This window comes from Staphylococcus sp. HMSC072E01, assembly GCF_001814125.1.
In the GTDB taxonomy this organism is placed as follows: domain Bacteria; phylum Bacillota; class Bacilli; order Staphylococcales; family Staphylococcaceae; genus Staphylococcus; species Staphylococcus hominis.
Genome location: NZ_KV814962.1, coordinates 57,672 through 173,014, shown reverse-complemented (window position 1 = coordinate 173,014; position 115,343 = coordinate 57,672). Strand labels below are relative to the sequence as shown.

Genomic DNA, 115,343 nt, shown 5'->3' with positions numbered 1-115,343 from the left:
GTTTTTTCATCATATTTATAATCTTCATCCGCTTTTAACATCTTAGCAAAAACATTCGCTTGAGTATAAAGAGACGTTGACTTTTCAGCTTCACCTGAAATAATTAGCGGTGTTCTTGCCTCATCTATTAAAATAGAGTCAACCTCATCAATAATAGCAAAATGTAATGGTCTCATTACGCGTTCTTCCGCATAATTCACCATATTATCTCTTAAGTAATCAAAGCCTAATTCATTATTTGTACTATAAGTAATGTCTTTTACGTATGCTTCACGTTTTTCTTCAGTAGATTTGCTATTTAGATTTAAACCAACTGTTAAACCTAAAAACTCATATAATTCAGCCATTTCTTCACTTTGAACACTAGATAAGTATTCATTGACTGTAATAACATGAACGCCTCGCCCTGCTAAAGCATTTAAATACGTTGGCATTGTCGCAGTTAATGTTTTACCTTCACCAGTTCTCATTTCTGCAATATCGCCTTTATGAATAGCAATACCACCCATAACTTGGACTTTATAAGGTGACATGTTAAATACACGTTTTGCACCTTCACGTACTAATGCAAATGCTTGTGGTAAAATTTTATCTAAATAGTCATTTTGTTTTTTTACATCTTCAATTGCTTGTGCTTCTTCTTGAAATTGCTTTGTTTTATTTCTGATTTCTTCGTCAGTTAAAATCGCCATTTTTTCCTCTAAAGCAAGTACTTCATCGGCTTTTTTACTTAAACGTTTCACTTCTTTCTTATTGCCGTCAACAATTTTTGATAAAAATCCCATTATGTTCGCTCCTTTAGCTAAAAAAACTGTTTGGCCTACAACAATTTATAATATCATTTATAAGTTCAAATTTATACTTAAATACTCATATAAATGATATGCTTAATTGTGTACAATAATTACTTTTATATCTAAACTTTCTTTCTATTTCAAAAACTTACTATCCTTTAATTTTTAATTACCTCATTACATTAGCATAGCATGATTATACCGTCCATGAATAAGTGTAAAAATAGCTAGTTAATAGTAGCTTCATACTCATTTTTCACATTGTACGATACATATAATATTTATTATTTTCTTCTAAATAATAAAAGTACCTGGGACATCAACTTGTCTCAGGTACCTTTAAACAAGGGAGTAGTCATTGACTGAATTGAATACGTGCCTATGTCATGCATTTTCAATTCTAGTCATAGCTCCTCTCATACTTAAACTTTCGTAAAGAACGTCTACATTCAACTATTCAGTTGTTTCAATCAGACCATATTTACCATCTTTACGTCGATACACAATACTTGTACCATCTGTTTCACGATCTGTAAAAATGTAAAAATCATGCCCTAATAAATCCATTTGTAATACTGCTTCTTCAGAATCCATTGGTTTTAAGCTAAACTGTTTAGAACGAATAATTTCTATTTCATTCTCATTTGATGATTCAGAAGTCGCTTCCACATCCTCATTCACTACTGTTTGTTGCTCAGCAATAAATGGTTCTGGTTCTCCATTATCTCTATTCTTACGATTCACACGCGTTTTATATTTACGAACTTGACGTTCTAATTTGCTTGTAACTAAATCAATGCCTGCGTATAAATCGTCGTGTCGTTCTTCAGCTCTCAATGTAACATTTTTCAAAGGAATTGTTACCTCGATTTTAGTAGCTGAATTTTGATACGTTTTAACTTTTACATGTGCAACTGCATTTGGCACATTATTAAAATAACGTTCAAGTTTACCAATTTTTTCCTCAATATAGTTGCGGATAGCATCTGTAATAGTGAGGTTATCTCCATGAATTTCAAATCTAATCATAGTTATCTCTCCTTTAACCTCTAATATTGGTATTCTTACTATTATAATATCATGTTTAAGTCATCTTGAAAACGCAAACACTTTGAATTTTCCGACTTTTTTATTACATAATACACTCCCCGCATAATGAACTGTCAAACCGGTAGTATAGATATCATCAATCAGTAAAATATTTTTATTCGTAATATCTATATTTTCTTTAAGATAGAACGGATTGTCAGCTTTAAATCGCTCTTTTTTTCCAAGTTTTGATTGCTTAGGTCGTGAATGTGTCCCTAATAATTCTATATAGCTTACCCCCATTTTGTCCAAAACAGTGGTTACTGGATTAAACGTTCGATGTTCATCTCTTTTATAAGGGGATGGGATAGGGACAATATAGTCATATGACGTTTTAGGCAATGTTAACTTTGAAGCTAAAACTTCAGCTAAATAGTAATCCTTCATAAATTTGTAATGATGAATCGTTTCTTTCATTATTCCATCATATTTATATTCACAATACAGTTGTGACATTAGAGTAAATTGTTGATTGAGACATTTACAGTCTAAACATTCATCACTTGTATTTATTTTATAATTAAGACATCTTGTACATCTTTTTTTATCATTGATATCAAGTTTAATGGCTTGCCATTGTTTTGTGCATGTTTCACAAAATTGTTGTGGTGATTTATAAAAATTAAATATAGATAGTTCTTCGTGAATAGGAGTAGCACACTGAATACATTTATTCATCGATCCACCCTCTTTGAATCCCTAATTTATTCATTTTTGTAATATCTTTTTTAGCCATCAACATTGATATACTCACACCTTCATGAAGAAATAATACCTTTCCTGTGGGAGCTTCTTGTTTACGTCCAACTCTTCCAGCAATTTGTACTAATGCAGCCTTTTCAAATGTATCTGCATTAATTACGATAACGTCTAATTGAGCCATAGTAAATCCACGTTCTAAAATTGTTGTTGTAAAAACAATTCGATGTTTTCCTTCACGAAGTGCTTTCACTTTTTCAAAACGTAAAGCATCTTCACTTGAAATACATATCAAATCTGAAAATATTTTTTTATAGTATTCGGATATCTTAATCATATTTTCTATATTATTAAAAAATACTAACGTAAATCTTTTATGTTCAATCTGATTTAATAACATGTACTTTAAAAAACTTTGAGTACGATTCATATTTAATTTAAAATATTTAAATTTTGGAACTGGTAATGGGTGTCTATGAAAGCGAGCAGGTAACTGTATAATGCGATGTTTTGGTATTTGATGCAGTAAATGTCTAGGTGGCGTTGCAGTCATATAAATCAATGTAGATAGCGGTTTAGCCGCTTGTTTAATAGCATTTTGTAGATGATGATCCATAGGAAGCGGAAATGCATCAACTTCGTCGACAAAAATAACTTCAAAGTGATTTTTAAATCGATATAGTTGATGGATAGTACAAATTACAAAATGTCCGTTATATTGTTGTTTACTTGATTGATGCAATACGTCAATATTTTCTTTCAAAAAAACTTCTTTAATACGCTGGCTAATCTCTACTACTACATCTACTCTTGGAGAGATGATTGCTACATTAAATCCTCTTTTACGTGATAAGCTAATACCCTCATATATCATCTCTGTTTTTCCTGCACCAGTTACTGCATATAATAGTAAGTTTTCACAGTTTTCTATAGCAGATAAGATTTTTTCAGATGCATAACATTGCTGTTCAGATAATTTAAAAGATAATGTATATAATCCCTCTGATTTAACATTTTTACTTTTAATGATTTTATATTCAGTAATATTATCCATTCTTCCTAGATGTATACATTGTCGACAATATATTACTTCTTTATTAAGAATAGAGGAAAAATATTGATAGAAATGAGCACTATCTTCATTACCACATTGAATACATCGATATCCTTTTGAACTCTTTACGATACCTAACGTTTTCTCACTGATTATTTCATCTTTTAATTCTATTTCTGAAGATACTAATCTTCCATAATATTTAATATTTCATCACTTCCTTATTAAAATAAAAAAAGTCTAATCGAAAAGGAGATGGGTACCTTAGCCCTCCATGTTCTCACTTTTAACGATTAGACCTTCATCTTATTCGATTACAATTTTTCTTGGGAAATATCCAACTCCGATTCCACCTGAACCTAAATGAGATGCAATGACTGGTCCATATTCACAATATTGAATATTAATATTTGAATATTTCTCTTTTAATTTAGCACAAAAATCTTTACCCTCTTTTGTTTTATCTCCATTAATCACAAATACTGTTACATCATTAATATTTTTCGCAATATCAAGTGCATGTTGTTCTATAGAATTATAAGCTCGCTTACGTGTACGTACTTTTTCTAAAGGATGAATTTTTCCATCTTCTTCAAACTTAAGCACTGGCTTCATTTGTAAAAGTGTTCCAATCCATGCTTGGGCACCAGTAATACGACCACTTTTTTGTAAATTTTTTAAATCATCAACAAATAAGTATGCACCTGTATCTTTACGAATAGACGTTAATTCCTCAATAATTTCGTTAGGGGTTGCTCCGTCTTCAATCAATTTTAATGTATAAATCACATAGCTGCCTTCAACCATAGAAGCTAATCTTGTATCAAATGTGTGGACTTGAATGCCATCTACCATTTCACCTGCTTGTGTTGCTGATGGATAACTCCCACTAATACCACTTGATAAATTAAAGACGATAACATCTGTATAACCTTTATCTCTCAATTCCTCGTAGTTCTTTATCCATTCACCAATAGCTGGTTGACTTGTTGTAGGAATTGTTTTAGATGCGGCCATTTTTTTATAAAAAGATTCTTTTGAAAGATCTGGATGTTCAGTAAATGTTTCTCCATCATCAAATGTTACACTCAGTGGTGCAACCGGTATCTGATATTTTTCAATAATATGTTTTGGCAGATTCGCAGTAGAGTCTGTCATTACTGCAATTTTCATAATCGTCCTCCTCAATTATACTCAACAGTATTATAAATTATTTTAATAAAAAAGGAAATTCATAATCAATTATTTATCTAAAAGAAAACAAACGTGTATAATAAAATTCATATTAATCATATCGTGGAGGTATTTATCAATTGAGTGATCATGTTATTACTATAAAAAAAGAACATATTATTGAAAATACAATTAATAAATCTCGATTTATTGCTCATATCAAACCTGTTTCCTCAGAAGATGAGGCTAAGATGTTTATAAAAGAAGTAAAACAAACTCATAAAGAAGCAACACATAATTGTTCTGCGTATACTGTTGGCAATCAAATGAATATACAAAAAGCCAACGATGATGGAGAACCAACAGGAACAGCAGGTGTTCCTATGCTTGAAATATTAAAAAAACTGGATATTCACAATGCTTGTGTGGTAGTTACTCGGTATTTTGGTGGCATTAAACTTGGCGGTGGCGGATTAATTCGTGCATATAGTGGTGCAGTACGAGATGTGATTTACGATATCGGCCGTGTAGAATTAAGAAATGCTATTCCCACTACTGTTACCATTAATTATGACTTAACAGGTAAATTTGAGTATGAACTTGCTTCAACTTCTTTTTTTCTAAGAGACAAAGTTTACACTGATAAAGTGAGTTATAAGATTGATGTTGTAGAAACAGAATATGATTCATTTATCGAATTTTTAAACCGTAATACAGCAAGTCAATATGATTTAGAAAAAGATACACCTAAGCAATTACCTTTTGATATTGAAACAAATTAATTAAATTACAAAAGCCAGCAAACGCTTAAGATTGCTGGCTTTTGTAAATAAGTGAATAAAAATATTATTTATGGTTTGTCTTATGGCGAGATGCATCGTCATTTTTTTTAGAAATTAAATTAAGAATAGGACGATAACTATCATCTATTAAACCAGTAAATTCAACGATGAGTTCAATTGTGATGACGATTAAGATAAACATTAGTAATACACCTAATGGTTGAGATAAATACAATATAATACTCGATAAACTAAACATAATCGCAATAGAGTATATCAGTAATACTGTTTGACGATGTGTATATCCTAATGCAAGAAGTTTATGATGTAAATGTGATTTATCTGCTTGCATAATGTGTTGACCATTTCTCACTCTTCTAATCATCGCAAATAAGGTATCAATAAATGGTACCGCTAAAATAACAATTGGGAAGAATAAAGAAATAAATGTGATATTTTTAAAACCTAGTAAGGATAAAAAGCCAATAATAAATCCAATCATTAATGCTCCACCATCGCCTAAAAAGATTGTAGCAGGATGGAAATTAAAGAATAAGAAGCCAAGTAATGCGCCAATCAGCAAACTACAAATCATAATGATAAATACATTTCCTTGTAATATAGCTATGAAACCAATGGTAGTTAAACCAATAACTGACACACCTGATGCCAAACCATCTAAACCATCTATTAAATTTATTGCATTTGTTATTGCTACAATCCATATAATTGTAATCGGTATACTTAAAATACTAAAATGAATGGTTGGACCAATTGGAAAAGAAATAAAATCTATGGTAATCCCGTAAAAAACAACAACTGATGCCGCTATAATTTGTCCAATTAACTTTAAAATTGGCTTCAAATCATAAATATCATCAATGATGCCTACAAAATACATAATAATTAAACCAATTACCAAAGGTTTAACTGCCCTCTCTATGGGATGGCCTAACCATAAACCAACAAGAAATGAAAGTAGTATGACAGTACCTCCCATGACTGATACTGGTTTTGTATGTACTTTTCTATAGTTAGGTCGATCTACTAAATTAAATTTAAAAGAAACCTTTATTATAATAGGCGTTATTATTAAACTGATTACCAATGTTACAACAATAAGTAATAAAGTATACATCAGTTCACCTTCAATATATTCCTGTTATTTTTTCATCTATACTATTTAAACAATTATTATCAATTTTTTAAATTAGACTATAGTAGTATATATACTTTTTCAGTTTTATATATTATTAGTCTGTTTATTTTCTTCGTAATAATCTATTCATTAAACAGACCACTTTTAATCGTGTATCATAAACTAATTAAAATTAATTGTAAATTTTTTGTAAAGATACGTATTTTTTATATCATATCATTTTGTTATAAATTTGAACATGAAAGTCTATCTGAAATTCATAATATATATTTTATAACAAACAACTTAATGACAAATAGTAAGTTTTCACTTACAATTACTAATGGTTAATTTAAAGGAGTCGATCCCAATATGTTTGAAGCAACTATTTACAATATTGCCGTTATGGTAGCTGGAATTTATTTATTCCATCGATTACAATATTCAGAAAATAAAATCATGATATTTTCTAAAGGTTATGTCACAATTTTAATGACTTTGGTGGCATTACTAATAACAGCTTACCCTATTCCTTTTCATCATCAATATCTTATTCGTCTAACTTTTGTTCCGTTACTATTCCTTGGTCGCTATACAAACGTCGGTTACACTTTTATTGCCTCACTTATCATAAGTTTAGTGGATATATTTTTATTCGGAAATTCATTTTTTTATAGCGTCGTTCTTATTATAATAGGTATTATTGTTAGTTTAATTGGGCCGTTTCTTAAAAAAAATGATATTATTGCTTTAATTATTTTAAATGCTATCAGTATTGTTATTATTTTTGTTTTATCTATCTTCACAACTTTATATGATTTAACTGAATTAATTATACTTATACCTATTTCATTCGTACTAACGATTACTTCTGCTGTTACCTTTGTTGATATCTGGCATTTCTTTTCGCTTGTTACACGGTACGAAAACGAGGATAAGTATGATTATTTAACAGGTTTAGGTAATGTAAAAGAATTTGATAGACATTTAAATAAGATTTCTCAAAAAGCCGAAATAGAACATACTAGTCTCGCACTTTTACTCGTTGACATTGACGGATTTAAAGATGTTAATGATACATATACTCATAAAGCAGGAGACGCTGTACTAAAACAAATGTCTCAATTGCTTAAAAATTATGTACCACATCAATTTAAAATCTTCCGTAATGGCGGTGAAGAATTTTCTATTGTCATCTTCGATTATTCTTTAGATCAAAGTGTGAAACTTGCTGAAAATATTAGGATGGCAGTCGAAAAATCTTCGTTCCATTTACCTAATAAGGAAGTTATAAAACTATCTGTATCTATTGGCGTTGGTTATTTATCTCCAGATGAATATAAATCTCAACGTAAAGTATTTAAAGACGCCGATGATATGGTCCATGTAGCTAAAAAAGAAGGTCGTAATCAAGTCATGTTTAATCCTATAATTAAATTATAGACGTTACGATTTAATTTGAGATGGAACGTGGAATTCGAAATGAATTCTGTTGCATCTCTTTTTTATACTCATTTAACATCTATATTATTTATTTGTTATTCTACTTTTAAAATGAATGATTTAGTAATAAAGTATTAATACAAGCGAAGAATATTATAGATATACACGAAAATCATTATATATTTTAATTATTGTGGAGGTGCTTTTATGAATAATTCAATCACTATTATCGATGAAAATAAGGTGATTGATGTTGTATTAATAGCTGGTCGCATTCTCTTAGAATCTGGAGCTGAAACTTACCGTGTTGAAGATACTATGAATCGAATTGCTCACAGTTATGGTTTAAATGATACATATAGCTTTGTCACATCGACCGCTATCATTTTCTCACTTAATGATCGAACAAATACAAGGCTTATAAGAATTAGAGATCGTACTACAGATTTAGAAAAAATTGCTCTTACAAATAGTCTTTCTAGAAAGATTGCTAAAAATGAGCTAACCATTGATGAAGCTAAATCAGAACTGATTCATCTAAGTAAAGCTTCATTACAATATTCTTTTTTATTGAATTTTTTTGCTGCGGCAATTGCATGTGGCTTTTTCTTACTTATGTTTGGCGGTGTTGTTTCTGATTGCTGGATTGCTATTTTAGCTGGCGGTGCTGCGTTCTTAACTTTTAGCTTTGTCCAGCGTTACATTCAAATTAAATTCTTTTCTGAATTTGTAGCATCAGCAGTAGTCATTACAATTGCTGTTACATTTACTAAACTAGGCATTGCTACAAATCAAAATATTATAACAATTTCTAGTGTTATGCCCTTAGTACCTGGAATTTTAATTTGTAACGCTATTAGAGATTTAATGGCTGGCGAGCTACTTGCTGGAATGTCTCGTGGTGTAGAAGCTGCACTAACATCATTCGCTATTGGTGCAGGCGTAGCGATTGTTTTATTAATTCTTTAAGAAAGGCTGTTTATGTATGTTATTTTATCTATTTCATTTTGTTATCAGTTTTATTTCGACAGTACTTTTTTCTATTATATTTAATGCTCCTAAACGACTTTTACTTGCTTGTGGATTTGTCGGCGCCTTAGCTTGGACAATTTATCAATATACCGTAGATATGGATTTAGGAAAAGTTGGCGCTGCGTTTTTAGGTAGTTTAATTCTTGGTTTATTAAGTCATGTGATGAGTCGACGCTATAAAAGACCCGTGATTATCTTCATTGTGCCAGGTATAATCCCTCTTGTTCCTGGTGGTACAGCATATGAAGCAACACGATTTTTAGTATCTAATGACTATACTCATGCTGTGAATACATTTCTAGAGGTCACATTAATTTCTGGTTCAATTGCTTTTGGGATATTGGTAGCAGAAATTCTCTACTATATTTACACACGTATTAAGCAATTTTATGGTAAAATCAAAGGAAAAACGTATAGAAAATCTTACAATATGAACAATAGAGTCTAAGGGGATGTTTCGTTATGAAAGTACAGATTATAGATAGATTATCAAGATATGTAAAAATAGATACACAATCAAATCCCGAATCGAAATCGACGCCTTCTACTGAAAAACAATGGGATTTATTACATTTATTACAAAAAGAACTGCAAGACTTTGGATTAGAAACAGAATTGGATAATAATGGTTATCTGTTTGCCACTTTAGAAAGTAACATAGAAAAAGAAGTTCCTACTGTAGGTTTCTTAGCACATGTAGATACATCACCAGATTTTAATGCGACAAATGTTAATCCTCAGATTATAGAAAATTATGATGGTCAACCTATTAAATTAGGTCAAACAAATCGAATATTAAGTCAAGATGTATTTCCAGAACTTAAAAAATTAGAAGGTCACACTCTAATGATTACAGATGGTACATCTTTACTAGGTGCCGATGATAAAGCAGGTGTTGTAGAAATTATGGAAGCAGTAAAATACTTGCAGACCCATCCAGAAATTAAACATGGTCGCATACGTATAGCTTTTACACCTGATGAAGAAATAGGTCGTGGTCCTCACAAATTTAATGTGGAACGCTTTAATGCCGATTTTGCCTATACTATGGATGGCAGTGAGTTTGGAGAATTACAATTCGAAAGTTTTAATGCAGCAGAAGCAACAATCACTGCCCATGGTGTAAATGTTCATCCTGGTTCTGCAAAAAACGTAATGGTTAATGCTATTGGATTAGTACATCAATTCCATAGTCTACTACCTGCTAATGAAGTACCAGAACGTACAAAAGGTTATGAAGGCTTCTATCATTTAATGAAAATAGAAGGAACAGTTGAAAAAGCTTCTTTACAATATATTATAAGAGATCACGATAGAAAATCTTTTGAACTTAAAAAGAAAAAACTTTTAGAAATTCGTGATGATATTAATATTCATTATGAAGGTTATCCAGTAAAAGTAGATATCGAAGACCAATACTATAATATGGCTGAACAAATTAAGCCACATCCGTATATTATTGATATTCCTAAAAAAGTATTTGCAGATTTAGAGATAAAACCAAATACTGCGCCTATACGTGGTGGTACTGATGGTTCTCAGCTTTCATTTAAAGGTTTACCTACACCTAATATTTTTACAGGATGTGGAAACTTCCATGGTCCATTTGAATATGCTTCTATCGATGTAATGGAAAAAGCAGTACAAGTGATTATTGGTATTGCTCAAGAAGTAACACAATATGAAAAATAATAAATAAAAAAAGTTTAGTTCATTCTTTGAACTAAACTTTTTTATTTATTTTATTCCCTTAGCTGTAGTTTTTAATAATCGTAAAGCTTGAACTGTATAATGTCTAATTTGAAGACCCATTTTAAAATCTGTGTATGTTTTCGGCATTTCAATAAATGTGTTAAACATGGCTGTTACGCGATGATGATTAAATATATCAAACTTATCATTAGTCGCACAAATTGCAATAGATGGTTTGTGATATTTTTCTGTAAGTTCCGCAATAGTCAATGTGGTTGTTTCAAGCATATGATCTTCTTCTTTTAAACCCTCTCCAAAGATAATTAAATCTGCCTGAGATACTAACTCATCTAAATGTGTAATTTGATTTACTAGTTCATGACTCGTTAAAATTTCTGTGTTGTATAATGCTTTCAACACCGCAGCAATACCGCCACCGGCTCCGCCACGTTCAATTGGCCCTAAAGCAATATGTAATTCATTTTTCATAATCTCATTTAAGTACCAAATTAAATTATCAATTTCCACTGCTTTTTTGTGTGGAATTTGATGGTTATAGCTTAATTTCATAATTTCACTATTTTTTCCATACAACTTACTAGAAAAATCCGTCATCACTTGTAGTCTGACATTTTCCAATGTACTAGGCAGTCCAGAAATGTCAATATGACGAATGAACTTAATCATTTGTGCGCCTTCTCGTGCGTCAAGTTCTCTATTTTCATCATCATAAAATTTAGCTCCTAAAGCTTGTAGCATCCCTACGCCACCATCAAAACTATCCATACCACCTAAAGATATAATAATATGATCTGTGTCCTTGTTTAATGCATCTAAAATAACTTCTCCTAACCCAAAACTAGTACGTTGCTCAATTGCTTTATGACCTTTTGAAAATAAATTACTTTCAATAATTACAGTACCTTCTTCAGTTTGTCCATATATTGTTTCAATCTCATTCATATCGGCATCATGAACATTCACTTTATATTTTGTACCTGATTGCCAAAGAAATACTGAATTTAATAATTCATGACGTCCGTTAAATAAAGGTACCTGTACAATATCTGCATGATCAATTTGACTTGCTATTGCCTCTTCCACATAACGATTCGCTTGATAACTCGAAATAATACCGTTAAATTCATCCATGGCTACTAAAATTTTCATTCTATTTTCACCTCATGCCACTTTCTATCTTTCTTAAATTCATACGTTATAACTTCACTTTCACATTATACATAGGTTCATCGCATATTTCATTTTTTATATTTTATAAATATAAAAGTCATTTAAAATGATAAAAATGTAGATATAATAAAGAGCTGGTAACAAAAAATGTACCAGACTCTTAAATCGATATATTATCTTTCTTATTCTTCAGCTTGTGCTAATGTAGATACATTAATATCACTATGACTAGCATTCCATACAGCTTTTCCATCTACAAAATAAAAAGCTTGTGGTGATTCATGTTTCACATTTGTCTTTTCAGCAATATAATCAGAAAGTTTTCTTTCTTCTTGAACTACTAGATAATATCCATCTATGTCTCTTTCATATAAAAACTTATTAAATTGATCAAATGCTGCAGCTGAAATTGGACATGTGTCACTATGTTTTAATACAAATACATCGTTATGTTCTTCTAATACTTGTTCAAACTGGTCAATCGAACTCAGCTTTATAGCCATTCTATTCACCTCTAAATTTTTTAACTTTGTCCCTTTTTTTAAATTAAACTTCTCAATGGCTACAATTATACACATTTCATCATATAATGTTAACCAAAAATTTAAATTTAGGTTTTATTCGTTTTGCTGTACTTTTTCTAATTCTGTTTTAAAGTTGTGATTTCCCTTACTTAAATCTTTACCCGTTTTAGGTAGTTTTTCAACATTAATTTTTGAAAGTTGATCTTCAATCTTAATAGTTGTTTCACGTGTCTCATAATAATTAAGTAAATTATAGTACATTTCTATCGCATTTTTACGAGCATTGTTTACATGTGAATCTGTAATATTAGTCTGATTTAAATCTTTAATCTGTTTTTGTATCAGTGGTTTTATATGCTCATTAATTGCTTTTGAAGTAGGATAATTATCCTTTTCTAAATATTTTTGAGCAGTTTTTCGTAAATTACGATTATTGTTTTCAATTTTAGATTTTAATAGATGTGCATTTTCTTGATTATTTGTTTTACGTATATCTTTTTCTACTAGTGCTCTATTTATTTCAAATGAATGGGTATAATTTAGAATTTTTTCATTTTCCACAACTGATTGATTATATAAATCTACAAATGATTTAATTTCATTTATAGATTGATGTTGCTTACTCACATGATTTAAATAATCTTTCTTTAATTGACGAGTTTTATTTGTCTTAGCCGGAAGATGTTTAGCTTCTTTTTCATACTCTTTAAACTCAGGCACTAAACGGTGATTTATATTTTTCTGTAGTCGTTCAAATGACTTTTTATTTTTATCTGTTGTATCGGTTTTACTTATATCATTTAAACGGTTCAGCTCTAATTGATTCATCACTTTTTCCACGCTTTTTTGCTTGGTCTCTACTTTAGATAGGTGTTGTTTGAATCGATTTAAATCTTCGTTATTATTCTGACCACAACCAGAAAGTATCAAACAGTATAGTGAACATAATGAAAGTATTATTAATTTTTTCATTTTTGCACTCCTAACACCCGTATTATACATAAAGTTATTTATATTGAAAATAAATTATGTTATAGTATTTCAGAATTTGTATAATTATTTAATTGAAGGAGTTACATATGTATGCATCTGTTCAATCATTTATAAATTGTCCCAACGTCAATGATTATCATCAGTTGTATGAAGACACTAAAGCTCTGTTATTTAACTTGTTAGATTCTCCAGTAAAATTCACACAACATATCGGAGGAACAAGACATTTTTCTTATCCCACAGAACCGATTTTAGATGTTTTAGTTGGAGTCAATAATCTCCATGATATTACCTCTCTTGATGAAAAGAGATTGAATTATGTAGGCTTTTATCGATTACACCATCCTTATAAAAAGAAAGTGATGATGGCAAAATTTGATAATATGATCAATCTTAAGCAAATAATACGATTACACATTATTCAAATAGATACGCCCTTATTCACTCAATATTTAGCTATAGATCACGTACTGTCTACACAAAAACACGTAGCACAGATGTTTTCTAATCAGAAAAATGAATTTATCAATTTAAATTCAACAATCCGATACTACGAAAACCAAAAACAGAAATTTTTTGATAATTTGTATCATACACTTTAATGATATACAAATTGTTTTAAACTCTTTTAGCAAAACATATGTAAAGTTGCTATAATAAAGTTTAGATTATAGAAGAGAAGAAAGGATGTACTTATGTTAGAACAAGAAGACATCTTAAAAGATTTAAAATCTTTAGTACCTGACAATATTATTAAAGTTAATGAACCGTTAAAACGTTATACATACACGAAAACTGGTGGAAATGCAGATTTTTACCTTTCACCTATCGAAAATGAACAAGTACAAACTATCGTACGTTATGCTCAAGAACATCAATTGCCTGTTACATATTTAGGGAATGGTTCAAATATTATTATTCGCGAAGGCGGTATCAGAGGTATTGTGATTAGTCTATTATCCCTTAATCATATTAATGTCTCAGATGATGCAATTATAGCAGGAAGCGGTGCGGCAATTATAGATGTATCGAGAGCGGCAAGAGATCACGTTCTTACCGGCTTAGAATTTGCTTGTGGCATTCCTGGTTCTGTTGGTGGTGCTGTTTATATGAATGCAGGCGCCTATGGAGGAGAAATTAAAGATTGCATCGATTATGCTTTATGTGTAAATGAACACGGCGATTTGATACAACTGACTAAAGAACAATTACATTTAGACTATAGAAATAGTGTCGTTCAAAAACAACATTTAGTAGTTCTTGAAGCAGCATTTACTTTAGAACCAGGCAACTTGAACGAGATTCAAGCTAAAATGGATGATCTTACAGAACGTCGTGAATCTAAACAGCCACTTGAATATCCTTCATGCGGTAGTGTATTCCAACGTCCTCCAGGTCATTTTGCTGGAAAATTAATTCAAGATTCAAATCTTCAAGGTCATCGTATTGGTGGCGTAGAAGTCTCAACTAAACATGCTGGGTTTATGGTAAATGTCGATAATGGTACAGCAACAGATTATGAGAATTTAATTCATCACGTACAAAAAGTCGTGAAAGAAAAATTTGATGTTGAATTACATCGTGAAGTTCGAATCATTGGCGAATATCCAGAGTCAGAGTAAATTCTCAATGTTAGGAGATGTGAAAAATGCTAAAAGTTTATGGTTCTCTCGTAGACAATGAAACACGTTGTATTCACTATCATACATTTCTTGACATTATAGCGATTAAATTTAAATGTTGTGAAAAGTATTATCCTTGTTATCAATGTCATAACGAACATGAATCTCATAACATTCAGCGTTGGTCAGCAGAGGAATTTCATAAAAAGGCGATACTTTGTGGAGTCTGTCAAAATGAACTCTCTATTCATGAATACATGATGACTGAAACTTGTCCAAGTTGCCAAGCACATTTTAATTCACGTTGTAAATTTCACTATCATTTCTATTTTGAAATTTAATACTTAAATTAAATGATATATAGAATAACATATAAAAACAAAGTATTTTGGCAAGACTCTTGAGGGAACAGGACAAACTAAAGACTACAGACTAAAGTTGTCCCCTAACAAATCGAGCCAACCATACAAAGTATTGTAAATAAAGAAGCCAGTAAATGAATTTATAATAAACTCATTTACTGGCTATTTTTCTAGGATGTATGTCCCACTCTTTTATTTATTCTAAACTTAGTATCCTAGATTTATTTTTTAGTTTTATCAATTACTTTTTCTAACTCATCAATTTGTTTTACTGTTGTTGTTGTTGAACCTGAAGCAAAGTACCATAGTTTAGGGTCTAATTCATAAACATTGTTATTTTTAACTGCTGTTACATCTTTAATAACATCATTTTTTAACACTTGTTTAGCTGTCGATTTTCCACCCACAACTGATCCACGATCCATTGCTAAAATGATATCTGGATTATGATTACTGATATACTCATTATTAATATTTTGACCATGTGGACTTATTTTAACGTGTTTATCCGCTGGTTTAAAGCCTAGTGTATTAAATACTAAATCACCAAATCTTCCGCCTGGTCCGAATGTAGAAAGTTCTCCTTCATTAACTAAAAGATACATTACAGATTTATCGAAATTCTTAGTTTGTTTTTTCATATCTGAAATTTTTTGATCTAATTTTGTATTCATATCTTTTGCTTTATCTTCTTTGTTATAAATTTTACCTAGATTTTCTGTATTCTTTTTCATATCTTTAATATAATAATCTTCACTTGCACCTACATAGACAACTTTAGCTTTAGGCGCTGCCTTTTTAAACTCATCTAGATTTTTCTGAGTGGCTGCTCTACTTGAAATATAAATAACATCCGGTTTAGCTTCAGCTATTTTATCGAAATTTATTTCTTTTAAATTACCAGTATTAATATATTTATCCTTTTTAAATTCACTTAGAAAACTTGGTAAAGATTCATTATTTTCGCCTTTTGGTAAGCCTTTCACTTTATCAGCTACACCCATTTCTTTTAAAACATCTAGTGCTCCATAATCTAGAACAACCGCGTTCTTAGGATTTTTAGGCACTTTCACAGTGTTACTAATTTTTTTACCCTCATTACTACTTTCATCATTTCCACTTGCTGAAAAGCTATTTTTAATTGAAACTGTATCTTTTGAATCATTTTCATTATTTGATTTATTACCAGAATTATTACTACACGCTGATAATACTAAAGCTAAAGTTAAGACTAAAAATAAGACTGTTTTCTTCATATGTATTTCTCCTTTTATAAGTTAACTTTGGCACTCAATTTTTCAACTATTTCCTTTTATATTTTCTAAGCATCACCCCTTTAAATATAAAAATATTTATCTCATTTTAAAAGATAACCTCATCATAATATAAACAAATACGTTGGCCTCTAATTTCTTCTACATGAACATTCATTTCATATAAATCTCTTAACACATTTGTTTCAATTACACTATCTTTTGGGCCAGATTTAACAATTTCACCTTTCTTTAGTGCAACAATGTAATCTGAATAACAAGATGCAAAATTAATATCGTGGAGTACAATAACAATCGTTTTATTTAAATCGCGACACAATGTTCGAAGTATCTGCATAATTTGAACTGAATGTTTCATATCTAAATTATTTAACGGTTCATCTAACAAAATGTATTCTGTATCTTGAGCAATTGTCATAGCAATATACGCACGTTGTCTTTGTCCTCCAGATAGTGTTTTTATATTTCTATCTTTGATTTCCCTTAGATGTAGTAAATCAATGGCATATGCCACTTTCTCATGATCTTCTTTTTTCATTCGACCTTTTGAATAAGGAAAACGCCCAAAATTTACAAGCTGTTCTACAGTGATATTCATATCAGTATGATTTGTTTGTTTTAAAATACTTAACTTTTTTGCTAATTCATCACTTTTATAATCATCAATTAATTTATTTTCAATATTAATTGTACCGTTCTGATATTCAAATAATCGACTTACTGCTGATAGAAGTGTACTTTTTCCTGCTCCATTTGGACCTATCAAAGAGGTTAACTTACCCTTTTGTATATCAACATTTATATCTTTCAAAATAGATTTACTCTGAATTTTTTTATCTAAATTTCTAATCTGAATCAATCTTCATTCCTCCTTTTAATAAGTAAGTATATGAAGTAAATACCTCCAACTAAATCTATAATAAGACTAAATTCAGTGGTAGCTTTAAACATATTTTCTATAATCCACTGAGCTATAAATAAACTAATCCAACTTATAAGAATCGTTGCGGGTAAAATATATTTATGTTCATATGTTTTCATGAATTCATGCGCTAAATTGACTGTTAATAATCCTAAAAATGTAACAGGACCTACTAAAGCAGTAGATATTGATACTAATAAAGCCACTAAAATTAATAAAAGTTTTGTCATTTTTTCATATGATACACCTAAGTTAATAGACTGATCTTTCCCTAGTAATAACACATCTAAATAAGGTCTTAATATAAAAGCAATTACAATTAAAATAATTAAAAGTATACTTGAAATAAGAACAAGTTTAGAATTAGAAGCGTCAAAACTTGCAAACATCGCACTTTGAACGGTTAAAAAGTCATCTGGATTCATAATAAGTTGAATAAATCCAGTGATACTACGGAAAAATGTTCCTAATACTACCCCAACAAGTAAAATAAAATAAACCGAAAAATGTCCTAATTTAAACATGCCTTGAAATAATACTAAAGAAAAAAGAACCATCACTACGAGAGTTAGAAGAAAATTCAAATAAGTATTTGTCACTACACTGGCTTGTGTACCTAATAAGAACACAGGCAAGACTTTAATAAATAAATAGACTGAGTCTAACCCCATAATTGAAGGAGTAAGTAATCTATTTGCAGTGATAGATTGGAAAATAACAACTGCCGTACTAATAGATCCACCAACAAGTAAAATTAAAACTAATTTTCTTATTCGACTTTCAAACTGATATTGAAAAATTTCAAAATCCAAACCTACTAGTAAGTAGAAAGCAGCCATGCAAATCGTAAAAAGAAAGAGAATTAATATTTTTTTATTAGCACTAATTTGCATAATTATTTCTACCTTTCATCAATAAAACTAAGAAAACAATCGTTCCAAATACTCCTATTGTTAAACCAATATTTATTTCATAAGGGTAAACAATTAATCTACCAATAATATCGGAAAACAATACAAATATAGAACCTAGCATTAATGTATGAGGTAATGCATTTTTCAAGTGGTCGCCTCTATACATTGAAATAATATTAGGAACAATTAAACCTAAAAACGGTAATGTTCCGACTGTCACGACAACTAATGCTGTCAATGTTGCAGTGATTAAAAGCGCAATATTTATAATTTGTTCATATTTAACACCTAAATTATGACTAAAATCTTTGCCCATTCCAGCAATCGTAAAGTGATTAGCAAATATATAAGCGATAATTAATAAAGGAATAGCTAAATATAAAATTTCATAACGGCCGCTTGTAATAACAGCAAAATTCCCATTCAACCAATTATTAATACTTTGTAGTGCATTCGTTCTTAATGCTATAAAAGTGGTAAAACTTGAAACAATGCCACCAATCATAATACCTAAGAGCGGGACAAAAATAACTTCTTTCACTTTTATAAAATTGATTAGTTTAACGAATAAAAATGTTCCTCCTAGGCTTAATGCAACTGCAAAAGTCAATTTAATCAATATATGACCTTTTGGGAAAAATATGAGTGAAAGTAATATTCCTAATTTTGCCCATTCCATTGTTCCAGCTGTAGTAGGACTTACAAATTTATTTTGCATCATCTGTTGCATAACTAGTCCTGCTAAAGCAAGAGAACTTCCAGATAAAAGAATACTTATAGTTCTAGGAATACGACTAGAAAATAAAATATTTTTCTGATTATCTGACAAATGAAAAAGATCAGTTATTGATAATTGACTTACGCCAATAAATAAAGAAAGTATACTTAATATCACTAAAATGATTAATAATGTATAACCTTTGAATAGAAACCTCATTCGTAATGCTCCTTAGTATATATACCATTTCCATTGAAAATGATTATCATTTAACTATATATTAAATTGTCATAATAAATTTTTCAATAGTAATACTAATATTCTTTTATTTTTTATAGAGAAATTAAAAAAACTAATTGCAGTGATGATTCTACAATTAGTTTTTCTAAAATTAGTTATTATTCTAATCTTCAAAAATAAAATCTTCGTCTTGTAAAGCTTCCACGTTAAGTGCTAATGTATAGCCGTCTCCTTTTACTGAGAAAAAGTCATGATTTTTTGTTGATGTATCTAATGCATTTTCAATAATAGGATTAAACTCTTTTTCTTCAAAATAAGGTTCAAATCCTAAGTTTGATAAAGCTTTATTCCCATTATATTGTACATAATTTAAAACATCTTCAGTTAAACCGATATCATCATATAACATATGTGTATATGATACCTCATTTTTATATAGTTCTTCTAACAACTTATACATTTCTTTATCAGCTTTTTGTTTTTCATTTTCTGATAGCTCGTTACGTAAACTTTGAGCATCTAAACCAGTAAATACTCCATGAATTGATTCATCAAGTAAAATTTTTCTAATAATTTCACCAGAAGTTGTCATTTTTCCTTGACCCGCAAGATAAAGTGGATAATAGAAACCAGAATAGAACAAGAATGTTTCTAAGAAAACACTTGAAACTCTTGCCATATATTGATCAAAAATAGAGGCTTCTTTTCCCCAAAGTTTATGATAATTAGAGATAATTTTATCAGATTTATATTTTAAATGAGGCTCTTCAATTACCCAAGTATCTAATAGATAATTTGTTTCACTAGATGGAAGTAACGTTGTAAAAATATGTGAATAACTTTTAGCATGAATTTGTTCCATCATTTGCATAAATGAATAAACTGCTTTTTTACGTAAATCCGTTGTATGTAGCATAATTAATGGCATACCATCATCCGCTTGATGTGTATCTAATCCAGTTAAACCTGCTAAAGCACGTTTAAACGTATTTTTTTCATCCTCTGTTAGTGTCTTCCAACTTGCTATATCCTTTGAAACTTTAAATTCTGTTTCTACCCACATTTGTGAAATGTTTTGACGCCAAAACATATTTGTCATATCTTCTTGAGTATTCCAATTGACGGCCTTCATTAATAAAATCCTCCTCTATTTATTAACCATTACATTATTTAAGAGGATAAGATTAAAAAGCTTCTCTATGAGAATAATTTAATCTTTCCTCTAAATATTTATTTCACTATTAATTAAATTGCACAACTTGTACATTCTTCAACACTTAATAATTTATTACGTGTATAGTATAAAGATTTCAGTCCTTTGTGATGTGCGTATACGTATAATCGTGACAATTCACGTGTTGAAATTTCAGAATTAACATATAAAATTGTTGAAATCCCTTGGTCTACATGTGTTTGAATTGTTGAAATTAAATCTATAAGTTTCATTTGATCAGTATTAAATGCTGATTTATAGTACCACATTGTTTCAGGTGATAAGAAAGGCATTGGATAAAATGTTTCAGCATTTCCATACGTACGTCGCTCAATTTGATCTACGATTGGCATGACCGAACTAGTTGCATTCTGAACATATGAAATACTTTGAGTTGGTGCAATAGCTAATCGATAAGCATGATATAAACCATATTCTTGTACTTGTTGTTGTAATGATTTCCAGTCTTCTGATGTAGGAATTTGCATATTAGCAAATAATTCTTTTACTTTTTCAAATTGTGGCACGAACTCTTGTGATGTATAAAAATCAAAATATTTGCCACTTGCATAATCTGATTTATCAAAATCTTGATATGCTTCTCCACGTTCTTTAGCAATTTCCATAGAACGTTCAATTGAATAATAGTTCATCATCATAAAGAAAATATTAGCAAAATCTTTGGCTTCTTCAGATTCATAGCCAATTTTATTTTTCGCTAAATAGCCATGTAAGTTCATTACACCTAAACCTACAGAATGTAACTCATTATTTGCTTTTTTCACACCTGGTGCATTTTGAATATTTGCTTCGTCACTTACTACTGTTAATGCATCCATTCCAGTATGTACTGAATCTCTGAATTTACCCGTTTCCATTACATTCACTATGTTCAATGAACCTAAATTACATGAAATATCACGTTTAATTTCATCTTCAATTCCATAGTCATTAATAATTGATGTTTCCTGTAATTGGAAAATTTCAGTACATAAATTACTCATTTTAATTTGACCAATATTTGAATTCGCATGTACTTTATTCGCATTATCTTTAAACATTAAATATGGATAGCCTGATTGCAGTTGTGTTTGAGCAATCATATTCAACATTTCTCGTGCATCTTTTTTCTTTTTAAGAACATTAGGATTAGCTACAAGTTCATCATAATATTTTTCAATATCAATATCGTCTAATGTCACTCCATATTCTTGTTTTACAGTATGAGGTGCAAACATATAAAAGTCTTTACCTTCTTTAGCTAAATCAAAGAATTTAGATGGAACAATAAGACCAGTGGAAATTGTTGATAGACGTAAGTCTTCATCGGCATTTACTTTTTTAGTATCTAAGAATTCTTCAACATCATAATGGAAAATGTTTAAATATACTGCTCCAGCTCCAGGACGTTGACCTAATTGATCAGCATAACTAAATCCACCCTCTAATGCTTTTGCTACAGGTAATACACCTTTAGCTACGCCTTTAATACCTTTAATTGCTTCACCACGTGCACGTAATTTAGATAAATTGATAGCCACGCCACCACCAATTTTACTTAATTGTTTAGCAGTAGAATCTATGAAATTAATTGAGTTTAGACTATCATCAACTTCTAGTAAAAAACATGAAACAAGCTCTCCACGACGTGCGCGTCCTGCATTTAAAAATGTAGGTGTAGCAGGTTGATAACGTTGTTCAATCATCGCTAAAATAAATTGTTTAGCTTGTTCTTTATTACCATCTGCTAAATATAGAGCAACTATGGCAACATGTTGATTATAGTCTTCTAAGTACTTAGATTTATCATTTGTTTTTAAAGCATAATCTTTATAAAATTTGCTTGCAGACATATAACTAGCAAATTCAAAATTAATAGATTTTGCGAATTCGATAATTTCTATTAAATCTTCTTCGCTATACTTCTTAAATACATTAAAATAAAAATGATTATCTACTAAGTAATGTAAACGTTCAATTTCGCTATCAAAATAAATTGTTTTATCGCTAATTTCTTCTAAGTAAACGTTTAAAGCTTCTTGATCTTTCTCAAGATTAAAAAAGCCATTGTCTTTACGTTTAGTTACTTCATTGTTTAATTCAATATGATTGTACTTTTTCTCGTCCATAATCTTCATTGAAATGCCCCACCTTATCTCTAAATTCGATAACATCTTTATTTGTACCTTGAACCTCAAATTTCATTAATAAAGGCACATGGTATGTTTCAGAAATTGTTCGACCTGCTTTCGCAAAGTTTTGTCCCCAGTTACGATTACCACTAGCAGCAACAGCACGTATATAGGCATGATTAACTTCTAGAAAAGACTGTACTTCCTTAGGAACTTCACCAAAACCAATTGTACCTGTAACTAAAATATAAGGTTCTTCTATACTATCCTTACAATTGTCTTTATTGATTTCTAATACATTTTTAATTTCACTACGTTTTATAAATCTTCGTACATTTCCTGAAAAAGAGAAATAAACTACTTTCATAGGAACGCCCTCTTTCGACAATCTTATTAATTAAAAAGAAGTTCTCTTAGTCTTATAAGAAAACTTACTTTTAGAACGAATATCATTTCGTTAACTTAATCAAGTTAATACTACATATTGTGTTTCTAATTATTAATCTTTAAAAATCATTATTTATAAATCGTTCATGTAAATAGTGTAGATTCCGAAAAAACCAACCCAAATAAGTGTGAAATTGCTACTAAAATGAATTATTCATACAATCTTTCTATTTTCCTCAAACACAACATATTGTGTCTCAATTCAAAACCCAACACTATATTCTGTGTTTCATTATACATAAATGGTACCCTAATTAAAAGTTAATATTTGATGTCAAATGTTCGTGAAATCGGTTAAAGGTGCATCATAGCTATATTAAAAACTAAGAAAATTTTATTTTAGTTTTTTTAAGGTATTTCACTTGATTTTTTGCCTACCATTACTAAACCTTATTTATTCGGGATTTCCAATACATAAGAATGTAAATCATAATATATTGTTAGCCATTTATTAAAAAAATAACTCATTTTTTATATTAAAAGCCGAATAAATTTCTATTTTACGAATTAAAAATTTAGAGTATATTTAACCATATTAAGAACATATGTTCGTTATCATTATAGTTTTTCTTTTTTATCTTTGCAAGTACTTATGCATCCACAAATAAATTATGCTAATATATAGACGTTAAATTTTTATAAATGAGGAGATATACTTTGAATCCTAAGGTAAAAGGTATCATTGCTATTTTAATTTCTGCTATTGGTTTTAGTTTTATGTCTGTTTTTTTTAGACTAGCCGGAGACTTACCTGTATTTCAAAAATCTTTAGCAAGAAATTTGGTAGCCATGTTTATTCCATTATTTTTCATAATAAAATATAGGCAACCTATATTGGGTAAAATGAGTAGTCAACCCCTTTTAATGACTAGATCGACGTTAGGTCTTATAGGGGTATTACTAAATATTTACGCTATTGATCACATGGTGTTAAGTGATGCTGATACTTTAATGAAGCTTAACCCTTTTTGGACTATTTTATTAAGTTTAATATTTTTAAAAGAGAATATTAAAAGGTATCAAATTATAGCTATGTTAATTGCTATTTTTGGTATGTTATTCATTGTTAAACCAGAATTTTCTTCAACTATGTTCTCTTCTTTAGCCGGTTTATTCTCAGGTATCTTCGCTGCATCTGCATATACTTGTGTACGAGCATTAAGTAAACGTGAAGCACCTTATACTATTGTATTTTATTTTTCATTATTTTCAGTCATCGTTCTTATTCCATTTTCTATTGCAACATATGAACCGATGACAAAGTTACAAATTATATATTTATTAGGAGCTGGATTATCAGCGGCAGTAGGACAAATTGGTATTACATTAGCATATAGTTTTGCTCCAGCAAAAGACATTTCTATTTTTACGTATGCTTCTATATTATTTACTGCATTATTTGGCTTTATATTATTCGGAGAAACACCAGATTTCTATGCATTTATAGGTTATATCATCATTATTGGCGCTAGTTACTTTATGTTTGAAAAAGCACGTAGACAATCTAATACATCTAACAATTAGGAGGCAAATTATGACACAAGGTCGCAATAAAGAAGAATTACAAGATATTACATTATTAGGCAATCAAAATAATAAATATGAATTTGACTATACACCCCAAGTACTCGAAACTTTTGATAATAAACATCAAGGAAGAGATTATTTTGTAAAGTTTAATTGTCCAGAATTCACTTCTCTTTGCCCTATCACTGGACAACCCGATTTTGCTACAATTTATATTTCATATATACCAAATATAAAAATGGTAGAATCAAAATCACTAAAATTATATTTATTTAGTTTTAGAAATCATGGTGATTTTCACGAAGATTGTATGAATATTATCATGAATGACTTAATTGACTTAATGGATCCTCATTATATAGAAGTATGGGGTAAGTTCACGCCACGTGGAGGCATTTCAATAGATCCATATACGAATTATGGTCGTCCAAACTCTAAATATGAAAAGATGGCCGAACATCGTTTAATGAATCACGATATGTATCCTGAAAAAATAGACAATCGATAAAATGTTTTTAACTCCTTTTATTTTTACTAATGTAATATAAAAGGAGTCATTTTTATTCTAGATTTTTTTAATAAACTATTGCGATTTATTAAATTAAAGCGTATTTTAATATTATCGTTGAAATTTATAAAGATATAGGTTCATGAGCAATAAAAACTTTTATTTTTATAAGTTATTATATTTTATTTGACTGAAAATTCTAAAAATTTATATTTTTTAAGACATTCTTGTGAAACTTAATTATACAATCTTATTTACATAGTAATCAGTCATATTAGGAAAGAAAGGAGTGGGATGTTAATGGCAACAAATAACTCCCATGAACAAACAATTCAATCAATACCACAGAAAGGATTTTTCGGTCATCCTAGGGGACTAGGTGTGCTCTTTTTCGTAGAGTTTTGGGAAAGATTCAGTTACTATGGTATGCGTGCGATGCTCATATTTTATATGTATTTCGCAATACACCAAAATGGATTAGGTATTGATAAAACTACAGCAATGTCAATTATGTCAGTATATGGAGCACTGATTTACATGTCTTCTATTCCTGGCGCATGGATTGCTGATAGAATTACAGGCACACGTGGTGCTACTTTATTAGGTGCTGTACTTATTATTATTGGACATATCTGTTTAAGTTTACCATTCGCCTTATTTGGTTTATTCTCATCAATGTTCTTTATTATTATCGGATCAGGTTTAATGAAACCTAATATTTCAAATATTGTAGGTCGTTTATATCCTGAAAATGATACACGTATTGATGCAGGTTTCGTTATTTTCTATATGTCTGTTAACTTAGGTGCATTAATTTCACCTATCATACTGCAACATTTTGTAGATATACGTAATTTCCATGGTGGCTTCCTTCTTGCAGCTATTGGTATGGCATTAGGTCTTGTTTGGTATTTATTATTTAATAGAAAAAATTTAGGTAGTGTTGGAATGAAACCTACTAATCCACTATCTAAAGAAGAAAAGCGTAAATATGGAATGATTATCGGTATCATAGTAGCAATTGTGATTGTCGTATTATTGGTTACATATTATACTCATACACTTTCCTTCGATTTAATTAGTAATACTGTATTAGTTCTAGGAGTAGCTTTACCAATCATTTACTTTACAACTATGCTTCGTAGTAAAGACGTTACCGATGTAGAACGTTCTCGAGTAAAAGCATTTATACCTTTATTTATTTTAGGTATGTTATTCTGGTCAATTCAAGAACAAGGTTCTAACGTTTTAAATATTTATGGTTTGGAACGTTCTGACATGCAACTCAACTTATTTGGTTGGACAACTCGATTTGGGGAAGCTTTGTTCCAATCTATCAATCCATTATTTATTTTATTATTTGCACCAGTTATTTCTATGATTTGGTTAAAAATGGGTAAAAAGCAACCTTCTTTAGCTATTAAATTTAGTATTGGTACATTACTAGCAGGTTTATCATACATTCTAATTGGATTAGTTGGTTTAGGTTATGGACCTACACAATTCTCAGTTAACTGGGTTATTTTATCATATGTAATCTGTGTTATTGGGGAACTTTGTTTATCACCTACAGGTAATAGTGCTGCTGTTAAACTTGCACCTAAAGCATTTAATGCTCAAATGATGAGTGTATGGCTATTAACAAATGCTTCAGCGCAAGCAATTAACGGTACATTAGTAAAATTAATTAAACCACTTGGTCAGACTAATTATTTTATTTTCTTAGGCACAGTTGCTATTGTTATTACTCTTATCATTTTAGTTTTCTCACCTAAGATTACGAAAGCTATGAAAGGTATTCACTAATTAAATACAAAATAGTAAAAAAATACTTCTAGTTATAACATCTAGAAGTATTTTTTACTTATATATTTAAAATTATAAAATTCAGGGTAATTATTTATAATATAATTTTAAATGAAAGTAGGTTGAACTATGGAGCAACAGTATAATCATGGGGTGTTATTTTACCATGAACATAGCGGACTTAAAGATATATATGATGGATTGGGAGAAGTCGCTAAATCACTAACTCAGTTATGTAAGCATCTTTCAATACAATTAAGTGAAAATGAAGGTGACATTGAAAGATATTGTAAAGAAATAAAAGACCATACTTATAGTAATGATATCGATATCGTTTTTATATTGGGAGGAGACGGTACAGTTAACGAATTGATTAATGGTGTGATGAAATATGATCTAAACCTTCCTATAGGTATCATTCCAGGTGGAACATTTAACGATTTTACTAAAACATTAAACTTAAATCCTGACTTCAAAAAAGCTAGTGAACAATTGTTGTCTTCACATGTTGAGTCATATGATGTTATGAAAGTAAATGATAATTATGTACTTAACTTTGTCGGGCTAGGACTTATTGTGCAAAATGCTGAAAATGTTCAAGAAGGACGCAAAGATATCTTTGGAAAATTAAGCTATGTTGGTTCTACTGTAAAAACACTCATGAATCCCGACCATTTTGACTATACATTGACAGTAGACGACAAAGAATATAAAGGAAATACGTCTATGCTAGTTATAGCAAATGGACCTAATATTGGTGGCAGTCGCATTCCACTTACAGATCTTTCTCCACAAGATGGAAAATTAAATAGTTTTATATTTGAACAACAAAGTTTTAGTATTTTAAACGATATTTTCAAAAAAAGAGATAGCATGAATTGGAATGAAATTACCGAAGGAATTAATCATATTCCAGGTTCTCACATAACATTACGCACTGAACCAACTATGAAAGTAGATATTGATGGAGAAATTAATTTAGAAACACCTATCACTATTGATGTGTTACCTAGAGCAATCAATATCCTTACTTTGTCGAATGATGAGAAATAACAACTATATCATAATCAAAAGGTATGTATGATTGCTTCAAGCTTCATACATACCTTTTTACTTTAATTGTTATTTAAAAACATTGTTTCTACATCTTTCCAGCCATTCACTCGTTTAAAACGGGTTTCATTTATATTATGTGCAGCCGTAAAGATAATAGGTTCTCCTTCGAAAATTTGAAGCTGACGAGGATTATCATCTATTAAATAATCTGTTTTAACAATATTTTTTCTTCCACAAAAAATAAAATGCTGTGGATCTAAAAATGGAAAATATTCTAATAACCATTCATATTTATCATGAAATGAAGTGGGTACGTCCATTGCCGCTGTAGCGATATATACATCATAATGCTCATTAAGTTTTTTTACTACCTCTTGAGCATGTGGTATCACTTTAAGATGTCTAAAAAACTCTGGCGCTCTTAAAATATCTCTTACTAACCCATCATGTTCAGGAATCACATGGTTTAATTTGTGACCATTTAATGATTCCATTGTAATTCCTAATTTAGTTTCAATATTAACTGCTTCAATAATTGCACCTAAAGTATCTGCTAATACTTCATCCATATCTATTGCTATAGATTTACGTGCCATGCTATCACTTCCTTAGTTATCTTTTGCACATTTTCAAAGTATAGCAAAAAACCTTTAATTCGTCATGAATCGTAATTAAAGGTTTTTCATTAGTTTAATAATTAAATTGTTTTAATACTTCAATCATTTTATTATTTTGTTCTTCAAATCCAATTGTAATACGTACTCCATTAGGAAATGGTCTAGTGATACAGCCAACGTTTAGTAATTCATTATACAATGCTTGTGGCTTATCTGTTACTACAAATACAAAGTTCGTTTGACTAGGTAAAAAGTGTTTACTTTGTTCAATGTCATAAAACTTTTCACGTTCTTTTGCATTTTTTCTAGTAATCTCTTTTAAATAATCTTGATCCTCTAATGCTGCAATCGCTGCATATTCTGAAATTCGTGTCACATTAAATGGTGGACGAATGATATTCCATTTTTCAATAGCTTCATTTGTTGCCACAACATATCCTACACGTAAACCTGCTAATCCATATGCTTTAGAAAATGTTCTTAATAAAAATGCATTATCAAAGCGTTCTTGTAGTTTTAATGTATCAGGATAATCTTCAGCAGTGACGAATTCGAAATACGCTTCATCAATTAAGACTGGCACATGACTTGGAACACGTTCCAAAAATGACTCTAATTCATCATGACTAAAATATGTACCTGTAGGATTATTAGGATTACATAACCATACTAATGAGGTATCAGAATTAACCTCTTTTAAAATGCCTTCCAAATCAAATCCGCCATTTTTTAACGGTACTTTTACAACTTCAGCTGATTCAACAATCGCATTATGATAATATTGTCCAAAAGTAGCTTCACTTGTCACAATTTTATCTCCTGGTGTTAAAACTGCTCTAGAAATCATAAGTATTACTTCATCTAAACCTGCGCCAAATAAAATTCGAGATTCATCAACATTTAAATGCTTACTAATTGCTTTTCGTAATGATGGAGAGCCTGTTTCCGGATAGTAGAATAACTCATCTAAGTGCGCTTCAATTGCTTCTTTTACACGAGGTGATGGTCCATATAAATTTTCATTCGATGCTAGTTTATATAACTCACCTTCTATACCAAATTTTTCTTTAAGTGCTTGCGGTGATAACCCAGGTTGATATGCCGATAATTGTTGTAGTTGTTTTTTCATTTATGATCACTCCTATATAAATTAAGTTACTTTCCTTTTTCACTTATTAATTAAAATAGTACCATAAATTATCGATTTATACTTTATGTGTTAAAAAGCTCATAGATAAAATGTATCTATGAGCTTTTTACAAATTTAATGTGCCAATCCTTCTTTTTCTAAATATTGTTTAGCAACTTTATATGGATCTTCATTTTTCACTGTCACTTTATAATTCATTTCTTGCATTTGTTCATCCGTAATTTTATTTGATAATTGATTTAAAGCTTTTTTAATTTCCGGATGTTCTTTTAGAAACTTTTCTTTAAACATTGGAGCACCTTGATAAGGTGGGAAAACATGTTTATCATCTTTAAGTACTACCATATCATATTGTTTTAATTCAGCATCTGTAGAATACGCATCAATAAGATTAATGTCACCTTTCTCTACTGCCGTATAACGTAGTTTAGGTTCCATTTGTTTAATATTAGAAAGATTCAAGTTATATTTTTTAGCTACTGCTTTATAACCATCATCTCTATCTTTAAATTCCATAGTAAATCCTGGTTTAAGTTGACCTTGTACTTTACGTAAATCACCAATTGATTGCAAATTATACTTTTTAGCAAAATCTCTTTTAACAGCTAAAGCATAGGTATTATTATATTTCATTGGTTTAAGCATCGTCATATCATATTTTTTCTCTAAACTTGCTTTAGCTTGGTGATATACATCAGCTTCTTTTTTAGATTTTAGATCCTCTTTAGTAAGTTCTCCTAATACTGTACCTGTAAATTCTAAGTACCCATCTATATCGTCTGATTTTAACGCATTAAATAAGAATGAGGTTTTACCCATACCACTTTTAACATTAACTGTATCATGTGTTTCCTCTTCAATTAATATTTTATACATATTCGTAATAATTGAAGGTTCAGAACCTAATTTTCCTGCCATAGTAATCGTTGCACCTTTTTTACCAAAGAGTGGAACAACAATAACAAGTAAGATAATTAATAGAATAATACCTAGTGTAATAAGAAGTTTTTTATAAGATAATTTCGCCATATAACGCAATATAAAATCAAATAAAATAGCTAATAATGCAGCTGGAATAGCGCCAATCAATATAAGTGCTGTATTGTTACGATCAATACCTAATAAGATCAAATCCCCTAATCCACCTGCTCCAATTAATGCAGCTAATGTAGCAGTACCAATAATAAGCACCATAGCTGTACGTATACCTGCCATAATGACTGGCATTGCAATAGGTAACTCGACTTTAGTTAAACGTCGCATTGGTTTCATACCGATACCTTTGGCTGCTTCTGTTAGAGAAGGCTCTACTTCTTTAATACCTGTATATGTATTTCTTAAAATAGGTAATAGCGCATATACTACTAATGCAATAATTGCTGGAACTTTTCCTATACCAAAAATTGGAATCATTAATCCAAGTAAAGCAAGGGATGGAATAGTTTGTAATACCGCTGCAATATTCATTACAACTTCAGATAAACGCTTTGTTTTAGTTAAAGCAATACCAAGTGGTACTGCAATTAAAATTGCGATAAATAAAGCAATAAAAGAAATTTGTATGTGCTCAAAAATTGTTCTTAGTAATTCTCCTCTACGATCATTGAGCGTTGTTAAAAATTCGTTCATGCTTTAACCCTCCTTATCATTTTTAGATAGATAGTCAAAAACATCTTCTCTTCTTAATAATGACTGTGTTAAAGCATGATTATTTTCTACAATGACTGCTTCATGTTTAGCAAGTATCTCGTAAATATCTTGAAGTTTCATACTATCTTTTATAATTGGGTATCCTTGTTTTTCGTCATATTCAGTAAGTGTTCTTGTAAGATTTAGATCGGAGATTTTTGAATTATTGATATCTTTATGCAAGTGATCGCCCATAAACTCTCGAACAAATTGATTTTTAGGATGCTCTTGGAATCCTTCAGGTGTGTCAATTTGTTCAACACGACCATCATTTAATAAACAAATACGATCTCCTAATTTCATTGCTTCTTGTATATCGTGTGTTACAAAAATAATTGTCTTTTTAATTTTCGTTTGTAATTCTAATAAATCATCTTGTAATTTTTCTCTACTAATGGGGTCTAACGCACTAAAAGGTTCATCCATTAATATTACTGGAGGATCAGCTGCTAATGCTCTTACCACGCCTACACGTTGACGTTGTCCTCCCGATAATTCATCTGGTTTACGATCTCGGTATGTATTTGGATCTAATCTAACCATATCTAATAATTCATCTACACGTTGATGAATATCTTTGTCTTTCCACTTTTTCATTTGAGGAACTTGTGCGATATTTTCTTTAATCGTCATATGTGGAAATAATGCGATTTGTTGTAGTACATATCCAATATCCCAACGCATCTCATAAACTGGATAATCACTCACTGGCTTATCTTTAAAATAAATGTATCCTTCACTTAACGGTATTAATCGATTAATCATTTTTAAAGTAGTTGTTTTTCCACAACCTGAAGGTCCGATTAAAATAAAAAATTCTCCTTCATTAATCTTAAAACTCACATCATCAACTGCAACATTCGTTCCATAACGTTTTGTTACATTTTTAAACTCTATCATCTTGTCACCTTCATTTCCTTCACATCACTATAAAATTTATATTGCTTATTTTCTATTAAATCATTTTTATTGATAAATTCATACTTAATAGATTTAAATACTAATTATTTTTTAACAATAAAAAATAAAACAACTTAAAACATTTTTCTAGCTTCTAAGTTGTTTTATTAAGTCATATTTAATTTTTTGTTAGATATTCGTTTTATATGATTGGATTGTTTCAAGAAATTTAGGACAATAATGTTTTAACTTATAGCTTCCCACACCATCTATCGCAATCATTTCTTGTTTAGATTCTGGTTTACGTTTAGCAAACTCTTCCAATGTATAGTCAGAAAAAATACTCACAGGCGCAATATTCAACTTTTCACTTAATTGACGGCGAACTTCTACTAATTCACTATATAAAGCACGATCAACGCCTTCTATTGTATTAATGAAAACTTTTTCCTTACTTTTATGTTTAAATGGCGTCGTATACACTGTGACATCATTATTCAATAATTCTTTCACACTTTCATCACACGTTAGAATTTCATTATATTCATTTAAAAAGCCTTTAAACCGTAACTCATCAATTAAATGACTTAACTCTGAAGTAGTATAGTCTTTCATCAATCCATGTGTTGTAAGTTGATGATAATGATTGTATTTAATATAATCACTCAATTCTCCACGTAACACTTGAATAATAACATGATAGTTTTCTTGTTGACGCATGCGTGCGATACAACTAATAATCATTTTTGCTTCATTGGTCATGTCATAAGTTTTATTTTGTTGAATACAATTACTACATTGACCGCATTCCTCTAGACGCGCATTTGGTTCAAAATAATGTACAATTGTCGCTTCTAAGCACTTTTTCGTTTTAGTATACTGAATCATTTTAGTTAGTTTCTCGCCCATTTTATCTTTATAATCATCATCTGCTTGCGAAACAGTAATAAAATATTCATGTAATCCTTTATCTCTTTCACTAAATAATAAAATACATTCACTTTTTAAGCCATCTCGTCCTGCACGACCTGCTTCTTGATAGTATGATTCAAGGTCTCCAGGCATATTGTAATGAATAACATAACGAACATTAGATTTATCAATACCCATTCCAAATGCATTTGTTGCGATAACAACTTTAATACGATCGTATACAAAGTCATTTTGAGCTTCTTCTCTTTCTTTATTTGTTAAACCTGCATGATAAATAGCAGAAGCAATATTTATAGATTCTAGAGATTCTTGTAATTCTTCTACTTGTTTACGTGTAGAACAATAAATAATACCTGCTTGATCTTTATGAGCTTTAGCATATTCAATAACAAATTTTTGTCTTTGATATGTCGGATTTACTTTAAAAATGAGATTACGTCTTTTGGTACTTGTTTTAATTTCATCTTCTTTTCGGATATTTAATTTTTCCATAATATCCTGTTGAACTTCGGCCGTAGCTGTAGCTGTAAGAGCTACAATCGTAAAATCTTGAGGTAGTGTAAACACTTTGTTTATGACGCTTTGATAACTAGGTCTAAAATCATGTCCCCATTTTGAAATACAGTGAGCCTCATCAAATGCAATTAAGTTAATATCAATTTGACTAAGCAAGTTTAAAAAATAGTTACTTTCAAAACGTTCAGGTGCCACATATAAAAATTGAATGCCTTCAGTGATTAACTTATTTTCAATCTCAGATTGTTGTTTTTTATTTAAACTACTATTTAGATAGGCTGCTTCGATACCCATTGCTTTTAACTGATCCACTTGGTCTTTCATTAAAGAAATCAATGGACTTATTACTATCGTTGTACCACCTAACATTAAACCAGGCACTTGATAACATATTGATTTACCACCACCTGTAGGCAAGACACCTAATACATTATGATGATTTAATATTTTAGAAATTATCTCTTTTTGACCTGGTCTAAACGTATCATAACCAAAATAATGTGACAAAGTTGCTTCCATACTTACATTCCCCTTATTGCTCTTTTATTTCTTCTAATTCACTCCATCTCGTGATGTCTACATCATATGACTGCTCTAGATGTTCTTTTTCTTCATTTAATTCTTTTATTTTAGCGTAGTCAGCGCTCGCTTCTACCATTTCAACATCAATCTGCTCTAGTCTATGTTCTGTCGTTTCAATACGTTCCATTAGGGCTTCATATTCCCGTTTTTCTTTATAAGACAGTCCCGTCTTTTTACGAATGTTTGATTTAGTTTTAGGTTGTTGAGCTTGTTTTTCAAGTGTATCCTGTCGATCTTTTTCTTTTTTATAGGCCTCATAATCTTCGAATGTTCCAATAATACGTTCTAATTGGCCATCGTGAATGTACCAATATTCTTGTGCTACTTTATTTAAAAAATAACGATCATGACTTACAGTAACTACTGACCCTCCGAATGTACTAATGTAGTCTTCTAAAATTGTTAATGTTTCAGTATCAAGATCATTGGTTGGCTCATCAAGTAACAGAACATTAGGTTGATGAACAAGCAATCTCAATAAATATAATCGTTTTTGCTCTCCACCTGATAATTTATAAATCTTTTTACCATGAGCAGCACTCGGAAATAGAAATCGCTCTAACAATTGAGTAACTGAAACTGAAGTACCATCTTTTTCTTTTGCCACTTCACTTTCTTCTCTCAAATAGTCAATCATACGTATATCTCTATCCAAAGTTTCTTCTGTTTGTTTAAAATAAGCTATTTTTACAGTTTGGCCAACTTTTAATTCTCCAGAATAATCAGTATCATCTTGATTTAAAATATTTAACATTGTCGTCTTCCCTGCACCATTTGGGCCAACAATACCAATTCTTTGACCACTTTGAATGATTTCTGTTACATCTTTGAATAATATTTTATTTTGAATCTTTTTCGTTAAATGATCTAACTCAAATACTTGTTTGCCTAATCTAGAATAAGCAAGATTGAGCTGACCTTTATCTTTTTGATGATGAGATTGAACTTCTGTCTCTAAATCATTAAATCGGTTAATTCGAGCTTGTTGTTTTGTCGTTCTTGCTTTTGCGCCTGTACGCATCCATGCAAGTTCTTGTTTATAAAGTGCTTTTTGCTTTTCTTGTTGTTTTTGTTCAATCACTTCATTTTCAGCTTTCATTGCAATGTAATCTTCATAGTTTCCTGGATAAGATTTAAGTTTTCCTCTATCTAATTCCACAATACGTGTAGCAATCTCATTTAAAAAATAGCGATCATGTGTCACAAATAAAACTGTATGTGGATATTGCTTAACATAGTTAATTAACCAATTAATTGATTCAAAGTCTAAATGGTTTGTAGGCTCATCTAACAATAACAAATCAGGTTGTTCAATAAGCGTCTTAGCTAAGACAACACGTTTTTGTTGTCCGCCTGATAATTCTTTAACTTTTTTAGTCGTATCATTAATACCTAATTTTGATAAAATAGTTTTAATTTCAGCATTATAATCCCATGCATGATGTTGATCCATAAGTTCTTGAGCTTCCATCATTTTTTTAAAATTCGCATCGTTTTGATGTTCTGTATATATAGTCACAGCTTCTTCATATGTTTTAATAATACGTAAAGTATCTGTATCGGAACTTAGAACAGCTTGAAATACTGTCATATCACCATCTAAATGTTGCTTCTGTGAAGAATAACGAATGCGATACTGATTAGGATGAGTTATATCGGCTGAAAAATCTTCATCTAAACCACCAATGACTTTTAATAAAGTACTTTTACCAGTACCATTTATACCTACAAGTCCAATTTTTTCATGTTCAGAAATAGAGAGATTTAAGTCATCAAAAATAACTTTATCAGCATATGATTTATTTAGTTGTTCTATTTTATACGCTTCCATATTTTTACTTCCTTTTTAATATCGAAATTTCAATATATTTCTGATAAGCTTAATTCAGTTCTATATATTATACACCTTTTTAATGCTAAATGATATAAGGAGAAAATAGATATGATAGACTTTTTCGAAAATTTACCACCTTATCTTCAAGCACTTATTGCCGGTATTATCACTTGGTTATTAACTGCTTTAGGTGCTGCATCAGTCTTTATTTTTAAGACTGTAAACAAAAAAATTCTAACTTCTATGCAAGGTTTTGCCGCTGGAATTATGATTGCTGCAAGTTTTTGGTCTTTATTACAACCTTCCATTGATTATGGTACAAATGGTCATTTACCTGCTTGGTTACCTGCTGCGACTGGTTTTATTCTAGGTGGTGTGTTTATTAGAGGACTTGATGCAGTCATTCCACATATACACCAAAAAATCGGTGATAAAAGTCAATATCGAGAAGGCGTTAAAACTTCTTTAAGTAAAAATGCTTTACTAGTATTAGCTATCACTTTACACAATATTCCTGAAGGTTTATCAATTGGTGTAGCATTTGGAGGAATTGCAACTGGAAATGGACAAGCTACCTTTTTTGGAGCCCTTGGTTTAGCAATTGGTATTGGTATTCAGAATATTCCAGAAGGAGCTGCTTTGTCCATGCCGATTAGAGCCGCTGGTGCAACACGTTTTAAAGCATTTAATTATGGTCAAGCATCAGCAATAGTAGAACCTATTTTTGCAACTATAGGTGCCATTGCAATTATTTTTATCACTCCAGTACTACCTTATGCATTAGCTTTTGCAGCAGGAGCAATGATTTTTGTAGTTGTAGAAGAGCTTATTCCTGATTCTCAATCGGGTAATAATACAGATTTAGCTACATTAAGCTTAATGCTTGGTTTTGTAATAATGATGATATTAGACGTATCATTAGGATAATTAAATTAAAGAATAAGCCTGAGACATAATAAATTGTCTTAGGCGTTTTTTATATATTGGCAGTCAATTCTAGTCGCGGAACTCCACCATAAAAACTTTCAATAAGAAAGTCTACGTCTAACGCAAGTTAAGAATACGTTGCCACAATAAAACGACGAATTCAAAATGAATTCTGTTCCACTCCCTTTCTTTTTTGTTTATTTTTAATGCAACTATAAAAAACCCGTAGATAAAACTTATCTACGGGCATTTAATATAGAATGTTGATTTTACACACTCTCTAATATTGAATTATTTTTGATTTCCATAAGGACCTATTTTGTAGTCATATTTTGACGGATTAATTTTTTTGAAATCTGGATTATTGTAGAATCTGAATAGGTCACCGTTTAATACGTCGTCACTCATTTCTAAATCTTTTTCCACCTGTTTCTTATTTTTTTCTAAATCTTTAGGTGGCGTTGTTATTAATTCATTATTTTTATTTGAATATACTTTACCATTCACAAATTTATAATCTTTTGTGATGAAATCACCATTACGGAATGGAATCACATCATTATGATCTTTAGATAACATATCTGTACCCAACATTAAATAATTCTTCGAGTCAATACCAACTAAATGTAAAATAGTAGGCATAACATCCACTTGTCCAGCATATGTTTCATCTACAGTCCCATTTTTACCAGGAATTTTTAACCAGAAGCCAGTACGATTTAAATCTGTGAATTTAGCTGGTGTAATTTGCTCACCCAGTAATTTTTCCATTGCATTGTTATGGTTTTCAGAAATACCATAATGGTCACCGTAAATCATAATGACTGAATCATCATATAATCCTTTAGTTTTCAAATCATTAATATACTGTTCTAAAGCTTGATCTAAGTAATGCGCTGTTTGAATATATCCATCTACAGTAGAATCGCCTGTATTCGGCTTATCAATACTTGCATCTTCTGAATTTAAAGTAAATGGATAATGGTTAGTTAGTGTAATTAAATGAGAGTAAAAAGGTTGTTTCATTTTAGATTGATATTCTGCTGATGCTTTAAAGAAAGGTTTATCTTTTAACCCTAAATTCACGACATTTTCATCCGACATATCATAATATGTTGCATCGTAAAATTTATCTATACCAAAATGTTTATAAATTTGATCACGGTTCCAAAATGTTTTGTAGTCCCCGTGCATAACATCAGAAGTGTAACCTTCTTTTTGATCTAAAATTGATGGTAAAGATTGATATGTGTTATCTCCTTTTAATGAATACGCAGATCCTTGAGGTAAACCATATAAACTATTATCCATTGTAAATTCTGAATCAGAAGTTTTACCTTGTCCTGTTTGATGGAAGAAGTTTGGATAATATCTAAAGTCATCGTTACCAGTCGATAATTTATTTAAGAAAGGTGTAACTTCCTTACCATTTACTTTTTTATTAATTAAAAATGTTTGAAAACTTTCTAAATGTATTTTTATGATATTTTTCCTTTTAGCAATACCATAATATTCAGAGTTTGGCTCCGTATTTTTTTGTTTCGTATAATTTAAAACACGAGTTAAATCATCTTCAGAAGCCAATGCTTTTTGTTGATTGTTTTGAATCGTTTTAACACCATCATATACAGTGAAATTATATGGACCTAAATATTTAACTAAATATTTGTGATCAAATGTACGAGTTAATAATTCAGGTCGATCAGTTTCAGCAAAAGCTAAGTTTAAAAAGAACAATGCAATTGATGCTGCCATCACTACTGGTACAAACTTTTTACTAAATACACGTTTGTCTAACCCACTTCGTTTAAAAATTAAAATAAACAGATAAACAATAGTATCTAAGAAATACACAAAGTCATACCATTTAAAAGAGGCACTTACTGCGCCCCCCATCGATTCAACGTTACTCGCTTGATTTAATGTACTAAACGTTAAAAAGTCTGAGAAGAACCTAAAATAAACAACATTAGCATAGAGTAAAAATGTTAATAAGAATCCTCCAATAAAAATAAACCAATATGCTTTCTTACCTTTAAAGAACAAAAAGATACTTAAAATAAGCGCGATTAAACTATATGGATTCATCAATAGTATTAAATTTTGAACTAATCCTTTAACACCTAAAGAAAAATCTACATAGTATGAGAAATACGTTTTCAAGGTTACTGTAAATACAGTCATTAAGAAAAACGCAAAAAGACTTATTTTTCTTTTGTGTAAACTCATGAATGTTTCCTCCGTTTATAGTTATTCGAATACGGCCATTTACAAATGCTATTTTTAAAATTTAATATATTTTTAAAACAATAAAATTTTTAATTATCATTTAATAAAAGAACACTTTTTATTACTACATTTAATTGTTAACTATTTATTACAAAAATATGAATTTTGTAATATTTTTGTAATAATACTTCATAGTTCAATATATAAATATAAAGTATTTTTACTTATTTATCAAGAAAAAGCTCAAGTTCAGCCTTTCCATTTATATACCTAATCATTTCTAAATTGTTAAACTGATTGATATATTATAACGCCTAATCTATTCAATTTAATCAGACTATAGTCCTATACCTTTACATTAAAAAATATCATTAAAATATTAATGTTCAATATTTTGATGATATTTTTTATTTTAACATTTCTAATTGCATTCGAAATTCGATACCATGAAATAATTGATTCGTCCAATTACTAAACTTCACAGTATTTTTTTCAGCCGTTTCAATATCTATAAATTGAAATTTCAAACGAGATCCTTGTGGTTTTTGAGCTAGTTTAGTCAAATGATAGCTTGCTATAGTCCCTATTTGTGGATAACTTCCAATCGTATAATGATCATTTAATAAAATAATAGGTGTCCCATCACGTTTTACTTGAATAGTGCCCTTTTTTACTGGTTGATACTCAGGCATATCTTCATAATATGCTTTGATACTAGGACCCTCTAGTAACATCCCTACACGATTAGACTTATTCGTTACTTTGTACTCTCCATGTATAAATGTTTGTTGTATATCAGTATCAAAATCATTTGTTCCTTTATTAGCAATGACATGAAATACATCAGAAACATAATTAAACGATAAAGCATAACCATCAATTCCCCAACTTGTTGTTCGCTGATGTGCTAAATTTTCAAAAAGTTTACGGTGTCGTGATGTATAATCACGTTTCATTTCAATTTCATCGCCTTCTTGAAGTGTTCTTCCATGAAATCCTCCAACACCAATATTTAAATCTGTTGAAGTTGAATTTAACCAAGAATCTAATTTAAATCCTCCCCCAATAGCTAAATAAACACGAGATGTTGTACTCGTTTCTTTGAAAGACAATACTTCTCCTTTTTCTACTAAATACAATTTATAAGGTTTAATTTTCATGTTTTCTGTACACGCTTCAAAGTGATAACCTGTTAAAGCAATTAAAGTAGGCTCTGTGAATCTAATTTTCGCCATAATATGTGTCATTTCTAAAGTTGCTTCGTTTTTATCATTTGCTACAAGACGATTCGCAATTTCATGTCCTAATGTATCTAATGCACCGCCTGGGATGACTCCCTCATATTCATACCCTTGGCGTCCAAAGTCTTGGAATGTGCTAAAAAGTCCAGGTTTTTCTATTATGATTGACATTATTTAAAATCTCCTAATTCAGCATCATTTGGATTTTTAGGATGAAATAAGACATTATCTCCTAATTTTAATAAATTAAAGTGATTGCGCTCTGGTGAAAATAATTTAATTGGGGTATAGCCAATGACTAACCAATCGTTATAAGTATCTGTCGTTACAATGCCACATTTTTTCCCTTCAATAATGACAGAACCTGCCGGCACTCTTTTTTTCTTCTGACTTGTGTGATTAACATATAATTTTTCATTCATTCCTGTTAAATAAGGAAAGCCTGGAGAGTATCCCATCATAGAGACAAAGTAATGTGATTTTGAATGAAGTTGAATAAATTCCTCTTTGGATAGACGATAGTATTTTAATAGAGCCTCTAAATCAGGTCCAAACTGATCACCATAAACCACAGGAATATTATGAAAATGACACGCTGTTTGTTTATTTTCGATATGTTCTAATTCAGTTTGAATTGAATTTACAAGTGCCTTCATATATTGAAATGGCGATGAAATATTATAATGTTTAATCATATCTCGAGCATCATAACAAATCATCATACTAGATTCTGTAGGTACAATATCAGTGATGAAAGGTAAGTCTTTATTTAATAAATGTGTACGTACAGCAATTAAATTTTTAGTTACATCTTCAGCGACTTCTTGTTCAATATCTATAATAATCGCTTGATCTCCTTGACTATAAATTTTCATTATTGCACCTCTTATTACATTCTAAATTATTTGAATCTATTTTATTGATGATAAAATAAATTTAATAAATGCGTAGCATATGGCATGATGGATTGAATTAAAAGATATACTAGTACAAATTGAAACAACACAGTCAATGTTCCTACAATACGCGGTAGCATAATTAGATTATGCTTCAAATATTGATTGATTATATATTTACTTAAACTATTGAGTAATATGATAAGTATTAACCATAATAATGCCATAACTTTCTCCATTATTAACTAAATTAAATTTCACAATATCTATCAATTGTATTTTATATATAAATAGATACCTGAGCAACTTCACGTAGACTATTCAGTAAATAAACTTCTACTTCTTCATTTTCCAGTTTTATCATTAATTCATCTTTAGTGTAATATTTCACCTTAAGTTTATGATTTTTTAATAAACTTTCTCTCATACATCCTCGTAAAAAATCTTTATTATATCGTGGCGTATAATAGTTTCCATTTTCTTTAATCATAATATTTCCAATATCAAATTCTAAAATTTTGCCACTATCATCATACAGTAGTATCAAATCTGTTTCATGATTATGCGTTAAATGTGCTCTTTCTGTTGTTTTATTTATAATGAATTTTTGTGGATAATCACTGTTAGATTTTTTAAAACGTGCAGTAAAAATGTCTTTAGAAGATAATGGCTGAATAACGTGAGTGAATTGTCCGTCTTTATCAATTTCTACTTTCAAACGATATAAGCGGTCATTATAATTTTGTTTTAAATTTTCAATATAACTATACCAAGCATTCTCTGAAAACTGAAAACCTAATTGTGAACAAGAATGACATAGTCGACGCGTATGATAGTTTAACCTTGGTATATGACCATGATTAAGTTGCATTGTTTCAAATAATTTCAATCATAACTCCTCCAATATTTTGGTTTTGTCTCGAAATTCTTGAATTTCATTTAATGGAACAGAATCAATGGTAATTCCCGCACCTACCCCGTAAAGAGCCATATTATTTCGATATTCTACTGTTCTAATTGGAATGTTAAAAATCATTTTATCATCTGGTAACAATAAACCTATTGTGCCGCAATAAATATATCTTGGACTGGTTTCTAAGTGTTTGATATAAGTCATTGTACTTTGTTTAGGCGCACCAGTGATCGATCCACATGGAAACATTGCTGTTAAAATCGAATGAAGAGATACAGCATCTTCTAGTTGCCCTGTTACCATACTTGTCATTTGATATACGGTTTGATACGTTTCAATAAAGAACAATTTATAAACCTCGATGGTTCCAGTTTTTGAAATCCTTGACATATCATTACGTAATAAATCAACAATCATTACATTTTCTGCTCTATCTTTATGAGAATACATTAATTTTTCATAATTCAACTGATCTTCTACACTAGTTTTCCCACGTGACATTGTTCCTTTCATTGGCTTACTAACAATCACGTTTGCTTTATCGTTAAATGTACCTTTTTGAAAAAATAACTCTGGAGAAATTGACGCAACTTTTACTTCTTCAGTATCTAATAAAGCTGTATAGCCACCGTTATTGTTGTGAGTTAAATAGGTATATAACATTGAAATAGGATAATGCACTTTACTGGATAAACGAGTAGTATAGTTAACTTGATAAGTATCTCCTTCTGTAATAGCTTCTTGTATTTTAATAATTTTTCTTCTCATTTGTTCGTCACTTTCTTGGAATTGAAAGTGATGTACTGAATGATATTGTATATTGTCCTTATTATTATCAGAGTTTAAGGGTTGATTAAAAGCGTATGCAGCAGCATATACTTCTTTTTCTATTAAGTGATACGTTTCTAATTGATTATTAAAAAATGGCGCTGATTCATAAGTTAAATATAACGCTACATAATGCCCCTTTGTCTGTTGTTCTTCAGCAAATTGAATAACTTCACCTACTTCTTCTAAAGAATAGGCAATTGATTTTGAAATATATTGATCAAATCGCAATTGATAATCGATGTAGTCATCTTCGTTAGTATAATAACGGTAATTAAACGTAATATTCATGTATTTTTCCTACTTTCTCTATAAAGTATTGAATCTGCTGATGACCATATTCACTTAATATAGATTCAGGATGATACTGTACTGCAAAAATAGGTAGGGTATCATGTTCAAATGCCATCATAATACCTTCATTATTTGTAGCTGTAGTATTTAATTGAGAAGGTAATTGTTGCCTATTAGCAATTAAGGAATGATAACGCATGACATGAAAATTTTGAGGTAAATGTTTGAAAAGTCCTTTGCCTGTATGGATTATAGGTGTTGTATGACCATGAACAGGCTTTGGTCCATGAATAATTTCTCCTCCATAATATTTATAGATGAGTTGAAACCCTAAACAGATACCTAATATAGGTACCGATGAGGCATATCTATCTAAAACGCTTTTCAAAATTGGATAGTCACTTGGTTTTCCCGGACCTGGAGAGATAACAATAGCCTCAATTGTTAATTCTTCAAGTAATGCTACAGTCACTTCTGTTACCTTTAATACCTCTACACAATGAGAGGTTTCTATTTTTATGTAATCAATCAAGTTATATGTAAATGAATCATTATTATCTATGACTATAATCATAATTATTTCCAACCTTCAAAATAATATATTTAAAATACAATTTTTATATAAGCGCTTACTTTAATATTCTATAAACTAGCACTTGATTTTAAGATATGAATATATTAAGCTATCTATCGTATAATTCGAATATAAAGAGGTTCCTAGCTGAAACCCTCTATAAAAAACTAGACCTTTGTAGAAATATTTATACATACTTTTTAATGTACATATGTTCTACATATTTTAAGTCTATCTTTTTATAGAGATAGGCTTTTTTTATATTTTATATCAAATGTTTTCATTCTATTTCATCATAAATTAAAAATATTAACTTTTAAAGGAGAAACGTTATGCCAAACAGTGTTTTGAATTCTGAAAAAGCAATTGTTGTGTTTAGTGGTGGTCAAGATAGTACAACCTGTCTTTTCTATGCCAAAAGACATTTTAAAGAAGTTGAACTTGTCACATTCAATTATGGGCAAAGACATAATACAGAAATCGAAGTAGCTTCTAAAATAGCAAAAGATCAAGGGTTGAAACATCATATTTTAGACATGTCTTTACTATCCCAACTTACTCCAAATGCATTAACAAAACATGACATGAAAATTGAGACAGGGGAAGATGGTATACCAAATACTTTTGTACCTGCTCGTAATTTATTATTTTTATCATTTGCTGGGGCTCTTGCCTATCAAGTGAATGCGAAACACATCATTACGGGTGTATGTGAAACAGACTTCTCTGGTTACCCAGATTGCCGAGATAGTTTTATTAAATCTATGAATGTCACACTTAGTTTATCTATGGATAGAGATTTTGTTATTCATACACCCTTAATGTGGTTAGATAAAGCGCAAACTTGGGAACTCAGTGATGAATTAGGTGTTCTCAATTATGTGCGTCACAATACGCTTACATGCTACAACGGTATTATTGGAGATGGATGCGGAAAATGTCCAGCTTGTAAATTAAGACAACGTGGACTTCATCAATATTTAGAACAAAAAGGAGATGCGTCATTATGATACAACAAGTTTATCCTACAGTGAATCACCCTTATACATTTGAATTAAATAAAGATTTCAATTTTTCAGCAGCACATTTTATTCCTAGTGAAGATGCTGGAAAATGCATGAGAACACATGGACATACTTATTTTGTTAACTTAACTATTGTTGGAGATGCACTCGACCATAATGGATTTTTAATTAATTTTAGTGAATTAAAACGATTGGTCCATGACCAATTTGATCACTATTTATTAAATGAGTTACCTCAATTTAAAGATAAAAGTCCTTCTACTGAAATTGTGGCACAGACAATTTTTGAAATCGTACAAGCTCATCTTAACGAGTATGACAATAAACCTAAATGTGTACAAGTGTATTTACGTGAAACACCATCAAGTTATGTTGTCTATCGTCCAAAGGAGATTAAATAATGCCTTCAAAAATACCAGTTTTAGAAATTTTCGGACCTACTATTCAAGGAGAAGGACGAGTTATAGGACGAAAAACAATGTTTGTCCGCACAGCAGGATGCGATTATCGTTGTAGTTGGTGCGATTCCGCCTTTACGTGGGATGGTAGCGCTAAAGATGATATAGAGTTATTAACTGCTCAAGACATTTATGATCGTTTAAAAGAAATTGGCGGTAATCAATTTGATCATGTCACTATTTCTGGAGGTAACCCTGCATTAATCAAAGGGATTCAAGATTTAGTAGATTTATTTGAAGAAAAAAATATTTTTACGGCATTAGAAACCCAAGGCAGTAAATTTCAACCTTGGATGCGACAAATTAACGATTTAACAATTAGTCCTAAACCGCCAAGCTCTAATATGGTGCCTAATTTAGAAATATTAGATAGTGTCATAGAACAATGTAGACCATCAACATTGAACTTGAAAGTAGTTGTTTTTGATAAAGAAGATTATCAATTTGCTAAAATGATTCATCATCGTTATCCTAATATTCCATTTTATTTGCAAGCAGGAAATCCCTATTTAGATGATGATGTTGAATATCATACCGAAAAATTACTTGGTCGCTATGAAACTCTTGTAGACACAGTAATGAATAGCAGTGATATGAATCATGTGTATGTTTTACCTCAGTTACATACATTGTTATGGAGTAATAAGAAAGGTGTATAATTAGTAAATTATAATAGAATGATATTTATTAAGTGTTTTGAAATGATTAAGTTTATTTTAATTGCTATAATATTTTAATGAACTACACACACGTGATAGGAGTACAACATGATTATATATGTATTTATTAATATAGCCATTACCATATGTGTTCTGGGCTTTGATTTATATCGGCATCATTTCAAACAACTAACGTTTAACTCCGTTCTATTATCTATTGTTATCAATGCTATTATTAATAGTGTTGTGATTGAAAAGTTCAATTTTATAACATTTGCTTCAATTATATTTTTCTTAAGTTGGACAATCTTACAATATTATTTAAATCGTAAACATATATACTTAATGATTTCAGAGTATAAATCTCTTGCATTCATTTTTGCAATTATGATTAGTTGCTCATTATTTATCACTTTTGAATCTAGCGACCAATCAGTCTATATGTCTATTCCTTATTTAGCTCCAGCTATATTTATCATAGGCTTAAGCATTGATTTCATAAGTACTTTTTCAAAAAATGAAATGAATCATCTTAAATTTTTGAGTAAGCTACAACACCCTATTATGATTGGTCATACAATTATTATTATTTCAATTATACTTTTGACTTTATTAACATCATTTTGGTATATCTTCATAATTATTTATGCTTTATTTGATATATATTTATTATGGCAACTAAAACATAATAATTTTGAAAATGACTTAAAAAAATAAACATGTAAGAAGCTATGATGTAAGAGCTTTTACATGTTTATTTTTTTATTGATAAATTTTTTCTTTTTCTGCAACTACTTTGTCAATAGGTGTTTTTAAATTGGAAGCTTCCACAATATATTTTGGTCTTTGTTTTACTTCGTAATAAATTCGCCCAATATATTCGCCAACTACACCAATAGACATTAACTGAATGCCACCTAATAACAATACAGCTGCTATTGTTGTAAAATAACCTGGATGATTAATTCCATTCATTAAAATACCTATTAACAAATAAATAATATAAATGATGCTTAATCCAAAGATAAACATTCCAAGATATATCATTGCTCTCAGTGGTTTATTATTAAATGATATTAATCCATCAATCCCATAATTTAATAACTTGGTAAATGTCCATTTAGATTCTCCAGCTTCTCGTTCTACATTTTTATAAGTAAAGATCTTTGTATTATACCCTATCCATTCAAATAATCCTTTAGAAAATCGATTATATTCATTTAATGAAACAATCGATTTAACTGCACGTTGACTTAATAATCGAAAATCGCCTACACCATCACTAAATTTAATATCTTCGACAAAGCTATTAATGAGCTTATAGTACAACTTTGACATTGTTTTACGTGCAATATTTTCACCACTACGATCTCGTTTAGCGACAACTTGATCAAAACCTTGTTGATATATTTCAATCATTTTAGGTATAAATTCCGGAGGATGTTGTAAATCTCCATCAATCATTACGACTGCATCAACATTCACACTGTGTTGAAAACCAGCAATCATTGCTGCTTCTTTACCAAAATTTCGACTGAAAGAAATATATTTAACATGTTCATCGTATTCCGCTAAATTTTGTATATGCTCAATCGTATTATCTTTACTACCATCATCAATAAATAACAAGTCATAATAATAACGACGAGTTTTACTATTCTCCGTCAAAATTTCAGTCAATCTATCGTAAGTTTTTTTTACGACTTTACCTTCATTGAAGCAAGGTATAATGACTCTGATTTTCATCTAATTACATCCTTTTCTACATTCTTTCTAATATTGTATCAATAAAATCAATAAATATTCTACTAATAACCATGTAATTAACAAATAATTAATATTAACTCTAGCTTTTGTAATAATTAAACTATATTATTTTAAATCATCTATTGCTACATCATCTGGATCTTTACCTTGACGTGCATTTCTATTTAAACTATCAATTTCCGCAATCTCAGTAAGTTCTAAATTAAAGTCAAAAATATCATAATTTTCACGAATACGAGATGGGGTTTTTGATTTAGGAATAATAATTCTGTCATGGGCTAGATGCCAACGTAATACAATTTGTGCTGGTGTTTTGTCATATTGTTCTGCTAATTTTGTAATTACTGGATCATCTAATAATCCTCGATTTCTCATAAGTGGCATCCAAGCTGTGACAGTAATATCATGTTTATCACAATAATCTTGTACATCTTGTTGATTAAAATAAGGATGAACTTCTATTTGATTAATTTGAGGTACAATAGTTGTCTCTTTCATCAATGTTTCTAAGTGATGGGGTTTAAAGTTACATACACCAATCGCTTTAATTTTACCTTCATTATATAATTTTTCTAATGCTTTATAAGATTCAATATATAAGCCATCTTTTTCACATGGCCAATGAATTAAATATAAATCTAAATAATCCAATCCTAAGTTTTCTAAAGATTTATTAAAATATTCTAATGTATTATCATATCCTTGATAATCATTCCATAATTTAGAAGTAATAAATACGTCTTCTCTCGCAATATCACTGTTGTTTAAAGCCTTACCTAGTACTTGTTCATTACCGTAAAAATAAGCAGTATCAAATGCACGATATCCCGCTTCTAATGCTGTTTGTACTGCGGTTTCCATCTCATCATCTTCCATTTTATAAACGCCTAGTCCTACTTTAGGCATTGGGTAACCATTATTTAACACTTGTGTATCATTTATCATTTATGCCACATCCTATTCAATGTATTTTTTTAACTAAAAATTAGCATAACTTAATTTCTTTTACGCATACAAATAAAGACACTTAGGTTTACATACCCAAGTGCCTTTATTTTTATTCATCCGATTCATGTTTATGATTGTGATTGTCTTCTTCCTCTTCATCACTAATCACAGGTCTTGTTTCATTAAATTGGTATTTAAGTACAACCCATACCAATTGGTGATTATCCATTTCAGAAACAATCCATCGATCGTATTTTGTATCTATATAGTCTTCAACTTGAAGATTAGTATTGTGTGCTTGTAACCATCCACCTATTGTATCGATATCTTCAGAATCTTCAAAAGTGATATCAAATTTTTCATGTAAATCATCAAGTAAGACACGTCCGTTAATTTGATATATATCTTCCTCTAATTTAACAATATCATTTATTTCATCATCATCAAATTCATCTCTGATTTCACCGACAATCTCTTCAAGAATATCTTCCATTGTTAGAATACCGGCAGTACCACCATATTCGTCAATAATAAGACTAATATGAACATGTTCACGTTGCATTGAAACTAATGCATCGCTAATACGAGTTGTTTCTGAAATCATAGGTAATTCATGAATATAATTAGAGATTTTAATTGTTCTACCTGAAGCATATTCTGTTAAAAATTCTTTTACATTAATAAAACCTTTTATATGGTCTTTATCCCCATCTTCAGTAATTGGATAACGTGTAAATTGATGTTCTTTAATCGTGTCAAGTAATTCGTCAACATTAAATGGTTCGTTTAACGTTACCATTTGTGTACGTGGAACCATGATATCTTTCGCATGTCTTTCGTCAAATGAAAAGATATTTTGCATGTAATTCAGTTCTGTTTGATTAATTTCTCCACCATTATAACTATTATTAATAATGATTTTAATTTCTTCCTCAGACATTGCATCTGCTTGCGCATCAGGGTCAACACCAAGCATTCTAATAATTACTCGTGCCGAACCATTCATTAACCATATTAATGGCTTCATGACATTACCAAAATAATATAATGGTCTAGCATAAGTTAATGCTAATTTTTCAGTATGTTGTATTGCTATTGATTTAGGTGCTAACTCACCTAACACTACATGTAAATAAGTTACAACAATAAACGAAATCACAAATGAAATGGTTGTAGTCACTGCACTTGGCAAATGTAATAGATTAAAAAGTGGATGTAATAGTTTTTCGAATGTCGGTTCACCTAACCAACCTAAACCTAAAGATGTAACTGTAATACCAAGTTGACATGCTGATAAATAATAATCAAGATTAGCAATCATCTTTTTAACAATTTTTGCACTTCCATTACCTTCATCAGCAAGTTGTTCAATTCTTGTTGAACGTACTTTTACTAATGCAAATTCAGATCCAACGAATACGGTTGTTAAAGCGATTAATAGAAAAAATATTACTAAATTAATTATGGTCACTGTTTCCAATTAGTTCCCTATTTCTAGGGATTCACCTCCAAATATTATGTGTCTCTAATGAGTAACACGAATTTAATACGTCATACTTATCACCGTTATAAACGCATGTTAAGACCTTCCCATTAAGACACCCCCAAAAAAAATGTATTACTTTAATATTACCATATTTCTATACTAAATGGTTAAATAAGAATAAGAAAGCTTTTAACATTTAAAATCATTTAAAAAGCATTATATAATGATTTTCTTACTACTATTTCATATATACTTCAATAGTCCTTGTAATAAATTTTTAAGAAAATCAGAGAAATGATATGTGAGGAATTTTTAATTAAATGCTATAAAAGTACAATAATACTCCAGGATGGTTATTTGTTTCTTAAACTCAAATTCCCATTTAAACCTAATCTGTAGTAATAGTCAAGTACATATATATCTATGTCTTTTTAATTATATACTAACTATATAATAAAAGATTGGACAGAATTCGTTAATCCCTTCGATAATGTAACCCCAGCTTTCGTTGAACGTTGGATTTCCCAGGAAACCCTTTTTGCTGGCACTCCACCCCAAATTTCTTTGAACATTGCTTTTTTACAAAGATTTCGATGCTAGTACTCCTTGAAATAATCTTGATGCAACACGTTTTCAATTCAATGACCAAATATCAATATATAAAAAAATGCCTGAGACAACTCATTATGTCTCAGGCTCATTAAATTAATGTTTATTATTCATCCATAGATTCTGAAGCTTTAATTTCTTGTTCTGTTAATTTTGGTTTCAGTAAACCATAAAGTACTGCTGAAACAAGTGTACCTATAATTAAAGCAATGATAGTTTGGATAATATGACTAAAGTCTGTGGCTGCTATAACGATGATACCACCATGAGGTGCATTAATTCTTGAACCAAGTCCTAATGCAATCGCTCCAGCAACACCTGAACCGACCATCATTGATGGAATCACACGTAATGGGTCAGCAGCTGCAAAAGGTATAGCACCTTCTGTGATGAATGATAGACCCATAACATAGTTAGGTACGATTGAGCCACGTTGCTCTTTTGTAAATTTACGTTTAAAGATAAACATTGCTGTGGCAATTGCTAATGGTGGAATCATACCACCAACCATTGCTGCTGTTATTGGTGCAGCATTACCTTCAGTTAAAGCTGCTGTCGCAAATACATAAGCTGCTTTATTGAATAGACCTCCCATATCAATTGCCATCATAGCTCCAATAACTAGTCCTAATAGCATAATGTTAGAACCAGATAAACTATTTAAACCATTTAATAATAGATTGTTTAATCATGCTGCAGGTGGATTAAATACATAAATCATTAATAATCCAGTAATTGTCACACTTAATAGTGGATAAATTAATGTTGGTTTTAAACCTTCAACTGCTTGAGGTAAATTACGAGTAATATATTTGATACCTTGTGTTAAATAACCCGCTAAGAAACCAGCAATAATACCACCGATAAACCCAGAGCCACCAGAAATTGCTAACATACCGCCAACTAGGCCAGCTGCAAAACCTGGTTTATCTGCAATACTACGAGAAATGAAACCAGCTAAGATTGGAATAATTAATGCAAAGGCACTCTTATTACCAATATTCCACAATTGTTCTGCAAACGCATTGTGTTCAGGACTTTTTGGATCAAATGAGTTGGCGCCAAATAAGAATACAATCGCCATTAATATACCACCAGCAATAACAAGTGGTAACATATTAGATACACCATTTATTAAGTGTTTATAAAATGCTTTACCTGGACTTAATTTTTCATCATTACTATCTTTATCTGTATTTTTTTGTCCACCATGTGCTTTAAATGGTTTTCTACTTGTATCAAGTGCTGTATTAATTAACTCTTCAGGACGTTTAATCCCGTCTGCTACTGGAACCTCAACTACATTTTTACCATCGAAACGATCTGTTTCTACATGAACATCGGCAGCTACAATAATCCCAGTTGCACGTTCAATATCTTGTTGAGTTAAATGGTTTTTAATACCACTTGAACCATTTGTTTCAACTTTTATTTTCACTTCCATTTTTTCTGCTTGTTTTTTCAAAGCATCACGGGCCATATACGTATGTGCAATACCTGTTGGACACGCTGTTACAGCTAAAACATAAGGTTCGTTAGCATTATCATTCGCTGATGCGCCAGTTGTTGCTTGTGCTTCAGCCTCTTGTTCTTGAGCTTCTTTTTCTTCTTCTTTAGTTGCTTCATCATCAGCATCATCAATAATACGAAGTATTTCTTCTTTCGAATTAGCCTGTAATAGATTTTCTCTTACTGTATCGTCCATTAAAATGCCTGACAATTTAGCTAATGCATCTAAATGTGTTTGTGCGCCACCCTCTGGTGCTGCAATCATAAAGAATAAATGCGCAGGTTGACCATCTAAACTTTGATAGTCCACACCTTCTTTTGATTTACCAAAAGCAATCGCAGGTGATGTCACTGCTGCTACTTTAGCATGTGGAATGGCTATTCCTTCACCAATTCCCGTTGTACTTTGTGACTCACGATTATGAATCGCTTCCTTAAATTGAGCTATATCGCTTAATTTACCAGCTGAATCTAATTGATTAACTAATTCATCAATGACGCCGTTTTTATCACTAGCTGATAAATCCATAGCAATAGTTTCTTTAGTAAGTAATTCTGTTATTCTCATCTCTATCACTCCCCATCAAGTACAGAAATTGTAACTTGTGACTTGATTTTTTCTATATCTTCTCTTAATGCTAAGTCATCATTAAATGCCGTAGCCGTACCTGAAGCTACTGCTTGGCAAAATGCTTCTTCAAGTGATAGTCCCAACTCAAGACCCGCTACCATACCTGCAACTGTACTGTCACCAGATCCTACTGTATTTACAACTTCACCTTTAGGATTTTGGGCTTTAATACTTCTTGTCTCGTCAACATATATAGCACCATCTCCACCTAAAGAAATAATGACAGATTGAGCTCCATTTTTTACTATTTCTCTACCATACTTAACGACATCTTGATCTGATTTAATTGTGACATCAAACATTTCTTCTAATTCATCTTTATTCGGTTTAATAAATAAAGGATGATATTCTAACACTGTATTAACTAAATCTCTTTCAGCATCCACTACTAATTTTGCACCTGTTTCTTGAGTGATTTTTGAAATTTGAGCATAAGCATCACTCGGAATACTTTTTGGAACACTTCCTGCTACAATGACAGTGTCCTCCTTAGACGTATGTCTGATCTGATTTAATAATGCTTCAAACTGCTCAGACGTCACATTCGGACCAGATGCATTAATTTCAGTTTCATCGCCGGATTTTAATTTAACATTAATACGAGTATCTTCATTTACTTTAATAAACTCCGTATTAATATCGCTTTGTTCCAAAATGCTAGAAATAAATTCCCCAGGAAAACCTCCAGCAAATCCTAATGCCGTAGATGAAACATCTAAGGTTTTCAACACGCGAGAAACATTAATACCTTTTCCACCAGCAAATTTGTATGTTTCTCTAGCTCTATTAAGCCCTTTTAGCTCAAATCCATCAGTAAACATGATGTAATCAATAGATGGATTAAATGTCACTGTATATATCATAATTAACCTCCTAAAAAGTGGTATTTCTCTTTGTATTCGTTGTAGCGATTATGATGACGTAATTGCTCAGATACAATGTACTCAACATGGCATGCTTTGGTTGAGACATGCGCAAAATATGTTTCATCTAATTTTGAATGGTCTAATAAAACATAAGATGTGGTTGCTTGATGTATTGCTCTTTCTTTAATTAATGCTTCTTTTTCATCTGGTGTGGTTAATCCATGATTCAAATCTAAGCCATTCATACCTATGAAAGCTTTATCAAAACAATAACGTCTTAAAACTTCAAGGGCACTTGCTCCGACAGTAGCAAAAGTGGTAGCTTTTACTTCTCCACCAATCATCAAGGTTTTAATACCTCGATGAAGTAATCTTTCAACGTGAGACAATCCGTTTGTAACCACTACGATATCTTGTGCTTTTATAAATGGAATCATCTCAATTGTAGATGAACCTGCATCCATAAAAATACAATCATTATCTTCAATGAGCTGAGCTGCCTTTCTTCCAATTTCTCTTTTTTCTTTTAGATTTGTAGACAGTTTTTCAGATAAAATAGGCTCTTGGTTTCTATGGCTATTAAGTGTTGCACCACCATGAACACGTTGAAGACGTCCAAGTTGTTGTAACTTTGATAAATCTCTTCTTATAGTTGAAGCACTACAACCTGTTCGTTCAATTAACTCTTGAAGTGATAAAAAATCTTTTTTCTTAAGTTCTTGTAAAATTAAACTTTGTCGTTTTTCAGAAATCATCTTTAACACTCCTTTACAACTTTTATTATAGTGTTTACGCTTACATATTTCAATCAAAAATTATCAAAAACGTTCAAAAACGTTCAAAAAAACCGAAAAATTAACAGAGTATTCACAATGTATATCATTGCTCACTCTGCTAATACATTTAATGTTGAGTAATACGTGCTGTTTGTGCCTGTGTAACTGCAATTAAATCATTAGGTTCAAGTATAATTTGCATGCCTCGTTGACCACCACTCACATTGATTTTGTCTCGTGATAAAGCTGACTCATCAATAATCGTTGGAAACGAATGTTTCATTCCTATTGGAGAACACCCTCCTCTTATATAGCCAGTAACTTTTTTTAAATCATCCATCGGCATCAAATTAAGTTTCTTTTCACCTATGACATGTGCCGCTTCTTTTAAGTCTAATGTTTCACTAACTGGTATAACACATACAAAATGATCATGATTAGCATTTTCTAACACTAACGTTTTATAAACGTCTTTCACATTCGCATGCACTAATTCCGCAATTGTTTCTCCATCTAAATGTTCTTCACCTATTTCAAATGTATTTACTGAATAATTAATCTTAGCTCTATCAAGCATTCTCATTGCATTGGTTTTCTTATGTTTCAATGTAACACCTCATTTATCTTCTTTATATATCTAATTTTACTACTCTTTGTGACAAATAAAAAATAGAGTAAGATAGAAACCTTTAGATTTCACTTTCTTACTCTGATTTTACATTACATTTTTATTTAACTTAATTTGCAGAAATTATCTCAACTTTACCCACTTTATTAATTGTTATATCTTCAGCTTTTTTGTTTTCTGGATACGCTTCAAAAGTGATGGCTTGATTAGTTTCATTCAAACGCTCTAACTTTACAGGCTGTTTATAATTTTGTTGAATATAATTTTCAACTATCGTTTTACATTCCTCTGTTGAGTATAAATATTTTTCTTGAGCTTTCTCAGTCAACCTATAATTAACGTTTTGATTTTGACGAATATCTGCTTTGTGTTGCGTTTGATTTTTCTCAGAAGCTTCGGCGGTGTGATTGCTGTTTATATTTAATATATTTTTAGTTTCGACAATACTTCCGACTTTTGAAAAAGTAGAAATTGTTCGATGTACCTTAGCTAAGGCATTTTGATTCGTTGCGATAAATAATAGAAATGCCAAACAAATTGATAAAATGATAGCTACCACACTTAACAATATATTTTTTAAATTCATCTCCTTACCCACACTTCTCTTTGAATTTTTTATATCTTAACATACAAATATAGATAAAATAATTCAGTAGAAGGCAATTTAAAATAATTGTAATCTTTGTAACAGTTATATTACCTAACGACTTTTTATTGTTACATTTCTATTATATAAAACTTATTTAATCACATCTGCTACGATTTAACTTTAACTTTTTCTCTATGAAAATAATTACTACTCCAAATAACATTACAATAATAGACATATATAAAGGAAATTCAATATTAACATCAAATAACAAGCCTGCTACCAATGGGCCTACAAAATTACCCATACTTGTAAATGTAGAATTAAGTCCTCCAGCAAAACCTTGTCGATTACCTGCTATATTTGAATAATAATTAGTTAGCGCTGGACGAATTAAATCAAATCCAATAAAGACAATAAAACTAATTAACATAATTGACCAGTAACTATGAGCGATTATAAGACTAAATATAACAATAACAGAATATAATAATGCCCAAGTAATAAATGTAAGTTCAGTGGTATATCTCATAAATTTATCAAAAAAGAAAATTTGGAATACTGCTCCTACAACACCACCACCTACAATAGCAATTGAAATATCGCCAGGTGCGTAGTTTGCTTTCGATGAAGTATATAGAGAAAATAACGTCTCAAAAGAAGACAAACCAAAAGCAAGTACAAACGTTAAGATAATTGGAGTAATAAAAACACCCCATTGAATTTTAGAAAGTTCTTTAGTTTCAAAGTGAATATGATGACTTTCCACTGTATTTTGCGGTTGGCGAATCAATATTACAGATATAACAAACGCAATAACACCTAATGCACCTGCAAGATAAAATGGAAGACGATGTGATATTTCTGCTAAAAAACCACCAATTCCTGGTCCTAAAATAAAACCAGAGTTAATAATTGCAGACATATAACCAAAATTTTTCGCTTTATCTTTAGCTATAGAAATATCTGCAATCATTCCTGTTACACCAGGCATGACCATCCCTGCACTAAAACCACCAAGTATTCTTGATACTATTAGAAGTATAAAAGAATGACTCATAGCAAATAAGAATTCAGAGATTGTAAAAAATACTAATCCTAAACAAATAATTAATTTTTTACCCAATTTATCAGCTAAACTTCCTCCAAAAGGAGAAATAATCATTTGAGACAATGAGAAAATAGCTACTAAAATTCCTAAATCGCTTCCTTTTAATCCTAAATCTTTCAAATATACTGGAAGAACAGGAATAACAAGGCCAATTCCAACGAATATTAAAAATATATTAAAATATAATGTAAATAATTGTTTTTTCATGAAGACCACCTCTCTTTTATCTATAATTAAATACGCTTAATGAAATTCATCTAATTCATATTCTGAGAAAAGTTAAAAATTCTAAATTTTTCATCTTTCATTTAGATACTATTATATATTATTTTTTATTTTAAAATATACTATCTTACTTAATAGTTTATTCAAAGTATTTTAAATTTATGTTATATATAATTAAATTATCCTAATTATAAAAATGAAGACAATAAGATGCCCAAAAACGGACAACACTCTCTTCTTGTTTTAGAACATGGAGAAGATATTATAAAAGAGGTTACTCACTTTGCTCAACATTAACATATTAAATTTGATTCAGTGAGTGGTATCGGAGCTTGTGATGAGGTTGTGTTAAACTATTATAATTTGGAAACAAATGAATATGAAAAAAAGAAATAAATGAAACATTAGAATGAACAAGTTTATTAGGGAATATTTCTCGTATTGATAATTAACCATTTGCACATTTACATAGTACATTGGTTCTCAATATTTTGAGACGTTAAGTGGACATTTAACAAAAGCTATGGTTTCAACAACAAGTGAAATTTTCATTACGATGACTGATTGTGATATCAATCGAACGTTTGACTCGTAGACTAGACTCAACTGATTAAAATCGTAAAATTTCTCTTTCAATCAAGATTAGAAACCTCAATTCAACCGCTTCATTACAATATGTTATCACTTTTATTTAACATCATTGAGATTCTTTTCTTACAGATTACACATCTATTTTACAATTATTAATGCTTCTCTAACTTTAATTATTCTACCTTCTTTTTTCTTGATTACTTCGACTTTAACCTTTACTATAATAATTCAACTAAATCGTTAGAAAGTAGTGCATATTATGACTTCACGTTATATTGCAAGAATCTATTTTATTATTCTTTTTGTAATATCATTATTTGAAACGCGTGTATTTAACTTTGTAAGCTTAAATTTATTTTTAGCTTACATTCCACTTGAATTATGTTTCTTATTAGATTTATTTAAACCTAGAAAAAAGTTTGAATGGCCTCTATTTATTATTTTTGCTCTTATTTTTATTTTATTAGTACCCAATACATTTTACATGGTTACTGATCTTATTCATCTCAATCAGTTTACATTTGATTTTTACGTCCAACTTAATTTAATAGAATGGTTATACTTTACTTTCTTACTGCTAAGTGTATTTTTTGCAATTTATTGCATGGCTCTCATATTTGTTCATTTATCTCATTTCACTTCAAGGCTATGGTTAAATCGATGTTTATTAATAGCACTTATGTTTTTAAATGGTTTAGGAATATTTATGGGTAGGTTTTTGAGATTTCATACTGTTCATTTAATTACCCGTCCATTTACTATTATCATAGAAGTCATTAGTGCCTTAAATGGTAGTAGTTTAATATTTATTTCATTAATGATGCTACTTCAATTTGTCATTTTATTATTCATTAAAGGGATAAGAATGGCACATTGATATATTTCTATTTAATACAGTCTATTCATGTAGAAAAATTTTATAAGACGCTTAGTTATGTATTTAAAAAAGCTAGGGGTGGGAGCATGAACTCAATTTGAACTCTGTTTCCTTTCCCTAGCTCTTTTTTTATATATTTTTAAATATTGTCATCACATGTTCGCGCGCAACTTTATGATCTACAATTGGTTCAGGATAATCTTTACCTAATTGTATTCCTTTTTTTACTAATTGTGTTTGATATTGAAATGGGTGATGTAAAAATTTTGCGGGCACATGATCGAATATAGGAATATATTTTTTGATATATAAAGCGTCTTTATCAAAACGTTCGCTTTGTCTAGTAGGATTAAACATCCTAAAATACGGCACAGCATCTGTCCCAGTTGAAGCTGACCATTGCCAACCATGTACATTTGAAGCTGCATCATAATCGATTAATTTTTTCCTAAAATAATCTTCGCCCCAAGCCCAATCAATAAACAAATCTTTAGTTAAAAATTGAGAGACTACCATCCGCATGCGATTATGCATAAATCCTGTCTCATTTAATTCATTCATAGCAGCATCAATAATAGGAAAACCAGTTTTACCTTCACACCAGCGATTAAACTCTTCTTTGTTATAAGACCATTGTATAGTACGATATTTTTCATTAAATGCTTCATGTGCAATATGAGGATATTGAGCCATAAGAACATAATAAAACTCACGAAACATTACTTCTCTAATAAAACTTTCGTAATTATTTTCATTTTCCTCATATCCTTCTAATAAATCTGTAATAATTTGTTTAATATCTATCAGACCATACGCTAGAACAATACTCAATTGACTAGTGAGCACTTCTGGAAGATACTCTCTATCCTTTTTATAGTTTTGAATACTATGATTTAAATAATCCTTCCAATTATTTAATGCTTGATCTTCTGATTGTCCATCATGATGATAATCATTAGTTATAGTTTGTTGTGATTGGCTACATTTATTAGCGATATCACTTAAATGATATTGATACGAAGAATGCTGTCTAAGTTTTGAACGGTGTGCTTTATAAAAACTTGTAAATACTTTATATAGTTGTCCTTGCTGATTCATCGTGTTACTTGGCTTAAAATAATGATTAACATTAATAGTTATTACGGGTATATCGTGATTTTTAAATGCTTGTTTTAAGTGTCGAATATCATATCTTTCTTGATGATAACTCATGATATCGCCTGCCATAACTATTTCTTTAATATCATGTTCAGTACAAAACATGCCTAGTTCACTATAATCGATGACATATGGTTCTATATGATGTTCTTTCAACTTATGTAAAAATTTTTCTAAAGTGCCATAATAATAATTTGCCTTTTTATCTGTACCTTTCTCTTCAAATGTTTCCTTAGGAATTATAAGATAGCATTTATCAAATTCATCTTTTTGTTGATTAATATATTCGAATAATGGATTATTATTTATTCTAAATACTCTATTGAGAATGACGCCAATATTCATATTTTCACTCCTAGACTGATGTTTGTTAATCATTTAACTACCCTATTTATCTTAAAATTAAAAGGAGTGACTATAGAATTCAATACAAATTCTAAAGTCACTCCTTTCACTTAATTTATATGATGTGATTAATACTTTTATTAACCAAATATTTCTCTATTAAGTCCAAAAACGTATAGTAAAGTAAAGAAAGTTGCTGCACTTAAAATAGTTAAAATTAGCGTTAATATGAGTGTACGTTTGTACTTATTAATAAATGCGATAAACAATATTCCTAAATTATAACCAAAGAACAATCCAAATAGTGCCATTGTGATTTTTATATTTGTAAAAAAGATATTTAACAATAGAATAATAATTGCAAAAATTAAATATGGGATTGTAATCCACTTAAACTCAAAGCGAATTTGTTTAGTGCGTTTATCTTCATTATGATTCATTAATATATCCTCCTTATTCTATTATAAATGATATATTTTTTTATTCTCATGACAAGACTATGACATATTTATTAGAAATTTAGAATACTCATAACCACTCACATAAAAATTAAGGAATCATTTTAAGTAAATTGAATCATTTCTAACTGGTTTTTCAAACGTGTTGTATCAAGCATTTCACCAATAATAACAATAGTTAATGGAACTTCTCTATCAGTTATTCCATAAGTAGGTAATCCCATTGAAAATTGGAATTCGTATGTTGAATCCGACTGATCTTTAAATTTTACAAATCCTTTTAATCTGAATACTTCATCTGGCAAACGCATTATAAATTGGTAAAATAATTGTCGATCAATAGGAGAACTAAACGTATATTTCATAGATTGTACATTGTGATGGTGGACATGAACATGTCTATTAATATCAGCAGCTTTATTTTTCACTACTACATCATCTAATTTACTATATGTAGTCACGTAAATCGTTGCTTTATTATTAATAGAAACCAATTGTTTTTTTATATTTTCTAATTCTACTTGGGTCACTAAATCTATTTTATTAAGAATAATTATATCACTATATTTAATTTGCTCTTCCATTAACTCATTCGTCTCTACCGTATATTTCATTCTATTATTAAATCTTAACGCATCAACAAGGCCTATTATTTTAGGAATTTCCACGTCATTAACTATTGTTGGATCTTGACACGCTGCAAAGACTTCTAAAGGATGTGCAATTCCAGTCGATTCAATAAGAATGTGTTGACTTTCACCTTCTTTAATAAGTGATTGTAATTGTAATACTAAATCATTATTTAAGTCACAACATACGCATCCATTGATTAATGATTTTACAGTAATATCTTCTTCGATAAGTAAACTATCAACGTCAAAAGAACCGAATTCATTCATAATAATTGTTATTTTCTCATCTTTTTTTAATAATTGGCGTATATAATTATTCAAAAGTGTAGTTTTACCACTTCCTAAAAAGCCACTAATTATTGTAATAGATATTTTTTGTTTTTTATTATTTATCATTTTAAAAACTCATTTCTATATAAAATGTATTTGAAATTAATATTATAAAAATGTACGTTAGATTACACTTGATTAAAATAGTGTTTTCTTCTAAAATTTAAGCATACTTTAATTTTAGCATGGCATTGAAATGAAGTGTGTGATAATTTATATTTTACACAACATAGACGAACTTTAATCCGAAATAAAGAGAAACGGATAAATGTCTGGAGGAGAACTTTAATGTCTGAACAACACAATTTAAAAGAGCAACTTTGTTTTAGTTTGTACAATGCACAAAGACAAGTAAATCGCTACTATTCAAACAAAGTCTTTAAAAAGTACAATCTTACTTACCCACAATTCTTAGTTTTAAGTATTTTATGGGAAGAATCCCCTGTAAATGTTAAAAAAGTAGTCACTGAATTAGCTTTAGATACAGGTACAGTATCACCCTTACTAAAAAGAATGGAGAACGTTGATTTAATTAAACGGGAACGTTCTGAAATTGACCAACGTGAAGTATTTATTCATCTTACTGAAAAAAGTGAAAATATTAAACCCGAATTAAGTGATGCATCTCAAAAAGTTGCCATCGCTTCTTCTTTGAGTAACGATGAAGTCCATGAACTTAATCGTCTATTAGGTAAAATTATTACTGCTTTTACCGAAAGCAAATAATGTGACATGCTAGTACTAAACTAATTAAAGTTATTCATTTCAAAATGTAATTTATATATTTATCAATAGTAGAAAACCTGAGATCATTTTTTAAAGCTATCTCAGGTTTTTTATTTTATAATTTATTAATATGAATCATGCGATTTAAATAACCCTTATTTTGACTTAATGATACATAATCTCCGTACTCAACAACCTCACCTTCAACCATTACGATAATGGTATCGAAATATGGAAGTAAGTCTAAATCATGTGTAGCAACAACTAATGTTTCTGCTTGCTTGTTAATTTCTTTCATTACATTGGTCGTATTATCTTCATCAAGCGCTGTAGTTGGCTCATCTAATAGCCAAATGTTAGATGATTTTAAAAATAAACGTGCTAAAGATAAACGTTGAATTTCACCGCCAGATAAAGAAGTTCCATCTAAAGTCAATTGCGTGTTCAAATTTAAGTAACTTAAATTCAACATATTTAAAACATCGATTAAGTTTTCATCTTTTTGATTAGATAATAAATTTTCTCTAACAGTACTATCAAATATTTGTTGAGATTGTAATAACGCATTGATTTCATTATATCTATCGTTTTCATTAATTTGAGTAATAGATTGTCCGTATAACTCAACACGACCTTCTTCTATTTCATATAATCCACATAGCAGTTGCATTAACGTACTTTTTCCTGAACCAGAAGGTCCAATGATAGCTACTTTTTCACCTTTATGGATGGTTAAATTAATATCGTTTAATACTAATGTTTCTTGATTAAAATATTTAAAGTTTAGATTAGAAATACTAAATACAGGTTCTTGTTTCGTCTGTACAGTTAACTTAGGTGTAGTGATCAAAGAATGAAACACCTCATTAATATCTGTTAACGCTTGATCTGTATCTGCTTTATAATAAGCAAAATTACTCATTGGAATAGCCTGTTCGAACAAAGTTAAAATCATTAATATCATACTCGTTACATATATAACATCTAAATATCCATGTTCAATTTGTACCACGGCTAAAGCTAAACTTAAAAAAATCGTTATAATAGAAATGAGATTCAATATATAATCATAAAATGTTAAAAAACGATTTTCTTTAGCTTGTAATCTATCATAGTATTCTAATGACTTAACGACTTTCTTTTTATATGCATCTTGTTGATTAAAAGTAATTAACTCTTGATAACCCGCTTTATAATCATAAAACTCACCCAACATTTTTTGTTCATGAGTAGTAACTTGTTGTTTAAGTATGCGTACACGCTTAGCACTTAGCCATGGTATAATCCATAAATAAAATAGCATACTTATGACAATTAAAATAGCATGAGCAATACTAAAATAAATTAATGCAACAGCAGCAATTAGCGCAGTTAAACCTATTACAAAAGGAGGATAATATACACGTAAATATATATTTTGTAGTGACTCTACTTTATTGACCATTCTTGAGATTAAATCACTCGATCTAAATTTACGATAAATATTAGGCACTCTTGGAAAAAGTTGTTTTACAAACTGTACTCTTATATTCCTTAACATTGTAAATGTAGTTCGATGGGATAATAACCTTTCAACATATCGCGTCATAGCACGTAAAAATCCAAATAATTTTACAGAAACGACAAGTATCATCAATGCGTAAATAGGCATGCCTAGTGCACTTTGAGTTACCATATATCCACTTAAAAAGAACATTGTAAGTGCTATTAGGCTTCCGGTAATGCTTACTAATATTGCTAAAAATAAATCTTTATCTAAATGAAATTTAATATGTGGTTTCATCTTTATTCACCACCTTATTTAATTGCGTAGAAATTTGATTATCATCTTTAATAAGATGACCTTCTTTTACATATAAACGTCGGGTTGCACGACGTATAGTCGAATTACGATGTGCGATTGTAATTGTGGTAGCATGCTTAAAGTTATGCTCTAATGTTTGTTGAACAACACGTTCAGTTTCAATATCTAAACCTGTAGTAGGCTCGTCAAATATTAGAATACTTGGACGTAGTAATAGTACTCTACAAAGTTCTATTCTTCTCATTTGACCACCAGATAACATTTCCCCACCTTCACCAATTACAGTGTGAATTCCTTTATTTAAGCTTAAAATCTTTTCTTTAAGTCCTACTGTTTCTAAAGTTTGTAAAATTTTTTCATCTGAAACCTCATTAAACATTGTAATATTATCTTTAACAGACGCTGAAAAAATATATGGCCGTTGGTTTAACATACCTATATCTGTAACTTCAGAATTAAATATAATGCGACCTTTTGTAGGTGTTATCATTTGCTGAATAAGATTCGCTAATGTGGATTTTCCAGCGCCACTTGGACCAACAATTGCAATTTTTTCTCCTTGATTGATCGAAAAAGTTATATCTTTTAAGGCATATAGAGTCGTATTAGGATATTGATAACTTACTTTATCGAAATAAATTTGATTTTGCTGATTCTGATTTATGGTAGGCGTGTTGATATTTGATTCTTCAACATTATTTAAAAAATCAAAAATAATATCACTTGCTCCTTCACTTTGTTTACCAGTATGGAAGGCTTGACCTAAATCTTTAATTGCATTGTAAAATTCTGGCGCTAAAATAATCGCAATTACAGCAATTTCAAAGTTGATATGGTGAAACACGACTAAACTTAACGTCGCTTCTAGTGCAATTAAACCAATACCTAACATACTTATAAACTCAAGCATAAGGCCAGATAGAAATGCACTTTTCAAAATTTTCATCGTTAAATCCCTAAAGCGTGTGCTCTCTTTATATATGCGATTTTCCGTCTCCGTTGTTCGTCTAAATAGTCTTAAAGTAATCAAACCTTTAGCTATATTTAAAAAGCGTTGGCTAAATTGATTTAAATACGTCATTTGTTCTTTAGATTCGTCTCGTGTTTTCAAGCCAAAAATAATATAAAATAATGGAATAAATGGTGCAGTAACCGCCATAATAATAGCAGTATTAAGATGTATAAAACACATTACAATAATAATGACGAAAGGTATGAACATAGATTTAAACACTTGTGGCAAGTAATTATTAAAAAAGGGTGTAATTCCATCTATAACTTCAGTTAAAATGTTTGTTTGTACGCCAATTGAAGCTTTAGACTTACTTGTTACTATTTTTTGACGAAGGTCATGTTTAACTTTGTAAGCTAAAATATCACCTAATCGTTGATTCAACATATTAAACGTTACTCTCAAAATTAATACGATTAAAATAGTAAATAACAATGGATAAATAGCTGAAACCTTGTGGTACAAGACTTGATTCAAAAACCCAGCAATTCCAATATTTTGAATCACTACACATATGGCTAACAATACACTAGTCATCCCCATAAAAATTGGAAATAATTTATATTTAAAGACTAAACTCATTAAATTTTTCAAATTTCTTCACCTAATGCTTTATTATAGAAGCTTGATCACAAATAATCATTTAATTGATTTCAAAGTTAAGTGACAATATTATGTCATTTCTTTGAATTAATTATCTTTCACACAATACAACAAAATAGTTTTTTTATTTCAAAACAATATGACATTATTATCATATCCACCGGTAATTATTAGTAAATTATTATTTCAATATGCTATGATAATAAAGTGAATTTTTTAAAATAAAACATTTAGCAAAAATGAAAGTTCATTTTTTACATAAAAGAAAGAGGTTACTTATGATAATTATTGAATTTATTAAGGCGTTAATTTTAGGTATTGTAGAAGGTCTTACTGAATTTGCTCCTGTTTCATCTACAGGACATATGATTCTTGTAGATGATATGTGGTTACAATCGTCTCAATTTTTAGGTTCTCATTCAGCTTTTACTTTTAAAATTGTCATTCAACTCGGTTCTGTGTTTGCTGCTGCATGGGTGTTCCGTGAACGTTACTTCGAAATGTTACATATCGGTAAATACAAACATGTTGCTCATAGTGAGGGAATGCGTTCTAAACCTCGCCGATTGAACTTACTCCATGTATTAGTAGGTATGATTCCAGCTGGAATTTTAGGTGTTCTTTTTGATGACTTTATTGAAGCGCATTTATTTAGTGTACCCACTGTAATGATTGGTTTATTCATTGGTGCTATTTATATGATTATTGCTGATAAATACAGTACTAAAGTAAAGCACCCGCAAACAGTCGATCAAATTAATTATTTCCAAGCATTTGTCATTGGTATTTCTCAAGCAGTTGCAATGTGGCCTGGTTTCAGTAGATCTGGATCAACAATTTCTACTGGGGTATTAATGAAACTCAATCATAAATCTGCTTCTGATTTCACGTTTATTATGGCAGTCCCAATTATGTTAGCTGCAAGTGCATTATCATTACTTAAAAATTATCAATATATTGATCTTGCACATGTCCCATTTTATATCATTGGATTCTTAGCAGCATTTATTGTCGGTTTAATTGCAATTAAAACGTTCTTACATTTAATTAATAAAGTGAAGTTAGTACCATTTGCGATTTATCGAATCGTACTAGTTATTTTCATTGCTATTCTTTATTTCGGATTCGGTATTGGTAAAGGAATTTAATGATATCACACTAAAATTCTTTTTGAATTTTAGTGTTTTTTTATAAAAATTTCAGATAACTATTTTAATCTAGTGCAATCGTTTGAATTCCTGTATCATAGGGTAATGAAAGAGAAAGAAAATTTTATGGGGGGAACGAGTATGGACAAAAAACAAGTTATTAAAACAGCAATTAACGTGTTACCGATATTTATCGTACCACTAGTTGTAGAACGTAAAAAAATGAAGTCTCATCCAGATGTTCAAAAAGCTTCGCATGCAACTTCACATGCTACACATACGGTAGCAAATAAGGCATCTAGTGTTAAAGATTACCTTGGTGATAAAAAACAAGAGTTCGATAATAAACGTGAACTCAAAAAAATTGCTAAAGAAAATGATCCTAAATATATTAAGAAAAAAGGATCAAAATTAGCTAAAAAGAACCATAAACAATCTTCTAAATTAGAGAAAAAACTTCAAAAAAATATTGATAAACGTCATAAAGAAGAAGAAAAAATTCAAAAACATAATGAAAAACAGCGAATTAAAGAAATGAAGAAATATGATAACTATAATGCTGACAGTATTATTACTCAAGATAAAGCGTTACATTCAGAAAAGGTTACAAATAAATAATGACAACCATATTTGTTGATGGTGATGCTTGTCCAGTCGTTAATGAAATTATTGATTTAACAGCTGAGACAGGCTTTTTTGTTACGATTTTACGGAGCTTTAGTCATTTTTCTCATTCTCATTATCCAAGTCATGTAAATATACTATACGTTGACGATGGACCAGATGCAGTTGATTACAAAATTATACAACTTGTAACAACGAGTGATATTGTGATTACTCAAGACTATGGATTAGCTAGTTTATTACTAAAGAAAGCTAGAATTATAATGCATCATAAAGGATTTATCTATAACGAAAATAATATAGATATATTACTTCAACAGCGTTATAATAATGCACAAATTAGAAAACAAGGTGGACGTCATAAAGGACCCTCCCCTTTTTCAAAAGCAGACCGACAGTATTTTTGTGATGTTTTTCAAACCTTACTTAATCAATTAATGGAGGATACAAAATGAAACGTATAGCAGTATATTGTGGAGCAAGTAAAGGGAATAATCCCATTTATGTTAAAGAAGCGTATCAATTAGGAAAATATATGGCTGAACAAGGTTATGAACTCATTTTTGGAGCTGGTTCAGTAGGTATCATGGGCGCTATTCAAGACGGCGTACTAGATTACGGAGGCCATGCAATTGGAGTGATGCCTAAAATGTTAGATGAACGTGAAATTACTAGTCAAAAAGTAAGTGAGCTCATTCTTGTAGACTCAATGCACGAACGCAAAGAAAAAATGACTGAATTAGCAGATGCTTTTGTTATGGCACCAGGAGGAGCTGGTTCTCTTGAAGAATTTTTCGAAATGTATAGCTGGGCACAAATTGGTATACATCAAAAACCAATCGGCATCTTTAATTTAAATGGATTCTTTAATCCGCTTCAAACTTTGATTGATCATATGATTGAAGAAGGTTTTATCGATAAAAAATATAAAGCGTTAGCACCTTTATATAATACTAAAGAGGCTCTAATTGATGGATTACTTAATTATAAATCTCTTGGTGTTAGAACCTATGATTGATTAATACTATAAAAAAGATGGGCCAACGAATTCTTTTTGAATTCGTTGGCCCATCCTGGTTTCGGCACCCAAATGTAGAGACTTTCGTGTTGAGTGTTTCTATATTTAGGTTTAGGACTAGCAATAAATTTGTTTTTTATCGTCACATTTTTTATGTAGCCCATGACTTTTAATATGCTAAAAAACCTCTGGGGTTTCTATCTATTTTCTAGTCTTTATTAATATTTATATGTTTAACTTTTTTTGATATCTTACATGTCTTTTAAGTGGATGATATTTACTTAGTTCAGGTAGTTCAAAATAATCAAATAATGACATTCCAATTTTTTCCATTACTTTTCGAGAGGCCAAATTCCCCTCAGCTGTAAGACTAAATACTTCTTCTATGCCTTTTTCTTTTGCATACTCTAAAACAGCCATAGCACCTTCAGTAGCAATACCATTCCCCCATACTTCAGGGATAAGTCGCCATCCAATTTCATATATAGGTAAATTTTCAAAAGGATATTTACTATCTTTTGGTAAGTAGTTTAACCCTATATATCCTAACCATGCTCCTGTCTCTTTAAGCTCAACAGCAAACAGCCCAATTCCTTTTTCCTTTAAAATGTCATCCATTTGTTGCATATCTAATTCTGAACGTCTATAACTTAATAGACTTGGAAAATAGCGTCTTACCTGAGGATTTGCATTCATTTTTTGAAAAGATAATAAATCTTTTTCTTCCCAATCACGCAATCTCAATCTTTCTGTTTCTATATAAACAACCATTTATCCACACTCCATTACCCAAATACAATTATGAAAAAAGTGTGACATGGAGTATATAACCATAACACACTTCGTTTCGTTCATTTTGATTAAAAGATTATTAATTTTTTGAAATATAACTTATTAATTCGATATGTACTGGAATCTCTTTTAACTTATTACGTTGATTTTTAGGTGCTACAAATGTTGCATCGATATAATCATTACGATGATTAAGTTTGAAAGTAGCTACAAATGTATCACTTTCTGATTCAAAATTTGGCAAGTGTGCCACAACACGTTTAATGTCTCCAGTTGAATGAGTTACTGTACGTCCAGTAATATTTTCAATCTCTTTACCTAATTCTGGAAGTGTAATGTCACGTCCCTCTAAGATTTGAAAATCATGTTCATGCATAGTTATCTCTCCCATACTATAAATTATGTGCTAAATTTTATTATTATATTTTTAAACTTTATTTTCAAATATATGAATATTATATTCAAAATGTATTTAAATACTATTACCCTTCTTATTCTATCACCAAACCTGCAGCCTTTTAAAACCTATATTAGTTACTCTTTGTAGACGAACTAGAACTTGTATTATTATTTGATTGTTCACTATTTGAGTCACTACTTTGTTCTTCAGTACTACTAGAACTTTCATTTGATAAATTCGTTTGATTTGAGTTATCCTTTTTGGATTTTTCAGTTTCTTGTTTAACTGATTCTTTGGCAACAGAACTATCTACTTCTTTTTGTAACTTTTCTCGTTGCGCATTGAGCTTTTCTTTTTGTTTCTCTAGATTATTTTTTTCATTTTTTAAATCTTTATTTTCTTTTTCTAGCTGTTTAATATCATTTTCTAAAGATACTTTTTCTTCACTTTTACCACATGCTGACAATATTAAAGTCGCTAATAGTAAAAGTACAATCCACTTCTTCATATATTTCTCCTTTAAATATATATCAATAACACTTATTTTAACATGAAATGTGGCTTGATTCATTTTATTATTTTAAGTCTTTTCGCATTTTAACATGAGCCATATTATATCCTTGGTTACGATTGATATGACTCATTTGTTTATTATTCGCCTCCACTGTGCTTTCGATAGAATGAGCATCTTTTTCTATCGTCCATTGTTCTAATGTCAATTTTAAATTAGTAGCTATCCTACTGTTTCGAAAATGAGGGTGTGTATATAACATTTCCATCGTTACCACTTTCGTACTCGTTTCAAATTGATCTCAAGTGAAAGCAAAAGGTTCTCTAAAATCATGGTTTGACTCAATAACATAAATAATATCTTGGTTCATTTTTAATCTTCTCTCAAACATTTCTTGTCTTAATGCTATAGAAAGTGTTGTAGCATGATAATTTAATTCACTTTTTCTAAGTAATATTCATGAATACGTGCAATATTCTCAATTAATTGATAATTAGTCATTGAAAGAACTCTCTTTTTATATTCTCCCTATTTATACATTATATTCTTTACATAACTATGATATGATTATTCATATTTAATATGTAATAATCAACTTTTAAAATTTTTAAACATTTTTATTTTTAAGGGGATAATAAATGAAATCGACTGCAACATTAGCCCGTGAAAACAACGTAAAATCAATGCGTTTAAATAATACGGATCGAGAAATTTTTGAAAACTATATGACTTATATTAGAGCAGATTTACGTGTAAATCCACATGATAGTGAACTCATGCTCAATCGTATTTTGAAGGAGTTACTTGCCGCAGAGAAGGATGGAACTTTAGCGCTTGAATTTTTCGATCACGATCCAAAAGCACATGCTAAAAAACAACTTAAATCCCTACCAAATGAAACAATTAAAAATATTGTTAAATCTATTTTTAGAAATTTTATCTTTTTAGTGGGTATATTCTTTTTCTTTAAAGGGTTTATCGGTTTTTTTATTCCTGATAATCATAATGAAGTATATTTATATACCTTTCCCATTACGCTCTTCATTGGTTTAGCTATTATATTTCTCTTTATTTTAGTCGTTTTTAAAACTGTTCAATTACAGTGTTTTAATAATTCGCATTGGATTTGGTGGTTTAATTACTGTATTATCGCATTACTAGTAGTAGCACTGTTTTATGTGTTTTTTATTCCACAGTCATTTTTGGCATATGGACCTAGTATTCGAATTAATAATTGGGCATTTATTATCATCTCTCTAATTATTACACCTATTGCTTTCTATATAGAACATCATTTTGTTGATGAAGATTCAAATACTGTGTTATAAAAATATTAAATAAGAGCCTAGAACATTATTCTCAGAAAAATAACAACTCATTGATCTATATATAAACAAAATAATTATAAAAAAAGACCCTTTTCCTATTATTTCAATAGAAGAAGTGGTCTCTTTCATTTGTCGAAGTATTTAATGTCCTAGATTTTTATTTTCATACATCATCATTTCTATTAATTATTGTATATTCATACTTGAAGATGTAAACTTTTGATCTTTAGTGAACCATATTAAAATCATCCCAATAAAAATAGATAAGGCAGAAACATAAAAAACGTTTTCTAATCCGACCCAATGACTCATTACGCCCCCTAATAAGTTTCCACATAATTGTCCTATTACCATTGCATTAGCAAATAAAGTCGAAGCATAACCAGGAAAGTCAGGTAATATATCTTGGAAATAACTAATACCCAGTCCTAATAAAATCGCTAAATAAAATGCTAAAAATACTTGTCCTATCATCATCATATATATATTTTCAAATATACCAATACTAAAATAGAATAGACCACCACTTATGGCTCCTAGTATAAGCAAAGTGCGTGTAGATAATTTGGATGCTAAAATCCCCAATATAACCATAAAAGGAACCTCTAAGCCGGCACATAAACTTGCTAAAGTACCTACATAACCTTCTCGTTCTTTCAAATATTCTGTAACGAATAATGGCATATTCATTGTATACATCCACTGACCAATATGTAGAAGTATAAAAGCAATAAATGGAATAAATAACGTTTTATCTTTTAACATATTAGGTGCAGTTATTTCAATACTAGCAGTATCTTTAACTTGGTCGTTTATAGTCAGATTTAAATCCTTATAAAAGAATATTTGTAACAACAGTGTAAATAATAAAATGATAACCGTGCCGCCAAATAGCCCTGCATAACCCATAAATTGAATGAGGTATGCACCAATGAGTGGACCAAATAAAAAGCCAAAAGAGAACATTGATCTTAATACAGTATTAGCAAATTTCGCATTATTTCTTGATGAAGACGCATTAATAGATTCTCTAGCAGATGCATATAATTGGGGCATTGCAGGTGCGAATAATCCTTGAAATATCGCATATACTATAATAAATAGCCATATATGATGTATGTAAAAATATATAGAAAAACTAAGTGCCCCCATAAATAGTGCGCAAATAATAAGTATTTTCCGATTAAGATGATGTGTATCTGAAAATCTAGCGACAATCGCATTTACAGTAAATTGACTTACTGCAGCCAAAGCCAAAAGCACACCAAACTGATTTGTCGACATTCCTAGTTCTTTTGTTGCGAATAAAACAAAGTATGGCACTGTAATGGCAATACCCATTCCTAAGAGCATCATATTAATAAGAAATAATTTATAGTTTTTAATATGCAATAGTGCTGAAAACATATACTATACCTCTATTCTTCTTTTAAATTGCAATATTGATTAACTATTATTTAGTAAAATTAAGCATTAAAGATACAAAAGCATCAACTTGTGGTAGTTGCAATATACTACTATCATAACTCATATATGTTGAGCGGATTAACGGAAGACTATCAATATTGACTTTTTCAAATTCAAAAACGTGATGATCAATATTCTTCATCATTATTTCTGGAAGAATGGTTACGCCTACACCACTTATTAGCATTTCTTTACATGTTGCCACTTGATCTACTGTAATAGTAGCATGATAATCTTGTCCAAATTTTTCACTATACCAATGATTAATTTGATTTATATATATTGGATCTGCTTGAAATTCAATAAATGGTAATTTTGAAACATCTTCATGACGTTCTTTTGGATAAATAAAATAATGTTCATCATCAAATAAATGGATATTTTTTAAATTCATTACTTTATTCCCTCTAGTAATTAAAAGGTGATAATCTCTATGATTAGACCTAATTTGCTCTGTTGAACCCACTTGAACCTGTATTTCTACATTAGGAAATTGTGTATTATACAAACTCAATACACGGGGCAATATTGTTTGTCCAATTAAAGATGAACATCCTATAGATATGGTTCCATTGACTTCCCCTATATGTGCTTGTATTTTGTCAAAAAACATTTTTTCTCGATTCAACATATCACGTGCATGTTCGATGATCATTGCACCTTCTGTAGTAGTAATCAATTGTTTTTTAGTACGAATAAATATTTCTACTCCAAACGCATGTTCAATTGTTTTTAAGCGTTGCGTGACTGCTGGTTGTGATATATATAAAATTTCAGCAGCTTTTCTTAACGTTTTCGTTTCATCTAATGTAATTAATAATTGATAATCTTCAATTTTCATAGCTTCCCCCTTATGTTTATCCACGAATACGGCTATGATGGTAAATAAAATTGATACTATTTCATTATTGTTTTAGTACTAAAGAAATATAATTACGCTTTCTTATGCTTATTTAATTTACCTATCATCTTTTTATAACAATGCATAATTCGATGATGTATCTCTGCAAAATTGTCATCAATCTCAATCATCAATTGATGAGCGATAATATAGGCCTCATGGAATTGTTTCTTCGTAATTTTTCCATTTTTCAAAGCTAGTTCTAAATCATGTTCATCTACTAACTCATATTCACCGGTGGATGGTAAAACCAACACATCTAAAAATAAATCTAATGTTCTCGCGTTCCCTTTTTGAGTAATATTTTTAATGTTAATATCAAAATAGTACTCTAATGGATTCCCCTTATCATCAAACATTGCAGTAATACTATAGCGTTTTTTTTCCGGCAGAATTTGTAACCATTTATAGTTATTATCTACTACAACTACATTTTGATCGACCACCGTCACCTCTAAAGGCTCACGCACCTTTTTCATCGTGACCAAGCCAATAATACCTTTAAACCTATTATTATTTACCTTAACTTCTATGTAATCACGTTCAATTAGGCGACGCCAGTGACGTTTATCTATGTATTTAATTTTCACAAAGCCACCAACTCCTTGTCATTATTATATTAAACTAAGTAAACCATGTCATCTTATGGCATGTTTTATTACTTTTAACATATAAATTTATTAAATTTTTAATTTCATTTTACTATAACTATTAAATTTTTAGGTAAAATTGACAAAAACACTAAGTTTTGATAGTTTTGTTCTATATTATCTGAAAATTCTAAATAAAAGGAGCGTTTTTAATTATGACAGTTAGACCTTTTCGAGCAGATCACGTGGGAAGTTTATTACGTCCTAAGCGCCTAAAAGAAGCGCGATTTAAATTTAATAATAACGAATTATCTTTAGATGAATTAACACGTATTGAAGATGAAGAAATCGAACGTATTATTGAAAAACAAATTGAAATTGGTTTACATAGCATTACAGATGGAGAATTTCGTAGAAGTTGGTGGCACTTTGATTTTCTAGAGAATATTAATGGCGTTGAAGGATATACTCCTGATCATGGATTAGAATTCGAAGGTGTAGAAACACGTGCACATAATGTGAGAATTGTGGACAAAGTATCATTTAATCCAAATCACCCACACTTTGAACACTTTAAGTTTTTATATAAAAAAGTGGCTGGTCGCGCAACTGCTAAAGTATCAATACCTAGTCCAAATCAATTGTTCCATCCTAATATTTTAAACGAAACGATTTATCCTAATATAGAAGATTTTGCAAATGATATTGCAAAAGTTTATCATGAGACGTTACAAGCATTTTATGACTTAGGAGCACGCTATATTCAATTAGATGACGTATACTGGGCTGGTTTAACTGACGGTACTCAAAAAGTGAGAGGTCGTCAACGCTCTGAAGATGAAAAACTAAAAGCACGTGATTTAGCCTATAAAGTGATTAATAAAGCTATCGAAGGACTACCAAATGATTTAATTCTGACTACCCATATTTGTCGTGGTAACTATAAATCAACTTGGGCAATTTCTGGAGGATATGAAGCCATCGCCCCTTACCTATTTAAAGAAAATTTAAATGGTTTCTTTTTAGAGTATGATGATGAACGTTCAGGTGATTTCGAACCGCTTCGTTTCTTTAATGACAATGCTTATGCAGTTCTAGGACTTATCACCTCTAAAACAGGTGAATTGGAAAATAAAGAAACAATTAAAAAAAGAATTAAAGAAGCAGAACAATATATAAATATTGACCATATCTGTATTAGTCCACAATGTGGTTTTGCTTCTACAGAAGAAGGCAACGCTCTAACTGAACAAGAACAATGGAACAAATTAGCCTATGTTGTAGAATTAGCTAATGAACTTTTTGGCACTGCTGAATAGAAAATGGTCAGAAATGTTGTCCTCTATCTCTTTTTAAAATAAATCTTTTAAAAAAAGACACTTCATTAATGTAGTTATACTTAACTCGATTAATGAAGTGTCTAATTATTAATACTCAATGTTTTTCAATGCATATTTTTGAATCATTCTGCGATATTGTGGATATGCTTCTGTCAACTCATCTTGTGTGAATAATTCAAAATACTTAAATTCAAATGCAGGTTGACACATACAGCCTACTAAACTATACCCTTCCGAATGAGGTACACTCGAAGCAAAAATGGTTCCTTTGGGAACAACATATTGTAGTACTTCTCCATGGTCTACATTTGGACCTAACAAGACACTACGATATTGGCCATCTTCAGTTAACATATGTATCTCTAGTGATACACCAGCATGATAATACCATACTTCATCAGCATCTATACGATGAAAATGCGAAATATCATCTGCTTTTAATAAGAAAAGTATACTACTAAAAGATGCCCTTTCATCTTTCTTTACACCCTCCGGTCGAATAGTTTCTTTATAATATCCACCTTCTGGATGAGATTCCAAGTCTAACGATTGTATCCAAAACGAAGCCGTGTGTTTCACTATTTTAAGTCCACATTATGGAAAACATTTTGAACATCTTCTAAATCTTCAAGTGCATCAATAAGTTTTTCAAGTGTTGCTTGATCATCTGCTGAAAGTTCAATATCAGTCTGAGGTAACATTTCAAACTCTGCAATTTTAAAGTCTTCTACACCTGATTGACGTAGTGCCTCTTGTACTTGTGCAAATTGATCAGGTTCTGCATACACAATCGTCAAGCCATCTTCTTCAATAACGTCTCTTACATCTACATCTTGTTCCATCAATGTTTCTAGGACGTCATCGGCAGATTTTCCTTCGACACCAAACGTTGCAGTATGGTCAAACATATAAGCCACTGAACCAGATACACCCATATTACCACCATTTTTTCCAAATGCTGCTCTAACATCTGATGCTGTACGATTCACGTTATTAGTTAAGGCGTCTACAATAAGCATGGAACCACTTGGACCAAATCCTTCATAACGTAGATGGTCATAATTTTCATCTCCACCGCCTTTAGCCTTATCGATGGCTCTATCTATAATATGATTTGGAACAGAATATGTTTTTGCTCTTTCTAGCACAAGTCTTAATGCTTGATTTGATTCAGGATCTGGCTCTCCTGATTTAGCTGCTACATAAATTTCTTTACCAAATTTTGCATATATTCTACTAGTGTTTTTATCTTTTTGGGCTTTTTTTTCTTTAATATTATTCCATTTACGTCCCATATTGTCATCTCGCTTTCTTACTCAATAATACTTATTATATAGTATTAATAATTTATTGTCTAAATTGAAAAAAACGTTACTTCCTTATAAAAAATAAAATACTGACAAAGCATCCCCTTGTCAGTACTCTCCCAATTCATTTAGTTAATATCTAAAAATCTTTCTACATCATTAAATAAAGCATTAAATTGATCAATATTAGATTTATTCATATAGATAAAAATTTTACGTTCATCTTCTGTTGATCGAACCTTACTTAATTTCTCTTTTTCTATTAGTCTGCGTATAGAAACAAGTAATTTTGTTCTACTTAATTCTAGTTCTTCAATTGCAACTTTTAAGAATGTTTGCATTAAAATTTGATCGTCTGCTGTGTATTCATAAGCTAATTTTAATAAAGCTAAATCATTTAAGGTTAGTTTGTATTCTTTGTCTATATATTCAGACAACGCTTTATATTGTTTATAGATTTTTAGCAAGCGATTTAATTCATCGTTACTCAAGCATTTGCACCTCCAATAAAAGCGAACAATTCAACATATATTATCCTTTAATTTTGAAATTCTGTCTTTTGCATTTGTTTTGAATTTTTTGTTAAATTTACCAACAAACTCAAATATTGTTGTGCAAAACTTTTTTGAGATGAAATTTATTATTTGTATATTTCAATTATATAAAGCCCGTTATAATCAAGTTTAATTTGTAAAGCCTCTTTATTAAAGTCATGTTCTCTAATTTTAAAAGAAGGATGTAATAAATGATTTACTTTCTTCAAGAATGTTTTAGACCATTGATAACGATTACGTATGTCTTCAGTAATAATATGATTAATATTGCCGTTATAATCATCAATCTGTTGAATTTTTATAAGATGATTTTTATTTGTCTTATGTTTAAAATCTACATATATATCCGTTTTTTCATAATTAGCATTTCGTGATTCACTTTCTAGAACACGCCAATCATATATAAATAGTATGAATTTATTTTCTTTTTCAATCACTATATAATGATCTTTAATGTATTTTGGTTCCTGACTAAGCGTCATGATATATGTCATCATTGTTCCTAATATTGTTTTAAAACCTTTTTCATCAAAAAGATGTAAAGCATTAAATTGATGCCTATCCTGTCTAAAATTGAAACCAATACCGTCAAAGTGTTGAGCTGATTTAATACTTGTTTCTACAATTAACGGAGCACTACTATTTAAGTCATTATATTCACTATTTAAAAACACATGATTTTCAACGTTTAAAAATATGATTCTTTGATTTTCTAAATCGATGTGATTTAAAATTTCACGTATATTTTGATAATGTAATATATTCTTTACTAATAAACGATTATTACCTTCTATTAAATAGGGTTGATTTAGTTTTGAATTATCAATAAATAAAAATTGGAAATTCACTCTTTTGATTTGCGATTCTAAAGTTTTAAATAAAACTGGATTATTTAGCAGGTTGCTAATTTCTAATCCAAAAGAAAACCGATTTGTTTTATGTTGTATTTTTAATATCATACGATAAATGGCTTTTAAATCAATCTTTTCTAAATCAAAAACAATACCTAATTCGTGATTTACATTTACTTCAACTTGGTGTATTTCAAGATAATCTAATACATTTTCATATGTCATTTCAAGGAAGTTAATTAGGTTTAAATCCTCAAGTTTAAAACTTATATTTAGATTTTTTCTAATAATATATTCAAATATTCGCTGAAGTTCTTTAACAGTGAAGTGTTCTTTTATTTCCTTCATATCCACTCTTACATAAATCATTAATGATGGACTCTCGTCAAGATAATCGATATATTTTTCTAAAAACAACAGTTTTATTTCTTCAATCGTATTGATTTGTACTACACATTGATAAGGTTTAATAAACGTATCTAATTGTGAATCGATATATATTTTATGTTCTGTTTTCTTTTGATAATAATATTGTTGTGACAGAATTATATCTCTTATATTTTGTAGACTATCATCAATATGAGTTTCATAATCCATAAAAATTATTTTTTCATATTTATTACATGATCTATATTCATTTGGTGTCATTCCCATATAACTTTTGAACGTTTTAGAATAACTTGATGCACTACTAAACCCTACTTTTTCACTAATTAAACTAATCGTATCGTCTGTTTTCAATAATAATTCAAATGAATTTGCAATTTTCAAAGTGTCTACATAAGTTTTAAAACTAATATTTAACAACTGTGTAAATTGTGATGATAAATTAGATTTAGATGTAAATAGATTAGATGAAACGTCTTTTAATGTTAATTTCTTTTCAATATTTTCGTTAATATAGTCTAATACTTCACTTAACTCCCCATAATAAGCATAATTATATTGATCATTAGCAATATCTATTTCAACACTACCTTGTCTTCCAATAATTTGAACAATGTCAACTATGTATTTGTTATCTTCTGAAACAGATTTATGATTAATATGATTCATTGTGATCTGTAATAATGCTTTTTTTATTGCATTAATAGATTTAACTAAATTAATTGAATATTTATAATCAAAGAAATTAAATCCTTCTTCTTTAAACCAATCACTTGCAATATAAATCATTAATGTTTTCTCATTCTTATTAATTGAAAAAATATCTTTATTGTTTATAACGTAGAGATCATTATTAATCGTCACTTTTTTGGCAAAATGTTGAATTTCTAATGAACCTTCTATTGGGAACAGCAATATGATACCATCTTGACAACGTGTCATTTGATATTCATGCTTAGTAAGTACCTGAAAATACCCATTAGACATATACTAACCTCTTTCTAATCTTGGTAGTCCTTCTTTTAATGTGTTTATATAAAAATGCTAATTTATAAGTGTTTAAATGTAAATCTATCACAACATTAATACTAAATCAAAAATATGTATAAAATTAAATTAAGTTTGATTTTATATTAAATATATTTCATAATTATTTAAAAAAGATGCTCTATAATTGCCTTCTTACTTTAATAAAATAAACAGCTTAGACTACTCTTTATTTAAAATGTTTTGAAAACAATGTGAGAACATCTTTTCTAAATATTCAACTTATTATAAATATGAATGACTAGTTTTTAAAGCGGTTTGCTAAATTCAATATATCTTTGATGATGTTTAATAAATTAAGAAATAAATTAAACCCCATTTCTCTTGGCGTAAATCTACCATGTTTCATGCGATTAAAATCAAATAATGTATATAGTAAAAACAAGACTAAACTAACCATTGTAATAACGATATGGAATATTGAATTGTGAATAAATAAGCCAACTAGACTAGCAATAATAAGGGCAATTAACGTTACAAATAAATATTTACCTAAGCTAGAAGCATCATTAATAACAAAATACCCCAATATTCCAAATACAATGAACGCTATAATGGCTAACAATATATTTTTATAAAAAACCTCTGCTCCTAAATTTTGCATATACATTGAAAATGTTGCATACGATAATAAGCCAATAATAATAGCATAGATATGTGAAATAATAAGACCATATTTACGTGCTCTTTTAATAAATAACGTCGCTAATACAATGATAAATAATGTAATTGATAAAGGACGTCGCCATTCTACTGGCAAATATTGACCTAAATAACAGCCAATCCCAAAAATAAGCCAATAATATGTAAAAAATAGCCAAACTTTACGATATGCATGATTTTGTTGAGTATTATCTTTTGAACGTACGTTCTGATGTTGATGATTTACTAAATTTGAAGAACTTGACATCTTATACTCCTCTTTTAAATAGTATCTTACAAATATTGTACAATATTTGTTAAGAATACAAAAATAGTATAATTTATTTACTTTTAAGTAAGCATGCAATCAAGAAAATATAAAAATTATTACAAGTTTAAATCATTAAACACAATTCACCCTACCTCTTACATGATACGTACTTGCTTCAATTTTACTATAAGAAATATTACAAATTTCTTTTCAAAGAAATTTAATTTTATCTAAATAAAACTGTTAAAAACTACTGTATCAAGGCTTTTATCTATTTACAAAAAATAGTATTACTTTTAATAATATTACAAGATAATAACAACCCACATATTCTTATATTTTTTTGATAGTATATGCATGTGATATAAAAAGATGAATTATACAAATTTAACAATATTAAATTCTAAAAATAAATTTTAAAATTCAAGGAGGATACGTAACTTGAAAAAGTTAGCTTTTACGTTGTCTATTGCGTCAGGCGCTGTAGCATTCTTCTCTCATCATGCTGAAGCATCAACACAATATACTGTTCAACCTGGAGATTCCTTATGGAGTATTGCAAACAAATACAATACGTCTGTTGATGAGCTTAAACGAAATAATCAATTAAATGGTAATTTAATTTTTCCAGGACAGGTACTAACTATTAATGGATCATCTACTACTACATCAAGTAGTTTATCAAGTAAGTCTTCTACTACTTATACTGTTCAATCTGGTGATTCACTTTCTCGTATCGCTAATAAATATGGAACTTCAGTTACTAACTTAATGAATGCAAATAATTTGAAAAATTATTTAATTTATCCTGGTCAAGTATTAAAAATTCCAAGTAGTTCGAGTACTACAAACTCATCGTCTACTGCTGCTTCTCAAAGTACTGATTATACTTCACCAACCTTTAACCATCAAAATTTATACACTGCTGGTCAATGTACGTGGTATGTGTTTAATCGTCGCGCCCAAGCTGGATTACCCATTAGTACATATTGGTCTGATGCTAAGTATTGGACTTATAATGCTGCTTCAGATGGTTATATTGTTAATCATACCCCTGCTGTTGGATCAATTATGCAATCGACTGCTGGGTATTATGGCCATGTAGCATATGTGGAGCGTGTGAATCCAGATGGTAGTATTCTAATTTCAGAAATGAATTATACATATGGACCTTATAATACAGATACTCGTGTGATTCCTGCTTCATTAGTTTCTAGCTATAACTATATTCATTAATATGATTCAAACTACAAAATAAGCTTGAGACATGTTTATGTCTCAAGCTTATCTGTGGTTAATTTACCTTAAAGAAAAATATTTAAAATCCAAAATATAATTGCTGCTAAAATAGCAGAAATTGGCAATGTAATAATCCATGTAATAATCATACGTTGAGCTGTATTCCACTTTACACCTTTTGCACGATTTGATGCACCTACACCTAAAATTGATGACGATACAACATGTGTTGTAGATAATGGGAAGTGTAATGATGAAGCAACGAAAATCGTTAATGCTGAAGATAAATCAGCAGCTGCCCCATTAGCAGGTCGTATTTTCATTATATTTCCGCCTACTGTTTTAATAATTTTCCAACCACCAATTGCAGTTCCTAGACCCATTGCTGTGGCACAAGCAATTTTAACCCATAATGCTGGTTCCACATTCGTTGGATCTTGTAAATTCGCTACAATCAGGGCAAGAGTAATAATACCCATTGATTTTTGAGCATCATTTGTACCATGTGAAAACGATTGAAGCGCTGCAGTAAACATTTGGAAAAAGCGGAAATTACGATTTGCGCTCGTAAGATTCGCATTTTTAAAAACAATTTTAACAATTGTATACATGATAAAACCAACACAAAAAGCGATAATTGGTGAAATAATTAATACAATGATAATCTTAGTAAAGCCTTGGTAATGTAATACTGTAAACCCCTGTGCTGCTATTGCAGCCCCAGCAATAGCACCGATTAAGGCATGCGATGAAGAACTTGGTATACCATATAACCAGGTAATCAAATTCCAAACAATAGCAGCGATAATAGCCGCTAATACTACTACTAGACCATTTTGTAACTTAAATGGATCTACGATATCTTTAGTAATTGTTCCAGCTACCCCTGTAAAAGTAAGTGCACCTATAAAGTTCATAGCTGCAGCTAGAAAAATAGCTGTTCTTGGTGTCAATGCACGCGTAGAAACCGCAGTAGCAATTGCATTTGCTGTATCATGAAAGCCATTGATAAAGTCAAAGACTAGAGAAAATACAACGATAGCTATAGTGATGACTAATACATATTCCATAATTTAAAACTCCCTTAGCTATTTTTCATGATAATTGTTTCAAAGTTGTTAGCAACAGCTTGACATTTATCAGCGATATTTTCTAAGCTTTCGTAAATATCTTTAATTTTAATTAAAGTGATTGGATCTGTTTCACTATTAAAGATATGTTTAATTGATTGTCTTAATATACCATCACAATTTGTTTCAAATTCTTTGATATTAATTGAATGAATTCTCATGTGAGACAATTTTTTATCAACAAGTAAACCAACTGCTAATTTCATTTCAGCGACAGCTTTTTGAATATTGTCAACAAATTCAGCCATATATTCATCAGTATATTCAATTGAATACATTTCAAACATTCCAGATGTTTCTTCCATTGCATCAAGTACATCATCGATTGCATTACACAATGATAAAATGTCTTCTCGTTCAATAGGAGTGATGAATGTTTGATTTAAGTCGCTAATGACCTTGTGCATAAGTTCGTCACCATGTGACTCGTACGTTTTAATGTTATCAGAATAAGCTTTTAAATCTAAATGAGTGTTAAAATCCATTTTTCCGAATTCTACAGCTGCACGGTCCAGATTAAATACCATTTCTTCTAATTGAACCATAAACTTATCCTTTTTCTTAGTGAACATTATAATGCCTCCATTTTAGCGATTGCTATCAATCACATGTTTATTATTTAATTTAAGACAATTTAAAAATGAGCTACATTTACAATAGCTTATTTTAAAACATTATTTAGAAAGCTTTTGTAAAGTTTATGTAAATATAATGTTATACCAGTTACGATACACTTCTACTTAACACCTAATTTGTCTCTAATTGAAAATATCATAATTTTTTCATCTCTACAATAAATTTACAAATTCTTTACAAACTCGAAATATTCTCTCTTAAATTGAGTGATTGATCGTTCGCTTAGAATGATTATAAGCAATAACTGCAAACATACTATATACTATTGTATAAATAATCATAACTATAAAAATGGACATTTGATTTGTAAATCCTATAAATTTCATAAATACAAGTGCTGCAAAATATGCATGAAGTAAAGCAATAGCTAAAGGTAGTCCAAAGTTAAACGCCACTTTCAATTTTAGACCTCTAGCCATGTCTTTTTGAGTAAAACCTAATTTACGTAATATTGAGTAATTTTCTAATTCATCTTCTGTTTCATCAATTTGTTTAATATAGATAATACATCCAGTTGCTATAAGAAATGCAATACCTAAAAAAGAACTTACAAATAATAAAATTCCTGTTAAACTTGAAATTTCGCTTGCTATCTGACTTCTAGTTTTTAAATTCTGATTCATATGATTGATAGTCTTTTCTAATCTAGGTATATCTTTGGTATGTTTTAAATCAAAACCATGTTGAGAAATGATGTCCTTATTTTTAACATGTTGTTTTATAAATTGATAATCCCCGTTATTAAGCACGAGTGTCGGTCCACCTAAATCTATACTCTCTTTAAAATAAACTTTATGAATCACTTTTTGAAGTTGAACTTTAGTATGATGTCGTTTCGTACCAATCATTGCTGTTCCGTGTGGCCGATGTTTAGTTAATTCAGGAATAACATCTTCTGGGATAATTAAATCTGCTTGTCCTTTTTTCAAAGAAATATTTGAAAAGTAATCTTCACTTGTTATAGTCACCGAATAAGGTCTAGCTGCATTTACATCAAATAGATCATCTTTATATAAATGCGTGTACACTACTTGCTTATAATTATAGTTATATGCAATATGCTGTTGCTCTAATTGATATTTTAACTTTTCGGACAAGGTGTCGTTATTCGTTGTTACTTCATACGGTGATTCTAATAAAATTTCTTTACTTAAAGATCCTCGACTAATTGCTGCAAAACATAGGACAGATACAGTAATAGCAGAAATAATAGAAATGATTGTTAAAGAGAAAGCATTCTTTCTAATCCTAAACATTAATGAAGAAGTGAAAATAACATCATTTACAGTTACATTTCCACTTTTAAATGATTTAATTATTTTTAATATTAGAGACACTGAACTTCTGAAAAAGAAGTAGGCTCCGATCACAGTTAAAAATAAAATAATAAAAGGTAATACAATATCATCTAATAATTCAACAAATCGTGTGGATAAATAATATCCTGCCAAAATGAAAACAATACCTAAAATTCCTAGAATAATTTCTCCAAATGTAATATGTTTACCTGTTTCATCTATATATTCTTCAGACTCCATTAATTGTGTAACAGAATATTTATTTAAGAAAATGATAGCTTGAAGAATAATTAAAATATATGCAATGATTAAAATAAATAAGGTTTGAATTATAGCGTCTACACTAAAAATAAGTGATACCGAGGTATGTATACCTAATAATTTCAATATAATCATAAGTAAAATTTTAGACCCAACAATCCCTATAACCATACCTAAAATTGCAGTAATTAAGAAAATAAACAATTGTTCTAACATAAACATATAAATAATACTTACTTTATTTAACCCCATAATCTGTAATAGTCCCAATTCGTAACTTCGTCTTTTAATAAAAAGAATATTGGTATACATAATAAAGACAACGATGATTATAAATAGAAAATAACTTCCTATTTTAGAACCCTCTCTAATAATAGATAAAGACTCATGTATATGGAGATGATGAACGTATTTAATCGTAATAAAACTAAAATATAAAACAGTACTAATGACTAATGAAAACATATAAATAGCATAGTGCTTAATATTTCTTAGGAAATTTTTCCAAATAATATAGCTAAAACTCATAAACTTTGCCACCTAATATACTTTGGGCTCTTAATATTTCTTCATAAAATAATTGTTTATTATCTTGTCCTTGATAAATTTCAGTAAATATTAAGCCATCTTTCAACATTACAACACGATTAGAAAAACTTGCTGCAAGTGGATCGTGTGTAACCATAATAATAGTTACATCATAGATTTTATTTATTTTTTCAAAACGTATGAGTAAATCTCTAGTGTTCTTAGAGTCTAAAGCCCCTGTTGGTTCATCCGCAAAAATAATTTTAGGATATGTAATAAATGCACGTGCTGCAGATGTTCGTTGACGTTGTCCCCCTGAGATTTCAGACGGATATTTATCGCTAATATCATATATATTAAGCGCTTCAGTAATTTGTCTATAACGTTTATTCATTTCTTCCTTATTTAATTTAAGTACTGATAAAGGCAACATAATATTTTCTTTTACAGTAAGTGTGTGTAATAAATTATATTCTTGAAAAATAAATCCAATATCTTTTTTTCTAATTTCTGATAGTTCCCTATTTGATAACTTTTCCAATTGTTTTCCATTTAGTATGACAGATCCTTGTGATAAATAATCAATTGAACTTAAAACATTAAGTAATGTTGTTTTACCAGATCCAGAAGGTCCCATAATTGAAACAAACTCTCCTGTTTCAATGTTTAAATCAATGCCTCTTAACACTTGTTGTATCGTTTGTTTTGTCCCATATGTTTTAACAATTTGCTTTGCTTGTAATATTGTCAATTTAGAATGTCCCTCACTATCATATATTTTAACTATTGAATGATATAGATGAACCTGAGACGTCATTATAAAGTCTCAGGCTTTACCCAATGTTCTGCTCACTTGTTATACTAAAATGATATTTCCATAAGCTTAATTTATGTATTTACTTTAAATATTATATAAGTTTTAGTTCAAAATTTTTTATAGTAAAGTCCAATATCTTCTTTCTATAAAGCGAACAATTACATTTATACACTATTTTAACAACACCATTATGATAAACTTAATTTCTCTTGTGACATTCTTTCTATGACTTCGTTTTGCATAGGGAACGTTAAAATAAATGTTGTTCCTTCTCCCACCGTCGACTCGACCTCTACTTCAATACCTAATGGATGTCTTACACTTTCTACTAAGTATAAACCAATTCCAGAAGAAGTTGTTTCATTACGATTTGCGGTAGAAGTATAACCTCTTTCAAAGATACGTGGTAAATCTTTAGCGCTAATCCCACGTCCATAATCAGTAATTTCTAAAGCGATATGGTCTTTTTTAGCTAACGATCGAATAACAATATCTTTTCCTTGAGAATATTTCAAAGAATTAGATAAAATCTGTCTAATCATCATGCGACACCATTTTACATCTGTAAATACTTCTGGATTCGTATCAAATTCTAATTCATAGCCAATACCTTTAACTTGACTGATATGACGAGTAAGTTGAATTTCTTCTATCACTAAACGTTTTAATGGTACTTTTTCGAAATACATATCTCTATTTTTAGATTCAAGACGTGTTAAATAAAGTTGCTTATCTAATAATTCATTCACTCTTGACCATTCATAAAGTAAGGCTTTCTTACGTTCCATATCTTCAGATTGATCAATTAATAATTTCATTGCTGTAACAGGTGTTTTAATATCGTGAACAAATTCAGTTAACGATTGTTCCGACGCTTGTATATGAATTTGTTGTTCAGTAGCTCTTTCTTTGTGAAACAATAATTTACGATATAAATAGTCCACCATTTCTTGTTGAAATGGATTCTCAGCTAATTCTTTGTGTTTAATTTCTTCGATTTCCTTATTATTATAAAAATGTTGATATAATTTTACTTCTCTTAAAAAAGTAAAAACAAGAAATATACAAGTTAAACCTATATTTAATAGGACAATGTACGCTACACTTTCAATTGCCATATCATAGTCTATATATGCCATCCCTAAAAATACAAACTGTAAAAATATAATCCAAAATATCCAATTACTTCGTGTTTTAAGAAATAGCCAAAACCATTTCACATTACTCATGTGCCATATATCCTTTACCTACTTTTGTTTCAATTTCTGTTTCCATACCGATCTCAGATAATTTTTTTCGTAATCGATTTACATTGACTGTTAATGTGTTATCACTAACAAACGCTTCGTCATCCCATAACGCTGTAATTAATGTATCTCTAGTCACAATTTGATTTTGTTTTTGAATTAACATTTCTAAAATAATCATTTCAGTTTTAGATAAATAAATGATTTTATCGCCTTTTTGAATACTATCTTTTGAAAGATCGACTAGTGCATCTTGCCAATTTAATGTACGTCTTTCTTCTGCGCCAAATTGATATACGCGTCGATAAATTGCTTGTAACTTCGCAATTAGTACGTTGGTATGAAAAGGCTTTTGCATATAATCATCTGCACCTAATTCCATACTCATCACTTGATCCATAGGATTATCACGTGACGATAAAAATAAAATAGGCACATTAGACACTTGTCTAATTTGACGACACCAATAGAATCCGTCATATTTAGGTAATTGCACATCCATTATAACGATTTCTGGCTGAACATTATGATATGTTTCCATTACGTTACTAAAATCATTGACACCATAAACAAAAAAATCCCAATTTTCTAATTCTTTCTTTAGTTGTTGAAAAAGCGTCTGATCATCTTCTACTAATAATATTTGCATATGTTTTCATCCTATCACTTTGTATATTTCATTTTTTCTCCTGATTGCACACGTCCATTGAAATGCCTAATACGACAATCAATTTCAAACCCTCTCATAATTAAACCTTGTACGGGAGCTTGAAAAAAATAATAGAGTGGCCATAACAATTTAGGAATATAATCATATAATTGAACAATTACTAAACGCGTTCCTTTAATTTGACGAAATTCCAATTTCCCTTGTTTTTTAGAACGTTTTTTTATAATTGAACCGCCTACTAAATTAAATGTAATTAAACGATTATCATTTACTTCTTTTTTCATTACTAATAGAGGCTTACACTCGTTACGAGCATATATTATATATCGATTTTCTATATATTTCGTGTGTAAAAATGTACCACGTGTATCATTCAGCCATTTAAAAAAATAAGCGACTAATTGTTCCAAAGACCATTTCCTAGGTAATATCATTCTTAATGCTGTCCGTATATCATTATATTTAGACATTTGTAACTCAACATTAATATGAGAGCGCTTGATATAGGTCTCAGTCGTTTCTACAGGAATACCATAGTTTTTTAAACACTGGATTGTCTCATTATCAAAGCGACTCCCCCTTACGTACAAAATTTTATTTATTCCTTGTTGTGCTGCTGCCCTTGCAAAATTATCGGCTGCAATGAGATTTAAATCACGTGCCGTTGCTTGAGTAAGCTTGGCAGAATTTTTATTAGGATCTAAATAAAATACTGCAATATTCATCCCTGACATTGCTGATTTAACATCTTCATAATTATAAATATCTTTTTTTAGCCATTTTATATTATGATTAAACTCTTTTTTTGTATTTGGATATTTAGATAAAGCAAACAAATTTGCATCATTTTCTATCGCACTACTAATATTCTTACCTATATATCCACTACCACCCGCTAATAATACATTAGGTTTCATTATTCTGTTACTCCTTTTTAAAATTCTAAATATGTATATTTTTTAAATAATTGGTATAATGTATGTTATATTACTATCTCAGGAGGAAGCCGAATGGCTCATATTATTCGTGAAATTAGTATAAAAGATACTGAAGCTTTGACAACATTATTAACTAAAATATATGATGAATCTGATTATACACTTTATAATCCTGGAGAATTTAACCCTAGTGTGTCTTCTATTAGTAACCTTCTAGAGCGCATCATCACTTCTCCGAGAAATACCATCTATGTAGCTGAAGAAGATGATCAACTCGTTGGATGTATATTCGTCACTACTGAAAAATACGAGCGTACACAACACGAAGCAGGTATTACATTTGGGGTTACTAAATTTTATCAAAAAAAAGGTATTGGACTTGCTTTAATTAATGCTGTTGAAGCTTGGGCTCTTAACCATAATATTAAACGTCTTCAAGCTTCAGTCGTTCCTGAAAATACACACGCAATCATGCTACTTAAAGGCGCTGGATTTAATATTGAAGGCGAACTTAAAAATAAATTACTGATCAACAATCAATATTTTAATAAATATATTATGGCTAAATTACTACTTTAATTACAATATGTATTATACGCTACGTTCAAAATGCAAAAAAGCAATTCGTGTTAATTACACGAATTGCCTTAGACTGTCTATGAGTTATTTAACTTTGTAGGCAGTTTTTTTATGGAATATTTATTTTATCAATTTTAAGCAATGTGATCTTTGTTATCACTTTTACGTAAATAATATTTAATAAGCACTGCTACTACAATAAATAATCCAACTACGCCCATAATGTTATATAAGAAGTTGATTAAATCTGCAAAACCAACGAAACTTAAAATAAAGGCTGCAATCATCATAATAATAATAAATATATGATATTTTTTACTGTATGGCTCAGTGAAACGTGCAGCAAACGAATAAGTCAATCCTAAAATAGTATTATACATTACTGCTAACATAATCACTGTTAAAACTAATCCAAGCCATGGATGAATTTCATTCGCCAATTTTAAAGTTGGAATTTGTTCATTTTTAATTTGTGGATATTCTGATTGTAGTGCAAAGTTAATCAGTGCAAGTAAAACAGTATACACTACACCGCCAAATAAAGCACCGGCACCAGATACTTGACGTTTAGATGCATCTCCACCAATCGCTACAACCGTACTAAATCCTACAGCAAAAGCTAATCCACCGTACATTAATCCTCTAATAATACCTAAGAATAAACTTGGGTGATCTACTGTACTATTAACTTTACTGATAGAGATACTTCCAGCAAATAGATAATATATAGCAATAAGAACTACCATGACAATCAAGAATGGTGTAACGAAACCTAACGCTCTTACGATCTTATTAAAGTCTAATAATAGTGTTAAATAAATAACGACCGTCATAATTAACGCGCCAAGCCATGTAGGTATACCAAAACTTTCTTCGAACGTTGCGCCTGAACCTGCAATCATTGTTACAGCAATTCCAAATAAGAAAAAGACTAGAATATAATCAAAGATTTTACTAAATTTTTCACCAAATAAATATTGTAATGTTGATTCATGATTTGTTGCTTCAAAAGCCGTTCCAATTTTAGCGACTTGTCGCCCTATAAATCCTAAAATTAATCCTGATATTAACACGCCAATATATGACCATAGACCATAAGGCGTGAAGAATTGCATTACTTCTTGCCCTGTAGAGAATCCTGCACCTACTACAATCCCCACATAGGCAAAACCTATTTTTATAGATTCTTTATTCAACCCCATGTATTGATTAACCTCCTTATTTTTGACACATTCAAAATTATAACGTACTAATAATAATATGCAACAGTGCATAAACGTTGCGAGACAACGCTTATACCTTCTAAGTACTAGTGTTAATACTCTTACAAACAATTTAAAAATTTTAATATTTTTAATAATTTGTCACAAAAATTATATTTGAGTTACTAAGTAAAACATTATTAAAAAAAGTTAGATAAACTGAATAACCATGGCCATTCATTATCTAACTCTCTTATTTCACTATATTATTTTATTTTGAACTTCCAAATTTCTTTAATTCATCAAAATTGACTATAACATTATCCATGCGTTTAGCTGAATCTTTTAACACATTTCTTGCTACATGATTATTAGGATCTAATTTTAAAATTTGTTTAGCTACTTTAAACGCTTCAGAATCTGAAATAATTGGATCGGGTATAGCATATAATAATAGCATTTGAAGCAAACTTTTTATTTCCTTACCATTTGTTAACTGAATAGAAGCATCTGCATGATAATATGCCGCTTCTAAAGCGCCTTCTACTTCACTCAAAGGATAGACTAATAATAAAAATGCTAAATCATGTAATTCTGCTGTTTCATTATCCTTCATCATATCTAATATACAAGTATAAAACATAATGTTTTCTTGTTCATGAGCACATGATATATATACTTCTTCGAATTCCATAAAATCGATATTGGACATTATATTTTTAATTTCTTCAAATTTGCCGTTCAGAACGTAAAATTTAATATCTTCTTGTAGCGTAATGTCCACCTACTTTCATCATCAATATCATGCTATTTATTTTATCATATTCATTTTGGATAATCATTTTATAACCTTATTTTTATATAAAAAAAACATCAAAATTCATCATTACTTATTTAAATGCTGTAGACTTAAATGAAGATCGATTCACTTCTTGAATCGCTTCATTAGCAGTTTTACCAACACTTAAAGACATTGCTGCTGTAAAGCTTCCTTCTACAATGGGTGCATTTACTTTGTAAATATGATACTTACCTTTATACATATCAATTGCTAAATCAATATTCATTTCTGATGATCCTAAATCATAAAAACATAATGCATCATCATCTAACTGATTAATCAATTGTTCAATATCATCATATGAAGTTCCAATTTCACCGTTTACTCCACCATAAGCAATCACATTTATGTCATTTGTCATTTTATTTAATAAATCTTTAGTTCCCTTAGCTATATCTTCACTATGACTAATAATAACTATAGTTGTCATCATTTCAACTCCAGTCAATCAATTAAATAACGACATTGATTTTTTATTAAAGTGTATCTTAATCAGCGTATTTTCATTATAAAATAACTTATCTGAAAGCGCGAATATTTGTGTATCAAACAAAATATTAGTCATTGACTGCCCATATATTAAAAATGACTGAGATAGGTATCCAACATCATAATAATTGTAGCTGTGTTGCTGAAGTTATAATGGATCTCACCTTTTTTCAAGTAAATTGTAAGTGACTAAAAGTGGTTTCCCTGTTCTAGGATCTTTTCCTAATACTGCATCTATATTAAACACACTTTCTAATATCTCTTTAGATATGACTTGGTCAGTAGGTCCATTATCTATAATTTGTCCTTCTTTCATGATTAACAAATAATCCGAAAATCGAATTGCCTGATTGATATCATGTAAGACCATAACAATCGTACACCCTAATTCTTTATTCAACTGTTGCACCAATTGTAAAATTTCTAACTGATGAGAAATGTCTAAGTACGTTGTAGGTTCATCAAGAAAAATAATATCTGTTTTTTGTGCTAAAGCCATTGCTATCCATACACGTTGTCTTTGTCCTCCACTTAAATCATTAATCGATTGATGACGAAATTCTGTAATGCCTGTTACGTTTAATGACCATTCAATTTCATCTTTATCTTTTTTAGATAATCGTCCAAATCCTTTTTGATGAGGAAAACGTCCATATGAAACAAGTTCTTCAACTGTTATACTGTCAGTCACTGTTGGAGTTTGAGGTAAAATTGCAATTTTTTTGGCTACTTCTTTTGTAGATTGATGTTGAATGTTTTGATTATCAAGTAATACTTCTCCATTTTTCACTTCAATCAGTCTTGAAAGTGCTTTTAATAATGTAGATTTCCCACAACCGTTCGGTCCAATAATTGATGTGATTTTACCATCACATATTTGAACATCTAATTCTTTTATAATTGTCGTATTTCTATATCCTATATCTACTTGAGATGCATTTAAACGATTCATATATAGGCCCTACCTTTGTACAAAAAATATTTACGACATCTATTGATAATCGTTCTCAATTAATTATTACTAGTATACCATTTATACACATTTTTGACTATTCTTTTTACTATGAGACGATTATAAAAAATAACCCTAAAAATCTGAGATATACATAAAACACCTCGAATTTTTAGGGTCCTTTTTTTATTCATCGATTAAAAAACCATTTCCATAAACATCACGCACATCATGAATAACCAAGAAAGCATTCTTATCTATTTTTTTTATAATTCGTTTGGCACGAGTTACTTGAGTTTTAGCTACAACAACATACAAAACGTCTTTTTCTTCTCTACTATAATAACCATGTCCATTCAATATAGTAAGACCTCTACCAACTTGTTCATCAATGGCCTTAGCTACCTCTTCAGGTTTGCTAGAAATAATTGTCATTGCTTTTTTTGTATTAAGTCCTTCAATAACATAATCCATTACTTTCGTGCCTATATAAAGCGAAATCACAGTTACCAATGCTTTACTTAACGGTAGCACTGTTAAAGAAATGACTACTACAATTAAATCAAAAAATAATAATGCGTATGCTGTACTAACATCTAAGTATTTATTAGCTATTCTTGCTAATATTGTTGTTCCAGCTGTAGTGCCACCTGCTAAAACGATTATTCCAATACCTAGTCCAACACTTGTGCCGCCAAATACTGCATTGATGATGACATTACCTGTTTCTACGTGCCATGATTCTGTAAGACTTAAAAAAACAGAAATAAGTACAGTAGCAATAATTGTTAATATCGTACTTTTTTTACTTAAAAATTTATACCCAATAACAATCAATATTGCATTAGCAACGAAATTAGTGAGCGCTGGTGAAATATGAAAAGCGTAATATAATACAATAGCAATACCTGTGACGCCACCTTCACCTAAATTACCTGATATAACAAATGCATTGACCCCTGCTGAAAAGATAAAAGAACCTAGTATAACTAAAAGTATATTTTTTATATTTTTGTTCAAAAACACCCACTCCTTTTACGACTATAACGATTAAAATGTTAGCACAGTCTCATCATTTCCTACAATATACTTTTAAAAATTAAATGTATTAATAAATGTTAAATATCTTAAAATATAAAGATTTAATTTAAATATGATACATAGTCATCTTTAAATCTAATGTACTAATAAAAAATACGTGGAAATTTTCTGAATTTTTCGTTTACTTATAAATATTAGTTTGCTATACTATGTATAACTTCTTAATTATAAGAAGTTATCTCCTTTGTGTTGTTTATAGTAACAAAACAAATTTTGCTCGAAGTACTGTGACCGTACCTAGTCCTTACCGTTACAAGTACATTAATATTCATTTCCCATAAAAACCAAGTATATAAAGTGTCTCCTCACTTTGCATGCTTGGTTTTTATCATGCAATAAAATGAATAATAAAAATAGGAGTGACATAGAATTCTTTTCGAATTCAATGTTCACTCCTAATGGTTGACTATAAAATGATTTAATTTTTAATACCTTACCATGCAAATAAACCAACAAATGCTGCAGTAAGTAGTGAAACTAAAATACCTGATAATAACATCATCGGTACATATTTTGAAACAAAATCTGATGTTTTCTTATCAACTATACCCTTTAATGTACCAACAATCATCCCAATTGTAGAGAAGTTTGCAAATGAAACTAAGAATGTTGATATCACTGCACGACGATGTGCGCTATATGTATCAATTACTTTTGTAATTTCACCCATAACTACAAATTCGTTTGTGACGATTTTTTTGGACATCTGTTGTGCCACTATCCATGCCTCGCCCCATGGTAAGCCAAGCAATAAAGCAAATGGATACATAAAGACACCTAAGATTTGGTTTAAACCAAAACTACCTTTCAGACCCATCCAACTGCCTACTAATCCAGTAATCAAATTAATAAAACGATCTAAAAAATCAGCCAACGCTACAAAACTAATAACAAAAGCGATAATAATTAGTACTAATTTACCCGCATTTAATACTGAATCTCCTAAAAATGAGAAGAAAGGTTGACGTTCAACTTTTTCATCATTATTAATGCTATAGATAATATCTTCTTTTTCTTCAACAGTGACAGGATTTAAAATAGAAGCCACAATAATTGCATTAATAATATTTAAAGGAATCGCCGTTAACACTAATTCACCAGGAATCATTTGAACATAGGCACCTACAATAGCTCCAGAAATAGAACTCATTGACATCATTGCAACTGTTAATACACGCATTTCATTCATACGCTTAAGTTGTTCGTTAGAGACTGCAAGCGCCTCTGTATTTCCTAAAAACATCATTTCGATACCAAAGAATGATTCAAATTTAGGTTGACGTGTGATTTTCGCAAGTACAAAACCAATTCCTCCAATAATTTTAGGAAGAATATTAAAATACATAAGAATATCAAATAGTGGAACAACTAATAAAATTGGAAATAATGCACTCACTGCCATATCCATTTGTTTACCACTTGTAAAACTACTGAATGCAAAGCCTGTTCCAGTATGAGCTGATTGAATAATCCAAGCAATGGCAGCTGCTAAACCTTCAACAATTGATCTTCCAATTTGGAAATATACAAAGAACCATGCTAAGAATACATTTAAAAGAGCTAAGATTAATATAGATTTCCATTGAATATGTTTGCGATTCCTAGAAAATAAAACTGCTATTCCTAAAAATACAAGTAATCCAATGATATTTATTAGTAAAAACATAAGACACCTACCCACATTTTAAAATTAATATGTATCACATTACCCTTAAATAGAACCGTACTATTTTCATAAAATGACAACTAACGTTCTGTAAAAAGTACATTTAACATTATACCATGAGAAAATGTTCGTTAAAATAACATATTTAATAAAATAGTTGTCTATTTCTTTTTTTGTTATTTATCATAAACACCATTTAAACTTAATACGGTTATATAGAAAAAGAATGGGAAAACGAATTTAAAGTAACTATTTCCCATTCTTTATATCATTTGATTTTATGATTCATTTTCATGAATATCATTATTAATATAGTCTGCTATAAATTGAGAAGATTGACCTTTTTCAATTGAACAAAAATCATTATAGAACGCTTCAATTTTATCTTTATATTTTTCTTTATGTGTATCTAAATGTTTTAATTCTTCAGCAAGTTTAAATTCATCTGTAATAATTTCTCCTGGTAAATCTTCCATATAATTCATATAGAAGCCACGAAGACCTTTATCGTATTTTTCAATATCATAAGCAAAGAAAAATTGAGGACGTTTCAAAATACCATAATCAAACATCACTGACGAATAGTCAGTAATAAGCGCATCAGATATTAAATATAATTCTGAAATATCATTATAATTTGAAACATCAATAGCAAAATCATCGTATCCAGTTAGATCTAATGCATTTGCAATAAGATAATGCATTCTTAGTAAAATGACATATTCATCTCCAATTTGCTCTTTTAAATTAGCTAAATTTATTTTCAAATCAAATAAATATTGACCTTTTTTAACGAATTCATCATCTCTCCAAGTTGGCGCATACATAATAACTTTTTTATCTTTCGGTAAATTTAAATCTTTTTTAATTTGTTCTATATACTCAGTATCATTTTGTCTTGTAACTAATACATCATTTCTTGGATAGCCAATTTCCCAAATTCTTTCTTCATCCATCCAAAAAGCAGATTTAAAGATATCCGTAGAATAACGGTTTGGAGATACTAAATAATTCCAACGAGATGCTTCTGTATAAAAATTCTTTTTATACTTTGCTGTTGTTGTTCCTGGCATTCTTACCACTTTCATATCATTTGCTAAACGTTTTAACGGTGTACCATGCCAAGTTTGAATATACACTTGATTCTCTTTTTTATTTAAATACAATGGTAATCGAGCATTTGAAATCCAGTATTTCGCTTTAGCATAGGCTTCATAATATTCTTTGGATCCTTTTTTCACCTTAGTTGCATTTCCAGGAATAATATTGTTATTAGGCTTAGAAAAGACCCAAATATAATTATATTGTGGATAGTGTTGTTGCATATATTCATATATGTACTTTGGACTATCACTGTAATTTTTGCCACCAAATGACTCAAATACAATCGTATGTGGATCTACTATATTTTCATTATCTGTAAGTTGATATTTAGCACGTTCTTTCATCTTACTGTTTGTAAGAATACTTTTAAATAAACGTGTTTTTTTACGTAATTCATTCACATATCTTGCATTCTCAATGTCATTCATAGATAAAAACATGATTTCAAGATTATATAACAACTTACCATCTTTAATGATATTCCATTTTAGTGCTTTTACTACTTTAACTAGAGTGTCCTCTAAAGCAATATATCTTGTTTTAATATCTCTAAGCGAAGGATCAAACCCTTTTTTAATTTCATTTTTCATTCTTTGGACTAAAAATTTCTTAACTTCTTTATTTGTAGTTCTTTGCATAGCATCAAAGAAACTATTTGTATAGTCTTCAAATTTATCAATAAAATCTTGATCACTTAGTGTATTACCATTAAATGGATCATATACTTCACCACGATAATAAAACGGAAAATTAACAATTCTAACAAAGTGTTCAGCATATTTCAGATACTCTAATACAAATGAATTATCAGTAAAAATGCTTAAATCTTCATTAAATTTAATGTCATGTGCTTTAATAATTGCATTTCTAAATAAAATATTACATACAGTTTCTTTTCTTAAAATTGAATTAGGATATGAATGGTGTGATCGATACTGCAAACGTATCTTATCTTTGTCTACATATTGAGGACGTTGCATTGTAAATTTGTGTATCGGCGCAATTAATGTATCTAAACCATTGATATGATTTAAATAATATTCAATCGCATATGAGGCTAATTGATCATCCGCATCTAAAAACATCACATATTGACCTTCTGCTGAGTCCAAAGCAATATTTCTAGCATGTGCATGACCAGTATTTGTTTCAAGTTGAATAAACGTCACATCTTTATCATAAGATGCTAACGTTTTATTTAAGATTTGTGTTGAATAATCCGTAGAACCATCATCTACAATAATAATCTCAAAATCTTGATTCCTTTGATTTTTTAAGCTATTAATACAATCTTCAATATATTCTTCACTATTAAAATATGTAATAATTATTGATAGTTTATTCAATATCATTCTCTCCAATTTTATTTATGTTTATTCAATTAATTTTTAAGCAATGGGTTTGTGTACTAACTATATCTTATCAGCCTAAGATTTTTTCATCTACACTGTAAAATTATATATTACTTTATCATCGTGATATTTAGATGTTCAATATCCATTATTTATTTAAATTTTGTGTAGTCACAAATTGATGATATTTCTCATGATATTTCATTAATTCGTCATGTGTACCTTCTCCCGTCACACGTCCTTGATCAATAAAAATAATTTGACCTGCTTTTTTAATCGTAGAGAGACGGTGTGCAATCACTATCGTTGTTCTACCTTTCATCAATACTTCTAAAGCTTCTTGAATTTTTTGTTCACTTTCACTATCAAGATTTGCAGTAGCTTCATCAAGTAACAGTATATCTGGATTTTTCACAAAACTTCTAGCGATATCAATACGTTGTCGTTGACCCCCAGACAGTTTTAATCCACGTTCGCCCACTAATGTATCGTATCCTTCATCAAATTGCATAATAAAGTCATGACAATTCGCTAATTTTGCATATTTAATTAGTTCTTCATCAGAGACAGTACGGTTAATACCATATAAGATATTATCTCGAATTGTTCCTGTCATCATAGAGTTTGACTGCATGACATATCCAATTTTGCTACGCCAATTCGTAATTGGAATATCGTAAATACTTTCATTACCATATGTAATATCACCATTATCGATATCATACATACGTTCAATTAAATTAAAAATAGTGCTTTTCCCAGAACCTGAAGGACCAACAAACGCACTAATATCGCCCTGAGGTATACGAAATGATACATGATCAAGAATCGTTTTTACATCATATTTAAATTCTACGTTATTAAATTCAAGTGCTCCATTCTCAATGTTGATATTAGCAATGGGTTTTAACTGTTCCATCGGTTCCACGGGTTCTTGCATAATTTCATAAATACGTTGACTTGCGCCTACAGCTTTTTTGTAATCAGTAACTAGTGTAGATAAGTTCATAAGCGGCATAGATAACTGCATCACATAAAAAATCATAGCTATTAAAGCACCTGCTGTAATAGCACCAGTAGCAATTCTAATTGCACCAAATCCTAAAATAATGGCTATCATTAATAACATAATCACACTTGAAATAGGTTGAATAATCGCTACTATTTTTGCCTGTCTTAAACCTAATTTATATATTTCATTTAAGTTATAATGTGCATTATTTAATTCTTTTTGTTCAGTATTAGAAATTTTTACTAAACGCATTTCTGTCAATACACGACCTAATAATCCACTAAAATTGGCAATTTCTGATTGGGTATGTTTTGAAATTTTTTGCATACGTCTTCCAAGTGGAATCATAATACCCATAAATATTGGAATAGCTATGAAAGTCAGTAAAGTCATTTGCCAGTCCATAATAAACAGCATAATAATAGAACCAATCAATGTGATAATAGCTGGTAGTAATTGTGGTAATTTTTGAGAGATAAAATCGTTAATGATCTTAGTATCATCAGTTAAACGACTCATCAACTGACCACTTTCATTTTTATCAAAAAATGGCATTTTCAGTTTAATCATATGCTCCCACAGTAATGAACGAATGCCATAAATCATTTTTTCTCCAATTTTACTTAAGAGATAAATACCTAAACCGCTAAGTAATGCATTAATGATAAAGATACTTGCAAATAGAACGACAATATTCCAATTAATATTATTAGTAGAAAATTTATCTACTAAGCGACCTGTAAACAGTGGAATCAATAATCCGCTAAGACTTCCTAACGAAGAAATGATAACAGCAGTTATTATTAAACCATAGGGCCAAGACAATCGTTTAAATAGAAAAAATAATGGATTGTGTTGTTTCATAAATAAACCTCTTTAGTCATCAATTTGTATTTGTATTTTTGATATTATATTTAGTGTTTATCCTAATTTAAATGTATTTTAACTGGTAATTCGGTTGTTCTTAGTATAGCATTTTATTTAAAATGTTTTATTACATAAAAATAGGAGTGCCCTAGAATTCGTTTTGAATTCACTGTTCACTCCCAAAAGGATGGGTCAAATCAAAAAATTATTGTTATCTATCTACTTGATTTAACCAATGATTGAGACATAGCTAAACTTCTAAGGTGTCTATATGTGTCTTTAATAAATTATTATTTATTTTGCATCTTTTCCGTATAGCTCTTGTTTAATTTTAGTTGTTGAAATACCCTCAGTGCGTTTTAGATATACAACTTCACATTTGTCTTTTAGGAAGTCAAATTTACCTTCCCAGTCATGGCCCATAACAAAAACATCAACATCATAACGATCAACGTCTGTTTCTTTTTGACCCCATCCATCTTCTGGAATCACTAAATCAACGTAACGAATAGATTCTAACATCATTTTACGTTGTTCAAAATCATAATAAGATTTTTTATTTTTAATTTGGTTAAATTCATCTGTTGATAAAGCTACAATTAAATAATCGCCCATTTCACGAGCTCTTCTTAGTAATTCTATATGGCCATAATGTAATAAATCATATGTACCATATGTAATGACTCTTCTCATATTTCCTTTCTCCTTTACAAATTTTTAACATTAATTAATAATCTTAATTTAGCATAAATATATTTAACATACCATTAATTTTATATTGACATGACTTTTCATCATTTACTTATTCATCATACGTTTCAATGATTGCTTTCCACTAAACACTAATTTTTTAGGCATTACTTGTGCTTTAAAACGTAAAAAACCAGGTCGCCCAATTCCTACCTCAATAAGTATATGTCTCCATAACTCATAGGTCTCACGTGTCCAATGAGTCGCACTTTGCTCTACGGCTTGTACTATTCTAAACAACGCTTCTCCAGAATAATTTGTATGTTGCATACCTCTGATATATTGAGTGATTTTGTCTATAATTTGAAGTGTCACTTTACTGTATTTTATTAAATAGGCTTGAATGAGATAGCTGACAATTAAGTCATCCATACGATAACTATAATATGCTTTTTCGTTAACAAGTAATAACATATCCATGACTTCACGTCGAACTTTTCTAGCATCTTCTAAGTAAGATATAAATGTATCTGCACGTTGATCTGTAATAGAACCTTCTCGCTCATTGTATCCATATACGATAAAAGGAACTAGCTGGATATCCCTTGCCATTAAATAGGCACGAGTGACAAATGTATGTTCTTCACAAAATACTACATCTTCATCAAATCTTAGTGTATTAAATTTAGCTTTGAATAACTTGCCACCTGGTCCAATAGATTGAAGTATTTCTGGCGCTTCTGCTAAAGAAACAATTGCTTCACGATGAATGTCTTCGTGTGTTGGAATGACTTTCCAGTCACCATGCATCCCTCTACCGATTTGCCCAATCACAATATCTAGATGATCATTTTTCTCATAATATTGAATCATTTGATCCATTTTTCCAGGTAAAAATTGATCATCTGCATCTAAGAACATAAAAGCATCGATATCATCTGACATTGCAGAAAGACCCCTATTTCTACTTTTTGCCGCTCCTTGATTGTCTTGATGATAAACAATGAGATGTTTAACTTCTTTTTGCAATTCAGTTAACACTTGTTTTGTACGATCTGTTGATCCATCGTTAATACAAATAATTTCTACATCATGTGTTGTATCAATCGATTTAACTGCTTTTCGAATTGTATTTTCAGCATTATATACTGGAATAATAACCGCTAATTTCATTCTTTCACCAACTTTTCAATAAATTTTAATACGTTTTCTAAGCTTTTTTCACTATTATATTTATGCCAATGTTTAAATAATGGTTTTATTTCTTTTTCATTATATTTAATCTTAGTTACTAATTCATCTATATGTTTCACTTTATAAAATGTTGGAATATCGCGATAAAATTGATTCAATCCGCGCACCTCTTCATACTCTTTTTCGTCAAACACATAAAATAATGTAGGTTTATTGAGTAAGCTAGCTTCTATTGGTAGAGAGCTATAATCACTAATAATAATATCAGCCATCATCATTAGTTCTGACGTTGTCGCAATATGCTCACTATTAGGAATTGATGGATGAAGTTGATTAATGAGAGTATAATTGGGTAATTGCTTTTCAAAATATACTTTATCTATTTGACGATTATCCATTTGATTTTCACGATAAGTAGGCACATATAATGCTAATTTATTGGGAACATTATAATATTTTTTTAAATTTTTTTGCTCCGTCTTAAGGTCTAATTTAAAATATTTGGTTAATCGAGGTAGACCCAATTTAAGCATTTGAGTGCTCTTAGCATCAAATGCACTTTCAAAACATCTACTCATCTCTTCTCCACCGACTAAATAATAATCAGTAGCATTATAAACGCTTTTATATTGTTGAATCATTTTTTTATTATTTAAATCTACTTGATGATCCGTTAAACCAAAATTTTTTAAAGCACCTGAGGCATGCCATGTTTGGATGATGGTCTGTCCTTTTTTCTTATGATACCCTCCGAGCATAAGATAATATGTATCAATCACAATCACTTTTGCTGTACTTATCGTCTTGATATGTCTCACTATATGACTATTTCCAGCAGGAACAAAAGATACATTTTTAAATTGCTTTAGCTTAGCCCACTCTTTTTCTTTAGCAATGACGGTTAGTTCATACCCTTTCTGATTTAATTGCTCAATTATTGGCATAACGTCTTCGGGAAATGTCATTAAAATCGCAATATGATTCGATTTTAGTCGTTTAAATCTAAAAATTTGGTTTACGATAGTAATAAGTGTCATATAAATATTTTTTATCACTACTCTTGTCATCATTTAATCCCCTTACTCGTTAATAAAATAATTTATAAAGAAAGAGTAGGACAGAAATACATTGATTTTGTCTCTACTCCTTATCATTTTCACATACATCTCTATCGACATCGTCTATATTTTATATTTATTTATGATATATATGCTAAAGAGCTTGAAATGCAATCTAATACATTTCAGGCTCTCTACTAATAAATGTAAGTATTGATTTATCTAGCACACGTTTTATAAAAAATCTGCAAAATGATCTCGATATCTACGATGTAATATAGACCCTAATACAAAGAATACTATAATAATCACAATATTATAAAGAAGTAATCTCCAATGTTCAATAAAGTACCATTGATGGAATAAAATTGCTGCGCGATAAGACTCAGCTAAAAAGTATACAGGGTTAAATTTCATAATGTCATTAATTACGCTACTAATTCCAGTATCTTTTGGTATCCATAAAATAGGAGACATATAGAATAAAATTCTTAGTAATGCTTGCATAATCATCTGTGTATCACGAACAATGATTCCAAGTGTTGATGTAAAAAGTGCTACAGAAGCCACAAAGAAAAATGTTAGTGGTACGTAAATTAACAATTGTACAATATGGATAGACGGCATAATGCCATTTCCCATACAAATTGCAATAATAAGTGCTAATAAGCCAATATGGCCATAAAATTTACTTGTTACGATATAAGTTGGAATAATTGATAAAGGGAAATTCATTTTCGCTACTTGGTTAAATTTCATAGATACTGATTTCGTACCTTCAAGAATACCTTGGTTAACAAAGAACCACATGCTAATTCCTACTAGTAACCATAAAATAAATGGAATGCCATGTATCGGTTGATTACTACGAATTCCCATACCAAAGACAAACCAATACACCATAATTTGAAGTGCTGGGTTAAGTAATTCCCAAGCCATACCTAAGTAATTATTTGTATTTGTTATTTTAATTTGAAATTGTGCAAGTCGTTGCACTAAATAAAAGTTTTTTATATGTTCTTTAAAAACAGTTCCTACTGCCGACATTGAATTAAACCACACTTTCAATTGTAAATTCATAATGGCTTTTAATTTCTTTAACTACTGATTAAAATCGTTTTATTATAAAATTTCTAAATCAACGTTTAAAATGATTCATATAAATCCATTATATATTTACGCAACACATTAGTCGAAAATTTTATTAGGATAGACTTAACTCAGAAAAGAAAGTAAAATTAATATATTGTTTACAAAAAAGATACAAAATCTCATATACACTTTACACTAGGTTAATAAATTTAACAACTATTGAGTGATGTATTATAATCTATATAATAAATCATAAGAAAGGAAAAATCATGAGCGTATCTGTTAACATAAATCATGTGACAAAAGAATATCGAATATATCGCAATAACAAAGAACGTATCAAAGATGCGTTAATTCCTAAAAATAAAAACAAAACCTTCTTTGCTTTAAATGATGTGTCTATTACTGCTTATGAAGGTGATGTGATTGGTTTAGTAGGTATAAATGGTTCAGGAAAATCCACGTTAAGCAATATGATTGGTGGTTCATTATCTCCAAGTTCTGGAAATATAGATCGTCATGGTGAAGTAAGTGTCATCGCCATTAATGCCGGTTTAAATGGGAAACTGACGGGCATTGAAAATATTGAATTTAAAATGCTTTGTATGGGGTTTAAAAAGAAAGAAATTAAAAGACTTATGCCTCAAGTTATTGAATTTAGTGAGCTTGGCGAATTCATTTATCAACCTGTTAAAAACTATTCAAGCGGTATGCGTGCGAAACTCGGTTTCTCTATCAATGTAACTATTAATCCTGACATTTTAGTTATCGATGAAGCACTATCTGTTGGCGATCAAACATTTACTCAAAAATGTTTAGATAAAATATATGAGTTTAAAGAAGCAAATAAAACGATTTTCTTTGTAAGTCATAATATCAGACAAGTGCGTGAATTCTGTACTAAAATCGCTTGGATTGAAGGTGGAAAGCTAAAAGAATTTGGTGAATTAGATACAGTGTTACCTAAATATGAGCAATTTTTAAAAGATTTTAAGAAAAAATCTAAAAAAGATCAAAAAGCATTTAGACAACAACTTGATGAAAAACGTTTTGTTGTAAAGTAAAAGAGGTAGAGACCTAAGTGATTCATAAGCTTAAGTCTCATCCTCTTTTATTTTTTCTTCTTATTCTGCAATTTCCAAACTTTAAACATAAATTTAGGAATACTTTTTATACGACCTATTCGCTTCCAATCAATAAGTAATCGGTAGACCCATTCCATATTTAAATTTCTAAAAAGACGAGGCGCTCTTTTTTTAGTACCACTAAACACTTCTAATGAGCCACCTACGCCCATCATTACTGTATGCTTAAAATTACTTTCATTTTTTTGAATCCATTCTTCTTGTTTTGGAACACCCATTCCAACAAATAAATAGTCAGGATTGAAACGTTGAATTCTTTTCACTACAGTTTCATCTGACAGGTCAATATACCCATGATGATACTCAAAAGTAACATTAGGATATTTCTGTTGTAATTTGTGTTGTGCTTGCGCAACAATTTCATTTTTTGATCCTAACAAATATACCTTTTGACTTTGCTCGTGTGCAACTTTAATACATTCTTCCATAAGTTCAATACCTGGTACACGTCGCTTTAATGGTTGTTTTAATCTATTAGAAGCTTTAACTACACCTGTACCATCCGCAATGATATAACTTGCACTATTTATAAGCTTTCGATAGGTTACATGTTCAGAAGCATACACTACGATTTCAGGATTAGCAGTTACAATAAACAAGTTATCATTTGTATTATTTTCAAAAAAATGTTTAATATTTTCAATCATATCCAACATTGTCACATTATCGAATTGTACGCCTAATATATCTACTTTATCGTTTTTTTTCTTTTTTGAACTATACATTTACGTTAACTCCCTGCTTTCTTACCCTCTTTATATGTTGTAATGAATTTATAATAACATCAACTTATTCATCATATATTATTTTTGCCATTGTATTCAAAAATACGTCTAAAGTCTAAAGGACCAGTTTATCTTAATGATTTATAATAGAAGTCATACTATTAACGTGAGGTTGATTATGGATTATTTGCAACAATTTTTAACTACGACTGTTATCTTAAATATTTATTTAGTCATTATTATAGCAATATCTTATATCATTATTCATCAAAATCGACATTGTTCTTTTAATCAATATTTAGATATTTATCTAAATTATATTCCAGTACTGACTCATGAAATGGGTCATATTCTATTTAATAAGTTAAGTGGGGGGCATGCTAAAGATCTTGTCATTGTTGTACGCCCTAGTGAACGTAAAGAAACGTTACAACAAGGCTATGCAATAACACAATCTAAATCAGTTACTGGACAATGTATTACGACATTAGGTGGATATGTCATGCCACCAATCATGTTAATGATAGGTTTTTGGACCATTCATTTTAACTATCCAAGCTTATTTTTAATCTTATATAGTTTGATATTTATGTATTACCTTATTTTAACATCTCGAAAATTGTCTCCCATTATCGTTTTAATCATTTTAATTTCATTATTGTATTTTTTATTGCAAGGCAATAATCAATTTATGATTTTTTATATCGTAGTCCTCCTATGCCATCTTATCTTAGGTGTCCTATTAGGAGAAGTTTTGCAATCTAGTTGGACAATTATATTATTGACTTTCCAAAGAGTAAAAACACATTGGGATGGTAATACTTTAGCTGAATTGACACATTTACCAACATTATTTTATAGTCTATTTTGGATTATGATTAACGGTTTCTCTTTATATTTAATATACAAATTTATGATTTAAAAACGGCTCATCATATTCAAATTGAATAGACGACCGTTTGTTTAATTTTTCTCTACAAATATATTCATTGCATTATCATAACTTAGAATCGTCATAGTTGTATCATTATTTATAATCATGACTTTGTTGGTTTTATCTTTGGATACTATTTCAATGTTATCTCCAATTGAAATATGCTTACTGGATAGATAAACAAGTAAATCCGTTCTATCGCGAACACGTTTAATGTTTACTATGTCTCCTTCATCATATTCAAGTAATGAGTCATTATACTTTTCTTTATAAATATAATTTCTTGGAATAACTCCTCCATGCGGACAAGTTTCAGGATAATTTAACAGTTTATCTATCCTTTCTAAAAATAAGTCAGAAATTTTATGCTCTAAAATTTCCGCTTCTTGATGTACTTCTTCCCAATTATAATTTAACACTTCAATTAAAAATTGTTCTAATAAACGATGTCTTTTTATAATATCGAGTGTATGAGAGAGACCTTCTTTAGAGAGTTTTACCCCTTTATAATGTTTAGTTTCAACAAATCCAGCTTTTTCTAAACGACTTATCATTTCACTTACAGAAGGTGGTTTTATATCTAAATATTGAGATAGTATTTTATTTGAAACGAAAGCGCTATCACCACCATTAGTTAGAATTGCTTTGAGATAATCCTCTTTTTCTTCAGTTAACATGATTTCACCTCATAAACAGTTTCATCTTATTGTATCACGAATGGTTGCGTAATGTGATTGTCTTCTATTATCTTACAATAAGAGGAATACATCTTAAATTTCAATGTTAAACCTTTTATTTATACTTAAAAAAACCTAAGACATAGCGAGTTGTCTTAGGTTTAGTATTAATCATTATTGAATTATTAAATTAGTCAGTTAAACTGTCTACAATAACCATTTCATCATAGTTAATTGCCTCACGTAATTTTAAAGCTGTCGCTTCTGTAATCTCTTCATCACTAATAAGTTCAGTTAAAATACGACGTTGCTCTTTTAAAGCATTCAACTTAATTTTAGTAATTGAATCTTCAGAACGTGTGTTAAAGAAGTTAGATGGTGATAAGTTGTCTATTCTCATTAAATATCCATCACATATCATACCCACTTCTAATTTATTGTCTTCATTTGCCTCTCCCACAAGTCGGCTTACAACATTATAATGGACTCTTTTATTGATTTTAGAAAGTTCCATTAAGTTTTCAGTAACACTTAATGATGAAGCTGCATTTGTACGTGTACGAATATGACGTTTCAAAAGTAATCCTCTAATTCCAACAATAATACGACGAATGAGTGAAGCTTGTCTATAAACTTGTGTACGTTCAGCAAAACGCATATAGTTTTCTAGCATACTTTCCGTAATTTCGCCTTCATCTGCTAATTTTTCAAGTGTTTTTGTTTCTACGTTAAAAGCAATGCGTTGTAAACGTTCAAGCTCTTTTGAATTCTCGTCATCTTTTTCTACTGATTTTAGGAAAGTTAATTTATCATGATATTCTTTAATGACATTTCCATATCGATAGCTTGTTTCAAAGGAGGAATGTTTGTTTAAATAATCAATTACGTGTTCTAAAATATAAATTCTTGCTTCTTTAAAATTCATACTTCCTATTTTAGGTTGAGGTGCATTTTTCGTAACAAAAGGTAAAATGATTTGTGCAATGACTAAGCTTAAGATAACCATTCCTGAAGAAATAAAAAGTAAATCATTACGATACTTAAAGGCTTCATGATTTTGTAAATAGTAAGGTAACGTTAATGCGATGGCAAGTGAAATTGTTCCATGAACACCACAAAATGTCATAATTAACGCATACATACTTCGTTTAGGTGGTTTCTCTTTCGTATTTGTCCCCTCATCATTCATTAATTTTTGGAATGGACTGACTGATAAATAAAATAAAGGATATAGTACATAAACCCAAATAAATCTAAATACATATACAGCCAATGCTACTAATAAAGTAATTCCTATTAAGAAAAGTAAGTTATGTGGTTCACTTTTAATAATTTTTACAATGACTTCCGGCACTAAGAAACCAAGTATCGAGAATACAAAACCATTTAGTGCATAGCCTAAAATATTCCACGTATGGTTATAACTTAGTTGAAGGCGTGTACGTGTTTGAGCAATACGGTCACGTTCAAAACCATGAACAAGTCCGGCTACTACAGCAGCAATAATACCTGAAGCATGGAATAATTCTGCCACAAGATAGGTTACAAACGGTGTTAACAATTGAAGAAATACAAACATATTAATATTTTCAATACCACGTCGTGTTAACGTTAGACGGAATCGAACAAGTAATATACCGATTAACAATCCTACAATGGCCCCTCCTATTGAAGCAATTAAGAATTGTTGAATCGCTTCAAATAATGAGAAAGCGCCAGTAACAAGTATCCCTACTGCTATTTTAAATGAAATGATACCTGCAGCATCATTTAATAAAGACTCACCTTCTAAAATCGTCATTGCACCTTTTGGTAATACTTTACCTTGAGTAATAGCTTGCACTGCCGGAGCATCGGTAGGACAGAGAATTGCGGCAATCGCAAACGCTGCACCAATTGGTAAATCTGGCCATACTAAGTGAATAAATAACCCTACACCTATGACGGTAGTAATTACTAAACCTAATGCCATTAACATGACAGGTTTAATATATCTTCGTAAATGTACCCTAGATACATTAACACCTTCAACAAATAATAAAGGTGCAATGGTAGCTAGCATAAAGAGTTCAGAATCAAAATTGAATTCAACTGGTACAGGCAATATAAAGAGGATCATTCCTAATATGATTTGAATAAATGCAAGAGGTACTTTAGGAATAAAAGTATGAACAAAGGAGCTTACAATAACAACAGCTAGAAATATGAGAATCGTTTCAAATATTTCCAAACTTTCACCCCATTATTTCATATTTAATTTGAGATATAAGATACATTGTCATCTTATTTATTTTAAACGCATATAGTTATTATCTACCGTTTTTATGCTCTCAATTCAATATCAATTTTATCATTAAACTATATTCAGATTAACTAACTTGCACTTTCAAAATAATTCATTTAAAAATTATTAAGATATACAATTATTCTTCTAAATCTTCAATATTTTTATCACCTTGTTGTTTTCTTTCTTCAGCTCTATGGTTTTTAATATCATAATACAGTTTTTCTCGTTGTTCTTCTCTTTTTTTAGCACGACTTTTTAACTCCTCTCTTGTATTAAATTCTTTTGAACTTAATAAAATGGAAGATTGTCTTGGTGCATCATCTTTTCTATACATGTATGCTCCAGTTCGATAAGCTGCTCTAGCAACAAGGTGCATACCAACAGCAGACGTTAAATTAATAAAGACAATGGATAATAATAAACGAACACTAAAGAGACCTTGCGCCGTCGTAAAGTATATTAATACCCCGATTAAAGTAAGTAATACAGAAAGCGTTGAGCTTTTCGTAGAAGCATGACTACGTAAAAAAACATCTTGAAATTTTACAATGCCTATTGCACTAATCACTGCAATAATACTTCCTAGAAAAATAAGGATAGACGCAATCAACTCAGTGACGCTTTTTATGAGTTCCATTGAATACCCGACCTCCTCCAATAAATCTAGAAATAGATACAGAGCTTACAAATGAAATAATCGCAATTAACATAATTGAATCTAAGTACGCATCAGTATCATAAATCACGCTAACCACCCCAACAATGCACATAATTACAGCACTGGCTGCATCAAATGCTACGACTCTGTCTGCTGTTGTAGGACCTTTAATCAAACGAAACAATCCAATAATAAATGCAATACCAAATAATATTAAAGCTCCTGTACTAAAAAAGTTAGTCATCGCTTGGATCATCGTGACACCTCCATAATTAAACGTTCATATTGTTTAATACTTTTTAACAAATTAGCTTTTTCATTTTCAGAAATGTCTATACTATGAATAAAAAATTTATTGGTTAATTTTGAAATTCTAATCACTGTCGATCCAGGCGTAATAATAATTAAAATGGTTAAAAATGTAATGGCCCAATCACTTTTTAACTCTGTTTCATATGTGAGAAGACCAGGATTCATATCTTTTGTTTTAAATAAAATATATTTAATGATACTAAGACTTGAAGTAATTAACTGATACAAATATATGGCTAAAAACTTAATAGCTACCCATATTTTTACTAAATAAAATTCTTGACCAAAGAATCGATGAAGGATATAAATAACAATTAATCCTATAAGATAGCCAGATACAAAGGTAGAGAATAAAAAAGAACCTTGATCTTGAAAGAGTACCCATAGAAAAGCAATTAAGATATTCAATACAATTTGTCTCATTTATTCTCCTCCTTTAAATGCGAATTAACTAAGTGATGGAAGTAAGCATCATTTGTATTTAACTCTGTTGCATTTTTAGTAACATTCATAACAATTGGTGCCGCAAGACCCATAACTAGTACAATTACAGTTAGTATGCCAATCATACATTTTCGATGAACAGGCAATGGGTTGTAATCAACTTGCTCGCCATCTGCATCTCCAAAGTACATAATAAATAGTATTCTAAATAGACTATACATTGCTAAAAGACTTGTTAAAATCATGAGTGCTAATCCAATGTAATTACCATTTTGAACCGCCCCTTGGAAAATAAGCACTTTACCAGGGAACCCACTAAATGGAGGAACTCCGCCAATCGCGAAAATCATAACAATGAATGCTACGCCAAAGAAAGGCTCTCTCTTTGCCAAACCATATAAATACTTATATTCTCTATAACCAGACATATAAACTAAACTACCAATAATAAAGAATAATAATGTTTTTACTACAATATCGTTTGTTAGATAAAAAATAGCACCATGAATTCCAGCAAATGTATTTGACCCTAAGCCTAAAATAATAAAACCAATTGATAAAATAACTTGATATGCTGCAATTTTCTTTATGTCTTTAAATGCAATGACTCCAAAAGCACCAATAACCATTGTAATACAAGACATAAATACAAGTATGGGGTGTGTAATATTTGGATGTTGATCAAATAATAAAGTAAAGAAACGAATTAAAGCATATGCTCCCACTTTCGTCATCAAAGCTGCAAATAAAGCTGCGAGCTCAGTATTTAATACTGCATAAGCTTTAGGTAACCACATAAATAAAACTAACGATGCTTTTGAACCAAATGCAATCATAAATACAATTGCAATGACAACTACCATTTCATTATTGTGAACATCGTCTAAGCGTAATGCAACTTGAGAAAAGTTTAATGTCCCTACTAATTTGTAAAGTAAACCAATACCTAATAAAAACAACCAAGAACCAATAATATTTAAAACAACATAGATAATAGCTGCTCTTAATTGTTCTACTGATTGTCCTAATGTTACAAGCACAAATGATGCAAGTAGCATAATTTCGAACATAACGTAGAGGTTAAATAAGTCAGAAGTTAAAAAAGCACCAATTACACCGGTAGTTAAAAATAAAATAAATGTTGGTAAGTAATAGCGATTCACACGTTTTTCAGCAGGTCCAAATCCATATGCCATAATTAAAGTCACTACAAAAGAAGCGATTGTTACCATGAGTAAACTTAAAGTATCACCTAAAAATTGAATACCAAATGGTGCTTTCCAACCACCAAAATCTAAAGTGATAGGTTTATGATTCATCACATAAATCAATAAAACTAGCGAAATAAGCGTATTAACCGTCATTGTTCCAATATATAAAATCTTCGAAACTCTATTTTTATTCTTCGTAAATACAAGTAATAATGCACAAAGAAGTGGTAAGAGAATCGGAAGGATTAATAAGTTACTGTTCATCATCTTCATCCTCCCTAAGCACATCAATTTCTGATTCTTTTGTAACACGATATGTTCGATAAACTAATACAAGTAAGAAAGCTGTCATACCAAATCCAATAACAATTGCAGTTAAAACAAGTGCTTGTAATAATGGATCGACATAATTGGTATTTGAACCACGAATAAGTGGTTCTGTTACGTAGTCACTATAATGACCCATACTCATAATAATCAAATTACCAGCATGCGTATAAATCGAAATCCCTACAATAATCCGAATTAAATTTAAAGATAATATCATGTATGTCGCTAAGAATACGAGAAATCCTATGATAAGTAATAAAATAAGATTCATGATTTACCCCCACTCAATGCCAACATAATTGTGACAATTACACCCACTACTGAAAGTACTATGCCTAATTCGAAAATTGTCACTGTAGTAATATGCATTTCATTAAATATTGGTAAATGAAGTGTAAATTCACTTTGATATAAAAATGGTTTGCCAAAAAAGGTAGGCGCAATTGCTGTGATTAAAGAAATAAGCGCTCCAATAATCATTAATTTTCTAAAGTCGATAGGTAAACTGTCCAATACTTTTTTTACATCGAAAGCTAAAAACATCAAGATAAAAGCTGAGCTAAAGACGAGACCACCAATAAATCCTCCTCCTGGATTATTATGACCCGCTAAATAAATGTAAAAACCAAAAGTAAGTAAAATGAATACAACAATTTTAGTTACTGTTTTTAAGACTACGTCATTTTCTTTCATCTTGACCCCTCCGATCTTTGTAATTTAATAATGTATAAATACCTAAACCAGCAATAATTAATACCAAACCTTCAAACATAGTATCAAGCGCTCTAAAATCACCTAAAATGGCATTCACAATATTTTTACCACCTGTGAGTTCTTTTGCATTCATATAATATTTAGAAATTGTTTCTAAACCATCACCTTGTTGTGCCATAAACACAAGGGTTACCACTGCGCCTGCAAAAATGAATGCTACAACAATTTTCATAATTTCTTTTTTCTTATCTGCTTTCTTACGTGAAATATTTGGTAAGCGTGAAAAACTAACAATGAATAATATTGTAGTCATCGTCTCTACCACAAGTTGTGTTAAAGCTAAATCAGGTGCTCTCATGATCAAATAAAATAATGCAACTGAATAGCCAATAATTCCATTTAATATTACCATCGTTAAACGTTGTCTTATAAAGACAAGTGCTATACCAACAACACTGATTGAAATAGCAAGCA

Annotated in this window: 111 protein-coding genes and 3 pseudogenes (2 of these 114 cut by a window edge); 30 read left to right on the top strand and 84 right to left on the bottom strand. The window is 29.9% G+C overall.

The window, feature by feature from the left end:
• The 5 genes from secA to fakB1 all read right to left on the bottom strand — a co-directional run.
• A protein-coding gene (gene secA, locus HMPREF2953_RS02705) for a preprotein translocase subunit SecA (RefSeq protein ID WP_049335069.1) crosses the window boundary here: on the bottom strand, positions 1-785 show its beginning. Its footprint begins 1,753 nt before the window's first position; only the first 785 of its 2,538 coding nucleotides appear in the window; the start codon lies at positions 783-785; the stop codon falls past the left edge of the window.
• Between the two features lie 462 nt (positions 786-1,247).
• A complete protein-coding gene (hpf, locus tag HMPREF2953_RS02700) occupies positions 1,248-1,823 on the bottom strand; it encodes a ribosome hibernation-promoting factor, HPF/YfiA family (RefSeq protein WP_002448103.1) in 576 nt (191 codons plus the stop codon).
• A 60-nt stretch (positions 1,824-1,883) separates the two neighbouring features.
• On the bottom strand, positions 1,884-2,561 hold the full coding sequence (locus tag HMPREF2953_RS02695; RefSeq protein ID WP_070671670.1) for a ComF family protein: 678 nt from the start codon (positions 2,559-2,561) through the stop codon (positions 1,884-1,886).
• The gene (locus tag HMPREF2953_RS02690) at positions 2,554-3,636 is read right to left on the bottom strand and encodes a DEAD/DEAH box helicase family protein (protein ID WP_049335067.1); all 1,083 of its coding nucleotides are present in this window, start codon (positions 3,634-3,636) and stop codon (positions 2,554-2,556) included. Before HMPREF2953_RS02690 ends, HMPREF2953_RS02695 begins: the two co-directional genes overlap by 8 nt.
• 306 nt (positions 3,637-3,942) lie before the next feature.
• The gene (fakB1, locus tag HMPREF2953_RS02685) at positions 3,943-4,809 is read right to left on the bottom strand and encodes a fatty acid kinase binding subunit FakB1 (protein ID WP_070671668.1); all 867 of its coding nucleotides are present in this window, start codon (positions 4,807-4,809) and stop codon (positions 3,943-3,945) included.
• A 140-nt stretch (positions 4,810-4,949) separates the two neighbouring features.
• Between fakB1 and HMPREF2953_RS02680 the strand changes: the two genes are divergently transcribed.
• Positions 4,950-5,591 carry a YigZ family protein gene (locus tag HMPREF2953_RS02680; protein ID WP_070671665.1) on the top strand — a complete coding sequence of 214 codons (642 nt, stop codon included), beginning with the start codon at positions 4,950-4,952 and terminating at the stop codon, positions 5,589-5,591.
• Positions 5,592-5,655: 64 nt separating this feature from the next.
• Here the strand turns inward: HMPREF2953_RS02680 and HMPREF2953_RS02675 are convergent, their stop codons facing one another.
• Positions 5,656-6,729: a glycosyltransferase family 4 protein gene (locus HMPREF2953_RS02675; protein ID WP_070671663.1), complete on the bottom strand. Its 1,074-nt coding sequence runs from the start codon at positions 6,727-6,729 to the stop codon at positions 5,656-5,658.
• Between the two features lie 372 nt (positions 6,730-7,101).
• On the opposite strand from HMPREF2953_RS02675, the gene HMPREF2953_RS02670 reads away from it, so the two are divergent.
• The 4 genes from HMPREF2953_RS02670 (at position 7,102) to pepT (ending at position 10,896) form a co-directional block, all read left to right on the top strand.
• Positions 7,102-8,172, top strand: a complete 1,071-nt coding sequence (locus HMPREF2953_RS02670; RefSeq protein ID WP_002448119.1) for a GGDEF domain-containing protein GdpS — start codon at positions 7,102-7,104, stop codon at positions 8,170-8,172.
• A gap of 207 nt (positions 8,173-8,379) precedes the next feature.
• Positions 8,380-9,141: a threonine/serine exporter family protein gene (locus HMPREF2953_RS02665; RefSeq protein WP_070671661.1), complete on the top strand. Its 762-nt coding sequence runs from the start codon at positions 8,380-8,382 to the stop codon at positions 9,139-9,141.
• A 16-nt stretch (positions 9,142-9,157) separates the two neighbouring features.
• Positions 9,158-9,652, top strand: coding sequence for a threonine/serine exporter family protein (locus tag HMPREF2953_RS02660; protein ID WP_002448047.1), 495 nt, complete (start codon positions 9,158-9,160; stop codon positions 9,650-9,652).
• A gap of 14 nt (positions 9,653-9,666) precedes the next feature.
• The gene (gene pepT / locus HMPREF2953_RS02655) at positions 9,667-10,896 is read left to right on the top strand and encodes a peptidase T (protein ID WP_070671659.1); all 1,230 of its coding nucleotides are present in this window, start codon (positions 9,667-9,669) and stop codon (positions 10,894-10,896) included.
• 45 nt (positions 10,897-10,941) lie between these two features.
• Here pepT and HMPREF2953_RS02650 read toward each other — a convergent pair whose 3' ends face one another.
• From HMPREF2953_RS02650 to HMPREF2953_RS02640, 3 genes are all read right to left on the bottom strand, one after another.
• A complete protein-coding gene (locus HMPREF2953_RS02650) occupies positions 10,942-12,066 on the bottom strand; it encodes a glycerate kinase (protein ID WP_049335060.1) in 1,125 nt (374 codons plus the stop codon).
• Positions 12,067-12,269: 203 nt separating this feature from the next.
• Positions 12,270-12,590, bottom strand: a complete 321-nt coding sequence (gene ytxJ / locus HMPREF2953_RS02645; protein WP_002449093.1) for a bacillithiol system redox-active protein YtxJ — start codon at positions 12,588-12,590, stop codon at positions 12,270-12,272.
• Between the two features lie 114 nt (positions 12,591-12,704).
• The gene (locus tag HMPREF2953_RS02640) at positions 12,705-13,583 is read right to left on the bottom strand and encodes an EMYY motif lipoprotein (protein ID WP_070671657.1); all 879 of its coding nucleotides are present in this window, start codon (positions 13,581-13,583) and stop codon (positions 12,705-12,707) included.
• Positions 13,584-13,690: 107 nt separating this feature from the next.
• On the opposite strand from HMPREF2953_RS02640, the gene HMPREF2953_RS02635 reads away from it, so the two are divergent.
• From HMPREF2953_RS02635 to HMPREF2953_RS02625, 3 genes are all read left to right on the top strand, one after another.
• The gene (locus tag HMPREF2953_RS02635) at positions 13,691-14,206 is read left to right on the top strand and encodes a GrpB family protein (RefSeq protein WP_070671655.1); all 516 of its coding nucleotides are present in this window, start codon (positions 13,691-13,693) and stop codon (positions 14,204-14,206) included.
• Between the two features lie 93 nt (positions 14,207-14,299).
• Positions 14,300-15,226 carry a UDP-N-acetylmuramate dehydrogenase gene (gene murB / locus HMPREF2953_RS02630; protein ID WP_049419783.1) on the top strand — a complete coding sequence of 309 codons (927 nt, stop codon included), beginning with the start codon at positions 14,300-14,302 and terminating at the stop codon, positions 15,224-15,226.
• Between the two features lie 26 nt (positions 15,227-15,252).
• Positions 15,253-15,567: a CHY zinc finger protein gene (locus tag HMPREF2953_RS02625; RefSeq protein ID WP_070671653.1), complete on the top strand. Its 315-nt coding sequence runs from the start codon at positions 15,253-15,255 to the stop codon at positions 15,565-15,567.
• A gap of 242 nt (positions 15,568-15,809) precedes the next feature.
• On the opposite strand, the gene HMPREF2953_RS02620 is transcribed toward HMPREF2953_RS02625, so the two are convergent.
• From HMPREF2953_RS02620 to nrdI, 7 genes are all read right to left on the bottom strand, one after another.
• The gene (locus HMPREF2953_RS02620) at positions 15,810-16,844 is read right to left on the bottom strand and encodes a ferrated catecholamine ABC transporter substrate-binding lipoprotein SstD (RefSeq protein ID WP_070671651.1); all 1,035 of its coding nucleotides are present in this window, start codon (positions 16,842-16,844) and stop codon (positions 15,810-15,812) included.
• Between the two features lie 106 nt (positions 16,845-16,950).
• Complete coding sequence (locus HMPREF2953_RS02615) at positions 16,951-17,721, bottom strand: iron ABC transporter ATP-binding protein (protein ID WP_049335054.1); 771 nt, start codon at positions 17,719-17,721, stop codon at positions 16,951-16,953.
• On the bottom strand, positions 17,718-18,677 hold the full coding sequence (locus HMPREF2953_RS02610) for an iron chelate uptake ABC transporter family permease subunit (RefSeq protein ID WP_002449066.1): 960 nt from the start codon (positions 18,675-18,677) through the stop codon (positions 17,718-17,720). Before HMPREF2953_RS02610 ends, HMPREF2953_RS02615 begins: the two co-directional genes overlap by 4 nt.
• Positions 18,667-19,635, bottom strand: coding sequence for an ABC transporter permease (locus HMPREF2953_RS02605; protein ID WP_070671650.1), 969 nt, complete (start codon positions 19,633-19,635; stop codon positions 18,667-18,669). Before HMPREF2953_RS02605 ends, HMPREF2953_RS02610 begins: the two co-directional genes overlap by 11 nt.
• 184 nt (positions 19,636-19,819) lie before the next feature.
• Entirely contained in the window at positions 19,820-20,788 is a 969-nt protein-coding gene (nrdF, locus tag HMPREF2953_RS02600) for a class 1b ribonucleoside-diphosphate reductase subunit beta (RefSeq protein ID WP_002455627.1), read from the bottom strand.
• A gap of 113 nt (positions 20,789-20,901) precedes the next feature.
• Positions 20,902-23,007 (bottom strand): class 1b ribonucleoside-diphosphate reductase subunit alpha, encoded by a 2,106-nt coding sequence (gene nrdE / locus HMPREF2953_RS02595; protein WP_002488027.1) that lies wholly within the window; start codon positions 23,005-23,007, stop codon positions 20,902-20,904.
• Complete coding sequence (nrdI, locus tag HMPREF2953_RS02590; protein ID WP_002449085.1) at positions 22,970-23,368, bottom strand: class Ib ribonucleoside-diphosphate reductase assembly flavoprotein NrdI; 399 nt, start codon at positions 23,366-23,368, stop codon at positions 22,970-22,972. Before nrdI ends, nrdE begins: the two co-directional genes overlap by 38 nt.
• 737 nt (positions 23,369-24,105) lie before the next feature.
• Here nrdI and HMPREF2953_RS02585 point away from each other — a divergent pair.
• The 4 genes from HMPREF2953_RS02585 to HMPREF2953_RS02570 all read left to right on the top strand — a co-directional run bounded on the left by HMPREF2953_RS02585 (position 24,106) and on the right by HMPREF2953_RS02570 (position 28,342).
• Positions 24,106-24,972 carry a DMT family transporter gene (locus HMPREF2953_RS02585; RefSeq protein WP_002449096.1) on the top strand — a complete coding sequence of 289 codons (867 nt, stop codon included), beginning with the start codon at positions 24,106-24,108 and terminating at the stop codon, positions 24,970-24,972.
• 10 nt (positions 24,973-24,982) lie between these two features.
• The gene (gene queF, locus HMPREF2953_RS02580; protein WP_002449091.1) at positions 24,983-25,483 is read left to right on the top strand and encodes a preQ(1) synthase; all 501 of its coding nucleotides are present in this window, start codon (positions 24,983-24,985) and stop codon (positions 25,481-25,483) included.
• Between the two features lie 300 nt (positions 25,484-25,783).
• Positions 25,784-27,289, top strand: a complete 1,506-nt coding sequence (locus tag HMPREF2953_RS02575) for an S-Cys-Gly-3M3SH uptake peptide MFS transporter (protein ID WP_070671648.1) — start codon at positions 25,784-25,786, stop codon at positions 27,287-27,289.
• 129 nt (positions 27,290-27,418) lie between these two features.
• The gene (locus HMPREF2953_RS02570; RefSeq protein ID WP_070671646.1) at positions 27,419-28,342 is read left to right on the top strand and encodes a diacylglycerol/lipid kinase family protein; all 924 of its coding nucleotides are present in this window, start codon (positions 27,419-27,421) and stop codon (positions 28,340-28,342) included.
• A gap of 62 nt (positions 28,343-28,404) precedes the next feature.
• Here HMPREF2953_RS02570 and HMPREF2953_RS02565 read toward each other — a convergent pair whose 3' ends face one another.
• The 6 genes from HMPREF2953_RS02565 to HMPREF2953_RS02540 all read right to left on the bottom strand — a co-directional run bounded on the left by HMPREF2953_RS02565 (position 28,405) and on the right by HMPREF2953_RS02540 (position 36,563).
• A complete protein-coding gene (locus HMPREF2953_RS02565; RefSeq protein ID WP_070671643.1) occupies positions 28,405-28,941 on the bottom strand; it encodes a 5' nucleotidase, NT5C type in 537 nt (178 codons plus the stop codon).
• A 94-nt stretch (positions 28,942-29,035) separates the two neighbouring features.
• Complete coding sequence (hisC, locus tag HMPREF2953_RS02560; RefSeq protein ID WP_049335048.1) at positions 29,036-30,091, bottom strand: histidinol-phosphate transaminase; 1,056 nt, start codon at positions 30,089-30,091, stop codon at positions 29,036-29,038.
• Between the two features lie 135 nt (positions 30,092-30,226).
• Complete coding sequence (locus tag HMPREF2953_RS02555) at positions 30,227-31,741, bottom strand: ABC transporter permease/substrate-binding protein (RefSeq protein WP_049335047.1); 1,515 nt, start codon at positions 31,739-31,741, stop codon at positions 30,227-30,229.
• A gap of 3 nt (positions 31,742-31,744) precedes the next feature.
• Complete coding sequence (locus tag HMPREF2953_RS02550) at positions 31,745-32,701, bottom strand: ABC transporter ATP-binding protein (protein WP_054105317.1); 957 nt, start codon at positions 32,699-32,701, stop codon at positions 31,745-31,747.
• A gap of 189 nt (positions 32,702-32,890) precedes the next feature.
• On the bottom strand, positions 32,891-34,669 hold the full coding sequence (gene recQ / locus HMPREF2953_RS02545) for a DNA helicase RecQ (protein ID WP_049335045.1): 1,779 nt from the start codon (positions 34,667-34,669) through the stop codon (positions 32,891-32,893).
• A gap of 13 nt (positions 34,670-34,682) precedes the next feature.
• Positions 34,683-36,563, bottom strand: a complete 1,881-nt coding sequence (locus HMPREF2953_RS02540; protein WP_070671641.1) for an ABC-F family ATP-binding cassette domain-containing protein — start codon at positions 36,561-36,563, stop codon at positions 34,683-34,685.
• A 111-nt stretch (positions 36,564-36,674) separates the two neighbouring features.
• Between HMPREF2953_RS02540 and HMPREF2953_RS02535 the strand changes: the two genes are divergently transcribed.
• Entirely contained in the window at positions 36,675-37,493 is an 819-nt protein-coding gene (locus HMPREF2953_RS02535) for a ZIP family metal transporter (RefSeq protein WP_070671639.1), read from the top strand.
• Positions 37,494-37,784: 291 nt separating this feature from the next.
• Here HMPREF2953_RS02535 and ltaS read toward each other — a convergent pair whose 3' ends face one another.
• From ltaS to HMPREF2953_RS02505, 7 genes are all read right to left on the bottom strand, one after another.
• Complete coding sequence (gene ltaS / locus HMPREF2953_RS02530) at positions 37,785-39,722, bottom strand: polyglycerol-phosphate lipoteichoic acid synthase LtaS (RefSeq protein ID WP_070671637.1); 1,938 nt, start codon at positions 39,720-39,722, stop codon at positions 37,785-37,787.
• A 407-nt stretch (positions 39,723-40,129) separates the two neighbouring features.
• A complete protein-coding gene (locus tag HMPREF2953_RS02525; protein ID WP_070671635.1) occupies positions 40,130-41,134 on the bottom strand; it encodes a 5-oxoprolinase subunit C family protein in 1,005 nt (334 codons plus the stop codon).
• Positions 41,134-41,838: a 5-oxoprolinase subunit B family protein gene (locus HMPREF2953_RS02520; protein WP_070671633.1), complete on the bottom strand. Its 705-nt coding sequence runs from the start codon at positions 41,836-41,838 to the stop codon at positions 41,134-41,136. Before HMPREF2953_RS02520 ends, HMPREF2953_RS02525 begins: the two co-directional genes overlap by 1 nt.
• 41 nt (positions 41,839-41,879) lie before the next feature.
• Positions 41,880-42,086 carry a hypothetical protein gene (locus tag HMPREF2953_RS11020; RefSeq protein ID WP_083310579.1) on the bottom strand — a complete coding sequence of 69 codons (207 nt, stop codon included), beginning with the start codon at positions 42,084-42,086 and terminating at the stop codon, positions 41,880-41,882.
• A 53-nt stretch (positions 42,087-42,139) separates the two neighbouring features.
• Positions 42,140-42,748, bottom strand: a complete 609-nt coding sequence (locus HMPREF2953_RS02515; protein WP_070671632.1) for an aminotransferase class IV — start codon at positions 42,746-42,748, stop codon at positions 42,140-42,142.
• Entirely contained in the window at positions 42,749-43,891 is a 1,143-nt protein-coding gene (locus HMPREF2953_RS02510) for a chorismate-binding protein (RefSeq protein ID WP_070671629.1), read from the bottom strand. It abuts the gene before it with no gap.
• On the bottom strand, positions 43,875-44,468 hold the full coding sequence (locus tag HMPREF2953_RS02505; RefSeq protein WP_070671627.1) for an anthranilate synthase component II: 594 nt from the start codon (positions 44,466-44,468) through the stop codon (positions 43,875-43,877). Before HMPREF2953_RS02505 ends, HMPREF2953_RS02510 begins: the two co-directional genes overlap by 17 nt.
• A 332-nt stretch (positions 44,469-44,800) precedes the next feature.
• On the opposite strand from HMPREF2953_RS02505, the gene queC reads away from it, so the two are divergent.
• The 4 genes from queC (at position 44,801) to HMPREF2953_RS02485 (ending at position 47,327) form a co-directional block, all read left to right on the top strand.
• On the top strand, positions 44,801-45,478 hold the full coding sequence (queC, locus tag HMPREF2953_RS02500) for a 7-cyano-7-deazaguanine synthase QueC (RefSeq protein ID WP_049335037.1): 678 nt from the start codon (positions 44,801-44,803) through the stop codon (positions 45,476-45,478).
• Positions 45,475-45,894, top strand: coding sequence for a 6-carboxytetrahydropterin synthase QueD (queD, locus tag HMPREF2953_RS02495; protein ID WP_002449084.1), 420 nt, complete (start codon positions 45,475-45,477; stop codon positions 45,892-45,894). The genes queC and queD overlap by 4 nt, the downstream gene beginning before the upstream one ends.
• Positions 45,894-46,610: a 7-carboxy-7-deazaguanine synthase QueE gene (queE, locus tag HMPREF2953_RS02490; protein ID WP_070671625.1), complete on the top strand. Its 717-nt coding sequence runs from the start codon at positions 45,894-45,896 to the stop codon at positions 46,608-46,610. Before queD ends, queE begins: the two co-directional genes overlap by 1 nt.
• A gap of 108 nt (positions 46,611-46,718) precedes the next feature.
• On the top strand, positions 46,719-47,327 hold the full coding sequence (locus HMPREF2953_RS02485; RefSeq protein WP_002449079.1) for a hypothetical protein: 609 nt from the start codon (positions 46,719-46,721) through the stop codon (positions 47,325-47,327).
• Between the two features lie 45 nt (positions 47,328-47,372).
• On the opposite strand, the gene HMPREF2953_RS02480 is transcribed toward HMPREF2953_RS02485, so the two are convergent.
• From HMPREF2953_RS02480 to norA, 9 genes and pseudogenes are all read right to left on the bottom strand, one after another.
• Entirely contained in the window at positions 47,373-48,356 is a 984-nt protein-coding gene (locus tag HMPREF2953_RS02480; RefSeq protein ID WP_070671622.1) for a glycosyltransferase family 2 protein, read from the bottom strand.
• Positions 48,357-48,482: 126 nt separating this feature from the next.
• Positions 48,483-49,322, bottom strand: a complete 840-nt coding sequence (locus HMPREF2953_RS02475; protein ID WP_070671619.1) for an aldo/keto reductase — start codon at positions 49,320-49,322, stop codon at positions 48,483-48,485.
• Between the two features lie 112 nt (positions 49,323-49,434).
• Positions 49,435-50,805, bottom strand: coding sequence for a hemolysin family protein (locus HMPREF2953_RS02470; protein ID WP_049335034.1), 1,371 nt, complete (start codon positions 50,803-50,805; stop codon positions 49,435-49,437).
• Between the two features lie 721 nt (positions 50,806-51,526).
• Positions 51,527-53,497, bottom strand: a pseudogene (locus HMPREF2953_RS02465) (fructose-specific PTS transporter subunit EIIC).
• 5 nt (positions 53,498-53,502) lie between these two features.
• The gene (gene pfkB, locus HMPREF2953_RS02460) at positions 53,503-54,423 is read right to left on the bottom strand and encodes a 1-phosphofructokinase (RefSeq protein WP_070671617.1); all 921 of its coding nucleotides are present in this window, start codon (positions 54,421-54,423) and stop codon (positions 53,503-53,505) included.
• Positions 54,424-54,425: 2 nt separating this feature from the next.
• The gene (locus HMPREF2953_RS02455) at positions 54,426-55,181 is read right to left on the bottom strand and encodes a DeoR/GlpR family DNA-binding transcription regulator (protein ID WP_049335031.1); all 756 of its coding nucleotides are present in this window, start codon (positions 55,179-55,181) and stop codon (positions 54,426-54,428) included.
• 148 nt (positions 55,182-55,329) lie between these two features.
• The gene (gene ybaK / locus HMPREF2953_RS02450) at positions 55,330-55,785 is read right to left on the bottom strand and encodes a Cys-tRNA(Pro) deacylase (protein WP_172457931.1); all 456 of its coding nucleotides are present in this window, start codon (positions 55,783-55,785) and stop codon (positions 55,330-55,332) included.
• Positions 55,786-55,939: 154 nt separating this feature from the next.
• Positions 55,940-56,416: a hypothetical protein gene (locus HMPREF2953_RS02445; RefSeq protein WP_070671614.1), complete on the bottom strand. Its 477-nt coding sequence runs from the start codon at positions 56,414-56,416 to the stop codon at positions 55,940-55,942.
• Positions 56,417-56,573: 157 nt separating this feature from the next.
• On the bottom strand, positions 56,574-57,737 hold the full coding sequence (norA, locus tag HMPREF2953_RS02440; RefSeq protein WP_070671612.1) for a multidrug efflux MFS transporter NorA: 1,164 nt from the start codon (positions 57,735-57,737) through the stop codon (positions 56,574-56,576).
• Between the two features lie 228 nt (positions 57,738-57,965).
• Between norA and HMPREF2953_RS11620 the strand changes: the two are divergent.
• A pseudogene (locus HMPREF2953_RS11620) lies at positions 57,966-58,350 on the top strand (PPC domain-containing DNA-binding protein).
• A gap of 255 nt (positions 58,351-58,605) precedes the next feature.
• A complete protein-coding gene (locus HMPREF2953_RS02435; RefSeq protein ID WP_070671609.1) occupies positions 58,606-59,223 on the top strand; it encodes a DUF1361 domain-containing protein in 618 nt (205 codons plus the stop codon).
• Positions 59,224-59,352: 129 nt separating this feature from the next.
• Here the strand turns inward: HMPREF2953_RS02435 and HMPREF2953_RS02430 are convergent, their stop codons facing one another.
• The 3 genes from HMPREF2953_RS02430 to HMPREF2953_RS02420 form a co-directional block, all read right to left on the bottom strand.
• Positions 59,353-60,726, bottom strand: coding sequence for a cryptochrome/photolyase family protein (locus HMPREF2953_RS02430; RefSeq protein WP_070671607.1), 1,374 nt, complete (start codon positions 60,724-60,726; stop codon positions 59,353-59,355).
• 140 nt (positions 60,727-60,866) lie between these two features.
• On the bottom strand, positions 60,867-61,166 hold the full coding sequence (locus tag HMPREF2953_RS02425) for a hypothetical protein (protein WP_002449572.1): 300 nt from the start codon (positions 61,164-61,166) through the stop codon (positions 60,867-60,869).
• A gap of 122 nt (positions 61,167-61,288) precedes the next feature.
• A complete protein-coding gene (locus tag HMPREF2953_RS02420) occupies positions 61,289-62,212 on the bottom strand; it encodes a CobW family GTP-binding protein (RefSeq protein WP_070671605.1) in 924 nt (307 codons plus the stop codon).
• Between the two features lie 222 nt (positions 62,213-62,434).
• Between HMPREF2953_RS02420 and HMPREF2953_RS02415 the strand changes: the two genes are divergently transcribed.
• Entirely contained in the window at positions 62,435-62,872 is a 438-nt protein-coding gene (locus HMPREF2953_RS02415) for a global transcriptional regulator MgrA (RefSeq protein WP_070671604.1), read from the top strand.
• 115 nt (positions 62,873-62,987) lie between these two features.
• On the opposite strand, the gene HMPREF2953_RS02410 is transcribed toward HMPREF2953_RS02415, so the two are convergent.
• Positions 62,988-64,655 carry an amino acid ABC transporter ATP-binding/permease protein gene (locus HMPREF2953_RS02410; RefSeq protein WP_070671602.1) on the bottom strand — a complete coding sequence of 556 codons (1,668 nt, stop codon included), beginning with the start codon at positions 64,653-64,655 and terminating at the stop codon, positions 62,988-62,990.
• Positions 64,639-66,282 carry an ABC transporter ATP-binding protein/permease gene (locus tag HMPREF2953_RS02405; protein ID WP_070671600.1) on the bottom strand — a complete coding sequence of 548 codons (1,644 nt, stop codon included), beginning with the start codon at positions 66,280-66,282 and terminating at the stop codon, positions 64,639-64,641. Before HMPREF2953_RS02405 ends, HMPREF2953_RS02410 begins: the two co-directional genes overlap by 17 nt.
• A gap of 287 nt (positions 66,283-66,569) precedes the next feature.
• On the opposite strand from HMPREF2953_RS02405, the gene HMPREF2953_RS02400 reads away from it, so the two are divergent.
• The 4 genes and pseudogenes from HMPREF2953_RS02400 to HMPREF2953_RS02385 all read left to right on the top strand — a co-directional run bounded on the left by HMPREF2953_RS02400 (position 66,570) and on the right by HMPREF2953_RS02385 (position 69,081).
• Positions 66,570-67,439 (top strand): undecaprenyl-diphosphate phosphatase, encoded by an 870-nt coding sequence (locus HMPREF2953_RS02400; protein WP_002455649.1) that lies wholly within the window; start codon positions 66,570-66,572, stop codon positions 67,437-67,439.
• A 141-nt stretch (positions 67,440-67,580) separates the two neighbouring features.
• Positions 67,581-68,033: pseudogene (locus HMPREF2953_RS02395) on the top strand (hypothetical protein); the annotation flags it as partial.
• Positions 68,034-68,056: 23 nt separating this feature from the next.
• The gene (locus HMPREF2953_RS02390) at positions 68,057-68,518 is read left to right on the top strand and encodes a YaiI/YqxD family protein (RefSeq protein ID WP_049335023.1); all 462 of its coding nucleotides are present in this window, start codon (positions 68,057-68,059) and stop codon (positions 68,516-68,518) included.
• Complete coding sequence (locus tag HMPREF2953_RS02385) at positions 68,515-69,081, top strand: LOG family protein (protein WP_070671599.1); 567 nt, start codon at positions 68,515-68,517, stop codon at positions 69,079-69,081. Before HMPREF2953_RS02390 ends, HMPREF2953_RS02385 begins: the two co-directional genes overlap by 4 nt.
• Positions 69,082-69,306: 225 nt before the next feature.
• On the opposite strand, the gene HMPREF2953_RS02380 is transcribed toward HMPREF2953_RS02385, so the two are convergent.
• The 4 genes from HMPREF2953_RS02380 to HMPREF2953_RS11615 all read right to left on the bottom strand — a co-directional run bounded on the left by HMPREF2953_RS02380 (position 69,307) and on the right by HMPREF2953_RS11615 (position 71,052).
• The gene (locus HMPREF2953_RS02380) at positions 69,307-69,852 is read right to left on the bottom strand and encodes a GNAT family N-acetyltransferase (RefSeq protein ID WP_002449584.1); all 546 of its coding nucleotides are present in this window, start codon (positions 69,850-69,852) and stop codon (positions 69,307-69,309) included.
• Between the two features lie 100 nt (positions 69,853-69,952).
• Entirely contained in the window at positions 69,953-70,249 is a 297-nt protein-coding gene (locus tag HMPREF2953_RS02375; protein ID WP_002449559.1) for a hypothetical protein, read from the bottom strand.
• Between the two features lie 154 nt (positions 70,250-70,403).
• Positions 70,404-70,781, bottom strand: a complete 378-nt coding sequence (locus HMPREF2953_RS02370) for an SA0632 family lipoprotein (RefSeq protein ID WP_049437518.1) — start codon at positions 70,779-70,781, stop codon at positions 70,404-70,406.
• A gap of 67 nt (positions 70,782-70,848) precedes the next feature.
• Positions 70,849-71,052 carry a GNAT family N-acetyltransferase gene (locus tag HMPREF2953_RS11615; RefSeq protein ID WP_083310577.1) on the bottom strand — a complete coding sequence of 68 codons (204 nt, stop codon included), beginning with the start codon at positions 71,050-71,052 and terminating at the stop codon, positions 70,849-70,851.
• Between the two features lie 370 nt (positions 71,053-71,422).
• On the opposite strand from HMPREF2953_RS11615, the gene HMPREF2953_RS02360 reads away from it, so the two are divergent.
• Positions 71,423-72,112, top strand: a complete 690-nt coding sequence (locus HMPREF2953_RS02360) for a DUF1129 family protein (RefSeq protein WP_002455652.1) — start codon at positions 71,423-71,425, stop codon at positions 72,110-72,112.
• A gap of 186 nt (positions 72,113-72,298) precedes the next feature.
• On the opposite strand, the gene HMPREF2953_RS02355 is transcribed toward HMPREF2953_RS02360, so the two are convergent.
• The 3 genes from HMPREF2953_RS02355 to HMPREF2953_RS02345 all read right to left on the bottom strand — a co-directional run bounded on the left by HMPREF2953_RS02355 (position 72,299) and on the right by HMPREF2953_RS02345 (position 75,070).
• Positions 72,299-73,519 (bottom strand): sugar efflux transporter, encoded by a 1,221-nt coding sequence (locus tag HMPREF2953_RS02355; protein WP_070671597.1) that lies wholly within the window; start codon positions 73,517-73,519, stop codon positions 72,299-72,301.
• A gap of 46 nt (positions 73,520-73,565) precedes the next feature.
• Positions 73,566-74,420: a LysR family transcriptional regulator gene (locus tag HMPREF2953_RS02350; RefSeq protein WP_002449569.1), complete on the bottom strand. Its 855-nt coding sequence runs from the start codon at positions 74,418-74,420 to the stop codon at positions 73,566-73,568.
• A gap of 92 nt (positions 74,421-74,512) precedes the next feature.
• Positions 74,513-75,070: a ribonuclease FAU-1 family protein gene (locus tag HMPREF2953_RS02345; protein ID WP_049335018.1), complete on the bottom strand. Its 558-nt coding sequence runs from the start codon at positions 75,068-75,070 to the stop codon at positions 74,513-74,515.
• A 215-nt stretch (positions 75,071-75,285) separates the two neighbouring features.
• Between HMPREF2953_RS02345 and HMPREF2953_RS02340 the strand changes: the two genes are divergently transcribed.
• The gene (locus tag HMPREF2953_RS02340) at positions 75,286-76,389 is read left to right on the top strand and encodes a 5-methyltetrahydropteroyltriglutamate--homocysteine S-methyltransferase (protein ID WP_070671595.1); all 1,104 of its coding nucleotides are present in this window, start codon (positions 75,286-75,288) and stop codon (positions 76,387-76,389) included.
• A gap of 108 nt (positions 76,390-76,497) precedes the next feature.
• On the opposite strand, the gene HMPREF2953_RS02335 is transcribed toward HMPREF2953_RS02340, so the two are convergent.
• The 5 genes from HMPREF2953_RS02335 to HMPREF2953_RS02315 form a co-directional block, all read right to left on the bottom strand.
• On the bottom strand, positions 76,498-76,989 hold the full coding sequence (locus tag HMPREF2953_RS02335) for a cupin domain-containing protein (protein ID WP_049335017.1): 492 nt from the start codon (positions 76,987-76,989) through the stop codon (positions 76,498-76,500).
• Positions 76,989-77,705, bottom strand: coding sequence for a YebC/PmpR family DNA-binding transcriptional regulator (locus tag HMPREF2953_RS02330; protein WP_002455657.1), 717 nt, complete (start codon positions 77,703-77,705; stop codon positions 76,989-76,991). The genes HMPREF2953_RS02335 and HMPREF2953_RS02330 overlap by 1 nt, the downstream gene beginning before the upstream one ends.
• Positions 77,706-77,845: 140 nt before the next feature.
• Entirely contained in the window at positions 77,846-78,208 is a 363-nt protein-coding gene (locus HMPREF2953_RS02325; RefSeq protein WP_049335015.1) for a transcriptional regulator, SarA/Rot family, read from the bottom strand.
• A gap of 149 nt (positions 78,209-78,357) precedes the next feature.
• On the bottom strand, positions 78,358-80,496 hold the full coding sequence (locus tag HMPREF2953_RS02320; protein ID WP_070671593.1) for a helix-turn-helix transcriptional regulator: 2,139 nt from the start codon (positions 80,494-80,496) through the stop codon (positions 78,358-78,360).
• A gap of 301 nt (positions 80,497-80,797) precedes the next feature.
• A complete protein-coding gene (locus tag HMPREF2953_RS02315; RefSeq protein WP_070671591.1) occupies positions 80,798-81,466 on the bottom strand; it encodes a Bax inhibitor-1/YccA family protein in 669 nt (222 codons plus the stop codon).
• 444 nt (positions 81,467-81,910) lie between these two features.
• Between HMPREF2953_RS02315 and HMPREF2953_RS02310 the strand changes: the two genes are divergently transcribed.
• Positions 81,911-82,705 (top strand): CHAP domain-containing protein, encoded by a 795-nt coding sequence (locus HMPREF2953_RS02310; protein ID WP_070671589.1) that lies wholly within the window; start codon positions 81,911-81,913, stop codon positions 82,703-82,705.
• A 68-nt stretch (positions 82,706-82,773) separates the two neighbouring features.
• Here HMPREF2953_RS02310 and HMPREF2953_RS02305 read toward each other — a convergent pair whose 3' ends face one another.
• From HMPREF2953_RS02305 to HMPREF2953_RS02275, 7 genes are all read right to left on the bottom strand, one after another.
• Positions 82,774-83,778, bottom strand: coding sequence for an inorganic phosphate transporter (locus tag HMPREF2953_RS02305; RefSeq protein ID WP_049335011.1), 1,005 nt, complete (start codon positions 83,776-83,778; stop codon positions 82,774-82,776).
• Positions 83,779-83,792: 14 nt separating this feature from the next.
• A complete protein-coding gene (locus HMPREF2953_RS02300; RefSeq protein ID WP_002449132.1) occupies positions 83,793-84,410 on the bottom strand; it encodes a DUF47 domain-containing protein in 618 nt (205 codons plus the stop codon).
• 261 nt (positions 84,411-84,671) lie between these two features.
• Complete coding sequence (locus HMPREF2953_RS02295) at positions 84,672-86,561, bottom strand: FtsX-like permease family protein (RefSeq protein WP_070671587.1); 1,890 nt, start codon at positions 86,559-86,561, stop codon at positions 84,672-84,674.
• Positions 86,551-87,312, bottom strand: a complete 762-nt coding sequence (locus tag HMPREF2953_RS02290; protein WP_070671585.1) for an ABC transporter ATP-binding protein — start codon at positions 87,310-87,312, stop codon at positions 86,551-86,553. Before HMPREF2953_RS02290 ends, HMPREF2953_RS02295 begins: the two co-directional genes overlap by 11 nt.
• 254 nt (positions 87,313-87,566) lie before the next feature.
• Positions 87,567-88,607, bottom strand: a complete 1,041-nt coding sequence (locus tag HMPREF2953_RS02285; RefSeq protein WP_070671584.1) for a sensor histidine kinase — start codon at positions 88,605-88,607, stop codon at positions 87,567-87,569.
• Entirely contained in the window at positions 88,600-89,274 is a 675-nt protein-coding gene (graR, locus tag HMPREF2953_RS02280; protein ID WP_049335008.1) for a response regulator transcription factor GraR/ApsR, read from the bottom strand. Before graR ends, HMPREF2953_RS02285 begins: the two co-directional genes overlap by 8 nt.
• Positions 89,275-89,288: 14 nt before the next feature.
• Positions 89,289-90,212 carry an NAD(P)H-binding protein gene (locus HMPREF2953_RS02275; protein ID WP_002449152.1) on the bottom strand — a complete coding sequence of 308 codons (924 nt, stop codon included), beginning with the start codon at positions 90,210-90,212 and terminating at the stop codon, positions 89,289-89,291.
• 93 nt (positions 90,213-90,305) lie between these two features.
• On the opposite strand from HMPREF2953_RS02275, the gene HMPREF2953_RS02270 reads away from it, so the two are divergent.
• Positions 90,306-90,812, top strand: a complete 507-nt coding sequence (locus HMPREF2953_RS02270) for a GNAT family N-acetyltransferase (RefSeq protein WP_070671582.1) — start codon at positions 90,306-90,308, stop codon at positions 90,810-90,812.
• Between the two features lie 134 nt (positions 90,813-90,946).
• On the opposite strand, the gene HMPREF2953_RS02265 is transcribed toward HMPREF2953_RS02270, so the two are convergent.
• The 12 genes from HMPREF2953_RS02265 to HMPREF2953_RS02210 form a co-directional block, all read right to left on the bottom strand.
• The gene (locus HMPREF2953_RS02265) at positions 90,947-92,014 is read right to left on the bottom strand and encodes a YkvI family membrane protein (RefSeq protein WP_002449130.1); all 1,068 of its coding nucleotides are present in this window, start codon (positions 92,012-92,014) and stop codon (positions 90,947-90,949) included.
• Between the two features lie 271 nt (positions 92,015-92,285).
• Positions 92,286-92,798, bottom strand: coding sequence for a hypothetical protein (locus HMPREF2953_RS02260; RefSeq protein WP_002449151.1), 513 nt, complete (start codon positions 92,796-92,798; stop codon positions 92,286-92,288).
• A 106-nt stretch (positions 92,799-92,904) separates the two neighbouring features.
• The gene (gene dhaM / locus HMPREF2953_RS02255; RefSeq protein ID WP_037554496.1) at positions 92,905-93,285 is read right to left on the bottom strand and encodes a dihydroxyacetone kinase phosphoryl donor subunit DhaM; all 381 of its coding nucleotides are present in this window, start codon (positions 93,283-93,285) and stop codon (positions 92,905-92,907) included.
• Between the two features lie 219 nt (positions 93,286-93,504).
• Positions 93,505-94,296, bottom strand: coding sequence for an ABC transporter ATP-binding protein (locus tag HMPREF2953_RS02250; protein ID WP_002455667.1), 792 nt, complete (start codon positions 94,294-94,296; stop codon positions 93,505-93,507).
• Between the two features lie 186 nt (positions 94,297-94,482).
• Positions 94,483-95,316 (bottom strand): YitT family protein, encoded by an 834-nt coding sequence (locus HMPREF2953_RS02245; RefSeq protein WP_070671581.1) that lies wholly within the window; start codon positions 95,314-95,316, stop codon positions 94,483-94,485.
• Positions 95,317-95,830: 514 nt separating this feature from the next.
• Entirely contained in the window at positions 95,831-97,063 is a 1,233-nt protein-coding gene (locus tag HMPREF2953_RS02240) for a NupC/NupG family nucleoside CNT transporter (RefSeq protein WP_070671579.1), read from the bottom strand.
• Between the two features lie 278 nt (positions 97,064-97,341).
• Positions 97,342-99,513, bottom strand: coding sequence for a bifunctional glycosyltransferase/CDP-glycerol:glycerophosphate glycerophosphotransferase (locus HMPREF2953_RS02235; RefSeq protein WP_083310576.1), 2,172 nt, complete (start codon positions 99,511-99,513; stop codon positions 97,342-97,344).
• A 154-nt stretch (positions 99,514-99,667) separates the two neighbouring features.
• Positions 99,668-101,395: an ABC transporter ATP-binding protein gene (locus tag HMPREF2953_RS02230; RefSeq protein ID WP_070671574.1), complete on the bottom strand. Its 1,728-nt coding sequence runs from the start codon at positions 101,393-101,395 to the stop codon at positions 99,668-99,670.
• Between the two features lie 297 nt (positions 101,396-101,692).
• Positions 101,693-102,091: a glycerol-3-phosphate cytidylyltransferase gene (gene tagD, locus HMPREF2953_RS02225; protein ID WP_002449131.1), complete on the bottom strand. Its 399-nt coding sequence runs from the start codon at positions 102,089-102,091 to the stop codon at positions 101,693-101,695.
• Positions 102,092-102,196: 105 nt separating this feature from the next.
• Positions 102,197-103,261 carry a glycosyltransferase family 2 protein gene (locus HMPREF2953_RS02220; protein WP_070671572.1) on the bottom strand — a complete coding sequence of 355 codons (1,065 nt, stop codon included), beginning with the start codon at positions 103,259-103,261 and terminating at the stop codon, positions 102,197-102,199.
• Entirely contained in the window at positions 103,258-104,352 is a 1,095-nt protein-coding gene (gene tarB / locus HMPREF2953_RS02215) for a teichoic acid glycerol-phosphate primase TarB (RefSeq protein WP_002449153.1), read from the bottom strand. Before tarB ends, HMPREF2953_RS02220 begins: the two co-directional genes overlap by 4 nt.
• A gap of 222 nt (positions 104,353-104,574) precedes the next feature.
• The gene (locus HMPREF2953_RS02210) at positions 104,575-105,387 is read right to left on the bottom strand and encodes an ABC transporter permease (protein WP_002449143.1); all 813 of its coding nucleotides are present in this window, start codon (positions 105,385-105,387) and stop codon (positions 104,575-104,577) included.
• Positions 105,388-105,701: 314 nt separating this feature from the next.
• Between HMPREF2953_RS02210 and tagH the strand changes: the two genes are divergently transcribed.
• Positions 105,702-106,496, top strand: coding sequence for a teichoic acids export ABC transporter ATP-binding subunit TagH (gene tagH, locus HMPREF2953_RS02205; RefSeq protein WP_002449138.1), 795 nt, complete (start codon positions 105,702-105,704; stop codon positions 106,494-106,496).
• 47 nt (positions 106,497-106,543) lie between these two features.
• Here tagH and tarA read toward each other — a convergent pair whose 3' ends face one another.
• A complete protein-coding gene (tarA, locus tag HMPREF2953_RS02200) occupies positions 106,544-107,302 on the bottom strand; it encodes an N-acetylglucosaminyldiphosphoundecaprenol N-acetyl-beta-D-mannosaminyltransferase TarA (protein WP_049335000.1) in 759 nt (252 codons plus the stop codon).
• A gap of 178 nt (positions 107,303-107,480) precedes the next feature.
• Between tarA and HMPREF2953_RS02195 the strand changes: the two genes are divergently transcribed.
• Positions 107,481-108,224 carry a M50 family metallopeptidase gene (locus tag HMPREF2953_RS02195; protein ID WP_049334999.1) on the top strand — a complete coding sequence of 248 codons (744 nt, stop codon included), beginning with the start codon at positions 107,481-107,483 and terminating at the stop codon, positions 108,222-108,224.
• Between the two features lie 41 nt (positions 108,225-108,265).
• Here HMPREF2953_RS02195 and HMPREF2953_RS02190 read toward each other — a convergent pair whose 3' ends face one another.
• The 9 genes from HMPREF2953_RS02190 to HMPREF2953_RS02150 form a co-directional block, all read right to left on the bottom strand.
• Positions 108,266-108,913: a metal-dependent transcriptional regulator gene (locus HMPREF2953_RS02190; protein WP_070671570.1), complete on the bottom strand. Its 648-nt coding sequence runs from the start codon at positions 108,911-108,913 to the stop codon at positions 108,266-108,268.
• Between the two features lie 190 nt (positions 108,914-109,103).
• Positions 109,104-111,143: a cation:proton antiporter gene (locus HMPREF2953_RS02185; RefSeq protein ID WP_049334998.1), complete on the bottom strand. Its 2,040-nt coding sequence runs from the start codon at positions 111,141-111,143 to the stop codon at positions 109,104-109,106.
• 193 nt (positions 111,144-111,336) lie between these two features.
• The gene (locus HMPREF2953_RS02180; protein WP_070671568.1) at positions 111,337-111,837 is read right to left on the bottom strand and encodes a Na+/H+ antiporter subunit G; all 501 of its coding nucleotides are present in this window, start codon (positions 111,835-111,837) and stop codon (positions 111,337-111,339) included.
• Entirely contained in the window at positions 111,812-112,114 is a 303-nt protein-coding gene (gene mnhF2, locus HMPREF2953_RS02175) for a Na+/H+ antiporter Mnh2 subunit F (protein WP_017176022.1), read from the bottom strand. Before mnhF2 ends, HMPREF2953_RS02180 begins: the two co-directional genes overlap by 26 nt.
• A complete protein-coding gene (mnhE2, locus tag HMPREF2953_RS02170; RefSeq protein WP_049334996.1) occupies positions 112,111-112,593 on the bottom strand; it encodes a Na+/H+ antiporter Mnh2 subunit E in 483 nt (160 codons plus the stop codon). Before mnhE2 ends, mnhF2 begins: the two co-directional genes overlap by 4 nt.
• Positions 112,590-114,089 (bottom strand): Na+/H+ antiporter Mnh2 subunit D, encoded by a 1,500-nt coding sequence (gene mnhD2 / locus HMPREF2953_RS02165; protein ID WP_070671986.1) that lies wholly within the window; start codon positions 114,087-114,089, stop codon positions 112,590-112,592. The genes mnhE2 and mnhD2 overlap by 4 nt, the downstream gene beginning before the upstream one ends.
• Positions 114,079-114,426 (bottom strand): Na+/H+ antiporter Mnh2 subunit C, encoded by a 348-nt coding sequence (mnhC2, locus tag HMPREF2953_RS02160; RefSeq protein ID WP_070671566.1) that lies wholly within the window; start codon positions 114,424-114,426, stop codon positions 114,079-114,081. Before mnhC2 ends, mnhD2 begins: the two co-directional genes overlap by 11 nt.
• The gene (mnhB2, locus tag HMPREF2953_RS02155) at positions 114,423-114,848 is read right to left on the bottom strand and encodes a Na+/H+ antiporter Mnh2 subunit B (RefSeq protein WP_049334994.1); all 426 of its coding nucleotides are present in this window, start codon (positions 114,846-114,848) and stop codon (positions 114,423-114,425) included. Before mnhB2 ends, mnhC2 begins: the two co-directional genes overlap by 4 nt.
• Positions 114,835-115,343, bottom strand: the 3' portion of a protein-coding gene (locus HMPREF2953_RS02150) for a DUF4040 family protein (RefSeq protein WP_070671563.1). It continues 1,894 nt past the right edge of the window; the window shows 509 of its 2,403 coding nt (coding positions 1,895-2,403); its start codon lies off the right edge, out of view; the stop codon is at positions 114,835-114,837. The genes mnhB2 and HMPREF2953_RS02150 overlap by 14 nt, the downstream gene beginning before the upstream one ends.

What these genes read in the sequence shown, in the direction of transcription:
- hpf (WP_002448103.1), bottom strand. Translation starts at nt 1,823, where the DNA reads ATGATTAGATTTGAAATTCATGGAGATAACCTCACTATTACAGATGCT.
- HMPREF2953_RS02695 (WP_070671670.1), bottom strand. Translation starts at nt 2,561, where the DNA reads ATGAATAAATGTATTCAGTGTGCTACTCCTATTCACGAAGAACTATCT.
- HMPREF2953_RS02690 (WP_049335067.1), bottom strand. Translation starts at nt 3,636, where the DNA reads ATGGATAATATTACTGAATATAAAATCATTAAAAGTAAAAATGTTAAA.
- fakB1 (WP_070671668.1), bottom strand. Translation starts at nt 4,809, where the DNA reads ATGAAAATTGCAGTAATGACAGACTCTACTGCGAATCTGCCAAAACAT.
- HMPREF2953_RS02675 (WP_070671663.1), bottom strand. Translation starts at nt 6,729, where the DNA reads ATGTATACTTTATTACTTATTGTTGTAACATTGGTAATCAGTTTAATA.
- HMPREF2953_RS02670 (WP_002448119.1), top strand. Translation starts at nt 7,102, where the DNA reads ATGTTTGAAGCAACTATTTACAATATTGCCGTTATGGTAGCTGGAATT.
- HMPREF2953_RS02665 (WP_070671661.1), top strand. Translation starts at nt 8,380, where the DNA reads ATGAATAATTCAATCACTATTATCGATGAAAATAAGGTGATTGATGTT.
- HMPREF2953_RS02660 (WP_002448047.1), top strand. Translation starts at nt 9,158, where the DNA reads ATGTTATTTTATCTATTTCATTTTGTTATCAGTTTTATTTCGACAGTA.
- pepT (WP_070671659.1), top strand. Translation starts at nt 9,667, where the DNA reads ATGAAAGTACAGATTATAGATAGATTATCAAGATATGTAAAAATAGAT.
- HMPREF2953_RS02650 (WP_049335060.1), bottom strand. Translation starts at nt 12,066, where the DNA reads ATGAAAATTTTAGTAGCCATGGATGAATTTAACGGTATTATTTCGAGT.
- ytxJ (WP_002449093.1), bottom strand. Translation starts at nt 12,590, where the DNA reads ATGGCTATAAAGCTGAGTTCGATTGACCAGTTTGAACAAGTATTAGAA.
- HMPREF2953_RS02640 (WP_070671657.1), bottom strand. Translation starts at nt 13,583, where the DNA reads ATGAAAAAATTAATAATACTTTCATTATGTTCACTATACTGTTTGATA.
- HMPREF2953_RS02635 (WP_070671655.1), top strand. Translation starts at nt 13,691, where the DNA reads ATGTATGCATCTGTTCAATCATTTATAAATTGTCCCAACGTCAATGAT.
- murB (WP_049419783.1), top strand. Translation starts at nt 14,300, where the DNA reads ATGTTAGAACAAGAAGACATCTTAAAAGATTTAAAATCTTTAGTACCT.
- HMPREF2953_RS02625 (WP_070671653.1), top strand. Translation starts at nt 15,253, where the DNA reads ATGCTAAAAGTTTATGGTTCTCTCGTAGACAATGAAACACGTTGTATT.
- HMPREF2953_RS02620 (WP_070671651.1), bottom strand. Translation starts at nt 16,844, where the DNA reads ATGAAGAAAACAGTCTTATTTTTAGTCTTAACTTTAGCTTTAGTATTA.
- HMPREF2953_RS02610 (WP_002449066.1), bottom strand. Translation starts at nt 18,677, where the DNA reads ATGCAAATTAGTGCTAATAAAAAAATATTAATTCTCTTTCTTTTTACG.
- HMPREF2953_RS02605 (WP_070671650.1), bottom strand. Translation starts at nt 19,635, where the DNA reads ATGAGGTTTCTATTCAAAGGTTATACATTATTAATCATTTTAGTGATA.
- nrdF (WP_002455627.1), bottom strand. Translation starts at nt 20,788, where the DNA reads ATGAAGGCCGTCAATTGGAATACTCAAGAAGATATGACAAATATGTTT.
- nrdE (WP_002488027.1), bottom strand. Translation starts at nt 23,007, where the DNA reads ATGAAGATTATGGACGAGAAAAAGTACAATCATATTGAATTAAACAAT.
- nrdI (WP_002449085.1), bottom strand. Translation starts at nt 23,368, where the DNA reads ATGAAAGTAGTTTATTTCTCTTTTTCAGGAAATGTACGAAGATTTATA.
- queF (WP_002449091.1), top strand. Translation starts at nt 24,983, where the DNA reads ATGACACAAGGTCGCAATAAAGAAGAATTACAAGATATTACATTATTA.
- HMPREF2953_RS02575 (WP_070671648.1), top strand. Translation starts at nt 25,784, where the DNA reads ATGGCAACAAATAACTCCCATGAACAAACAATTCAATCAATACCACAG.
- HMPREF2953_RS02570 (WP_070671646.1), top strand. Translation starts at nt 27,419, where the DNA reads ATGGAGCAACAGTATAATCATGGGGTGTTATTTTACCATGAACATAGC.
- HMPREF2953_RS02565 (WP_070671643.1), bottom strand. Translation starts at nt 28,941, where the DNA reads ATGGCACGTAAATCTATAGCAATAGATATGGATGAAGTATTAGCAGAT.
- hisC (WP_049335048.1), bottom strand. Translation starts at nt 30,091, where the DNA reads ATGAAAAAACAACTACAACAATTATCGGCATATCAACCTGGGTTATCA.
- HMPREF2953_RS02555 (WP_049335047.1), bottom strand. Translation starts at nt 31,741, where the DNA reads ATGAACGAATTTTTAACAACGCTCAATGATCGTAGAGGAGAATTACTA.
- HMPREF2953_RS02550 (WP_054105317.1), bottom strand. Translation starts at nt 32,701, where the DNA reads ATGATAGAGTTTAAAAATGTAACAAAACGTTATGGAACGAATGTTGCA.
- recQ (WP_049335045.1), bottom strand. Translation starts at nt 34,669, where the DNA reads ATGGAAGCAACTTTGTCACATTATTTTGGTTATGATACGTTTAGACCA.
- HMPREF2953_RS02540 (WP_070671641.1), bottom strand. Translation starts at nt 36,563, where the DNA reads ATGGAAGCGTATAAAATAGAACAACTAAATAAATCATATGCTGATAAA.
- HMPREF2953_RS02535 (WP_070671639.1), top strand. Translation starts at nt 36,675, where the DNA reads ATGATAGACTTTTTCGAAAATTTACCACCTTATCTTCAAGCACTTATT.
- ltaS (WP_070671637.1), bottom strand. Translation starts at nt 39,722, where the DNA reads ATGAGTTTACACAAAAGAAAAATAAGTCTTTTTGCGTTTTTCTTAATG.
- HMPREF2953_RS02525 (WP_070671635.1), bottom strand. Translation starts at nt 41,134, where the DNA reads ATGTCAATCATAATAGAAAAACCTGGACTTTTTAGCACATTCCAAGAC.
- HMPREF2953_RS02520 (WP_070671633.1), bottom strand. Translation starts at nt 41,838, where the DNA reads ATGAAAATTTATAGTCAAGGAGATCAAGCGATTATTATAGATATTGAA.
- HMPREF2953_RS11020 (WP_083310579.1), bottom strand. Translation starts at nt 42,086, where the DNA reads ATGGCATTATTATGGTTAATACTTATCATATTACTCAATAGTTTAAGT.
- HMPREF2953_RS02510 (WP_070671629.1), bottom strand. Translation starts at nt 43,891, where the DNA reads ATGAATATTACGTTTAATTACCGTTATTATACTAACGAAGATGACTAC.
- HMPREF2953_RS02505 (WP_070671627.1), bottom strand. Translation starts at nt 44,468, where the DNA reads ATGATTATAGTCATAGATAATAATGATTCATTTACATATAACTTGATT.
- queC (WP_049335037.1), top strand. Translation starts at nt 44,801, where the DNA reads ATGCCAAACAGTGTTTTGAATTCTGAAAAAGCAATTGTTGTGTTTAGT.
- queD (WP_002449084.1), top strand. Translation starts at nt 45,475, where the DNA reads ATGATACAACAAGTTTATCCTACAGTGAATCACCCTTATACATTTGAA.
- queE (WP_070671625.1), top strand. Translation starts at nt 45,894, where the DNA reads ATGCCTTCAAAAATACCAGTTTTAGAAATTTTCGGACCTACTATTCAA.
- HMPREF2953_RS02485 (WP_002449079.1), top strand. Translation starts at nt 46,719, where the DNA reads ATGATTATATATGTATTTATTAATATAGCCATTACCATATGTGTTCTG.
- HMPREF2953_RS02480 (WP_070671622.1), bottom strand. Translation starts at nt 48,356, where the DNA reads ATGAAAATCAGAGTCATTATACCTTGCTTCAATGAAGGTAAAGTCGTA.
- HMPREF2953_RS02475 (WP_070671619.1), bottom strand. Translation starts at nt 49,322, where the DNA reads ATGATAAATGATACACAAGTGTTAAATAATGGTTACCCAATGCCTAAA.
- pfkB (WP_070671617.1), bottom strand. Translation starts at nt 54,423, where the DNA reads ATGATATATACAGTGACATTTAATCCATCTATTGATTACATCATGTTT.
- HMPREF2953_RS02455 (WP_049335031.1), bottom strand. Translation starts at nt 55,181, where the DNA reads ATGATTTCTGAAAAACGACAAAGTTTAATTTTACAAGAACTTAAGAAA.
- ybaK (WP_172457931.1), bottom strand. Translation starts at nt 55,785, where the DNA reads ATGAGAATGCTTGATAGAGCTAAGATTAATTATTCAGTAAATACATTT.
- HMPREF2953_RS02445 (WP_070671614.1), bottom strand. Translation starts at nt 56,416, where the DNA reads ATGAATTTAAAAAATATATTGTTAAGTGTGGTAGCTATCATTTTATCA.
- norA (WP_070671612.1), bottom strand. Translation starts at nt 57,737, where the DNA reads ATGAAAAAACAATTATTTACATTATATTTTAATATATTTTTAATATTC.
- HMPREF2953_RS02435 (WP_070671609.1), top strand. Translation starts at nt 58,606, where the DNA reads ATGACTTCACGTTATATTGCAAGAATCTATTTTATTATTCTTTTTGTA.
- HMPREF2953_RS02430 (WP_070671607.1), bottom strand. Translation starts at nt 60,726, where the DNA reads ATGAATATTGGCGTCATTCTCAATAGAGTATTTAGAATAAATAATAAT.
- HMPREF2953_RS02425 (WP_002449572.1), bottom strand. Translation starts at nt 61,166, where the DNA reads ATGAATCATAATGAAGATAAACGCACTAAACAAATTCGCTTTGAGTTT.
- HMPREF2953_RS02420 (WP_070671605.1), bottom strand. Translation starts at nt 62,212, where the DNA reads ATGATAAATAATAAAAAACAAAAAATATCTATTACAATAATTAGTGGC.
- HMPREF2953_RS02415 (WP_070671604.1), top strand. Translation starts at nt 62,435, where the DNA reads ATGTCTGAACAACACAATTTAAAAGAGCAACTTTGTTTTAGTTTGTAC.
- HMPREF2953_RS02410 (WP_070671602.1), bottom strand. Translation starts at nt 64,655, where the DNA reads ATGAAACCACATATTAAATTTCATTTAGATAAAGATTTATTTTTAGCA.
- HMPREF2953_RS02400 (WP_002455649.1), top strand. Translation starts at nt 66,570, where the DNA reads ATGATAATTATTGAATTTATTAAGGCGTTAATTTTAGGTATTGTAGAA.
- HMPREF2953_RS02390 (WP_049335023.1), top strand. Translation starts at nt 68,057, where the DNA reads ATGACAACCATATTTGTTGATGGTGATGCTTGTCCAGTCGTTAATGAA.
- HMPREF2953_RS02385 (WP_070671599.1), top strand. Translation starts at nt 68,515, where the DNA reads ATGAAACGTATAGCAGTATATTGTGGAGCAAGTAAAGGGAATAATCCC.
- HMPREF2953_RS02380 (WP_002449584.1), bottom strand. Translation starts at nt 69,852, where the DNA reads ATGGTTGTTTATATAGAAACAGAAAGATTGAGATTGCGTGATTGGGAA.
- HMPREF2953_RS02375 (WP_002449559.1), bottom strand. Translation starts at nt 70,249, where the DNA reads ATGCATGAACATGATTTTCAAATCTTAGAGGGACGTGACATTACACTT.
- HMPREF2953_RS02370 (WP_049437518.1), bottom strand. Translation starts at nt 70,781, where the DNA reads ATGAAGAAGTGGATTGTACTTTTACTATTAGCGACTTTAATATTGTCA.
- HMPREF2953_RS11615 (WP_083310577.1), bottom strand. Translation starts at nt 71,052, where the DNA reads ATGGAAATGTTATATACACACCCTCATTTTCGAAACAGTAGGATAGCT.
- HMPREF2953_RS02360 (WP_002455652.1), top strand. Translation starts at nt 71,423, where the DNA reads ATGAAATCGACTGCAACATTAGCCCGTGAAAACAACGTAAAATCAATG.
- HMPREF2953_RS02355 (WP_070671597.1), bottom strand. Translation starts at nt 73,519, where the DNA reads ATGTTTTCAGCACTATTGCATATTAAAAACTATAAATTATTTCTTATT.
- HMPREF2953_RS02350 (WP_002449569.1), bottom strand. Translation starts at nt 74,420, where the DNA reads ATGAAAATTGAAGATTATCAATTATTAATTACATTAGATGAAACGAAA.
- HMPREF2953_RS02340 (WP_070671595.1), top strand. Translation starts at nt 75,286, where the DNA reads ATGACAGTTAGACCTTTTCGAGCAGATCACGTGGGAAGTTTATTACGT.
- HMPREF2953_RS02330 (WP_002455657.1), bottom strand. Translation starts at nt 77,705, where the DNA reads ATGGGACGTAAATGGAATAATATTAAAGAAAAAAAAGCCCAAAAAGAT.
- HMPREF2953_RS02320 (WP_070671593.1), bottom strand. Translation starts at nt 80,496, where the DNA reads ATGTCTAATGGGTATTTTCAGGTACTTACTAAGCATGAATATCAAATG.
- HMPREF2953_RS02315 (WP_070671591.1), bottom strand. Translation starts at nt 81,466, where the DNA reads ATGTCAAGTTCTTCAAATTTAGTAAATCATCAACATCAGAACGTACGT.
- HMPREF2953_RS02305 (WP_049335011.1), bottom strand. Translation starts at nt 83,778, where the DNA reads ATGGAATATGTATTAGTCATCACTATAGCTATCGTTGTATTTTCTCTA.
- HMPREF2953_RS02300 (WP_002449132.1), bottom strand. Translation starts at nt 84,410, where the DNA reads ATGTTCACTAAGAAAAAGGATAAGTTTATGGTTCAATTAGAAGAAATG.
- HMPREF2953_RS02295 (WP_070671587.1), bottom strand. Translation starts at nt 86,561, where the DNA reads ATGAGTTTTAGCTATATTATTTGGAAAAATTTCCTAAGAAATATTAAG.
- HMPREF2953_RS02285 (WP_070671584.1), bottom strand. Translation starts at nt 88,607, where the DNA reads ATGAGTAATGTGAAATGGTTTTGGCTATTTCTTAAAACACGAAGTAAT.
- graR (WP_049335008.1), bottom strand. Translation starts at nt 89,274, where the DNA reads ATGCAAATATTATTAGTAGAAGATGATCAGACGCTTTTTCAACAACTA.
- HMPREF2953_RS02275 (WP_002449152.1), bottom strand. Translation starts at nt 90,212, where the DNA reads ATGAAACCTAATGTATTATTAGCGGGTGGTAGTGGATATATAGGTAAG.
- HMPREF2953_RS02270 (WP_070671582.1), top strand. Translation starts at nt 90,306, where the DNA reads ATGGCTCATATTATTCGTGAAATTAGTATAAAAGATACTGAAGCTTTG.
- HMPREF2953_RS02265 (WP_002449130.1), bottom strand. Translation starts at nt 92,014, where the DNA reads ATGGGGTTGAATAAAGAATCTATAAAAATAGGTTTTGCCTATGTGGGG.
- dhaM (WP_037554496.1), bottom strand. Translation starts at nt 93,285, where the DNA reads ATGACAACTATAGTTATTATTAGTCATAGTGAAGATATAGCTAAGGGA.
- HMPREF2953_RS02250 (WP_002455667.1), bottom strand. Translation starts at nt 94,296, where the DNA reads ATGAATCGTTTAAATGCATCTCAAGTAGATATAGGATATAGAAATACG.
- HMPREF2953_RS02240 (WP_070671579.1), bottom strand. Translation starts at nt 97,063, where the DNA reads ATGTTTTTACTAATAAATATCATTGGATTACTTGTATTTTTAGGAATA.
- HMPREF2953_RS02230 (WP_070671574.1), bottom strand. Translation starts at nt 101,395, where the DNA reads ATGAAACAACACAATCCATTATTTTTTCTATTTAAACGATTGTCTTGG.
- tagD (WP_002449131.1), bottom strand. Translation starts at nt 102,091, where the DNA reads ATGAGAAGAGTCATTACATATGGTACATATGATTTATTACATTATGGC.
- HMPREF2953_RS02220 (WP_070671572.1), bottom strand. Translation starts at nt 103,261, where the DNA reads ATGAAATTAGCGGTTATTATTCCAGTATATAATGCTGAAAATACAATT.
- tarB (WP_002449153.1), bottom strand. Translation starts at nt 104,352, where the DNA reads ATGATGACAAGAGTAGTGATAAAAAATATTTATATGACACTTATTACT.
- HMPREF2953_RS02210 (WP_002449143.1), bottom strand. Translation starts at nt 105,387, where the DNA reads ATGTCGGCAGTAGGAACTGTTTTTAAAGAACATATAAAAAACTTTTAT.
- tagH (WP_002449138.1), top strand. Translation starts at nt 105,702, where the DNA reads ATGAGCGTATCTGTTAACATAAATCATGTGACAAAAGAATATCGAATA.
- tarA (WP_049335000.1), bottom strand. Translation starts at nt 107,302, where the DNA reads ATGTATAGTTCAAAAAAGAAAAAAAACGATAAAGTAGATATATTAGGC.
- HMPREF2953_RS02195 (WP_049334999.1), top strand. Translation starts at nt 107,481, where the DNA reads ATGGATTATTTGCAACAATTTTTAACTACGACTGTTATCTTAAATATT.
- HMPREF2953_RS02190 (WP_070671570.1), bottom strand. Translation starts at nt 108,913, where the DNA reads ATGTTAACTGAAGAAAAAGAGGATTATCTCAAAGCAATTCTAACTAAT.
- HMPREF2953_RS02180 (WP_070671568.1), bottom strand. Translation starts at nt 111,837, where the DNA reads ATGGAACTCATAAAAAGCGTCACTGAGTTGATTGCGTCTATCCTTATT.
- mnhF2 (WP_017176022.1), bottom strand. Translation starts at nt 112,114, where the DNA reads ATGATCCAAGCGATGACTAACTTTTTTAGTACAGGAGCTTTAATATTA.
- mnhE2 (WP_049334996.1), bottom strand. Translation starts at nt 112,593, where the DNA reads ATGAGACAAATTGTATTGAATATCTTAATTGCTTTTCTATGGGTACTC.
- mnhD2 (WP_070671986.1), bottom strand. Translation starts at nt 114,089, where the DNA reads ATGAACAGTAACTTATTAATCCTTCCGATTCTCTTACCACTTCTTTGT.
- mnhC2 (WP_070671566.1), bottom strand. Translation starts at nt 114,426, where the DNA reads ATGAATCTTATTTTATTACTTATCATAGGATTTCTCGTATTCTTAGCG.
- mnhB2 (WP_049334994.1), bottom strand. Translation starts at nt 114,848, where the DNA reads ATGAAAGAAAATGACGTAGTCTTAAAAACAGTAACTAAAATTGTTGTA.